The following is a 115,343-nucleotide window of genomic DNA, read 5'->3' on the forward strand; positions in this document are numbered from 1 at the left end:
CGGACGGGACACATAGATCGTCACTTCAATACGAACCGAACCATCGGGCCGCTCTTTGAAGCTCTCAGTCTCCACCGTTGCCTGATAGGGAATTTCCTCATGCGTCTGCATGAAAATCTGTTCCCGCACCAGTTCTGCGGCTAACAGACGGTCAGGCAGATCCGTCAGATCGTCTTCCGGGTAAAGATAAGGTCCTTCGGGCAACTCACGCGCCAGATGGTTCATCAGATCTTCAACACCATCGCCGGAACGCGCGCTTAGCATGAACACATGCTCAACAGTCAGCAGACTGCTGACTTCCTGCGTGAGAGGCAGAAGCTCCTCTGCGCTGACCAGATCCGTCTTGTTCAGAACAAGCCAGATCTTCTTATTGCCCTCGGCCAGCTTGGCGATGATCTCCCGGACGTCTTCGCGCAGACCCGCTTTCGCATCGATCAGCAGAAGCGTGAGATCAGCATCCTGCGACCCCGTCCAGGCGGCGTTTACCATAGCCCGATCCAGACGACGGCGCGGCTTGAAGATGCCCGGCAGATCAACGAGGATAATCTGCGCATCCTGATGAACCACAATTCCCAGCGTCCGAAAGCGCGTTGTCTGCGCCTTGGGGCTGACAATGGAGAGTTTCGCCCCGGCAATCCGGTTCAGCAGGGTGGATTTTCCAGCATTCGGCGCCCCAACAAGGGCAACGAAACCGCAGCGTGTGGTCATGTTCCTATCCTTTTCCACATGCGCCTCACGACGCTACGTCTTGGCCAAGAAGTTTCAGAAGATCAATTGCGGCGGCACTTTCCGCCACGCGCTTGCTTCCTGCCTCACCACGCCCCGTCAGACCGCGAGCCTGAACAGCAACGCGAAAGACCGGCGCATGAGACGGTCCTTCAGCAGCAAGAAGCTCATATTTCGGGAGCGGCAACCCTTGCGACAGAAGATATTCCTGCAACAGGGTCTTCGGCTCCTTGTGAGGACGGGCCTGATTGTCAATCCGGCTTCCCCACTGCTTGCGAACAACCTGCCGTGCAGGCTCCAGCCCGGCATCCAGATAGAGCGCTCCAAGAAGAGCTTCCATGGCGTCCGCGCGAATACTGGACAAGCGCCGAATGCCCGCTGCCTCTTCATGAGGGGAAATTCTCAACGCCGAGGACAGTCTGATATCGTCAGCAATCTCAGCCAGAACAGGGCGCGACACCAGATGCGCATGCCTTGGACCCAGCGCCCCTTCCTGCTCCATCGGGTATTGCTCAAAAAGCCATTCCGCCATCAGAAGGCCTAGAACACGATCACCGATAAATTCAAGCCGCTCGTTCGAACCCGTTCCTTTAGGCCCTTGAGCACGCTTTCCCCTGCGAGGATCACGCCCACTCACAGCCGACCGATGCGTCAAAGCCTCCAGAAGCAGATCCCGGTTTGCAAACTGATGACCAAGCGCCTGCTCCATGGCCTCCATGGCCTCTTCCTGCGAAAGCTTCATGTGACAGGATGCAGAAAGCGATTCCAACGGATCTCGACCGGCCAGTACCAGAACTGCCATGCCGGATGCTTCAGATCGATCGAGAACAGGACCATAGGCGCACGACCGACGAGGTTCTGCATCGGAACATAGCCAAGGTCGTCCGGCCCATCGCCCTGAAAACGACTGTCAGCACTATCATCCCGGTCATCGCCCATCGCAAAGAAATATCCCTGCGGCACAACGTACTCAGGCGTATCGTTGGCAAAACCTTCATCGGTCAGCTTCAGGATCTCATGATCGACAGCCGGGCGACCCGCACTCCCCGGCAAACTCTCACGATATCGCTCTCCGCTCAGCAGACGGTTGTTCTCGTCCAGAACTTCATAATGCCCCAGAGACGTGCGAGGCACCTCAATTCCATTCAGGAAGAGCTTGCCACCCGTCATCTGGATATGATCGCCAGGCAGACCAACAATCCGCTTGATGTAATCAATAGACGTGTTCTGCGTGTAGCGGAAAACAGCCACATCCCCGCGATGCGGCTCTGATCCCATAATCCGACCACCAAACAGGTTCGGTGAAAACGGGAATGAGAAGCGTGAATAGCCGTAGCTGAACTTCGAGACGTAAACAAAGTCCCCGATCTGCAGGGTCGGGATCATGGAACCCGACGGAATATTGAATGGTTCGAACACCAGAGAACGCACAGCCACAACCGCCAGCACCATCAGGGCGAGCCAGCGCACGCTTTCTCCCAGAGATTCTTCACGGGCTGCTGGCTTCGCGCCAGCCTTCTCTGAACCCTTCACGGGGCTTTTCTCCTGAGTCATGAGACGCTCTTAACGCAGCTTGCCCGCAATGGCGAGCGCTTCAAACCTTAACAGACTGAATGAGCACCTGCGCCAGCGCAAAGGGAGGATCATCCGTCAGGCTGACAAGCACATCTGCCCGACAGCCTTCCGGCGTCAAACGTTCCAGCGCAGAGCGGGCACCACCCGACAAAACAAGCCTTGGCGCTCCCTTGTCATCATTCAGCACGCCAATATCCTGAAGCTGCACGCCTTCAGCCACGCCCGTTCCCAAAGCTTTGACGCAGGCTTCCTTTGCTGCCCAACGCTTGGCATAGCTTCCCATTCGCGCCGCACCTGACAAACGCTCTGCATGAGCACGTTCAGCTTCCGTAAAGACACGGGCCAGAAAACGGGCGCCAAACCTGTCAATGCTCCGTTCGATCCGGGAGATCATGCACAGGTCCGTCCCCATGCCCAAAATCACGCCTTCACCCCTTCGCGCGCTCGACCTGCATAACTCCCACCGCCGTCCGGAAAGCCGCAATCAGCGAGGAGAGATGCCTCAGATCACGCACCTCAAGATCAACCAGGATTTCCATGAAATCGAGCTGGCGGTTGACGATCTTCAAATTGACGACGCTGCCATTATGCTTGGCTGCCGTATTGGTCAGCGTTGCGAGAACCTCTGGCTCATTGGCAGCAATTACGGAGAGCCGCGCGGTATAAGGCACTGCATCCTTACGGCGACTCAGAGCCTCATAATCCCAATCAACCTCAATGAAGCGTTCCGGCGTATCCGCAAAACTCGAAAGGTTCTGACAGCCACGACGATGGATGGTCACCCCTTTGCTCTGGGCAATGATCCCAACAATCGGATCTCCCGGCAACGGACGGCAGCATCCGGCAAAACTGGTGGCAATTCCTGTTCCGATCCCCGTAAGGATATTGGTGGACTGTACTGGCGCCGGTTTTGCCGACCCATGCCCCGCCCCCAGCAGAAGTGACTGACCAAAACGCGGAGACAGCCCAGGCACCATCCGCGGCGCACGACTGGTCTGCCTCAGATCAGGATAGGCCGTGTTGACCACGTCTTTCGGCCCGATCTGACCATTGCCAACAGCAACGTACAGATCTTCAACAGACGCCTGCCGCAGCTCCTTCAGGATGCCATCCAGCACCTTTTCGGAACCGTCCACACCTTCCTGACGGAACGCCTTGGCGATAGCGGCACGTCCATTGTCCACATGAACCTGACGCTGCTGGGCGGCCACAAAACGCCGCACGCGCGCGCGCGCCTTCCCCGTGACAACAAACCGCTCCCAGGAAGGAGACGGCGTGCCACCACGAGCCGTCATGATCTCAACCTGATCGCCGTTCTGAAGCTCGTGGCGCAGCGGCATCAGCCGCCCGTTTACCTTCGCCCCAACACAGGTGTCACCAACCTGGCTATGGACCGCGTAAGCAAAATCGACGGGCGTTGCTCCACGTGGCAGAGAAATCAGCTGGCCCTTCGGCGTGAAGCAGAAAACCTGATCCTGATAGAGTTCAAGCTTGGTATTTTCGAGAAATTCGTCCGGGGCCTGACTGTCTTCCAGAATCTCCAGAAGATCCTGAACCCAGCGCAACTTGCGGCTACCAGCCCCGAAAGCAGACGACAACGCAGCGGCTTCACGCTCACTGGGTGTAGCATTTTCCTTGTAAGCCCAATGCGACGCCACGCCGTTTTCGGCAAGGTCATGCATTTCCGCTGTACGAATCTGGACTTCAATTTTCTGGTTACGGGGATGCCGCAGCGTTACTCCCGTATGAAGGCTCTGATAACCGTTGGCCTTCGGCGTAGAAATGTAATCCTTGAAACGGCCGGCGATCATTGGATAGGCACCATGAATCGCCCCAAGCGCCATATAACAGGCATCCCGGGTCGGAACGAGCAGACGGAACGCCATGATGTCCGAAAACTGCTCGAACGCCACATTCCGGCGCTGCATTTTTTCCCAGATGGAAAAAGGTGATTTTTCGCGGCCGGTGACTTCCACCTTGTCGAGACCCGCTTCCGCACACAGGCCAATCAGCTCTTTGCGGATATGCTCGATGATATCGGCACCCTGCCCACGAAGGAAGTTCAGTCGCGCCCGAATGGTCGCGTCAGCTTCCGGCTCAAGCTGGGCAAAGGAAAGATTCTGAAGCTCCGTCTTAACCCGGTCCATACCAATGCGCTCGGCCAGAGGCGCATAGATATCCATGGTCTCACGGGCAATACGCTGTCGCCGGTCCAGTCTCTGGACATAATGCAACGTACGCATGTTGTGCAGACGATCAGCAAGCTTGACGATCAGGACGCGGATATCCCGCGACATGGCCAGCACGAGCTTGCGGAAGTTTTCTGCCTGCTTCGTCCGATCTGACTGAAGCTCAAGTCGCGTGAGCTTGGTCACGCCATCAACGAGAGACGCAACATCCTCGCCAAAGCGGTTTTTCAGGGACGCACAGGAGACACCGGTGTCTTCAACCGTGTCATGGAGCAGGCCAACGATGATGGACGTCGTGTCCATCCGGAAACCCGCGAGAATATTGGCAACCGCTATGGGGTGGGTGATGTAGGCGTCACCATTATCCCGGCGCTGCTCATTGTGAGCATCGGCTGCCAGATCATAGGCAGCCTCAACACGGGAAAGATCAGCAGTCGGATCGTAACTTTCGATCCGACGGAGCAGTCCACTGATGGAAGGTTTGAAATCTCCCGTTGCGACAGCGGTCCGCTCAACAGGAGGAGATGCGTCAGGCATGATGCACGCTCCTCTTTGTCAGGATAGAAAAGAAATCAGCGGCGACCCCGGCCACCCAGCTCTGCTTCAATGGCAGCAGCTTCGTCAGAAGACATATGTTCAGCCATGTGAGCATGCTCTTCTTCAGAAGACACGTCCTGCAGACCAAAAATATTCTGGTCGGTCGGGATGATGTCCATCACCTCTTCGTCTACTGGCTCCGGCTCAGGCGCACGAGCCAGTGAGCGGATAATTCCATCGCGCAGACCTGTAAGGCTCAGCTTGTCTTCAGCAATTTCACGCAGCGCGACAACGGGGTTCTTGTCGTTGTCACGGTCAAGCAGCATTTCCTCGCCACGAGACAGAGCACGAGCACGCTGGGCAGCCAGCAGAACCAGCTCGAAACGGTTTGGAACCTTTTCGATGCAATCTTCGACGGTTACACGCGCCATACGACTGGCCCCCTTCGGGTAAAACTACAAAAAATGGATACAAGAAGAAACTGGCATTAGCACGCTGATCGTGGCAATGCAACGCGTGCCCGCTTTTCTGCCATAATCACAATGAAAACTTAAGTGTCTCCCAGATCGTTTGACCTGTTCATGGCAGGGCCATCGCACCTCCCCGTGAGGAAGATCATTTTACAATCAGGAATATCATAATGCTTCTGCGTCAGAACGAACGCACCGCTCTCTTCATTGATGGCGCCAGCCTTCATCATGCTGCACGCAACCTCGGATTTGAAGTCGACTTTCGCAGTCTTCGCTCCCTGTTTGAAAGCCAGTGCCAGTTTCAGCGCGCCTTCTATTATGCAGCCATGCCTGAAACGGAAGACTACTCCCCCCTTCGCCCCCTGACCGACTGGCTCGCCTATAACGGCTTCCATCTCATTCTGAAAAATGCCCGCGAGTTTACGGATCATTCAGGAAGACGTCGTATTAAAGGGAATATGGATGTCGAACTCACCGTCGATCTGCTCGAACAGTCATCAAGGCTGGATCATGCCGTCATCATCAGCGGTGATTCCGATCTGCGTCGCGCTGTCGAGGCTGCGCAAAATCGCGGTGTGCGCGTAACTGTCATTTCCTCAATGCGGTCAACGCCCCCCATGATCGGGGACGATCTGCGCAGACAGGCTGACCGCTTTGTGGAACTGGCCGATATTGCCCCTTCCTTTACGCGTCGCCAGTCGGAGCAACGGACACGTCAGGCCCCCGTTCGTCATCCAGCAGACCTCAACAGTGACGAGACCAGCGATACATGACTCCCCAGGCTTCTACCGGATCAACCGCACACCTAGGCACGCCCATTCTACCGGAAACAGAGGCAGATCCGCACGGCCTCGGCCCCCTGTCTGCCGAACTCCTGATCGTCTGCCTTGATCCGACAGAAGCCACCCAGACACTTGCCCCACTTCTGGAGCAACACGCCATCGTCTTCACCCCGGATGAGAACAGTCTCCTCATCCGGGCACGTATTACCGGCGTGACAGCATCACTGCCAACAGATGGCATTCCCCAGCCAGACGAACTTAAAGCATGCAGCTCGGCACTCTGCCGCGAACTGCAGACCATGACGCAACTCCGCCTGGTTCTGGTTCTGGGCGTCAGCGCCCACATCACAGCCCTCGGAGCCTGCGGCATCCCCCTGACCCGCCTGGACTTCAGACCCGGCGATATCACGCGCCTCCCTGACGGACTCCTGCTGGCAGATGCCTGCCACCTTCCGTCAGATCCCCTCAGCAACGATCTTTTTGCTCAACGCAAACAGACCCTCCTGTCACTGATCCCGAAGATCAAGGCCGCCCTGCAACCCTCCGTCTGACGCTGCTCCAAACCAAAGGGCCTCTTGCGACAAGCAGGAGACCGAGCAAACCCAGATAAAGTGCGCTTGTCCTGTTCAGTGTCTTGAACGACAGGAAAAAATGAATGCCGGCCAAAACGGCTGCACCGTAAACAAGACGGTGCAACCGCTTCCAGCCGCGCTTCAGTCGCATCATTGACCAGCGATTGGACGTCAGTGCCAAAGGAAGCAGCAATGCCAGTGCTGCCATCCCAAGAATAATGAAGGGCCGATGCATCAGGTCCCGCCCGAAAATCCTGATATCGAACTGAAGATCCAGCGCCACATAAGCAGCCAGATGCAAGACGGCGTAGAAAAAAGCCAGCAAACCTGTCAGCCGACGAAACCGCAAAAGATTGAAGCGGACCATCCGCTGAAGAGGAGCCAATGCCAGACAGATCAGTAGAAAACGAAAGGCCCACAGACCAAGTGAGCGCTCAAAGACATTGACCGGATCTGCCCCCAGCCCTCCGTTCTGCCCCTGCCAAACCAGCCATACCGCCGGAAGCAGGCCAAGCGGATAGAGAATGAAAGCCCACTGTCGGCGGACAAATCCAGACATTCCGCTTCTAGAAATTGTCATGCAGGTTCATGCCCCGATACAGGTCTGCCACCTGCTCCTCATATCCATTAAACATCAAAGTGGGCTGGCGCTTCGTGCCAAAAAGCGTTTTGGAGCCAATGACACGCTCACTGGCCTGGCTCCATCGCGGATGATCCACCTGCGGATTCACATTGGCATAAAACCCATACTCCTCCGGCGCGAGGCGGTTCCATGTTGTCGGGGGCTGCTTATCCGTCAGCCGGATACGCTGAATAGACTTGATACCCTTGAACCCATATTTCCACGGGACAACCAGCCGGATCGGCGCCCCATTCTGGTTGGGCAGGCTTTCTCCATAAATCCCGACCGCAAGAAGCGTCAGCGGATTCATGGCTTCATCCAACCGAAGCCCCTCCACATAAGGCCACGAGATCCCGGAAAACGCACTGCTCTGCCCCGGCATTTCAGACGGACGCACGACACTTTCAAACGCCACATATTTTGCAGCGCTGTCCGGCTCCGCAGCCTGAAGCAGTTTGGCGAGCGGTATTCCGTCCCATGGAATAACCATGGACCAGGCCTCGACGCAGCGCATCCGATAGATCCGCTCCTCAATGTCAGAGGACTTCAGTAACGCCCCAACATCCAGACGCTGCGGCTTTTTCACCATACCGCCGATTTCAAGCGTCCACGGTAACGGATGAAAATCGCTGGAATGGGAGACCGGATCATCCTTCTCCATCCCGAATTCGTAGAAGTTATTATAGCCTGTCACGAATTCTTCAGGCGTCGGGGTTAACCTGCCGGAATATGGACCCGGATGCGTTTTCAGAGCTTCTGCACGCGCAGAACCAGCCAGTGCAGCCGTCAGACCCAGAGCCCCGGTCCCGAGTAATTCCCGACGTGAAAGATAAACATCTTTCGGTGTGATGTCCGACGGCATCGGACGCGGATAGCGGAAAATCGCCATGATCAATTTCCGATCTGGATGAAACTCTGGCAGCCATAGTGCGTGAGTTTGTTCAACGCATAGTAAGGAGCCTGTTTGCATGTCCGATATGAAAATCGGTTTTATTGGCTATGGCGCAATGGCGCGCCTCATGGGCGCCAACCTGAGACGCGCCGGATACTCCGTCGTGGCCTTCGCTCCCTCAGGCGGCAAAGATGAGACCGAAATGCTCCCTACGCCGCGCGCCATTGCCGAAGCCGCGGATGTCATTATCCTCTGCGTCCCGAACGACGCTGCCGAAAACCAGTCCCTGAACGGCGAAAACGGAATGTTGGCCGGGATCTCGGCTGGAAAGCTCGTTCTGGACACATCCACCGTTTCGCCCGAACAGGCCCTCGCACTCGCCAAAACGGGCGCTGAACACGGCTTCATCGTGCTGGAAGCCCCAATGTCCGGCAGCACACCAGAGGCTGAAAAAGGCGAGCTGGTCATGCTGGCCGGCGGAGACGCCGAAACCCTTGAACGCGCAAAACCGATTCTCGACGTCATCGGAAAGCTGACGATTCATGCCGGGCCAATAGGTTCAGCAGCGCGTCTCAAGCTCGTTATCAATGGCATCATGGGCGCCACCCTGAACGTTGTGGCAGAAGGCGTCAGCTTCGGTCTTTCTGCTGGACTGGACCGAGAGGTTCTGTTTGATGCCCTTCAGCAGGTTGCGGTCATCAGCCCCCATCACAAGCGCAAACTGAAAATGGCGCAGGACAAGTCTTTCCCGTCCCAGTTCCCGACACGCCTGATGTCCAAGGACATGGGGCTACTGATGGATGCAGGACGGAAAGCCGGAGCGTTCATGCCCGCCATGGCGATAGCAGATCAGGCTCTGGCTCTTTCGAACCGTCGTCACGCCGATGAGGATTACTCAGCCCTACTCGGCGCGATGGAACACAGCGTTGCCAACACGCCTCATAAATGAGATCGGTTGTGTCAGCGGTCGGTCTTCGTTCCTGAAGAACCGACCCCTTCATTTTTGCCAAGGAGTAACATCATGGCCTTCGAACTGCCTTCACTACCCTACGCCGCCAACGCGCTCGCAGGCGCTGGCATGTGCCAGGAGACCCTGGAACTTCACCACGGCAAGCATCATCAGGCCTATGTCACAGCTCTGAACGGCTTCGTCGAAAGCAAGCCGGAACTGGCTGGCAAGTCTCTTGAAGAGATCATCGCATTCTCTCATGGCAAGCCTGACATTGCTCCGGTCTTCAACAATGCCGGCCAGCACTGGAACCATATCCTGTTCTGGAAGAACCTGTCCCCAACAGGTGGCAAGCTGCCGACAGCACTTGAAAAGAAGATCACGGAAGACTTCGGTTCCGTTGATGCTTTCAAGACCGCATTCAAGCAGGCTGCTACGACGCAGTTCGGCTCTGGCTGGGCCTGGCTCGTTCTCGACAAGTCCGGCAAGCTTGCCGTGACGAAGACGGCCAACGGCTCCAACCCGCTCGCCGAAGGCCAGGGCAAGGCCCTTCTCGGCCTCGACGTCTGGGAGCACGCCTACTACCTCGACTTCCGCAACCGCCGTCCGGACTACATCACGAACTATCTGGACAAGCTGGCGAACTATGAGTTTGCAGAAGCTGAACTGAAGTCTGCCTGAGCTTTAAGGCAGTAATTTTTCAGACAGCCTGAAAACAGAAAACGCCCCGACCGGTCTCCCGGCGGGGCGTTTTTCTTTGTGCCCTACGCCCCGATCAGGAGTCGTTTGCCGCCTTGTCGCGAGACACGATGTTCGTGATCGTGCTGCGAACGATCTTCACGCGAACGCCCTGAGCAATTTCGACATCAACTTCATCGCTCCCTTCGCGGGTTGCCTGCACGACACCAACGATACCGCCAGCCGTCACGATCTTGTCACCACGACGCAAACCGCCCTGCTCTTCACGGAGCTTGCGCTGACGCTGCTGCTGCGGACGGATCAGCAGAAAATAGAAAACCACGAAGATGAAAATCATCGGGGCGAACTGAAGCACCGTCGGGTTCGCGAGAAGCCCGCCGCCATCGGCGGCCTGTGCGGAAGAAATGAACAGACTGCTCATGGAATATTGGTCCAGTCTTGAGTGAAACGTGCGGGGACCATATCGTCCGGAGCCTCCCCGTCAAGGACGGGCGCTTCCTTCATCCCTGACACAAAGCGAATTCCATGACCGATCATGCCCTGCTCAGCGCCCTTGAACGTATTGCGGATAGCCTTGAGCGCATGAGCCCAAAGCCGCCAAGCGCCGATATTCTACACCATCATGATGCCTTCATCTGGCAGGCCGCGATGGGAACGCTGGCTCCTGTCGAGAAAGTTTCCGGCGTGTCGCTCTCCCTGCTTCGGGGCATTGAACGGCAGATCTCTCAGGTCATGACGAATACGCGCCATTTCGCAGAGGGCTTCACGGCCAACAACGTGATGCTCTGGGGCGCACGCGGTATGGGCAAGTCGTCGTTGGTCAAAGCCTCGATTGCCACGGTAAACGCCGAGCAGCGCGCCAAGGGAAAGCCCACGCTTGCGCTCATCGAAATCCAGCGTGACGAACTTTCCACCCTGCCAAAACTTCTGGCCGTTCTGCGCACGACGGATCGCCGTTGCATTCTTTTCTGCGACGACCTCTCCTTCGAAAGCCAGGACGCTGACTACAAATCCCTCAAATCCGTTCTGGATGGCGGCATCGGCGGCCGCCCGGACAATGTTCTTGTCTATGCAACATCGAACCGTCGCCACCTCATGCCGCGCGACATGATCGAGAACGAAACCGGGAGCGCCATCAACCCCTCCGAAGCCATTGAGGAAAAAGTCTCTCTTTCAGACCGGTTTGGCCTCTGGATCGGCCTCTATGGTGCCAGCCAGGACGAATATCTGGATATCGTTCAGACCTACGCCACTGCCCGGAAACTTCCCATTTCCCCGGAAGACCTGCGCAGGAAAGCCCTTCAGTGGGCTCTCACACGAGGAAGCCGCTCCGGCCGTGTCGCAGCCCAGTTCATCGACGATCTTAGCGCAGAACTCGGCACCCATTTCTGAACCAGATTTCACGCCCGACAACCACAGAAGATCGAACCCGATTGGCGGTATAAAAAGGTTATTTTGGAAACACCGCCAATTATTTGTTTCTTTATTCCTGTCACCATTTTATAGGTTAGCATAATACGAACATTTCAAAGGATGACTGACATGGCACCCCGTCAGGTCATAAAGAACGGAACCTATACCCTGACCCTTGCTGACCTAAGCAGCAGCGGTCAGGTTTCTAACGTTTTTTCAGATGTTACAGTCACAGTAAGCGGAAAGACCCTGTCGTTTACAGCTAACGGGACATCTTATTCTTATACTTACGACTACTCCTGGGGATCAACGTCCCTGAACGAAATCATCGCAGGAAATGGGCATGGCGGTTATTATATAATAACAACATCCAAGAACAATATTGGAACATCTTACAGCTACAGCTATAGTTCCAACACGTCAAAAAATCAGTGGAATGTAACGAACAACGGAAAGAACTACACTCTCAATCAGGACTCCACGATGTCCTCTTCAGGAAGCTTCGATCCATGCTTCCTGGCCGGAACTCTCATTCAGACCCCCAACGGCCTGGTAGCAGTTGAAGATCTGAAAATTGGAGATGTTCTTTCCATCACCCTCCCGAACGGTACGGCAGCAACCCGGAAAGTCATCTGGGCCGGATCAAACCGGAAGCAGACTTTCCCGTGGCAGCATGATGATGAAGCTGGCTATCCCGTCCGGATCCTGAAAAACGCAATTTCTGAAGGCGTTCCGTTTAAGGACCTTCTGGTAACCGCCGAGCACTGCCTCTTCCTGAACGGGCATTTCATCCCGGCACGCATGCTGGTGAACGGTCGTTCCATTTCCTACGACCGCTCGATTACTTCTTATGACTATTACCATGTCGAAACCGAGGATCACGCGATCATCACGGCTGACGGTGTACAGACAGAGACATACCTCAACACCGGTAACCGCGGCATGTTCAGCCAGAGCGGCACACTGGTCAGCCTGACAAGTCCAGCCAAAAGCTGGGAAGCAGATGCGGCGGTTCCTCTCACGACAGACCGCGCCATTGTCGAGCCCATCTTCCGGGAGATCGAAGCCCGGGCTGAGCACGTTGCCCCTCACACAGAAGCCCCACAGACTGTTCTGACATCCGATTCAGACCTGCACCTTCTGTGCGACAACGGGTGCACGCTCCGCCCGGTAAAGACTGAAATGGGCAAGGTTGAGTTCCTGCTTCCAGCAGGGGTTCGGGCCATTCAGATCATGTCTCGTGCCAGCCGCCCTTCAGACGTGGTTGGCCCCTTCCTGGATGATCGCCGCACACTTGGTGTACCGGTTGGAAACGTCACGATCTCAAATGCCAAAGGCACACAACAGATCACATCCCACCAGACTAAGGCACCGCTCGCAGGCTGGTATCCTACAGATGCGTCCCGCTACCGCTGGACGGCAGGTAGCGCGTGGCTTTCTCTTGAAGAGCGCACCGAGGATGGCATGGTAATCCTGAGCATGGAAATTGCTGGCTCAGGTCCTTATGTCGTGTCCATAGACGAGGCTCAGACCGCACTTCGCGCCTGATCGGCCCAGAACTCACAAAAAAAGCCGCCCGATATTTGTCGGGCGGCTTTTTTAATACTCTATCTGATCGTCAGAACGACGCGCTGACCGTTCCGAAGAACTCACGAACCGCACCCCGCTCCATGGACTGATAATCACCCGTCGCAGGATTATCATTCTGGCCCATCATGGCGATGTATTTCGTGTTGAACAGATTATAGACGTTGAAGCTCGCCGTAACATCCTTAAGTACACTCAGTTTGCCGAAACGGTACTGCATGCCAGCATTCGCCAGCCAGTACCCACCAACAGATGTGTCATTCATGAAGCTGTAGTAGCGGCGGCTATAGTAGTTGGCATCGAAATGCGCCGTCGCCCCCTTCCATGTGTAGGAAACGGAAGTCTTGTACATCCAGGCGGGGTAATTGACGATATTCTTGCCTGCCAATGCATAGAAACCACCCGCCGTATCGACGTCCCGATCGTAGGTTCCCTTGTTGTAGCTGACGTTATTGCTAATGCTCAGCCCTTCAACGGGTGTCAGTGTAATATCGCCATTGGCACCCGTCATGGAAATGTGCCCGAAATCAATGACCTGAGACACCGGGTTCGTCAAAGACCCGACAGCCGCCGCAAGGATCGGATGGATCAGGCTGGCATGATAGACGGTCGCATTCGCCTGAAGATACTTGGACGTATAACGATATCCGCCAAGATAGACCCACGCCTTGGACGGCTCGAGAGACTTCTTCTGCGCCTGGAAAGTCGCCTGATCTTCAACCGAATAAACAGAGTTCGCCACGCCATAGGCCGAAACCTCATAGGCGCGCATGTTCTCCGCCACATCCACATACAGTTCATGGTGGTTGTTGATGTGCCAGTCCAGATTGAGATGCGGCAGGAAGGCCTGTGAAGCCGTCAGCGACCCATTCGGTAGCTCATCAGAGCCGGTCCAGTCCGCGTTATTATAGTTCGCGCCACCCGCTGTCGTTGCCACCATGGATTTGAACCCGGCGTGCAACGTCAGGCCTTCCATCAGGCGGATGCTGTCCTGCAGATGGAATTGCATGACATTGGTCGTCCAATCGAAATTATAGCCCTGAAGGAAGGCCCGTCCGTAAACATTGTACGGACCGACCGCCTTGAGTGGAACGCCCTCACCCAGCACCGGCTGCTGATAATTGAACAGACCAGCCTGCTGGGTGTTGTTCTCATACCAGACACCGCCTTCGATCGTGTGGCGCCCCCACTTGTAGCGCAGGCTCGTATCAAGGCCGTAGCGTTCCTGACGGTTCTGCCAGACTTCTTCGGAGAAAGGCGCCCCATTCGGAGACGGATCTTCAGAGTCCGTGTAGCTGTAATAGCCGGTCTGACTGTGACCATAGACCGTGGTGTTCCAGGTCAGACGATCAGTCAGGGCAAGATCGAAATGCAGACCGCCCATGTAATTGGTTTCAGCCTGACCACCATCATACATGGCAATTTCAGAACCATTGATGCCCGGAACGCCACCATAGCCTGCCGGAAGCGCCGCTTCCCCATTGGCAATCCGGTACGCCAGACCATAATTCGGATAGAGATGCGGCGTCCGCCAGCCGAGATTCTTCAAAATCCCGATCGACGTGTCAGGATAGTTCCACTGCGCCAGACTGGACCAGTTAAAGAATGCAGACATACGGCTGCGCTGCCCGATCGGCTGCACAAGCTTGGCATCAACCTGCTGCATGAACTGGTCGCCACTTCCCATCCACATGCCTTCATCTGTCCGGGCATAGGACGTGTAGAACTTCGTGCCAGAGCTGTTCAGCTTGCCGGAATCCAGTCGAACATAGGTGCGATAGGAGTTGTAGCTGCCGAAAGACTGGCTGACCTTGCCGCCCCGCGTGTCGTTGGGATCAGACGATCCAATCTGGATTGTCCCACCAAGCGTGTTGGTGGAAGGCAGTTCCACAGACCCGGCACCCTGAGACATCCGCATAGACTGGATGTCATCCGGAATGATCGCAGAGGCAAGGCTCATGCCGCTCACAGACTGGTAGGTCTGGTCGTTCAGCGGAACGCCATCAACCGTCACACCCATCTGGTTCATGAAGAACCCGCGGACGTAAAGATTCGCGCCAAAACTATCAATTCCGAACGGATCGGTAGACGTAAAACTGACGCCCGGCATCCGGTCCAGCATGCGATACGGACTGGTTCCCGGCACGAACTGCCGCATGACAGCCTTGGAAACAGCCTGCTCCGCATCACGTCCCGTCAACTGACGCGCCGTCACGGACACGCTCTCGGTCGAACGGGATTCCACATTGGTGCGACGAACGCGCTTTGCCGCCACTACGGGCGCAGCAGGCGCAACCGCAACGGCAACAGGAGCCACATTATGACGGGCTGGCACATGCCGGTGCTTCGGAGCAACCGTCCTGGTCGCCTCAGCAGCATGGACCTGAGAGTGAAGGGCCAACAGTGCAATAGACGACAGAAGCAGGGGTTTGGTGCGCACTGAGGCCAATACTCCAGAAATATGGGGGATCACGAGATTAGGGAAGCGGTGTCCTAGCCAAGCATCTTTATTAGGCAAAGCCTTTGAGGCCGTGGATGATGTTTCAATGACATCTGACCTGTGCTTTTCCAGCCTCATGTTGCCCAAATGACGCGATTTACCGCGATACGGCCTTCCCCCTTCCGGTATGGACCTTTTGCCTGTTAGGCTCGTTTCAAGACTATGCCTTTCAAAGGCCCGGCTTCATGAAGGATCGGGATATCAATGTCGCAGAGTACAGTAGATGCCGACGCCATTATCAGCAGCATCTCCCCAAACGAGCCTCCAGCCCGCAATACAGACCTGCGCCGCATCCGCTCCAACCCGGATTACTGGTACCCTGTCGCCTGGTCCCATGAACTCCAGCGCGGCAAGACCATCGGCACGCGTTATGCCGGACAGCCGATTGCCCTTGTCCGCCCCCTGGATGGCACCGTCTTCGCACTCGAAGACCGCTGCGCTCACCGGCAGGTTCCCCTGAGCCTTGGCCGTGTCAGCGGTGAAGCGGTGCAGTGCTGCTACCACGGCTGGGCTTATGGCCGCTCAGGCCGCTGCATTGACGTCCCCTATCTGGGCAAGAACAAACTTCCGAATGGTGTCCGCACCTATCCGTGCCGCGAAGAAGGCGGCCTGATCTTCATTTTCCCCGGCGATCCGGCAAAAGCCGATACCACCCCTTTCCCGTCTCTCGGCTCCGTTCGTGACCCGGCCTACAAGACGCGTCGTTTCGGCAAGAAAGTCGCCTGCCACTACAGCTTCATGCATGAAAACCTGATGGATATGAATCATCAGTTCATGCACATGAAGCAGATGGGTCAGATGAAACCCCGCTTTCTGGGCGGGAAAGACGAGCCAACACTGGTCGAAGCCCGATACAGCTTCGCCCGGACAAGCGGCAAGCAGCCCTGGGGTGAAGCCCTGATCTTTGGCGAGCGCCGGGACGCCAGCGAGCGCTACGCCCATCGCGACGTCATGACGATCCGGACGGAATATCCCTACCAGACCCTGAGGATCGCCACAGGTGACGAACCGCCGGTCATGGATCTGTGGATCGTCTATGTCCCGCAGGATGCGGACGAAAAAACCTGTCGCGTTTTCGGCCTTCTGTCAGTCCGCAAACCGAAAGTGCGCGTCGTTCTGGATCTGGCATGGCCGTTCCTTGTCGCCTTCACGGAACGGATTTTTAAGGAAGACCGTGATATCGTAGAGCTCGAACAGGCCGCCTGGAACGAGCTGGGCGGCGATCATAATCAGGAAGTCTTCCCCGTCATCAACACGCTGCGCCGTCTGCTGGCCCGTTGCGGCGTCCCTGAGGAGCAGGATTCAACAAGCCCGACATGACACCCGAACTGAAAGCGGGGGATTTTCTTTTACGTCCCCTCCGCCCGGAAGACGCACCAGCCGTCCATCGCCTCGTGAACGACTGGAGCGTGGTCCGCATGCTCAGCCGCCTCCCTTTCCCTTACCCACGCGATCTTGCCGAAAAATGGATCGCCTCCACGCTGGAAGACAGTGCACGCGGGGAGGCCCACCACTTCGCCGTAACGCGAAATGGAGCTCTTCTGGGAGCGGTCGGCATTGTCCTGTCAGACGACAGACGCTCCGCCTCTCTTGGATACTGGGCGTCTCCGGCGGTCTGGGGCCAGGGCATGACAACGGCTGCTGCAAAGCGCGTCGTGGAATGGGCCTTGCAGGTTCTCAAGATCGAAAAACTGACGGCGGATGTTGCAGTCGATAATCCCGGCTCCTCTGCTGTCCTGCACAAGCTGGGTTTTCAGGAAACAGGCCGCGCCACCCGACGCTTCGTGTCTCGTGGGGCCGAATGTCCCATCATTGTGCATGAATTAACCCGCTCAGGGTTTCTACAGCAGGATGCTGCCGTTCAGGACGTCATTGCCCCGCAGCCTATTCAGGAAAAAGCCCCGATACCTCATACCGTGCAATCACCCAAACCCCGAACCCTTCTGGTCGTGGCCGCAGCCCTTCTGGACGCACAGGGACGCATCCTCTTGGCCCGTCGCCCGGAAGGAAAGCGACTGGCTGGTCTCTGGGAGTTCCCAGGCGGGAAGGTTGAACGGGAGGAAACACCGGAACAGGCCCTCATCCGGGAAATGAAGGAAGAACTGGACGTGGACCTGACAGGCTCATGTCTCGCACCCTTCACGTTCGTGAGCGAAAATGCCGGACCGTTCCACCTTCTGATGCCACTCTACGTTGTGCGCCGCTGGCGGGGTGTTCCCGCACCGCGGGAAGGGCAGGAACTGGCATGGGTCAACGCCGCAGATCTGGCGAAATATCCCATGCCGGACCCGGATCTGCCACTCATTCCACTTTTGCAGGAACTTTTGGGTTAAACCACCCAAGGGCTGCTTTCCCGAAAGCAGCCCCCTTTGTTTCAGTCGTTCAACTGAAATTCAGCCTGCCGATTACCAGGCACATCCGTTCGGAACGCAAACAGCGAGCCAGCCTGAGGCTCCTTCGACAACGTGGCCTCATCCAGCCCCTTACGCGCCGTCGTGACGAATACGGTTTTTAGATCGTCGCCCCCAAAAGCGACCTTCGTCACATTGCTCACAGGCATGGGAATGGAAGGAAGCTCCGTTCCATCCGGGCGGAAACGAACCACACGGCCACCCAGCCATGCTCCGCACCACAAATTGCCTTCACTGTCCGTCACAATTCCGTCCGGATAGCCATGCGTCAGTGTGGCAAAAACCCGCTCATTGGAAAGATCGCCATTCTCATCCACATCGAATGCATAAATCGTCTGCTTCGGGCTGTGACAGACATACAGCACACGCCCGCACGGTGAGACCGCCGGACCGTTCGAGACAATATAGCCTTCGTTATGATGCGTAATGTCCAGACCATCTTCCGTATGCACGACGCGATAGATTGAACCCGTCGGCTCTTCTTCCCCATCATCCATCGTGCCGAACCAGACGCGGCCCAACGGATCCACGCAACCGTCATTCAGACGATTACCCGGCTTCTCAGGCTCGATCTCCGGCCCAGCTTCAAAATCGCCGCTTTCCGGATCAAAGCCATGCAGCCCATCCCGCAGGCCAGCGAGGAAAGTTCCGTTTGCCACAGGCAGCAGAAACCCCAGGCGGTCCGGCGCATCCCACGTCTTGTGCGCGCCCGTTTCCGGCGTGAACCGGTGCACCTTGGCCGCAATAATATCTACGAAATAAAGCGACTTTTCAGCCTCACTCCAGACAGGGCCCTCGCCCAGCGTTGCACGCAGATCGAGAATACATTCAGGGAGATGGTGCTTCAGAGTGCTCATGAGTGTCCTGTTTGAAATTGCGCAGGGCCAGACGTCTGCCCCTACTCGACAACGTGGCACAACGCGCTACGTTTGATCCATCAGACTATCAGGACGAGACTCATGCTTCAAAAAAACGCCTGCCTGCTCGTCATAGGCAACGAAATACTCTCCGGCCGCACACAGGATGCCAACACACAGGTTCTGGCGCGCGCTCTGAATGCCCAAGGCATCCGGCTGCTCGAAGTGCGCGTCATTCCAGACATTGAGGATCACATCGTCCAGACCGTCACCGAATGTCGGGCCCGATTCGATATTCTCTTCACATGCGGTGGCATTGGCCCCACCCATGATGACATCACGGCAGAATGTATCGCCAAGGCCATGGGCGTTCCTCTGCTCCGCCATGAGCCCACGTTTCAGAAGCTTGAAGCTCTTATGGGGAAAGAGAAGTTCAATACCGCGCGACAGCGGATGGCCATGTTTCCGGAGGGCGCAGTTCCCATCGAAAATGCGATTTCTGCGGCTCCCGGCTTCAGCATAGGAAATGTGCATGTGATGGCCGGCGTTCCGTCCATCTTCGCGTCCATGGTGGACGCTCTGGTTCCTCAACTGGAAAAAGGCCCTCCTCTAACATCCGTCAGTTGGCACGCCGCAGGCTTGAAGGAAGGCGATTTCGCAGATGATCTGCGCCGATTACAGGATAAGTTTCCGGGAATTGACCTCGGCTCTTATCCCTATGGCCTGACAGATGGCACGAAGGGCACGGCTCTCGTCGCCAAAGGCTATGACGCAGAAGCCGTTACAACAGTAGGACCACTTCTTCACGACCTCATCATGGCCCATGGCCGTGAGCCAGTCAGCGGCGACCCTCCGCACAAAGCGTAAGATCAAAAAAAACCGCTGCTCCAAAGGGCAGCGGTTTTTTTGTATCAGTTCAGAGACCCACGGGTCATGGCCAGGAACTTGTCCCGGCGCTTCTGGAGAAGAGCCGGTCCAGTCAACTTCTGAAGCTCTGTCAGTTCCTCGGCAATCGCGTTGCCAACCGCATGAACCGCATCGTCCGGAGAGCGCTGCGCGCCCCCGATCGGCTCCGCAACAATCCGGTCAATCAAGCCAAGACCCTGCAGATCCTGCGCCGTCAGCTTCAGGGCTTCGGCGGCGGCAGGAGCCAGCTTTGGATCGCGCCACAGGATGGAGGCAGCGGCTTCCGGGGAAATGACGGAATAGATCGAGTGCTCAAGCATCAGCACACGGTCACCGGCACCAATGGCGATAGCGCCGCCGGAGCCACCCTCACCGATCACCGTAGCGATCAGGGGCACAGGAGCCTTGAGGCAAATGTCGATGGACTTCGCAATGGCCTGAGCCTGTCCACGAGCTTCTGCGTCAATTCCCGGCCAAGCACCGGCCGTATCAATGAAGCTCAGAATCGGCAGACCGAAACGACCAGCCATCTCCACGAGACGCTGCGCCTTCCGGTAACCTTCCGGACGGGCCATACCAAAATTGTGGCGCAGACGCGTTTCCGTATCGTGACCGCGCTCCGTCCCGATCACCACGACGGGCTCTCCACGGAAGCGGGCCAGACCACCGATCATGGCTTCATCATCACCAAAGGCCCGGTCACCGGCCAGAGGCGTGAAATCTGTGGTCAGGAGACGAACATAGTCCAGAGCCTTGGGCCGCTGGGCGTGACGGGCAACCTGCACCTTCTGCAATGGCGTAAGCTTTGCATAGGTCGCACGAAGCTGTTTGTCCGCCTTGTCTGAAAGACGGGCAACCTCGTCATCGATATTGATGCCGCTGGTGCCGGAGTCCTTCTCCTGGCTGCCCATCTGGCGGAGTTCGTCGATCTTGGTCTCGAGTTCGGCGACCGACTTCTCGAAATCTAGGAATTGGCGCATGGCCAGCCGGATAGCACGCCAGCGCATCCGGAAACAGCCCCCCGTGCTATTCCGAGTCAGCGGGCCCCGCAGGCACAACTTTCGCCAAAGGATGATGCGCTGTCACAAGCTGCCTCAGACGTTCCGCCATCACCTGCGTATAGATCTGGGTGGTCGCGATATCAGCATGGCCCAAAAGCATCTGAAGCGCCCGCAGATCAGCCCCATGCGCCAGAAGGTGACTGGCAAAGGAATGCCTGAGCACATGCGGGCTGACGCGCTCCGGATCAATCCCCGCTTTCAGCGCACAGGCCAGCAGGATCTTGTCGAACCCCTGACGGGTTAGAGGCTTGCTCGGATCACGTCCCGGAAAGAGATAAGGGCTCCCCAGATCCCGATCAAAATAGACAAGAGCCTCCGCTGCCTCCCGCGCACTGCGGGACAGCGGCACCAGACGCTCCCTGCCCCCCTTGCCACGCACGAGAAGCATCGCGCCTTTTGCCTTCACACAACTGGCCGGCAACGACAGCAATTCGGAAATACGCAGACCAGTTGTATAAAGAAGCTCCAGTGCGGCACGAGACAACAGGTCTCGCCGCTCGTTCTCATGCCCTTTCGTCCCTTCTTCCAGGAGAAGGCGGATTTCTTTCTCATCCAGCGGACGCGGAAGCGAAGCAGAAATTTTGGGAGCCTGCTGGCGATCGGTCGGATCATCAGACCGAATCGATTCCAGCATGAGAAAACGATAAAACTGCTTCAGGCAGGAGAGACGCCGGGCCGCCGTCCGGGCCGCCATCCCAGCTTGCGACAAAGACGCCAGATAACTCCGAACCTGCTCACCCGTCGCCTGCGCCAATGACACGGGCGCACAATGACGGGCAAAATCAGACAGGTCAGATGCGTAGGCCTGCCGGGTTTTCAGGGCCGCACCACGCTCCGCCGCCAGCATTTCCAGAAATGCCTCGACGTGACGATCCGTGACCTCTGTCATCCGGCAGACCGTATCCTTCAGTGTGCGGGCGCAACCTGTGCAGGCGTCACCGCCGCGCCCTGAGACGGTGCAGGCTTGGGGGCTGGCATTGTCGGCAGCGGCGTAGATGGCGTCAGCATAGGGGTACTTGACGCAGCCGGAGCGGGCGCAGGAACCGTACCAGCAGCAGAGGCCGGAGCCGCAGGTGTCGGGGCCACCGGCGCAGCAACCGGCTGGGCAGTTCCCGGAACAGGAGCGGCTGGCACAGGCGGCATGGCAGGCAACGCAGCCGGAGCGGCACTCGTCGTCGCAAACGTGGACGCCGGAATGTCTTTGTGAACCTGCGTCTGCTCAGGCGGAACAGCATTCATGCCCAGACGCAGGAAACCGCCACCCAGCACAACAGCGAGAATGACAAGGCCTCCCCCGGCAATCATGGGAAGACGGGAAGACGAACGATCAGATTGGGCCATTATGTTCAGGTCTCAAAGTGCAGGCAGGACGTGATGCCCTCTCCTATGATAGGTAGCAGAGCATGTCACCTCTGCCACCCTCACTTTCCGCCGATTGGGCGGTCACTCACCCCGCCCCGACAAGCACAGTTGTTCTCGTCGGCATGATGGGAGCCGGAAAAACCACTGTCGGCCGCCGCCTGGCACAGGTTTATGGCCTGCCGTTCATTGATGCCGATGCAGAGATAGAACGCGCCGCCGGTTGCACGATTCCCGAAATCTTCGCCCGTCACGGAGAAGCCTATTTCCGAGCAGGTGAACGCCGGGTCATCCAGCGCCTCATCAAGGGACCACCCTGCATCCTGGCAACAGGCGGCGGTGCATGGATGGACGCGCAGACGCGCCAGCTTGTGCGGAAGCATGCCGTTTCGGTCTGGCTGAGAGCGCCAGTCCACGTCCTTCTGCGGCGCGTGCATGGCCGAGGGGGCAGACCACTTCTGGCTCAGGGCAGCCCGGAAGACATCATGACCCGTCTGGTTGGGGTCCGTTACCCCGTCTATGCGGAAGCTGACATCATCATAGATTGCGGAGATGAAACCGTGGAACAGGGCGTCCAACGTGTTTGCGAAAGCCTTTCGGAGCATACACATCCTCAGAAAGTCCATGTCGCACTGGCGCAGCACAGCTACGACGTTCTGATTGGCTCAGACCTCATTTCACGCGCGGGCGCCCAAATTGCTCCCCTCCTGCGCCAGAAGCGGGTCGTCATTATTACAGATGACACGGTCGCTGCCCTGCACCTTCCACGCCTGCTGGCATCCTTCGCAGAAACCGGGATTGAAACCGAAGTTATTTCGGTCATCGGTGGCGAAGAGAGCAAATCCCTCTCCTGTTACGGCGAGGTCATGACGCGCCTTCTGTCTCTGGGAATCGAACGCGGCACAACTATCGTTGCTTTGGGAGGAGGCGTCATTGGGGATCTCGCAGGCTTCGTCGCAGCTACGGCACTGCGCGGCATTCCCTTCGTCCAGATTCCAACGACTCTTCTCGCACAGGTCGACAGTTCCGTCGGTGGCAAAACCGGCATCAATTCTCCCTCCGGGAAAAACCTGATCGGCGCATTCCATCAGCCCATCATCGTGCTGGCCGACAATTCAGCCCTCGCGACTCTACCCCGTCGACAGCGGGTTGCCGGTTATGCCGAAATTGTGAAGTCCGGCCTGATCGCAGATCCAGATCTTTTCGCTTGGTGTGAAGACAACGGCAGCGATGTCCTGAGCGGAGATCCGGCCGCACTCGCCGAGGCGGTTCGCCGTGCCTGTGTTTTCAAAGCCGCTGTTGTGACCGCTGATGAAAAAGAACAAGCCAAACAGAACGGACGCGCACTCCTCAATCTTGGTCACACCTTTGGCCATGCCATTGAGGCTGAACTCGGTTACGACGGTCGTATCCTTCATGGTGAAGCCGTTTCCATCGGGTTGCATCTGGCGATGGCTCTTTCTGTAAAGCTTGGCCACGCGCCCGAAGAAGATCTCGCTCGCCTCGACAGTCACCTTCGCTCCCTTGAGATGCCCACCAGTTTTGACTGGTTTAAAGAATCGTTCTCAGCACAAACACTTCTCGACCACATGACTCGGGACAAGAAGATGCAGAATGGACGCATTTCTTTTGTTCTGCTGCACGGTATTGGAAAGGCTTTTACAAGTCGTGACGTTCCGATGGAAAGTGTGCGTAACTTGCTGATAAATGAAGGCTGCCAGCCATGAGGACTGTTACAGTCCTTTATGAAAGAGCCTAACTTTCTGTTTTTTCACTGCATTTGATTTTCACAAATCCAGCGGATGCTCTGGCATCCGCAGAAACGTTCAGCTATGGCAACAGGGACGCGAGGCGTAGATCGTAAACCGGGCGGAATGGAATGTGACTTTTTTGTCACTCCCTCCACCCCGAGTGGATCTGGGATGCTCTGTCTGGCTTTGTCCGAGGGAACTACCCGATCTATATGCGCTTATGCATCGCGCTGGGTCCGTTGGTCGAAGCAGTTCTGCCAATGGCTCGAAACGTTAGTCACTAAGAGGACGAAAACATGCGTCTCCGCACGGCACTCCTTGCCATGACGTCGATGGTCGCCGCACCGTCGCTCGCCATGGCCAGCACGGTCACTGGCCCGTACGTCAACATTGGCGGTGGTTACAACCTGGTTCAAAACCAGCACGCCAGCTTCTCGCCAACCACGCAGGCTGATGGCTCCACCAGCAATGCTGGCAGCAGCTCCCAGTTCCGTCACAAGGACGGCTTCACGGGCTTCGGCGCTTTCGGCTGGGGCTTCGGCAACGGTCTGCGCGTTGAAGTTGAGGGCGTATACAACTACTCCCAGATCAACCACCGCAACAAGACGGCTGCTACGGGCTCCACGAAGGGTTCCGATCAGGCATATGGCGGCTTCGTCAACGTCCTGTATGACATCGATCTGGCCCACTTCGGCCTGAACGTTCCTGTCACGCCGTTCGTTGGTGTTGGCGCTGGCTACCTGTGGCAGCACTACAACCCGATCACGACGAACTACTCCAACGGTGCGGTTAACCGCGTCGGTGGTACGCAGGGCAGCTTCGCGTATCAGGGTATCGTCGGTGCAGCTTACGACATTCCGGGCGTTCCGGGTCTTGCTGTCACGACCGAATACCGCTTCATCGGTCAGCAGTTTGCTGATGGCGCTTACCGTTCCACCTCTTGGAACCGTAACGGCAGCGGCCTGCACAAGGGCAACGTGAACTTCGATCCGCGCTTCTCGCACCAGTTCATCCTGGGCCTGCGTTATGCGTTCGACACGGCTCCGCCGCCGCCGCCGCCGGCTCCGGTTGTTGTTCCGCCAGCTCCGACCCCAGCTCGCACGTACCTCGTGTTCTTCGACTGGGATAAGTCTGACCTGACGGGCCGCGCTCGTGAGATCGTTGCTCAGGCAGCTCAGGCTTCCACGCACGTCCAGACGACGCGCATCGAAGTCAACGGCTACACCGACAACTCCGCAGCCCACCCGGGCCCGCGTGGTGAGCGTTACAACATGGGTCTGTCCCTCCGTCGCGCCCAGAGCGTGAAGGCTGAACTGATCCGTGACGGCGTTCCGGCAGCTGCTGTCGACATCCACGGCTATGGCGAAAGCAAGCCGCTGGTTCCGACAGGCCCGAACACCCGCGAGCCGCAGAACCGTCGCGTCGAAATCATCCTGAAGTAATTCAGTTTGATAAGGCGCCGGAGCCCTCGGGCTCCGGGTTTTCTGAAAAAGGCGTCCTTCGGGACGCCTTTTTTGGTTTCAGGGCATTTGCAGCCCCCTCCACTTCACGTTAGAGCAACTTCACCCCTACCACGGAGACGCCTCTTTGCGACGCACCCGTATTTTCTATCCACGATCCCGTCCTCAGATCGTTGACCAGTTTTTGCGGTTTGGCATTGTCGGCGCACTTGGTTTTTTTGTGGATTGGGCAAGCGTTGATCTTCTGCGACCTGAAATCGGCCTCATCGCAGCAACGATCGGAGCATATTTTACTGCCGCCACTTTCAACTGGGTTCTCAATCGATTGTGGACATTTCGGTCCACAGCAGCCGACAACCAGCACCTGATCCTGCAATGGCTGCATTTTCTTCTGGCTAATTCTTTCGGCTTTCTCCTCAATCGCGGTGCCGTTTTTCTTCTTTATGCCCTCGTACCGTTCACGGTCACTTACCCGGTCGTTGCACTTGCCATTGGCGCTGGCTGCGGAATGCTGGCAAATTTCAACCTGTCCAGACGCCTGGTTTTCCGCGCCAAGGTTCCCGAAACACCCATGGAACTTGTTCAGATGGCCGTAGAAATTCCCGCAGCAGGCCTGACGTCCCCTGAACCCGAACCGCAAATACCGTTGCCTCAGGAAAATTCAGAAGTCTTTCAGCAGAAAGCTCCCTGAGCCGTACATTTCCAAGCGGCTCACAATGGTCTAGGAGTAAGGCTAGTTTTTCCCGCCTTCTCCGGAACCTGACGCTTCAGCTCATGACCAGCACAAACGACATCCGCTCAGCCTTCCTCGACTATTTCGGGTCGAACGGCCATCGCATTGTTCCCTCGGCTTCCCTCGTGCCGCAGAACGATCCAACGCTGCTGTTTACGAACGCTGGCATGGTGCCGTTCAAGAACGTCTTTACGGGTCAGGAAACACGCCCTTACAATCGTGCAACCACGGCCCAAAAAGTCGTCCGCGCAGGCGGCAAGCACAACGACCTCGATAACGTCGGCTATACAGCCCGTCATCACACCTTCTTCGAAATGATGGGCAACTTCAGCTTTGGAGATTACTTCAAAGCTGATGCCATTGATTTCGCATGGACGCTGCTGACACGCGATTTCGGCCTTCCGAAAGAAAAACTCCTCGCTACGGTTTATGCCGACGATGAAGAAGCTGCCGATCTCTGGAAAAAAGTGGCCGGCCTGAGCGATGATCGCATCATCCGCATCGCCACGTCTGACAACTTCTGGCGTATGGGCGACACGGGACCATGTGGTCCGTGTTCGGAAATCTTCTACGATCACGGTGAGAGCGTCTTCGGTGGCCCTCCGGGTAGCCCGGATGAAGATGGCGATCGCTTCGTCGAGATCTGGAACCTCGTGTTCATGCAGTTCCTCGATCAGGCCGATGGCTCCCGCGACAATCTGCCACGCCCATCGATCGATACAGGCATGGGCCTGGAACGCTTTGCCGCCATCATGCAGGGCAAGCGCGACAACTACGACACCGACACGATGCGTGCGCTCATCGAGTCCTCCGCCGATATCATGAGCCAGGACGCAGACGGCCCGTTCAAGTCCAGCCATCGCGTTGTTGCAGATCACTTACGCTCCACGGCATTCCTGATTGCTGACGGCGTTCTGCCATCCAAGGAAGGTCGCGGCTACGTCCTGCGTCGCATCATGCGTCGCGCCATGCGTCATTTGCACATCATGGGCGCCAAGGATCCGGTGTTCTACCGTCTGCTTCCCGCCCTGATCCAGCAGATGGGCGCAGCCTATCCGGAACTCGTGCAGCATCAGGCTCTCATCACCGAAACCATGAAGGGTGAGGAAGAACGCTTCACAGCCCTGCTGGAACGCGGTCTGACACTTCTGTCCGATGAAGTCAGCCGCCTCGGCGACAAGCAGGCCCTTCCCGGCGATGTCGCCTTCAAACTCTATGACACATTTGGCTTCCCGCTGGATCTGACGCAGGACGCCCTGCGTGAGCAGGGTCGCACCGTTGATGAAGCCGGCTTTGAAAGCGCCATGACCGAACAGCGCCAGCGTGCCCGTGCGGCCTGGGTCGGCTCCGGCGATACTGCTGCCGAAACCGTATGGTTCGATGCGCGTGACAAGCATGGCGCAAGTGAGTTCCTCGGATATGTTTCTGAAAAGGCTGATGCTGAAGTTCAGGGCATTTTCCGAGGCAATGACGAACTGGCCGAAGCGCCTGCTAGTGCTGACACCATCGCCATCCTGTTGAACCAAACACCGTTCTACGGTGAAAGTGGCGGTCAGGTCGGCGATCACGGTACGCTCACGGCTGATGGCGTAAGAGTCGAAATCACGGATACCCAGAAGCGCAATGGCGATCTGATCGTTCATTACGGCAAAATCGTTGAAGGCACACTGAAGCCCGGCATGGCCGTTCATGCCGAAATCGACCATGAGCGCCGCACCGCTATTCGTGGCCATCACTCCGCCACCCATCTGCTGCATGAAGCTTTGCGTCGCCAGATCGGCACGCATGTCACGCAGAAGGGCAGCCTGAATGCACCCGAGCGCCTGCGCTTCGACATCAGCCAGCCTCGCCCGCTGACGGACGAAGAGCTTCTCGCTGTCGAAGCCGAAGTGAATGCCCGCATTCGCGAAAACGCACCTGTCGAAACGCGCCTGATGACGCAGGAACAGGCTGTGGCAGAAGGCGCTATGGCGCTTTTCGGTGAGAAATATGGCGACGAAGTTCGCGTGGTTTCCATGGGCAAGGGTGAAGAAGGCCGCCCGGCTTACTCCATCGAGCTTTGCGGCGGCACCCATGTTGGACGCGTTGGTGAAATCGGTCCGTTCCGCATCGTCTCTGAAAGTGGTGTTTCTGCTGGCGTTCGTCGTATCGAAGCCGTCTGCGGTGTTGCCGCCGAGACGCTGGCTCTGGAGACCGAAAGCCGTCTCAAGCAGATCGCCGAACTGCTGAAAGTCCCGGTCTCTGACACCATCGCCCGCGTTGCCGCCCTACTGGAAGAACGGAAGTCCCTGAACAGCCAGATTTCCGAACTTCAACGCAAACTGGCTACCGGTGAAGGAACGAGCGTCACCGAAACCATTAATGGCATCACGCTGTCTGCCCGCAATCTCGGCGATGTCAGCCCCAAGGAACTCAAAGGCCTTGCAGACAGCATTTCCAAGCAGATCGGCTCCGGTGTTGTAGCACTCATTTCCGAAGCCGATGGTCGTGGCAGCATTGTCATTTCCGTGACAGCCGATCTGAAAGATCGCCTGGATGCCGTAACACTGGTGCGTGCAGCTTCGGAAGTCATGGGCGGTAAAGGCGGCGGTGGACGGCCAGATATGGCTCAGGCTGGCGGCCCAAATGCAAATGCTGAAGAAGTCTTTGCAATGCTGCGCGAGCGTCTGGCTACATCGTAAAGCGTAACGACAAGGTATGTCAGGGCAGTAACAAATGATGAAGCCGTTCTTTTACTGCTTTACCTGTCCTGACAAAGCCTCCTAACTGCTCATTAGTTTATAGAAAGGAGAACACCATGGCCTGTGGTCGTGATACTCTGGCGAAACTGCTGAGCGGTGTCCGTACATTCGAGACGGACGTCTATCCGGAGAGTGCGGAGCTGTTTGAAAGTCTGGCCACCAGCCAGTCCCCCTCCACACTGTTCATTACCTGCGCCGACAGCCGGATCAGCCCGAGCCTCGTTACCCAGACCGAACCGGGCGAGCTTTTCATCGTCCGTAACGTCGGCAACATCGTTCCGGCCTACGGCGAAATGCTTGGTGGCGTGTCTTCCGCCATTGAGTACGCTGTTGCAGCTCTCAAGGTGAAGAATGTCGTTGTGTGCGGTCATTCCAACTGCGGCGCCATGAACGCCCTGCTGGACCTGAACGCCCCGAAACTGGATGGCCTCCCCACCGTCCGGAGCTGGCTGCGCAACGCTGAAGCCGCCCGCGCCGCTATGGGTGACCTGAAGGCGGAAGATGCCGGCCCGGCCGATATCCGCCAGCTTGCAGAATACAACGTCCTGCTTCAGCTTGCTCATCTTCGCACGCATCCTGCTGTTGTCCGCGCCCTGTCGCAGGGTGAACTGACGCTGCAAGGCTGGTTCTACGACATCCCGAATGGTGAAATTCTCGTTCTCGACGAGAAAACACGCACCACACGGTCCGTCGAAAGTGTCCTCGCCGAGATGGGCGCAACTGAGAAAGAAGCCGTCTGAGGTTTTCGTCTTTCTTCGTCCTCGCCGCACTGATGTGCGGCGAGGCTTTTCCAGTTCAGGCTCGGGACATCAAACTCTCAACCTGGAATCTGGACTGGCTCTCCCTGAAACAGACGGGAGATCCTGCCCTTCCCGATGATGTCCATGGCCGCAAGCCCAACGATTTCATCCGGCTGCATCACTACGCAACCCACCTGAACGCAGATATCATCGCTTTTCAGGAAGTGGACGGCCCGGAACCCGCTGCACGGGTCTTCGATCCGCAAACCTACCAGATCATCATCTCCCAAGCCCCCGTTATCCAACGCGTCGGTCTCGCCGTGAAACGACCGCTCAAAGTGACGGTCAACGAAGAGCTGTCTGCTCTGGATGTGGTCGGCCCAGATGCATCCCACCATCTAAGAACAGGCCTGGACGTCACAGTCTCTGACGGGACAAGCCATCTCCGCATTCTGGTCGTTCATCTGAAAACCGGGTGCTGGGATCAGCCTCTCACTCAACGCAAACACTCCTGCCCGACGCTGTATCAACAGTTCCAGATTCTTGAAGACTGGATTGCCGAACGTCAGGATGAAGGCGAACCCTACGCTGTTCTCGGGGATTTCAATCGTCGGTTGACGCTCCATGATCCCCTCATGCAGCAGATTGAACATGATGCCCCCGTCCTGCTCACAACAGCCGGGAAAGCCAGCCCATGCTGGAGCGGCGAATACTTCATCGACCACATCATGCTCGGTAATGAAGCACGCTCCTGGCTCATCCCGGACAGCCTGCGGGTCATGACGTACCGGAACGACACCCTGCCAGATGGCCTCTCGGATCACTGTCCTGTTTCCGTGCGGCTTCATCTTCCCTGAGCTGAGACGTATTTGCCTCTCCAGACTTTTGCCGCATGAAGGACTGTACAGTTTCCAACCAAGCCAAGGTTCGTCATGTCACACCCTGCTTCCTGGCCCATTATATCTCTTCAGCCAGATGTGCATGTTCTGGCCGACCGGCCTCTTCCGGCCCTTACAGACGCACAGGAAGCAGCCGTTTCGCGTATCTGGGCTGACGCACTGAAATCGTATCCTGCACTTTATAACGGCCGCGTCTTTTGTGCAGACGACATCACCCCTTCCCATATCCATGGCCACTGGTCCGAATATCGTCGTGTCCTCGCACAAATGAAGCAGCCCGGCATTTACGGAGACACAGTGCTCAAACCATTGGCTGTCGTAGGGCTGATGTTTGCGCAGGACGGCGTTGTGATCGGCCGACGCGCGAAGACTTCCATCTACCTGCCCGGCTACTGGCAAGGCGCGCCAGCAGGGAATGTCGAAAGCCGCGCACAGGAAAACATCGTAAACCTAGCGACCCAGCTTCTTGCGGAATGTGAGGAAGAACTGGGCCTGACGCCTGCGGAATGCCAGGTCGGACCATGCCTGCTCGCCTGCGAACATCCCTCCACGCACATTGTCGACATCGGGATGCGCATTGACGTAGCCCTGAGTTTTTCCGACCTTCAGACGCGATGTCGCGAGCAGGGGAATGCCGAATATGGCGCATTGCACCTGATCCGCCCTAACCACACACCCGAAGGCCCTGTCGTCCCCACACTGGCCGCCCTGCTGGAACTTTCCTGATGCCGTACTTTACTCTTGATGCGTCCAGCCTTCAGCACTGGCTCACAAACCACGCGGACCTTGCGTCTCGCCTTGGCGGCTCACCCGCAGACTGGACCATCCGCGAAGTCAGTGACGGCAATCTGAATACCGTTTTCCTTGTAGATGGTTCGGGCGGCTCCCTGTGCTGCAAACAGGCCCTCCCCCATGTCCGCGTTGTACCGGACTGGCCCATGCCTCTGGAGCGCGCTCTGTACGAAGCCCGCTATATGCGTGCGACTGCGGATGCCGTTCGCCCAGCCGCACCCGAACTCTATTTCTACGATGACGAGATGTTCCTTCTCGTTATGGAATGCCTGACCCCACATGAGGTTCTGCGCACTGCCCTGATCCGCGATGAAGCACAGCCGGGATTTTCCGCCGTTATCGGCCAGTACGTGGCCCGCAGCGTGCATGCTACAAGCTGGATCAGCCAGCCCTTTGAACACGGTTCGAAATTACTGGCCGACTTCGCTGGCAACACGGCCCTCACCCGCATCACGGTCGATCTGATCCTGACTGATCCGTTTCGCCCCTGCTCGCGCAACCCTTCTCCCGAAACAGGCCTCCTTCCCGACGTGGAAGCCCTACAGGCAGACAAGCCTCTCCACCGCGCCGTCGGCAGCCTTCAGGAGCGCTTCCTGACCGCACGACAGGCGCTTCTGCATGGAGACCTGCATACAGGGTCCATCATGCTGCACAACAACGATGTCCGGGTCATTGATGGTGAATTCGCCACGATGGGACCAATCGGGTTTGATTGCGGCCTTTATCTGGGCAATCTGACACTTCATGCCTGCGCCGCGCCGGACAAAAACGCTCTGATTACGTCTGAAATCACAGCATTCTGGAACAGCTTCACGACAGAACTCCGCACCCTTCTGAAAACAGGTGGTGGCGACGTCTGGGCGCTCTCCGATGAAACGCAACGCAGAGACCTGCTGGACAATTTTCTGCTCGACATTTTGCGGGACACAGCTGGCTTCTGCGGTCTTGAAATAATCAGGCGCACAGTTGGTTTCGCCCAGGTCGCGGATTATACGCTCTGCGCCACACCAGAAAGCCGCACGGCGGCACGCCGAAAAGCCCTTCAGACAGGGCGCGCACTTATTCTGAAAGCACCGTCTCTCCACACTCTGGAAGACCTGCTGAGCGTACTGACACTTCAGTAAGAACTGCCGGAAAGCCGTAAACAGCAGACATAAAAAAAGCCTCGCTCCCGAATACAGGAGCGAGGCTTGAAAGATCAGACCGAAGCCAGACCGATCTGTTTAATGTCGTGGAACGCCAGATCGGGGTTCATCTCGATGGTGCGACGCATCATGAAGGACGAACTGGCGAGGAAGACAGGGTCTCCATCCAGATCATCCGCCATGGATGAGCGGTTCGTCATCATGAACATCTCGATCTTTTCACGATCACCGGTAATCCAGCGGGCCAGTGTAAATGGCGTGCTTTCAAAACCAATGGATACGCCATATTCCCCCTTCAAGCGTGACTGAAGAACGTCAAGCTGAAGTGTTCCCACAACACCCACGATCGGCGGCAGACCATCCTGCGGGCGGAAAAGCTGCACGACACCCTCTTCCGCCAGTTCTACCAGAGCCTGACGCAGCTTCTTGGCCTTCATGGCATCATCAAGACGGACACGACGCAGGATTTCCGGAGCAAAGTGCGGGACACCCGTGAAGCGCAGTTCCTCGTTCTCACTCAGCGTATCACCAATACGGAGTGTACCATGGTTTGGAATCCCCACCACGTCTCCGCCAAAAGCTTCCTCAGCCAACTGGCGATCACGTGCAAAGAAGAACTGTGGCGTATGCAGAGCAAACTGCTTGCCGGTCCGCACATGCTTGAGACGCATCCCGCGCGTCAGACGTCCTGAACATACACGGGCGAAAGCCATGCGGTCCCGATGATTCGGGTCCATGTTCGCCTGGATCTTGAAGATCAGAGCCGTGACCTGCTCTTCATCCGCCTTGACCTCACGGCTTTCCGTCGGCTGGGCGCGTGGCGCAGGACCGTAAGCGACCAGTGCATCCAGAAGATCGGTCACACCGATTTCCTTCATGGCCGACCCGAAGAACACAGGAGACAGATGCCCCGCGTCAAAAGACTCACGATCGAACTCGGGAAGCGCGGCCTCCACCAGTTCCAGATCTTCCCGAAGCTGCACCATCCGCGGATCAGTTTCGTCCACCGGATCCTTGGTATGCACTTCACGGGTGCGGATATCGAACGTGCCAATAAACGTCGCAGCACGCCCGATCGGCCATGTCGCAGGCGAGACATCCAGCGCCAGGGAATTGGAAATTTCATCCAGAAGGGCGAAGCAGTCCTGCGCCTCACGGTCCATCTTGTTGATGAACGTGATGATCGGAATATCGCGCAGACGGCAGATTTCGAACAGCTTGCGCGTCCGGTCCTCGATGCCCTTTGCGGCATCGATCACCATGACGGCACAGTCCACAGCCGTCAGGGTACGATAGGTATCTTCAGAGAAGTCTTCATGGCCCGGAGTATCAAGCAGGTTAAAGACGCAGTTGCCATATTCAAACGTCATGACGGAGGTCACAACGGAAATGCCACGGTCCCGCTCAATACCCATCCAGTCAGACTTGGTGCGGCGACGCTCACCCTTGGCACGCACGTTACCTGCAAGCTGGATGGCGCCACCTGCGCGCAGGATACGTTCCGTCAGGGTCGTCTTACCGGCGTCTGGATGGGAAATAATGGCAAACGTACGCCGACGAGCGATCTCGCGGGTAATTTCAGCGCTCAGCGCCTCTGACATGATGCCTCCGGCAACGTAGAAAAAATCCGGGACTGGAGCTTTCGCGACGTCCAGACAGACACATGGCCTGTTAGCAAATACAGAGGACAGCCCTCATGGAAGCCTTACCCATCGGGAGGCGCAATGTGCAGAAGACCGCTTTTGCCGTCAAGCATTCCCTGCCCTTCGGGCCTTAGGTTCGTATTTTTGGTTTTCCCGAACAGAAATCAGCACGCCCCTATTGGGCAGGTTTGGACACAGGCCGCCGCAAACGATCCGATTGCACTCCCGGAGCTGGAGCATGCACAGAAGGAACGCCATCAGCGCCGGATCGATCTGAAACATTCCTCGGAAGTTTCCCCCTCAGAAAACGATCCTGAACATCCCAATACCACCAGACAGAAAACTCTCAGCTCCCACCAACATATCTGTCCGCTCCTGAAGTTCTATTTATTACCTACCATCTGAAACCCAAATTATGGCCAGTCAGACTTCGAACAACACCCGTCACAGTATCTACGGCTTTTCCCGCCGCAGTGCGCTCCATAACAGGAGGCCTGATCGGACATCTCTGGGAGGAAACAATCACGGTTCCATCCCTGCAGCGAACAAGATGTAAATGAGGCGGTGGTGGAGGATGATAATGCGTATCGGGAGCTACGAAGGTATTGATCCCGCGAGCATTAGCTGACGCGCAGGCCGCAGCACAGATCAGAACCACACCCAGCCCAAAGCGCATCTTTTGCCGCCCCTCTTTGATATGAAATATAACGTATCATTTAGAGATTAATTGATACAATCAAAGAGTCAGAACGTAAAACTCTGCGCGGCTCTTCCCATTCTTCTGCGAGGCCAAAACAAAAAACGCCGGACGGGAGACCCATCCGGCGTTTTCCGATCGCGTTCTGATCCGGGCCCGAAAGCCCGAAATCCGAATTAGCGGGAGTAGAACTCGACAACCAGGTTCGGTTCCATCTGCACCGGATACGGCACATCGGAGAGAACCGGCGTACGCAGGAACGTACCCTTCATCTGGCGGTGATCGACTTCAACGTATTCCGGCGTGTCGCGCTCGCCCGTCTGCACGGAGTCGAGAACGATGGCGAGGTGCTTGGACTTCTCGCGCACTTCGATGACGTCGCCTTCCTTCACGAGGTAGGACGGGATGTTCACCTTCTTGCCGTTGACCGTAACGTGGCCATGGCTGACGAACTGACGTGCTGCGAACGGCGTGATCGCAAACTTCAGACGGTACACAACGGCGTCCAGACGACGCTCCAGCAGACCGATCAGGTTCTCGGAGGTGTCACCCTTACGACGGACGGCTTCGTCGTAGTACTTGCGGAACTGCTTCTCGCTGATGTTGCCGTAGTAGCCCTTGAGCTTCTGCTTGGCCATCAGCTGGATGGAGAAGTCAGAAGGCTTCTGCTTACGACGCTGACCATGCTGACCCGGACCGTATTCACGACGGTTCACAGGGGACTTTGCACGGCCCCAAAGGTTTACGCCGAGACGGCGATTGATCTTGTACTTGCTCTCAAGACGCTTTGACATGGGTTAACCCCTGTTCATACATCAGGCCCGCCCCATGCTGCATGGCGAGCCGTTTTGTTGCGCCGGTAGGCCCTTCCCCGAATTGGAAAGGACGGGCGCGCACCCAAAAACCGGAGCCTGCAGGATACAGAAACCCACAATAATGGCCCGGTCGGTACGTCCTCGTTTCCGGCAGTGGACCCGCGCCTAACAGGTCTCATGCTCTTTTGTCAATCAAAGGCCGATTCTGGGCCCTGTTATTTTCTCGCAGCAGATGCTTATAAAGCGCGCAACCCCTCCCGGGGGGTTTGCGCTAACGGTCTGGTCCTCCCCTCTGATCGGGGAGCCATGCCTTTTTGAGTTTGCCCATGAAAATCTATCGCTTCAATCCCAAGGCTGGTCGTATTGCCGAAGGGTCCTTCGAAGGACTGATCCAGTCCCTTGATGCACCAGCGCCGCCCAAGCCGGGTGAAAGCGCCATCAAGCGTGCCTTCAAGAAGTTCGGCCTCGCACAGATGCACATGTCGCATCTCGTGATTGATGACCGCACAATCTATCTGCGCGGCAAGGCGGACACCGCAAAGGCGCGTGACCAAATGATCCTTACAGCAGGCAACGTCGCTGGCGTGGCTGCTGTTGAGGCCGAGATTCAGGTGCCCCCCGGAACCCCCGATCCGAAGTTCCTGGAAATCAAGACCAGCCAAAACCTTGATGAGGTCGCCGAGAAGCTGCCGGAAGACATTTCGGGCGATGAGCTTCTTGATGCAAATCAACCGCTTGTCACAAGCAAGGATGACATTTATCCGGGACAGACAATCCGTCTGCCAACGGAGAATTGAACTGACCAGCCAGAACACTTCCCCGTGAACGTGTCCGGCTAGCATTTCAGGGTCCGGATGGTGGGCAGATTTCCCCCTCTTCCGGACCTTTTCCATATGGAATTAATCGAACCAGTCGATGTCGAGCGGGTGCGTCCACCTCACGGCGTCGAACCAGCCATGTTCGCCCTCATGCTGGCAACATTTACAATCGGGACTGGCGAATTCGCCATGATGGGCCTGCTGCCCGAGTTCTCCCACTCCCTGGGAATTTCCATTTCCCGCGCCAGCTCCGTCATCTCAGCTTATGCGCTCGGCGTCGTGGTTGGAGCACCTCTCATTGCGGTTGCAGGTGCGAAGCTCCCTCGCCGCACACTTCTGCTTGCCATGCTCGTACTTTTCCTCGTGGGAAATACCGGCACGATCCTGATGCCGAACCTGCTCGACATTGAAGTCATGCGCTTCATCACCGGGCTTCCACACGGGGCCTTTTTCGGTGTTGCAGCACTCGTCGGCGCATCCATGGTCGAACGGGCAAGACGTGGCCGCACGGTTGGACGTGTTCTGTCCGGCATCATGTTCTCTACCGTCGTAGGTTCCCCCCTCTCCACTTACGCCGCCAATCACCTCGGATGGCGCGCCGCTTACGCTGCAATTTCGCTCCTCGGACTGCTGTGTTTTCTGGCGATCTGGTACTTCGCCCCGCGTGACAAACCCCATCCGAATGCCAATGCCCTGGCCGAACTCGGGGCCTTCAAACGCCCTCAGGTTCTGCTGACGCTCCTGACAAGCGCCATCGGCTTCGGCGGTCTGTTCGCGATCTACACCTTTCTCACCACGGCCCTGTCAGACGTCACACATTTGCCAGACTGGGCTGTCGCGCTCTACCAGATCGTGTGGGGCCTCGGCATGCTCGCAGGCAATGCATTCGGAGGCGCCATGGCGGACCGAAACATCAACCGAACGATCCTGGCCTCCTTCGCCGCAAGCTGTGTGTTCATGCTGGCCTTCTGGCTCCTGCTGCCCTTGCCGGTCGCCATGCTTCCCATCACGTTCCTGATCCCGGCCACGCTGATCGGCATTTCTCCGGCCATCCAGAGCCATCTTATGGAAGTCGCAGGAGATGCACAGACACTGGCCGCGTCCTTGAACAACTCGGCTTTCAACATCGCCAACGCCGCAGGCACATGGCTGGGCGCTTTCCTAATCAGTTCAGGGCTTGGACTTGCTTCTATTGGCTGGGGATCTGCCCTGCTTTCCGCAGGCGGCTTCCTCGTCTACCTGATTACGATGGCACAGGCTCGGCTCTCCGCATCACGCTGAAAAGCCGGAAACCAAGAGCGACAGAACTGACCGTCAGAGCTGTCGCCATGCCAATCCACAGGCCTTCCGCCCCCCAGTGCTGCTGGAAGGCCAACCACCCACCAAAAACAAGCCCGATCAGGCCGTAATTTGAAACGGCAATCACCATCGGCCAGACCGTGTCGCCACAGCCTCTCAAAGCACCACTAAAGACAACCTGAAGACCGTCCACAATCTGGTAGATCCCGGCAATCTTCATCAGGGTAATAACAAGCGCCGCCGTTGCCGGATCAGGAGCATGCCCCGTGAAATACAGACTGACGATCTTTTCTGGCCAAATCAGCAGCAACGCCGAAGACAGCACGGACCAGACCAGCACAATCCAGATCCCGGTCCAGGCCGCACGGCGGCTCTGATCCATCCGTCCCGCCCCACGCCAGTACGCCACACGGACATTCGTTGATTGTCCGATCGCCAGACACACCATGAACAGAAGCGCACTGACATTCACCGCAACCTGATGGGCTGCGAGGCTCTGCGTCCCGAGCTCTCCCGCACGAAGGCTGGTGATCTGGAACATAAGAATTTCAGCAGCAGCCCCCAGCATCATGGGTAATCCGAGCTTCAGAAGCTCTTTCATGACCGGCCAGTGTACGGCGGCTGGTTTCATGACAGCCCGGACACGCGGATGCATCAGGCACAGACCCGTCAGGGCAACACTGATCGCCCAGCCCGTCAGCGTCGTGGCCGTCGCGGAGCCGAACAGCCCCATGGCAGGCAAACCAAACCAGCCATGGATCAGCGCCGCATTGGTGATGCCATTGCAGATCGCCATAGCGGGCATGATCCACAGCAGAAGCGTCTCCGCCCCAAGCGAAGGCAGCGCCACACGCAGAACACCAATGACAGCAAGATCAGGCAGCAATGAATACAGCAGGATGCGGATGAAGTGACTTCCCTGCGTCACCACATCGCTCGGCTCAGACAGCCACGCAAACAGCGGCTGTACGTTCCAGAGCAGCAAAGCGCAGGGAACGAAAATCAGAAGCGCCAGAAGAAACGTCGCGCTCATCACGCTCCGGCCATCATGAGCCTCACGCCCATGATCTTCCGCACCCCGCCCATGCGACAGAAGCACCCCCGCGCCACCAAGAATGGTCTGACACGTCACCATAGTGGTAAAGAAGAAAGTATTGGCCAGACCGCCAACAGCCACTTCCGCAACGCCCAGACCGCCCAGCAGAATGGTGTCCGTCACGCCCATCGACATTTCGGAGAGCTGCGACAGGGCCAGAGGCAGAGCGACCCTCAGAAGGGCAAGAGCATGTCCGCGGGGAGAAGTAGGATCTTTAAAGGTGCTACGCATAAGTCTCCCTATCGCAGGCCAGATCATACGCACAAGGGTAACAAACCCTGTTGCACCAAACCGGCGGCTGGCGCATTGATCGCCTCTATGGCCGATCCCGTCCCTCACGTGCTCCGTCTGCACGATACCCACGCGCGCGAAAAGCGACAGTTCACACCACTCGATCCGCAGAACGTCCGGGTCTATTTCTGTGGTCCCACCGTCTATGACCGCGCCCATCTGGGCAATCTGCGCGCCATGATGTGCGCGGATATCCTCGTGCGCCTGCTGCGCGTCCTGTATCCGCAGGTCACCTATGCACGCAACGTCACGGATGTGGACGACAAGATCACCGCGCGCGCGAAAGAGAACGGTGAAGATATTTCCGCCCTGACCGCCCGGACGACCAAAGCCTTTCATGAAGATTTGGCGTCACTGGGGATTCTGCCGCCGGATATCGAACCGCGCGCCACACATCATATTCCCGAAATGCTGGATATGATCGGTCGCCTGATCGAGAGTGGCCACGCTTACGAGGCCGAAGGACACGTCCTGTTCGCCGTCCGGAACTTCCCGTCTTATGGCGAACTCTCTGGCCGCTCGCTGGATGACATGATCGCTGGCGCCCGCGTTGAGGTTGCGCCCTACAAGCGCGATCCGGGTGATTTCGTGCTCTGGAAGCCCTCCAACCCGGACCAGCCCGGCTGGGACAGCCCCTATGGCCGCGGTCGCCCTGGCTGGCACATCGAATGCTCGGCCATGTCACACCGGTATCTGGGTGAGAGCTTCGATATCCATGGCGGCGGCGATGACCTACTGTTCCCGCATCATGAAAACGAGCGCGCGCAGTCCCTGTGCTGCTATCCGGGAAGCAAGTTTGCCACGCACTGGCTCCATAACGGCATGCTGCTCTCCAATGGAGAGAAAATGTCCAAGTCCCTGGGCAATTTCTTCACCATCCGGGAAGTTCTGGAAAAGTCTCCGGCGGAACCCCTGCGCTTCCTGTATCTGGGCGCGCATTACCGTTCGACGCTGGATTTCACATGGGACAAGCTGGAAGAAGCGCGTCGTATTCTGGATCGCCTCTATCGCGCCCTTGAGCGTGGAGACGCGCAGCAGGGTGCAGACGTTCCGGCAACGGTGCTGGATGCCCTGTGCGACGATCTGAACACACCGCTCGCCATTGCAGCCCTTCACCCGCTGGCAGACGCTGCCATGCAGGGCGATCAGGAAGCCGCATCCGGTCTTCTGGCCGCTGGAAAGCAGCTTGGTCTGTTTCAGGTTTCCCCGGCTGAATGGTTCCGCTCAGGCGTTGACGCGTCCGCCATCGAAGCCCTGATCGAGGAACGTCTGGCAGCCCGCAAGGCCCGCAATTTTGCCCGCGCGGACGAAATCCGGAACCAGCTTGCCGCAGACGGCATCACGCTGGAAGACGGTCCCAACGGAACAACATGGCGGAAGGCATAATCCCATGACCGGACGTGATGGTGGTGCCGATCTGGAACCGATCGGCGAATTTGATCCCGTTGTCATTCTCGTACGCCCGCAGCTGGCCGAAAATATCGGCACGACTGCCCGTGCCATGGCAAATGGCGGTCTGTTCCATCTGCGTATTGTTGCCCCACGGGACGGCTGGCCGCAGGAGCGCGCCTGGCCAGCGTCTTCCGGTGCCCATCGCATCCTCGACAACGCGCAGGTTTTCGAAACGGTCGATGACGCCGTGGCCGACCTGCATCGTGTTTTTGCAACCTGCCCCCGCCCCCGCCATGTCGTGAAACCTGTCATGACAGCGCGCGGCGCTGCGGCGGAACTCCGCGTGGCCTCTACGCGTGGCCTGCGCACTGGTATCCTGTTCGGGCCGGAACGCGCTGGCCTCGACGTCGAGGACATGGCCCGCGCCGATACGCTGGTCCGTTATCCGCTCAATCCGAAGTTCATGTCCCTTAACCTCGCACAGGCTGTGCTGGTCATGGCCTATGAGTGGTATCTGACCGAAGACATGACGCCCCCGCGTGATCTCATGACCAATGAAACGCATGTGGCTACCAAGGGCGAGCTGGAAAACTTCATGTCCCATCTGCTGCGGGAGCTTGATGACTGTGGCTTCCTGCGTAACGAGCAGAAGAAGCCGGGCATGATCCGCAATCTGCGGCATTTCTTCACACGCGGCGAAGTTACTGAGCAGGAACTTCGCACGCTCCATGGCGTGGTCAGCGAACTGGTCAGCGCCAGAAAGGCAAGACGGTAAGACCATGATCCACTGGCGACACAGGCAACGGATGCATCCACGGCCTGAGGCGCTGGTGGTCGAAACGGCCAACCGCATCCGGGCCCATGTTCTGGAAGAAAACGGCCGGGGCGACATTATTCGCACCGGTCTGAAAGAGGGCTCCTTCGGAGACCTCTACCACCACCTGATGACCATGACATGGGGGACATTCTTCTGGGCGTCCCTCCTTTTGTATCTAGTCATCAATATCGGTTTTGCCGCTCTTTATTACATCATCCCCAACAGCGTCAGCGGCGTCCCACACGGGGATTTCCTTGATGACGTATTCTTCAGTGTCCAGACGATTTCAACCGTCGGATACGGTACGATGGCCCCGGTCGGACGGCTGACCAACACCATCGTGTCTTTCGAAGTGCTCGCCGGGATGATGCTCAACGCGCTTGCCACCGGGCTGGTCTTCGCACGCTTCTCCCGCCCCAGGGCCCGTATCCTGTTCAGCCATGTTGCTGTCGTGTCCTACGATGACCTGATCCCGACACTCACCATCCGCATCGCCAATCGTCGTCGCACGCTGATCCTGTCCGCCAATGTTGAAATGACCCTGACGCGCCTGATGCCGGACGACCATGGCCGACTGGTGCGCCGTTTCGACAGGCTCACGCTGATCCAGTCCCATGTGCCCATCTTCCGGATCAGCCTGAACGCCACACACATGATTGATGAGACCAGCCCGCTTTATGGCCTGTCCGCAGACACGCTCATTGACCAGAATGCAGAGATCATCATCACGATGGATGGGACAGACGAAATCTCCTCCCAGACACTCTTCGCACGACATGCCTACGAGATCGGCCATGTGAAACACGGATACCGTTTCTCGGACATGATCCATCACCGCCCGGACGGCAGGGTCGAGGTCGACTTCACCCGGTTCCACACAACCGAACACGGGGACCACGAACCGATTGATCCGTCCACAGCGCATGAAAGGCACCATCACCATGTCTGACACCCAGCACAGCTTTGGAAAAAATGGCCTGACGGCAACCGTTTCCGCTCATGGCGCAGAGTTGACCTCCCTACGCACCGCTTCTGGCCAGGACCTCCTCTGGAATGCTGGCCCCGCATGGGAGCGTCATTCTCCGGTCCTGTTTCCGATCGTCGGCAAGCCTCCTGAAAACACCACCCTCAACGGACAGCCCGTAACGCTGAAACAGCACGGCTTCGCCCGTGACATGACCTTCCGCTGGCTGGAGCGCACGGAAAGCGGCTGTGTTCTGGAACTGGAAGACACTCCTGAAACACAGACGCTGTTTCCCGCTGCGTTCCGCCTGCATCTCATCTACCGGATGGAGGAAACCGGCCTGCATGTCGGCTATGTTCTGACCAATCCTTCTGAAGACACCACCCTTCATGCATCGCTTGGCGCGCATCCGGCATTCATGTGGCCACTCAAGCCTGACGCCGGACGCGCCGGACATCGACTGACTTTCGAGAAGGCCGAAACCGCTCAGATCCGGCGCATCAGTCCGGACGGTCTGCTACCAGAGGGCGTCCCTTCCCCACTCACGGATCGTGTTCTTCCGCTAGCAGACACTCTGTTCGAAGCTGATGCCATCATCATGCTGGATGCCCACAGCAAGGCCGTCGATTTCACAGGCCCGGACGGTAGCGGCCTGCGCGTCCGCTGGGACGGGTTCAAGGATCTTGGCATCTGGACCAAGCCGGGCGCAGGTTTCCTGTGCATCGAACCTTGGTACGGCTACGCCACACCCGTTGGTTTCGCCGGAGATTTTTCAGAAAAGCCGGGTCTGCTGCATCTACAGCCCGGCGAAAGCTGGGAAGCTTTCTGGAGCGTCGAGCCAATCTAAAGCTCGACATTGGGAATGCCCCCAATCAAAGGGCATTCCCATCCTAAATCACGCGCCGATTGCGTCCTGAAGACGTGACACCGTCCGCGCATGGCCCATCAGGCCCAGCAAAACATGCAGTTCCGGTCCATTATCCTCCCCCGTCAGCGCCAGACGGAGCGGCATGAACAGGGCCTTGCCCTTTCGACCTGACTTGTCCTTCAGAGCTGTCGTCCAGTCCTTCCAGGTGTCTTCACCCCAAGGCTCAGCGGGAAGAGTCTCGAGCGCCTGTTGCAGGAACTCACGGTCTTCCGGCTGTGATGGCGGGACGATCGTGCCCTGCGTCACATCCCACCAATGCGGGATTTCTGCCGCCAGATCGACATTGCCACGCACTGCATTCCAGAACTCTTCCGTCGCCTCGGCCGGAAGATGGGCCTTGGCGACCGAGAACGGCAGGTTGTGCAGAGCCTTGCGGTTCAGAGCAAGCAACTGGCGCATATCGAACCGCGCGGCAGACTTGGAAACATGGGAGATTTCGTAGGCCGCAATGGCCTCTTCCATCGTCATGACTTCCGGATCATCAGACGTACCAACGCGCGCCAGATACGCCACGATGGACATCGGCTCGATACCGTCCTGACGAAGCGACTTCAGGCCCAGCGCATCGAAACGCTTGGACAGCTTTCCACCATCAGAATCCAGCAGGAGCGGCAGATGCGCAAACGTGAAGCGATCCGGCTTTGCTCCCAGAGCTTCAGCAATGTCGATCTGGACACCCGTATTCGTCAGGTGGTCTTCACCACGGACGATATGCGTGATGCCCATTTCCAGATCGTCAACGACCGAGGCGAGCGTATAGAGGATCGTGCCATCCGCGCGGATCAGGACTGGATCGGAGATTGCCGTCAGCTTGACGGAGCAATCGTCCATGACGAGATCCTGCCACTTGCGACTGCCATCCGTCAGCTTGAAGCGCCAGTGCGGCGTCTTACCGTTGGCTTCCGCACGCGCCCGCTGGTCAGGCGTCAGCTTCAGCATGGCGCGATCATAGATCGGGGCCTTGCCAGCCCGGATGCGCATTTCACGCTTGGCATTCAGCTCGTATTCCGTCTCGAAGCACGGATACAGCCGACCAGAGGCTTTCAGCTTGTCGATCGCCGCTGCATACCGCTCCATCCGCGAGGACTGACGGGCTTCTTCATCCCAGTCCAAGCCAAGCCACGCAAGATCCTTGCGGATGGCATCCTCATACTCAGGCTTGCTCCGTGCGACGTCCGTATCGTCGATACGCAGCAAGAACTTGCCGCCATGACGACGGGCAAACAGGAAGTTGGCCACAGCCTGACGGGCATTGCCAACATGAAGATAGCCCGTAGGCGAAGGGGCGAAGCGCAGTTTCATGCCGCCTTAATGCCGCATGATTGCGCGTGATACCAGATGCTTGAAAGCCCTTCCCCGTGACAGGCTCCCGGACCCGCAAAAGACTGCCAGAACTTCAAATAAAACCAACGCCTCACCATGATATAACGTAGCAGACGGACCTAATACTTCGGGTTTCATCGTACACGAAAAAGAAACGTTTTTTCGTTCAGTCCGATCTGTTGTAAAGATCTCAGGAACAGACTCTCACGACTGGCTTTTTCTTCTACCGTCAGAGTGATGATCCGATTTTTGATTTCAGAGGACTCTTGATGAAAAAACTTCTCATTCCGGCGATTCTGGTCATCGGGCTCATTATCCTGATGGGATCGAACTACAATCGCTTCATGGGTGCAGACCAGCGTGTTCAGGAACAGATGGGCCAGCTTCAGAACGAAGTGCAGCGCCAGTCAGACCTGATTCCCAATCTGGTTAATACGGTCAAAGGCTATGCCACACACGAGCATGACACCCTGACCGACTACGCCGCTGCCCGCTCCGGTGAAACACCGCTGAATCGTATTGATCCCCGTTCGGTCAGTGACGAAGCTCTTCAGAAGAAGATTCTGGATGCCCAGACACGCAACGCTCAGGAGATCAAGGCCATCACCGCCGTTGCCGAGCAGTCCCCGCAGCTTCAGGCCAACCAGAACTTCTCAAGCCTGATGGTGCAGCTTGAAGGCACACAGAACCGCATCACTGTGGCTCGTCAGCGCCTTCAGCAGGCCATTCTGTCCTACAACCAGACGGTCATGCACTTCCCCGGCAACCTTCTCGCCGGCGTGATGGGCTATCACCAGCGCGTCTATTACGAAGCCTCACCGGCTGCCCAGACGCCGCCCGTCGTCGATTTTTCAAAACACTGACCTGACCGCCATGCAGACTGTGCTGACCCTGACCCATTCCCTGCTCACGCGCAGTCTGCCTCCTGTGTTCTGTGCGCTCGCCCTGCTGTGCTTTCCCTTGGCGGACACAGCAGAAGCAGCGCCGCTCACTCAGCTTGTCACTGACCCGCATAATGTCCTGTCAGACGCGGAACGGGACCAACTGGTCGAGAAACTCACGACCCTTCGCGAAACGCTCCCGAGCCACCCGCATATCCTGATCGATCTTCCCGGCCATGTGGATGACATCGACCAATATGCCAATGAGACTTTCCATGCTTCGGGCATCGGCCAAAAGGGGCAGGACAACGGTCTGCTGATCGTTCTGGATATTCCGGACACACAGTCCCGCATTGAAGTCGGGTATGGCTTTGAAGGCGATCTGACAGATCTTCAGACACACACTATTCTCGTCGCGGCGCGACCCGACCTGAAAGCCGGACACTATGCTGCCGCGCTGAACGGCATGGTCGATGCGATTAGTGAAGCCCTGCGCAAGAGCGATACCACAGTGCAGGAAACCGCAGCAGCTGACGAAGCGGTCACGTTTTCGAACACGGACATGCTTCTTGGCGGTGGTGGACTGCTACTATTCCTTTTCGGAACCGTCTTCACGATCCGGGCGCAACGCCGAGCGAGCCGGGGCGAGCCTCTGTCTGGACTGGACCGTTTTCTTATCAGTGTTCCATGGGATGTTCTTTTGAACCTCCTTATCAACATTCTCTCCGCCGCCGCCCGCAATAACTCTCGCGGAAGCGGCACCTCTGGGAACAGGAACAGCTACAGATCCGGTGGCGGAGATTCCGGCGGTGGCGGCTCGAAGGACAAGTGGTAAGGGTCAGAACCTTGCCTTAATCCGTTTCCCTCCTATGGTGATCTCAGAACGCTTCAACACTTTGTAAAGAAGATCTGAGAGCCTTGCAGAATCCTCAACCTGTCGCAGCAACACTGACCAGTGCCTCTGTTTTCCTTGTCGCGACACTGGATGAAACTCTTTCCGACGGCACGCAGATCCGCGAGTTGCTCGGGGACATGTCCTCTCTGGTTCGCGGCGTCGGCTTTCGTATTCCCGATGGGCGCCTCTCGTGCGTAACGGGCATTGGCGCTGACGCATGGACGCGGCTTTTCGGCGCTCCTATGCCCAAGGATCTTCACCCGTTCGAAGCCATCAGTGGCGTTCATGACGCCCCCTCCACGCCCGGTGACATGCTGTTCCATATCCGTGCTGCGCGCATGGATCTGTGCTTTGAAATGGCCGCCACGATCGCGTCCAGATTAGAGGATGCAGGCAAGATCATCGATGAAGTTCATGGCTTCAAATATTTCGATGAACGTGACCTGCTCGGCTTTGTGGACGGAACGGAAAACCCGTCCGGTCAGGCGGCGCTAGACTGCACACTGATTGGCGACGAAGATCCGGATTTTGCGGGTGGTAGCTACGTCATCATCCAGAAATACCTGCATGACCTGAAGAAATGGAACGCTATTCCGACGGAAGTGCAGGAACACATCATTGGTCGAAAAAAGCTTTCGGATATTGAACTCCGTGAAGCCGACAAGCCCAGCTACGCTCATAATGTTCTGACCAACATCGAAGAAAACGGCGAGCAGCTTCAGATCGTGCGGGACAACATGCCGTTCGGTGAAGTCGGCAAAGGGGAATACGGCACGTACTTCATTGGATACGCCAAATCCCCGTCCCGTATCGAACAGATGCTCCGTAACATGTTCATCGGAAAGCCGGTCGGTAATTACGATCGCATTCTGGACGTCAGCCGCGCCGTTACAGGCAATCTCTTCTTCATTCCCACGGCGGACTTTCTGGATAACGCTCCGGACATGCCTGCCCCTTCGGCTGAACAGTCCCCTGCTCCCGCGCAAGCTGCCACAGCTTCAAAACTCTCCGGCTCACTAGGTATCGGTTCGTTGAAAGAGGATCACTGACATGAACAATCTCTACCGTCATCTCGCCCCTATTTCGACAGCCGCTTGGGCGCAGATCGAGGATGAAGCCTCCCGCACGCTGCGCCGCCATCTGGCTGGCCGCCGCATCGTGGACACATCCGAACCCAAGGGCGAAAAATTTTCGGCCGTTGAAACGGGTCGCATGATCAGCATCGACGCTCCAAACGACGGGGTCAGTGCGTCCCTGCGTCAGGTTCTTCCCGTTGTCGAACTGCGCGTCCCTTTCACGCTTTCGCGGGCTGAAATCGATGCTGTGGACAGAGGATCAGAAGATTCCGACTGGCAGCCCGTCAAAGATGCAGCCCAGAAGATCGCGTTTGCTGAAGACCGCGCCATTTTCAACGGCTACGCCCCGGCGGGCATCAAGGGTATCCGCGAAGCAACGTCCAACACGCCTCTCACACTTCCAGCAAGTATTCAGGACTATTCCCACGTCATCGCTGATGCTCTGAACGAACTGCGTCTGGCAGGCGTCAACGGACCCTATTCCATCGTTCTCGGCGCAAAGGCCTATCAGGCTGTCAGCGGTGGCGATGATGATGGGTATCCGGTCCGCAGACATCTTGAGAGCATGATCGATGGCAAGATCATCTGGGCGCCTGCCATTGAAGGCACGTTTGTTGTCACAACACGTGGCGGTGATCTGGCACTCGATATCGGGCAAGATTTCTCGATCGGCTATCTGGGTCATACGGCCGAGACGGTTGACCTTTACATCCAGGAAAGCTTCATTTTCCGCGTATTGACCAGTGAAGCCACGGTCGCCATCAACCCGGCCTGAGCCATCCGAAAAACTCCCTGATACAAAAAAAGCCTCTCCGTTTCGGGAGAGGCCTTTTTCATGAGAAAGGGGAAAAATTTTACCGCCCGATATCCCGCAGGCGATAGCCATTGTTCAGACGACTTTCGATCGTCTCCAGAGAGACACCCTTCGTTTCAGGGACAAACAGCAGCGTCACGACGATGAACAGGGCGTTCAGACCGGCATAGAGCCAGAAGGTGTTTGAAGAGCCAAGCGTGCTCAACAGGCCAAGGAATGTCGCACCGACGATGATGTTCGTTCCCCAGTTGGTCACGGTTGAGCAGGTAATCCCGAAATCACGGCCCTGAAGAGGCTGTACTTCGGCGCACAGGATCCAGATCAGTGGGCCAGCAGAGAAGGCAAAGCCCGCGATGAAGCACAAGAGAACCGAAATGGCGAGGTAATGCGTCAGGGAGCTTGCATGGTCGCCCATTCCCATCAGCATGGCCAGAATGCCTAGCCCGGCAGCCATAATGGCAAATCCGGCGATCAGCATCGGACGACGGCCCCAGCGATCAGCAAAAGCAATGGCAATGAAGGTCGCAAGGCAGTTCACCAGACCAACCGTTGCCGTTCCCCACATCTGTCCATCCTGGCCGAACCCGACTTCTGCGAAAATTCGTGGGGCATAGTACATGACCACGTTAATGCCCGTGAACTGCTGCACGACCTGCAGGCCAATCCCCAGCATGACAGACCGGCGGAAGTTCGGGTTTTCAAGGAACATGGCCAGACCGCGCTGTTTGGCCTGCGAGTTCAACTGGTCCCGAATATTCTGGATTTCCGCATGAGCATGCTGATGCGTATGGCGCAGCGTGCTGAGCGTTTTCAAGGCTTCCTCATCCCGACCGCGCAGCATGAGCCAGCGCGGGCTGTCCGGCAGGAACAGGGAGCCGATGAGAAACAGCGCTCCCGGAACACCGACAATGCCCAACATCCAGCGCCATGAGCCGCTATAAGACAGGACGGCATTGGATACGAAGGCCAGAAGAATGCCGGTGGTGATCATCAACTGATACATCGAAATCAGACTGCCGCGACGGCTCTCATCCGCGATTTCGGAAATGTAGAGCGGAGCGACAAAACTGGCGATACCGATTGCCAGGCCAAGAATGGCGCGTCCGATGATCAGAATGGCCACCGAGTGCGCAACAGCACAGAGGATCGCCCCGATGACGAACATGGCCGCGCTGTAGGTCAGGGACTTGCGGCGCCCCAGCGCATAGGACATGCGGCCTGCGAGCAGGGCGCCAACCGTCGCCCCCACCATCATGGACGACACAATCCAGGACAGTTCGAAATCGGACGCCTGAAACTCGGTCTTGATGAAGCCCAGAGCACCGGAAATCACACCGATATCCAGACCGAACATCAGCCCCGCAATGGCTGCCAGCGCGACAGCCAGCATCATACGCCCGACCATGGGAGGGCGTACCGCAACGGGTTGAGCGTGAAATGTTGCATCACTCATGGAAAGGAACTCCGGCACCCTCGCAGGACATGCCGCTGAAAGGAAAGAATTGCCCCTTCGTCATACGACGACTGGTTCATTCGCCCCGTATATAGCATTAAATTAGTTACATCATCATAATTTAATGTGATTTGTGAGATTTCCATAACTGGAAATCAGTGTGCCCACCATGACGCATCACAGACATCCCATTTTCCGAACATCGGGAAAAAAGAAAAACGCAACTTTCGGGCAAGACAGGCAGTTATGTCTGAACTGAAACATTCAGAAGAAGGACATGCCAGCATGACCAATAACCGCAAATCCACGTTCGCCCGCCTGATGCTCGTTTCTGCTCTGCTGACGGGAACGGCTGTTTCCCTGTCCGCCTGCAACACGACGCGTGGCGCGGGTCAGGACGTTAGCGCCGTAGGTCATGCAACGTCCAACGCAGCAACGAGCGCCCAGCAGGGCATCGCGAATGCGACTGGTGCATCCACGCACTGAGGACATCCTTCAGGATTGTCGAAAAAGCTCGCCTCTCTGTAGAGAGGCGAGCTTTTTTTTTGCGTTATACGAATTCCATGGTCCGAACATCGATCATGCCAAGATCCGTGATCTTGAGATGAGGAATGACCGGCAAAGGCAGGAAAGCCAGTTGCAGGAACGGCTCCTCCAAAGACACGCCCATCTCTTTTGAAGCCTTTCGCAGAACAATCAGATCGTCCCGAACCTGCTCGAACGGGGCATCACTCATCAGACCGGCGACAGGCAGCCGCAGTTCAGCCAGAACCTGACCATCACGCACTGCGATAAACCCGCCACCCGTTTTTTCCAGCCGGTTTACGGCAACTGCCATATCGGCATCATTGGTGCCCACAACACAAATATTGTGACTGTCATGTCCGACAGACGACGCCAGCGCTCCGTGTTTGAGGCCAAACCCTTTCACAAAACCACGCCCGATATTGTCGTTATGCCCGTGACGTGCGACGACACAGACCTTCGCAACATCCGCCGTCAGATCAGGCAGAACCTGACCCTCCGCTTCTGGCAGAGTAAGACGCAGATACTCTGTAATGATTTGCCCCGGAATAATTCCCATCACTGGGCGCTCCACGCCAGATCCATGAATTTCCATATCCGCAGCCGTCACAGCTCCCGGAAGCTTCACGCTGCCAAGCCCAACAGACGGTATAATGTCACGTTGGGCGAACAGATCGTCGCTGACTAATCGTCCTGCAGAGATCACATCTGAAACCAGACATTTCTCCAGATCATCCAACAGCACGATATCCGCCCGCTTGCCTGGCGCGATCTGTCCGCGATCCCGCAGACCAAATGCATTGGCAGCAGACAGCGACGCAGCACGATAGGCGGCCAGAGGCTCAACACCCAGTTCGATTGCCCGGCGGATCAGGAAGTCCAGATGGCCCTCATGCGCGATTTCGAGTGGGTTCCGGTCGTCTGTGCAAAACGCGAAGAACGGAGATGTCGCCACATTAAGGAGGGGCACCAGAGCTTCCAGATCCTTGCAGACCGATCCTTCACGGATCAGAACTGTCATGCCTTTCCGGACTTTTTCCAAAGCTTCCGCAGCAGCCGTCGCCTCATGATCCGTGGAAATGCCTGCCGCAAGATATCCGTTCAGGGCTTTACCGCGCATCAACGGCGCATGGCCATCAATATGGCCACCAGCAAAAGCCGCCAGCTTGTCCAGACATCCCGGATCACCATTCAGCACACCCGGGATATTCATGAACTCCGCAAGCCCGATAACCTTTGGATGATCGCGATAGGCTACGAGATCGGCTGCATCCAGCGTTGCACCCGATGTTTCCATCGGCGTTGCAGGAACACAACTCGACAGATTGACCCGCAGGTCCATCACTGTCCGCTCTGCTGCCGCCAGAAAGTAGTCAAAAGCGGCACGCCCCAGCACATTCGCCATTTCATGCGGGTCGCAGATGGCAGTCGTCACACCATGAGGCAGCACACAGCGGTCAAACTCAAACGGTGTGACGAGCGATGATTCAACATGCAGATGCGTGTCGATGAAACCCGGGACAGCAATGCGCCCGTTACCCTCAATCGTGACGCAGCCCTCATAATCTCCGTAAGTGCCGACAATCCGGTCTCCGCAGAGTGCGATGTCCGTTGGAACAAGCTCACCCGTCACAAGATCGAACAGGCGGACGTTCCGGATCACCAGATCGGCTGGTTCACGCCCCTGTCCCTGAGCGACCCGGCGCTGGATTGCGTTCTGCATTTTCTAAATCTCCGAACGTCAGCAGTGACCACTTATAGCGCGCAGATCCCTCCGCACTCAAAGCAAGCTTTCCAACCCTATTTTGTTGCGGAAATATCACGATTTTTTATGTCGTAATGTTTCATGTGTCAGACTGTTGATGATTGTGATGAAGCATGGTTTTTGCCTCTCGCCTATTTCACTATCCGAGAAAGACCATCTTCCTGATGCGCCTTGCACGCCTGCTTTCAACATCCGCGCTTATTGCTCTGGGGACCGCCCCTGCGCTGGCGGCCACTGCTCCTTCCCCCGATCACAAACCAGCCCGCCACCGGGAAGCTGCTGCCGCACCGTCCATGATGGGCAATACTGCACCGACCGATGAGGTTCATGAAGAGCATGTCGCGGTCAGTGGGCATCGCAAGTATTTTGATGGCGTGACACGTCGTGATGTCGGCGGCGGCCTTATGCAAAAGCAGGACGCAGCAAAATCCGTCTCCAGTGTCTCGCGCGACTTCATTGAAAAGCAGGCGCCGGGCCAGGACCCGATGCAGCTCATCTCGCTGCTCCCGGGCGCCAACGTATCGTCTTCCGATCCGGCAGGTCTGACAGGAAGCCACATGAGCTCCCGCGGCCTTGATCAGACGCAGATGGGCTTTACGCTTGAAGGCTTCCCGATCAACGACGTCGGCTCTTTCCAGACATATTCCCAGGAAATCGTGGACTCCGAGAACCTTCAGAAGGTCAATCTCGCTCAGGGCTCGGCAGATCTGGACAGCCCGCATCTGAGCGCCACGGGCGGTGTGGTCGATATGTACATGATCGACCCGAAGATGAAAGCTGGCGGCGCGTTCGACGTGTCGTACGGGTCTTACGACTATACCCGTGGCTTCCTGCGCCTCGACACTGGCAAGATTGGCCATACGAATCTGCGCGCCTACTTTTCAGGTTCCTATGCTACGGAAGACGCCGTCCACAGCGAAGCGACGAACCGTAAGCTGCATGCGGAAGGCAAGATCGTCAATGACTGGGGTGACGGTAACCGCGTCTCTCTCGCGATCGTTGGTAATCGCCTTTACAATTACCTGAACCGTTCCGTGAACATGGCCTCATGGGACGAATATGGCCTAGGCGTGAAGGACAAGTACATCGCCCCCTGCTCTGCTGGCGCAACCTGCACCCGCCCGAATGGCACAACCTTCAAGAACAATACGGGCGCAACAATCTCCAATACTGTCTATAATGGTGTGTACAAGGACCCCGACGGCAAGACCACCAAGGGCGACGCTGATTATTACAAATTCCACCAGAACCCATTCACCAACATCTATGTCAGTGCGCCATCCACCTTCAAGCTGACGGATCACCTGACGCTGACGGAAACGCCTTACTTCTGGTACGGCAGCGGCAGTGGTGGCGGCGCATATGCTGTTCCGACCAGCTATGGTGCCACGAGCATGGGAGGCACTCTGGAAGGCAAAGGCGTTGCCAAGGGCACCCTGCTATATGAACCGTCCATCACGACAACCTATCGTCCTGGTGCAGTTACGAAGCTGACACTCACCACAGGTGTAAACCGCCTGATGGTTGGTTACTGGTTCGAGTATTCCAAGCAGCTCCAGACTGGACCGGCCACAGGCATTGGTGCTGATGGTACACCGTGGGATATCTGGGGTGGCGCGGCAAACTATCTCTTCAACAATGGTCAGACGTACCAGTACCGCTACAACCTGACCCAAACGCGCGTGCATACGATGTTCATCGGTGACAGCCTGTCCCTGCTGAATAACAAGCTCACAATCGAAGGCGGCCTGAAATACGCCATCGTCACCCGCGACGCCCACAACATGCTGCCGGATACATCCACTGGCCCCTACATCAAGAAAACGTATTACGAACCGCTGCCTACGGCTTCGATTCGATACCAGATCAATCCTGAAAACCAGATCTTCATTTCAGGGGCAACCAACTTCCGGATGCCAACAAACTACTCCCTGTTCGACGCTGGCGCCTATTACAAGGGCTCAGGCTATGCGACGCACGGCATCACCAACCTGAACCCTGAAATCTCGATTTCTGAAGAAGCAGGCTGGCGTTATACGGGATCGACCGTCATGGCTTCGATTACGTATTTTCATTACGACTTTACGAACCGGTTCTTCTCCCAGAGCCAGTGCATGGATGATGCCTGCTCGAACTATTTCAGCAATAACATCAACGCTGGCGGTCAGACGACAAATGGTGTGGATGCTGAAATCGGAACACGACCGATCTTTTACCACCTGCGCCCCTATGTCTCGTTTGAGTATGTAGATGCCCGCACGACAAGCAACCTGAAGGGCGGCAGCGGAACTGCAATCGATTACCTACCAACCAAGGGTAAGTTCGCTCCCGAAACGCCGAAGTATCAGGTTGGCTTCAACCTGGATTACGACGATGGCAACCTGTTCGGCGCGTACAACCTGAAATACGTTGCCAAGCAGTATTCCACCTTCATGAATGACGAAGCTGTTCCGTCCTATGTTCGGATGAACCTGACGGTTGGCTATCGCTTCCACAATGTCGGTTTCCTGCAGAGCCCGAACATCAAGCTCAACATCACCAATATTGCCAACAAGCACTATCTCGGCTTCCCGCTGGGTGTGCAGACAAATGCGAACGCAACGAAGGGGATCTTCGGCAACATGGTCAAGGGCACAGCTCCGACCTACGCCATCGCGGCTCCCTTCGCAGCAACCGGCTCCATCAGCGCCGGTTTCTAAAACAGTCCTGCCTGAGGCCGATCAACCCGCGGCCTCAAAACCATGCTCAGGCGTAAATGCCTGACAAACGATCCGGCTCATGGCAATCAGACAGCCATGAGCCGCTTCCCTATCCCCCCTTCCGTTGCCATCATTGGCGCAGGTCCTGCCGGACTGTTCGCTGCCGAATACCTTTCAGCTCACGGATGCCGGGTCGATGTCTTCGAACAGATGCCAAGCGTGGGGCGGAAACTACTTATGGCGGGCAGAAGTGGCCTGAATCTGACCCATTCCGAACCCCTGGATCACTTTCTAACGCGCTATGGCGCGGCACAGAGCTGGCTGTTTCCTGCGATACACGATTTCCCGCCGGACCAATTGCGCGAATGGGCAGACGGGCTAGGACAGCCTTGTTTCAGCGGCAGTTCCGGCCGTGTCTTTCCCAGAAGCATGAAAGCCTCCCCGCTCCTGCGCGCATGGCTGGCGCGTCTCGCAAAACAGGGCGTCACCATCAGGACCCGCCATCGCTTTACGGGATGGGGGGATAGCAAACACATCCGCTTTGAAATTCCAGAAAGTACTGTCGCCTTCACCCCCGATGCCGTTCTTTTGGCTATGGGTGGCGCAAGCTGGTCCCGTTTGGGATCAGACGGAGAATGGGCTGATCTGTTTGCCGCCGAAACAGCCCCCTTCGCCCCCGCCAACTGCGGATTTACGCCCGACTGGTCACAGGACTTTTTGCACAGGCACGAAGGCAACATCCTTCATTCAGTCGGCTTGTCCTTCGAGAACGAGAAAACCCGCGGAGACCTGACAATTACTGCGCGTGGCCTGGAAGGGTCTGCCCTCTACGCACTCTCAGCACGCCTGCGGGAAGCGATCGCCAGAGACGGCAGCGCGACCATTCTACTGGACCTGCGCCCCACCCTCCCTGAAGACGCAGCCCTGAAACGACTGCAGGCCCAGCGCCCACGGGAAAGCCTCTCCAACCGTCTGCGAAAGGCATTCGCGCTGGACAGCACAGCCCGCGAACTCCTGCGCGATGCAACCCCCAAAGACGCCACGCCGCATCAACTGACGCACACCCTCAAGGCGCTTCCAATCACTCTGACCGGAACAGATACGCTGGATCGCGCCATCTCTACAGCGGGCGGATTACGGCAGGATGCGCTGGACGAGCATTTCATGATCCGCTCCAGACCCGGCGTTTTCGCTGCCGGAGAAATGCTGGACTGGGAGGCGCCGACCGGAGGCTATCTCCTGCAGGGATGTTTTTCCACCGGTCTTGCCGCTGCAAAGGGCGTCCTTGGGTGGCTAGAATCGTCAGTTTCGGGTATCGCGTGAGCCCATGACATCCATCGTTCTCGGACAGGGCCGCGACGGCTCAGACACCTGCATTGATTTGCCGGAACTGCTGGCTACGCGCCTGCTGGTTCAGGGCAACTCCGGCTCGGGCAAATCCCATCTTCTACGCCGCCTGCTGGAACAGACCGCAACACTCGTCCAGCAGATCATGATCGACCCGGAAGGCGACTTCGTCACTCTGGCGGAGCGCTATGGCCATCTGGTGATCGACGTTGAAGACCAGTCCGAAGCCAGCCTCCGTGCTGCGGGTGAACGCGTCAGAGCCCATCGTGCATCGGTTGTCCTCAATCTGGAGCAGGTAGAAGCCGAGATGCAGCTTCGTGCGGCCGGAGCGTTCCTCAACGGTATGTTCGAGGCGCCGCGTGCGCACTGGTATCCGGCCCTCGTTGTCGTGGATGAAGCCCAGCTTTTCGCACCTGTCGCCGGGGGTGACACTTCCGATGAGGCTCGCCGTCTCTCGCTGGGGGCCATGACAAACCTCATGTGCCGTGGCCGTAAACGCGGTCTGGCCGGCGTCATCGCTACCCAGCGTCTCGCCAAGCTGGCCAAGAACGTTGCAGCCGAAGCATCAAACTTTCTGATGGGCCGGACCTTCCTGGATATCGATATGGCCCGCGCCGCTGATCTTCTGGGAATGGAACGTCGCGCTGCAGAGTCTTTCAGGGATCTAGCGCGCGGACAGTTCATGGCTCTTGGTCCGGCACTGTCGCGTCGGCCAAAACTTCTAACCATTGGCCCGGTAGAAACAGCCAGCCATAATACCGGCCCAGTACTGGTTCCTCTGGAACCCGTCGTGGCCGAAGATCTGCGGGACATCATTCTCGAACCCGTTCATGAGTTCTCACCCCGCCCTCGTCGGGAGACGCGCCCGCCACCACCTGATCTGCTTGCGCAACTTGATGCCTATGGTGCAACTCGCGAAGCTGAAGAGCCTGCAGCCACAGCGGACCTCACGGAGGTTGATGCCACACAGCTCTGGGATATGGTTTCTGGCGTCGCATCTGAAGACGGCGCAGACTACAAGCCGCTTGCTACATTGTATCAGGACTTCCAGTTGCGCGCCCGTATTCAAGGCCTGTCACGCAACATTCTGGATCTCGGACGCTTCCAGCGTATCCTTGCCACCATCCGCGCAGGTCTGGATCAGGAAAGAGCAGAAAGCGAAGACTGGCAGAAAGCCGAAGCTATTGCGGCAACGCTTCCTGAAGATGTTCAGGGTGTCTTCCTGTTGTTGGCCCGCACCGCGCTCGATTCGGAAACCTGCCCGGACGATGATGCTCTGGCCCGTGCCTATGGCACCCATTCTCTGGGGCGTGCCCGCCGTCAGCTCGCTTATCTTGAAGAAAGAGAAGTCATAGTATTGCAGGAAACCCCGTTTGGACGTCGCGTCGCAATCGTAGGCCTAGGCTGGCAAACGGCGTCATAAAACTGTCACGCCACCTTCACATGAGGTTCACACACATCTCGAAGTATTGCGCTTAGGTTCCGCCCGTTTCGATTCTGGCTCGTTACGGGAAAACCTCCATGCTTTCAAAGTCCAAGCGCAACAAAGGGTTGCTCTTTCTGTTCTGTTCGCCACTGGCCGTCTGCATGGCGCTGCCGTCCGCTCATGCCGCTGATGCGGCCAAAACAGGCCGGAAGCATGCAGCATCCCATAAAGCCGCAGACGTAGCGGGCGGTTCCGAACAGCTTGTCATCACCGCCAAGCGCACCCGTTCCGAGCAAACACTGGGACGCGTTCAGATGCAGCGCATCCTGCCAGGTATTAACCCCATCAAGGCCCTCCAGATCCTGCCAGGTGTTGTGTTCAACAACGCTGACCCATGGGGCAACAACGAGCAGAACTCTTCCCTTTACGTGCATGGTTTTGCCAAGGAACAGCTTGGTTACACGCTGGATGGTATCCCGCTCGGCGATCAGGCTTACGGCAACTACAACGGCCTGTCTCCGCAGCGCGCCTCCATTAGCGAAAACATCGGATCGGCCTCTATCGCCACAGGTGCCGGTGGTCTTGGCACAGCCTCGACGTCGAACCTCGGCGGCACCATGGAATTCACGACGCAGGACCCGCTTCACAAGCGCGGTGCCCAGATCGAACAGGTTTTCGGAAGCTGGTCCACATTCCGCACATTCGCGCGTCTCGATACGGGTGAGTTTGGCAACGGCAACTCAGCTTACGTTTCCTTCGCCCGTCAGGATGCCCGCGCGTGGGACTTTGCCGGTCATCAGGGCGGCTATCAGGTCAATGCCAAGTTCGTTCACCACGGCGCGCATGATCATTTCTCCGCATTCTTCGACTGGTCCCAGAAGGTTGAGCCGAACGAAGACAGCGTGACCCTGCCGCAGGGTTACGGCACATATGTGCGTCCGTTCACATATCCCAACTTCAATTACGCAAAATCCTATATCAACTCGGCAGCGTACAAGAATGCGGGCCTGAACTATCGTAACTACTACTCCGCTGCCCAGCGCGAGGATTTCCTCGCCTATGCCAAGTGGACGCATGATTTCAATGCCAACCTGCACTGGGACAACTCGATTTATTATCATCATGATCTGGGCGAAGGCGTCGTCGCAGGTCCGATCACCGCAGCGGGCCTGCCGACGCTATTCGCAGCCTATTTCCCTGGTCAGGATCTCAGCTCTGTTTTCGGTGGCTCTGGCTACGCAACCCGTACAACGGAATACTGGGACAATCGTGGCGGCCTGATCTCCACGCTGCGCTACCACCTCGGCAAGCATTCCATCGAAGTGGGCGGATGGTATGAGCGCAACAACAACACGCAGGCCCGTCGCTGGTATCCGCTGGACGCCAACAACCCAACCACACCGTATGAACGTCAGCAGAACGCCCTGATCGACCAGTACACGAACAATTTCTATACCAATACGTTCGTGACGCATCTTCAGGACAACTGGCAGATTTCCAAGAACTTCTCGCTTGCTGCCGGCTTCAAATCCGAACTGGTCTACACAAACGGCACTCTGCCTGTTGCTGCAAAAGCCGGCTCCCTGTCTCCGTCCTATGCCGTCACTGCTCCGGGTGGCACGATTGCAGCCGAGCGCCCGTTCCTGCCGTCCTTCGGTGCCGTCTGGAACATTACGCCGAACGAGCAGTGGTTCGCCAATATTCAGGAGAACATGCGCTCCTTCCAGGACGCAGGTTACGGCAACGCCACCCCCTGGGGTGCTACCAGCCAGGCTGCTTTCGAGGACTTCAAAAAGAACGGCAAGCCGGAAACCTCATGGACTTACGAAACCGGTCTGCGTGAACACCGCCAGATTCATCTTGGCCCGCTAACGTCCATCGAAGGCCAGGTTTCCTACTACCACGTTCACTTCTCGAACCGTCTGCTGGCCGTCGCCACCACCCAGACCCTGTCCTCCATCATTGGTTCCGCCACCACACTGGCAAACGTCGGCTCCGTCACGACCGATGGTATGGACTTCTCCTTCACATCCCACTTCGGCGACCATTTCTCGCTCTACAACGGCCTGTCCTACAACAAGTCCACCTATAACGACGACTACAAGACCGGCACGACGACAATCCGCACGGCTGGCAAGAACGTGGTCGGCATGCCGGCATGGTCCGAGAAGTTCGTGTTCAGCACCAACTGGGGCAACGCTTACGGCCAGTTCATCGGCGTCGTGACCGGCAAGCGCTACGCGACCTACACGAACGACATGTACGCTGCTCCTTTCGCGCAGTTTGACATGAACGCTGGCTACACGTTCCATGGCATTCCGCACATTGCAGCTCTGCGCGTTCAGGGTAACATCACCAACCTGACCAACACCCGCGCGTGGTCTACCATCAACGCGACCCAGACCTCCGGTCAGTTCAGTGCCTTCCCGGTTGCCCCGCGCAGCTTCTTCCTGACTCTGAACGCCACGCTGTAAGGACTGCTCCATGCTGACGCGCCGCCGCACTCTGGGCCTGCTTTCCGCAGCTCTCCCTGCCCTTCACCTGAGCCGCTCCGCAAAGGCGGCTCCTTCCCTGGCTCCAAAGCCATTGGTGTTTGCCCATCGTGGCGCGTCCGCCCTTCGTCCTGAACACACTCTTGGTGCTTATGCCAAGGCCATGCTGGACGGCGCCGATTTCATCGAACCCGATCTGGTCATGACTAAGGACGGCCATCTGGTCGTCCGCCATGAAAGCAACATTGCCGATACCACGGATGTGGCGGATCATCCGGAATTCGCCGACCGCAAGAAGACCGTTACCATCGACGGCCAGAAGCAGACCGGCTGGTTCACCACGGATTTCACTCTCGCAGAACTCAAGACCCTGCGTGCCCGTGAGCGTCTGGCCACCCTGCGCGTCCATAACACCCGCTACAACGACCGCTTCGAAATCCCGACTTTTGAGGAAGTCATTGAGATTGTCGCTGCACAGGCTGCGGCTACCGGAAAGACCTTCGGTCTGATCCCGGAACTCAAGCACTCCACGCATTTCCACAGTCTGGGCCACGACCCTGAAGCGATCTTCCTGAAGACCATTGCGGCGCACGAATACACCCGTCAGGCACCGCTCGAAATTCAGTCCTTTGAGACGGCCAATCTTGCCCGCATCCGCGATCAGGCCCTCGCGATCAACCCTCAGACCCGCCTGATGCTTCTGATGGGTGAGCGCAAACAAACTCCGCCCGATCTCGCCGCAGCAGGTAAAACAACCACTTTTGGTGATCTGATGACACCGGCTGGACTTAAAGACGTCCGCCGTTACGCAGACGTCATCGGCCCATCCAACACGGATCTGATCCCGCGCGACACCAAGGGGGCATGGCTCGAACCCAGTACGCTCGTTGATGACGCTCACCGGGCTGGACTGCTCGTTCATTCCTACACGGCCCGTCCGGAAAACTATTTTCTTCCAGCCCAGCTGCGCAGTGATGCGGGCCCGGCAGCCCGTAATCCAGCCGGTATGATTGCAGAAGTCCGCCGGTATCTGGACATGGGCATCGACGGCTTCTTCACGGACGATCCGGCACTGGGCCGCCAGGTTGTTGATATGACCTTTTAACCCACTCTTTTCCGCGCCCTGAACAAGCGGTGTCCGATCAGCCCCTCACCAGCCGGCAGATCAGACACCGCTTTTTTTTATTCTGACCCAGATCCTGTCGACAAAGACGGATGACGTTTCAATTTTGTCAGTTTATGTCTTTTTGTATGAAATTATTTCATTTTAAGCCTTTGAATGGTGCAATCCTTTCCAGCCGTACAGCCATAAGGCTGCGAGGACGAGTTTCCGCAATATCGGCCTTTATCACTGCGATAATGCTTGGAATAACGCCCGCCGCCCGTGCCGCGTCTATAGATGCCTTTACAGCAGATATGGTTGAACAGGTGCCAGGTGCACCCCCGACTCTTCACGTCGAAGACAATTACGGAATTTTCGAAGCACTGGCTCACGGGGATGAAACCCGCCTCCAGTTTATCCAGACTGAACTGGCACATCTGATCCAGAGAGAGCCAACATTCTCCCATAAGACTATGCTGGGCTTCTGCCTGAGTGCTATTGCCCGCCTGCACGGGGATTATGACACCAGCAATCTGATTCTGAAGACCATGGCCAGCAAACTGGGACCGATTGGTGACCCGGAGAAAACCGTTAATCCGCTCGATTTCATGATTGAGCAGACTCTGAGCGGAAACCTGCTTTTGCAGGGCCACATCCGCGCATGGGCACTTTCACAGGAACAGATCGAACGTCAGTATTTCAAGCCTCTCCGTGCATATTACCATATGCCCATCCTTGAGTTCAGCAATGCACAACCCATGACACTCAGCGTCTCTGCTGAGAGCATTCCAAACCAGGTTGTACGGTTGCCATTTCTGGATACGGTCAATTTCAATACAGCCCGTTCCAGTTTCACTCAGCAGGGTGTCAAAGCAGCGTCTACAAATGTCACCCTAGATGGAGAGACTGTTCCGGCGCTGATTGGCACCGGTACACTGACAGGTCTTCTCCCGGAAAAATTTGCTCGTGCACATAAACTACGGATCATCGGTCACTCCGATGCCATATCGGACGGGTCAAGCCCCCGATACTCCGGAAACTTCGTTGTTGTGCCTTCACTTGTCATTGGCAAAACCGTTTTCCTGAACCAGCTTTTCGCTATCTCCCAAGACAACGAAGTCGTTATTGGCCTGCAACAACTAAGCCAGCTTCGACACGTCACCATAACGCGCGACGCCATGACCTATGGCCTGCATGCGCCATTCCAGTGCACGACCGATCTTGTGACGGCCTCCATAAGAGCAGGATATGCAAGCCAGTGGCTTCTCCCTCTTCAGCGGGGAACACGGTCTGAATGGGCCATGGTCGATACTGGGGATAACAACGAAACGGTTCTGCATATCCGGACATCACATTTGCCCACTGACGCGTCCAATGCAGTCAGCCGTGAGTTTTACGACAGCGCTGCCGGGCGTCAGTCCAGCCAGATGGTGACAGTTCCGACAACCTTTTCGATAGGTTCTGTCTCCATTATCGATCAGGCCCGATACACTCTTGGCGCCACAGGTAGCATTCCCCCTGCCCTCACTTACGGCCTACTCAAATACGGATCGCTTCAATTCGATTGGCCAGAACACAAGGCCTGTTTCAATTAAAACATGTCTGGAATGATGAAAGCCGCCCATGATCGGCTTTCTTTCCGCTACTTCTCCAGAAACAGTTTCTCTGAAGGAAGCAGCATGGCTTATCGAATTCTTGCTTTTTTCGTCCTGATCCTTGCCTGTCCAACCGTTGCATCCGCAGCCTGCACGAGAGATGCCCTTCCCATGTCGCTCCCCGTTCAGCGCATGGACGAGCGCCTGCAGGATCTGGCTCACAAAACGGGATGTTTTATTCAGGTAGATCTCGCCTCTCTTGAGAGACTGAAGGCGCCAGCTCTATCAGGCACCCTGACAGCCAGACAGGCGTTACGGCAGTCGCTCAAGGGAAGTCGCCTGAAGTCTCGGTTTGTGAAGGATCATTGGCAAATTACATCAACACGCAGGTTGGACGATCACACCATTCATGATTCTTTCGTCCAACCCTGGTAGCTTCAGTCTCTAGCTGAGTTTAAAATGCTCGATGATTGCCTTGTTGAAGGCAGGGAGGTCATCCGGGCAACGGGAGAATACATAGGGTCCGTCTGTCACGACTTCCGTGTCCACCCAGTCCGCGCCAGCATTCTGAAAATCGGTTTTGATCGCCGGCCATGACGTCACGGTTCGACCGCGCAGTTCATTAACTTCAATCAGCGTCTGCGCGCCATGGCAGATCGCAGCAATCGGCTTATTGGCTTTTACGAACTCCTTCACAAACGCCACAACATCTTTGTTCATGCGCAGGGCATCCGGAGACGCCAGGCCGCCCGGAAGTAGAAGGGCATCGAAATCCGAAGCCCTCGCATCTGCAACGGCCAGATCTGCATGGATTTTGTTCGACGGATAAATATCCTTATTAACGGCCTGAAATTCACCCGCTTTCAAGGAAATGACCGTGACGGTCGCACCTGCTTTTTGCAAAGCTTCCTTCGGGGATGTCAGTTCGATTTCTTCAAGGCCATCCGTGGCCAGTGCAGCAACTTTAACCATGTTTCCGGTCCTTTCATGAAGAAAGGGCAGCCACTCATAGGCTGCCCGGCTGAACCTCAGACGTTGAGGTAAATTGTTTTGGTCTGCACATAGGCTTCAAGACCGTGCTGTCCGTCTTCACCGCCGAGGCCGCTTTCCTTGTAGCCATGGTGGAAGCCCTGCGGCGCTTCACCGCCCGGACGGTTCACATAGACCTCACCGAACTCCAGTTCGCGGGTCATGCGCAGAATGCGGCCCAGATCTTTCGTGAAAAGATAGGCCGACAGCCCGTAACGGCAATCATTGGCCCAGGCGAGCGCCTGATCAAAATCCTTCACCTTGATGAGAGACATAACCGGGCCGAAGACCTCGTTATGAACGATGTCCATATCTTGCGAGACATTCGTCAGCAGTGTCGGTGCATAGAAATAGCCTTTGTCGTACACGCCACCCGTCAGACGCTTGCCGCCGGTTTCCAGCTTTGCACCCTGCCTGACGGCCTTTTCCACCATTTCATGAACTTTCTTCAGTTCATCTTCGCTGACCTTTGGCCCCATATCCGTTTCCGGATCTGTCGGTAGCCCGACCTTCAGGTCAGCGATCTTCTGACGAACCTTCTGAACAAACTCGTCATAGACCGCTTCATGAATGTAAGTCCGCTCATTGCAGGTGCAGACCTGCCCCGTGTTCATGAAACGGGACTGCACGGCGGCCTCGGCCGCTTTTTCCAGATCAGCATCTTCCATGACGAGGAAAGGGGCCTTACCGCCCAGTTCCAGTCGGACTTCCTTCAGCGTCTCCGCCGCCGCTGCCATGATCTTCTTACCCGCAGGCGTAGAACCCGTCATGGTAATGAGCTTGACGTCCGGATGTGCCACTAGTGGAACACCAACTTCCGGCCCGTCGCCCGTGACAATATTCACCACGCCCTTGGGAATTTTCGCTTCCTCAACCAGCTTCGCCAGATGAAGTGATGCGAGAGGTGTCAACTCGTGGGGCTTCACGACGATCGTGTTGCCAGCGGCGATGGCAGGACCAATCTTGCGCGCACAAAGCGCCAGCGGGAAATTCCATGCCGTGATGGCACCAATGACGCCCAAGGGAACACGGTCAATCAGGATCTTCTCATCCGGCGTGCTGCCGGGAATGATTTCGCCCTGAAGCCGCAACGTATTTTCGGCGGCAAACCTTAAAAGCCCGATCGCAAAATCAACCTCAACACGAGCCTCCTTGAGCGGCTTGCCCATTTCAGATGTGATGATTTCAGCCAGCTTCTCTTTGTCCCGTTTCACGAGATCCTTAAGAGCGTGCACGTAGTCCGCACGTTCAGTCGCTGTCTTGCGGCTCCAAGCAGGAAATGCAGCCTTGGCAGCAGCAACCGCCCTGTCGAGATCTGCTTCTCCACCCCGGGCAGCCTGCCCTACCGTTTCTTTGGTTGCAGGGTTCTCGACGGAAATCCATTCACCGGTTTCCGGAGCGACCCATTCATTATTGATAAAAAGATCATATTTCGGTGCCATTGACTGCTCCTGTATTCAGGGCGACGCGTCTTGCGCTGTATTGTGTCAGACGCATGAGACCGCCACCGGTTCAGTCCATGACCGAAGACTGACAAAGAGCATTGGTTATTAAAAGTGATGATAAATCAGCTTATCATTCACTTTATGTAAGCATCATATCAAAGCTTGCAGACTATTCACAAACATCTGACCAAGCGGTCCCAGACCAGGCTCGCGCCAGACGGCATAAATATCGCTGCCTTGCAGATCCTCTGGATACAGCACGTTGACTTGCTCACACCGCTTTGCCTGCAACGTTGAAAGGACACTTTGAGGAATGCAGGAAATCCCCAATCCAGCTTCCACGCAGGCCAGAATGACATCATAGGATTCAATGGTGTGAATAAGCCCTCCACCAACGCCCCCCTGCTCCAGCCAGGCCTCGAAATACCGCCGGTACAGACAGTCCGTGTTGAACAGGAAAACCGCCTGACCAGAGCGTAAAATGTCCTGATTTTTTGGCAAAACAATTGCCAGACGCTCGCAAAAAGCAAAAGCACTGCTCATCATCGGATGTTCGATCGGCCCGTCTGTCAAAGCCAGATCGATTTCCCCATCCATCAGCATCCGCTCAAGCGTATCTGTTGGACGGATCAGCATCCTGATTTCTACACCCGGCGCTGACGCCAGAAACCTAGGAACGCGGTCCGGCAGATAGGTCTTCAGCGCCACATCCAGTGCCCCGACTGTCAAAACACCCTTGGGCGATCCCTCGGAAAACAGGTCCGTCAAGCCTCGGGCCTGATCCACGACCGCCTTCGCCCGCTGATGAAACAATCGCCCTTCCGGCGTCAGAAACAATCGGTTCTTTTCGCGGGTAAACAGGTCCTGCCCCAGCAGTTGCTCCAGTTCCCTCAGGCGCGCTGTTACGTTGGACGCCACACAGTTCAGCATGCGTGAGGCTGCCACCACTGTCCCCGTTTCAACGACCGCACAGAACATTTCAAGCTGGGCAAGACGCAACGGATTCATGGGCGGATTTTTCCTCAGCGACGGACTCTTATCCCCAGATTCATGGAACATCTCCGGGGACGTCCCTGTGGATCATTTATGAGGAACTGGGGATCACTTTAGAAAGGGCAGCTTTCCTGCGGAGTCGCACGATGAGCGTATCGAGAGCGGAAAGAAACCGGCTTCGATCCGCTTTCCCGAAAGAGGGATTGTAGGTGTTCACGGTGCCGGTTTCGCGCAGATCATGCATCAGATCCCGCATAGCCGAGACCATTCCAACCGAGCGTTCATCAATCTCTTCGCCATTCGGTCGAAGAACTGCCGCGCTCTTATCCAGACACCGGACGGCAAGCGGCACGTCATTGGTCACGACGATATCGAACGCCATCGCCTGTTCCGCAATCCAGTCATCCGCAACGTCGGGACCTTCCGGCACCACAACGCGCTCGATCAGAGGCGACTGGGGAATATTGATCCAGCGATTGGCAACAACAAGCGTCTGGAGGCCATAACGGCCTGCCACACGGTAGATTTCATCTTTTACAGGGCAAGCATCCGCATCAACCAACAGCCGCATGAAGTTCTTTCTGGTTTTCTTCGTCACGAAATTGCTGGATCAGTTTTTCCAGTACCACATCAGGATGATCTTCACCGCAGACATGAATAACCGGCTCATCTTCTCCTGGTTCTTCAAATGTGGCCAATTGGCTGGGCAGCAGGCTGGCCGGCATGAAGTGACCCTTTCGATGGGTCATGCGATCCGCCAGCACCTTCGGGTCAACACGGATATGAATAAACTCGACGGGGAGGTCCCGGCGGAGCTGTTCACGATAAATGCGCTTGAGAGCAGAACAGGTCAGAACAGCGCCGTGCCCTGCGTCGATCTCCTTGCTCAACCAGTCACGACACAGTTCAAGCCACGGCTTGCGATCTTCGTCCGTCAGCGGCTGCCCGGCACTCATTTTGTCAACATTGCTCTGGGGATGGAGCGCATCCCCTTCTTGAAAATGCCAGCCGAGACGGGTGGCAAGGCCGGTGGCAATCGTTGTCTTGCCGGTCCCGGAAACTCCCATCACGACCAGAAATCGGGGCCTAATCCCTATGGTTCCCATCGCTCCACTCCCTGTTCTGTAGCAACCAGAACTTCAGACGCCATGTTCAGGAACATGCCGTGTTCCACCACGCCTACGATCGCGTCTATCTGGCGCGCCAGTTCTTCCGGGTCCTCGATCGGACCGAACGTGCAATCCAGAATCATGTTGCCGTTGTCACTGACAAACAGGTTTCCGTCACGGTCGGTCCGCGGCTTGACGCCCTTGGCACCGCAGGCTGACAACCGTTCTGCCGTGCATTCCCAACCAAAAGAAATCACTTCCACGGGAATTGGGGCACGCTCGCCAAGGTGATCAACCGGCTTGCTGCCATCCACAATGACGACGAATTTCTTCGCGGCCTGTGCAACAATCTTTTCCCGCAGAAGTGCTCCGCCAAGGCCTTTGATCAGGTGCAACGGCCCACGCTGGACTTCATCCGCCCCATCAATGGCAATATCGAGCCGACGATGAGCCGCAAAATCCGTCAGTGGAATACCGGCTTTCTTCGCCTTGCGGGCACTGTCTTCGGACGTTGGAATCCCCACAATGTGAAGACCTTCCGTGATCCGCTCACCCAGTCGCTCGATCATGTAAGTCGCAGTGCTGCCCGTTCCTAGGCCGACAACCATCCCGCTTTTGACCATATCTGCTGCTTGCCGGGCTGCGGTACGCTTGTGGATTTCCATATCCGAACTCATGCCGCGTCTCCCGTTGCGGCACGGTCAGCCAGAATGACAATACGACCTTCACTGATCACATTCGCGGACGGGAGGCTCTTATCTCCGTCCCGCAGACGCTTCAGCATCTCAACCTTGGAGGCACCGGTCACAAGGAAAACCACCAGAGCGCTGGAAGCGATCGCCGGATATGTCAGTGTAATGCGTTCATGCGGTGCAGTCTTCGGAGCCGCCGTTCCCACCCATGCCGTCTTTTCCTGCAGCACAGGCTCACCTGGAAACAGCGAGGCGGTATGACCATCTGTTCCCAGACCCAGCATCACGAGATCAAAAAGCGGACGAGCCGGATCAAGTCTGGTCGCGCCATAGGCCGTCTCAAGCGTCTTCTGGTAGGCCTTCGCATCGGTTTCGACAGTTGAACCTGTCGGCATTGGATGAACATTGCCTGCCGGAACCGGCACGTGGCTGATCAGCACAGACTGTCCAACCGCATGATTGCTGTCCACGTGACCCTCGGGAACATGCCGCTCATCTCCGTAGAAGATCTCGACGCGCTCCCAGGGAATACGCTTTGCAAATTCCGGTTCGGCCAGGAGTTCAAACAGGCGCTTGGGCGTTGATCCACCAGAGAGGGCAACACGGAATTTTCCGTCCGTTTTGGCGAGAACACCTTCTACCAGAAGATCCGCCATTCTAAGGGCGACTGCTTCTGAATCAGGCAGTGTTTCCAGCGTTGCTGTACGGATATCGCTCGTCATGTGTTGCGGACCCTTGGCAGAATGTAACGCTCGACAGCTTTGGCCCAGCCATCGCGTTCATTGGTGTCTGTAAAAACCTGGGCAGCGGCTCTTACGTCTTCTTCAGCCTGCCCCATCGCAATACCCAACCCTGCGACGGAGAACATCGGCAGGTCGTTATGGGCATCCCCCAGGCAGGCCACTTCATACGGCTCCATGCCATGGGCGCGGGCCAGTTCACGCACGGCTTCGCCCTTGTTGGCAAGCGCAGGCGTAATGCCGAGCAGCATTTCCGAAGAACGCCGCACACTTGCCTCACCCCGGAGCATGGCCGCCAGTTCCGTTTCGACACGCTGAAGCAGATCGTAGTCGTTGCTAACGCCCATGACTTTGCCGATCCCGTCGAATTCATGACGAAGATCCGGCACCTGATGTGGCGTCAAACCGGTAATGCGGCGTTCATGCTCCACAAACGGTGTCGCGACGTCACTGACCATCCAGTAGGACTGCCGCAAAAGCCAGGTCTCGATCCCATGGACATGCAGCATGTCATGCACCACGGAGAGAACATCCCGGGAAAGGACACGGCTGACCGTTGGTGTTCCATCCGGCGCAAAAATAATGCCACCGTTGAAACCAGCGTTTTGACCGCTCAAGCCGAGTTGTGAAATGTATTTTGTCATCGCAGCCGGTGGCCGCGCACTTGCCAGACAGAGCGGAATACCGCGCTTCTGCAGCTCCTTTGCCATCGCCATCGTAGAGGGAGCGATTGTCTTTTCCGGTGTCAGGAGCGTTCCATCCATATCGGAAACAACCATCCGGATCGTATCCGGCATTGGAGGAAGTTCCGCGTGAATGGTATCGAGATCAATGGACATGCAAGCCCCTGTCGGTCGGCCATATTGAATGGGGGAATGAGCATACTGCGCTCACTCCCCCTTGCCCATCCGTCAGAAGGGCTTATTTCGGCTCGACGTGACCGCCAAAGCCGAAACGTTGTGCTGAGAGGATCTTCTCGGCGAAGTTGTTGCCCGACCGCGAACGGAAACGGGTGAAGAGAGCCGCCGTCATGACAGGCGCCGGCACGTCTTCCTCAATAGCTGCTTCGATCGTCCAGCGACCTTCACCAGAGTCGGCCACTTCACCGGAGAACTCGGAAAGTTCACCCGACTTGGCGAGGGCTTCTGCCGTCAGATCCAGCAGCCAGGACGACACGACACTGCCGCGACGCCAGACTTCGGCAATATCCGCCATGTTCAGATCGAAGCGATCGCCTTCGGCCAGAACAGGAGAGTTCTTGCTCTTCATGATGTCAAAACCTTCCGCGAAGGCCTGCATCATTCCGTATTCGATGCCGTTGTGGATCATTTTCACAAAGTGACCTGAACCGGACGGACCACAGTGCAGATAGCCCTGCTCAGCCCGCGGATCGAGACCCGGAGCATCACGGTTCGGCGTAACGGGAACATCGCCCTTGCCTGGAGCCAGAGCAGCCAGAATTGGATCGATATAATCCGCAGCCTCCTTAGGCCCGCCATACATCATGCAGTACCCGCGTTCGAGGCCCCACACGCCGCCGGACGTCCCGACATCAACGTAGGAAATACCCTTTGCAGACAGTTCTTCTGCACGTCGGACGTCATCCTTGTAGTAGCTGTTGCCACCGTCGATGATGACGTCACCCTTGCCCAGTAGCGTGCCAAGCTGTTGCACGCAGGCTTCGGTAATCTTGCCAGCAGGCAGCATGACCCAGACGACACGATGCGTGTCCCCTTCGAGGCCCTTCACAAGGGCCTCGACACTGTCCACACCCGTAGCGCGTCCACCTTCGGCACGCTGCACGATGGAGTCCGTAACGGACGCCGTGCGGTCATGCACAACAACATCATGTCCATGACGGGTCAGGCGGACGGCAATATTGCCGCCCATACGACCCAGACCAATGATACCGATACGCATGCCTTATGCTCCTGCAATCGCTTTATGAATGGCCGCAGCAAGGGTCTTCAGGCCCTCTTCCAGCGATCCATCGATATGCACCCGCAGGGCACGACGCCCACGGGCTGAAAGAACCTCAAAATCACCGCGAGCCTGTGCCGCCTTGACGACACCAAAGCTGAAGCCATGTCCCGGAACCGGAACATCAGCCGCGTCCTTCGCAGTCACCTGAAGGAAAACACCACTGTCCGGTCCACCCTTGTAGGCCTGCCCCGTCGAGTGAAGGAACCGGGGACCAAACTCGGCTGCCGTAGCAACCTTGAGTGCGTTCCGCAGATCCATACGGACGTCCTGCGCCCAATCACGTGTCTCCCGGTTACGCTCGATGTAAGCCAGAAGGCCCACATAGTCGCCCGGTCCAACACGCTCAAAGTGCTTCTTCAGAATGGAGACCGTATCGCCTGCTCCAAGAGCCGCAGCATTCTTCTCATCCGCGTAGAAGGAGAAGTTTCCATCAACGGCAAACGGTGCCTCAGCCGGGAGAGAGCCGGTTTCAGCATAGGCTGTGGTCAGCTTGCGCGTTTCCACCTTGCTGAACTCGACATCTGGCTGATCGAACGGATCAATGCCCAGAACCGCACCGGCAACAGCCGTGGCGAATTCAAAGACAAAGAAAGCCTGACCAATCTCATTCTTGTCCGACAGACGGACCGTCACGACCGGAGCTCCCGCTTCGCGCAGTGCACCCAGACGACTGTCAGGCGTGTCACCTTCAAGCAGCAGGTCCACGAAAACACGGTCCTTGCCGTAGACGTCAGGCGTACCGAGTTCTTCCTCGTCGATCGGAACGAGACCCGTGCCCTTCTTGCCGGTACTTTCGGCAATGAGCTGCTCGAGCCATGCCCCGAAGGACGCGATGCCCTTGGAGGCCAGGATCGTCACCTTGTCACGGCCAAAGCACTTGGCCGAATGACCAAGGATCAGACCCAGCGTCACACCCGGATTGACGTGTGCCGGCGCACTTGGACCACAGCTCTCGACCATCAGGTTCGTGATCGTCAGGAACTTACGAACGTCCAGACCGCTGACAGCGGCAGGCACCAGACCGAAGTTGGACAGCACGGAGAACCGGCCACCAATTTTCGGATCACCGTAGAAAATGCGCCAGAAGCCGTTTTCTTCGGCGACCTTCTGCATGTGGGAGTCAGGGTCCGTGATGGCGATGAAGTTATCGCCCGGAGCCTTGCCCAGAGCCTGACCGGCAACCGTCCAGAAATGCGCGAACAGAATGTTCGGCTCCAGCGTGCCGCCAGATTTGCTGGCCACGATGAACAGGGTCTTCTTGAGATCGACTGCCTTCTCGTAAGTGCGAACCTGCTGAGGGTCCGTGCTGTCGAGAACATGCAGCTTTGGCCATCCTTCCTGCTGCCCGAACGTCTCGGCCAGTACTTCCGGACCAAGGCTCGAACCGCCCATACCCAGAAGAAGAATGTCAGTGAACCCACGGCTGCGAACATCACGAGCCAGAAGTTCCAGCTCTTCAATGTGCCACAGACGGTCCTGAACGATGGTCAGCCAGTTCAGCCAGCCGGCTTCCGGGCCATTCGTCCAGACAGAGGCGTCCTTCGCCCAGATGCGACGGACCAGACCTTCCTTGCTCCACGCCTTCTCGGATTCCGCAACATCGTCGCGGATATCAGAGGGAAGGTCAGCTGTGACGTGGAGCAACCGTTTTCCCAGCACAGACTCCCGCTTTTCAGCGACCGCACCAAGAAGGGTATCGAAGGATTCAGAGAAGGACGCACAACCATCCTTCACCAGCTTCGCCGTAACACCGGCCAGATCCAGACCGAGGCGCTCAGCCTCAGCAAGAACATGACGGGCTTCTTCAACATTTTCCGTCAGGCTCTCACGAAGCTTGCCGTGATCACGGAAGGCATCGAACGTTGCTGGTGGAATGGTGTTGACCGTCTCCGGACCAATCAGCTCTTCGACGTACAGGACGTCAGAGTAAGCCTTGTCTTTTGTACCGGTGCTGGCCCAGAGCAGACGCTGCGGGTTGGCACCCTTGGCAGCGAGTGCCTGCCAACGTGGGCTCTTCTTGACGTCCAGATAATATTGGTAAGCGATCTTGGCGTTCGCAATGGCAACCTTGCCACGCAGAGCCTTGAGCGCTTCCGCATCCTTGTCGCCAGCGGCAACACGGCGGTCGATCTCGCCATCAATCTTCGCGTCGATACGGCTGACGAAGAAGGAGGCCACGCTGGAGATGTGGGAAATGTCTTCCCCACGGGCTGCGCGGGCTTCAAGACCGGAAATATACGCTTCCAGAACGGCCTTGTAGGCTTCCAGAGAGAACAGCAGCGTCACGTTGATGTTGATGCCGTCCGCAATCGCTTCGCGGATCGCACCCGTGCCTTCTGCCGTGCCCGGAATCTTGACCATCAGGTTCTTGCGACCGACAGCCTTCCACAGGCGACGGGCTTCGGTGATGGTGCCGTGCGCGTCAAATGCGAGATACGGAGAGACTTCGAGGCTGACGTACCCGTCCAGGCCCTTGGTCTTTTCGAACACCGGATAGAGAACACCGCAGGCAGCGCGGATGTCATCAATCGCGAGGTGTTCGTAAAGATCTCCAGCAGAGAGACCTTCCCCTTCGAGAAGCTTGCGGATCTGGGGATCGTATTCCGTCCCCTTACCGATGGCCTTCTCGAAAATGGCTGGGTTGGAGGTCACCCCGCGAAGCCCGTCTTCCTCGACGAGCTTCTTGAGGCTGCCATCTTCCGTAAAGCTGCGCTGGATAAAGTCCAGCCAGGGGGACTGGCCATGCTTTTCCAGATCCCGCAGGACACTGCCCACTTTATCTAGGCCGGTATTAGAGATTGTGTCTGCCACAGGCTCTCTCCTTACTTGCTACGGGCAGCCTGACGCTTTGCGGCGTCAAAGACTGCTTCCGGCGTAAACCCGAACTTGGTCAGAAGTGCAGAGGCCGGAGCCGATGCACCAAACGTATTCATGGCGATGATCGCACCGCCGAGACCGACGTAACGGTCCCAGCCAAAGGCTGCTGCCTGCTCAACGGCCACACGGCCAATCACGTCAGGCGGCAGGACAGAGTCGCGGTATTCCTGAGGCTGCTCTTCGAAAAGATCGAAACTTGGGAACGATACCACGCGAGCCTTCACACCTTCTGCCGTAAGCTTTTCATAAGCTTCGACAACCAGCGATACTTCAGAACCCGACGCCATCAGAATCACATCCGGCTTACCGTCACAGGAGGCCAGAACGTATGCACCCTTGGCCAGACCGGAAGCCGCTGCGTACTTGCTGCGGTCAATTGTTGGCAGATTCTGGCGGCTCAGAGCCAGAACAGCAGGCTTGTGCGTCAGCGGGATCAGCGTGCGCCAGGCTTCTGCAACCTCGTTGGCGTCGGACGGACGGATCGTCATGATGCCCGGGGTCGCGCGAAGTTGAGCAAGCTGCTCGATCGGCTGATGGGTCGGCCCATCTTCACCGACGCCAATGGAGTCATGCGTGAAGATATACGTCACCGGCAGTTCCATGATGGCCGACAGACGGATCGGAGCCTTCATGTAGTCGGAGAAGATCAGGAAGCCGGAGCCATAAGCCCGGATACCGGACAGAGCGATACCGTTGCAGATGGAACCCATCGCGTGCTCACGCACACCGAAATGCAGGTTGCGGCCACCATAAGTGCCACCCCACTGCGGCGGCTGGAACGATCCACCACCCTTGATGTCCGTCTTCGTGGATGGCGTCAGGTCAGCGGAGCCACCAATCATCCAAGGCAGGTTCTTGGCGACGGCATTCAGCACCTGACCAGAGCTTGCACGAGAGGCGACGCCCTTTGCATCAGCTTCGAAAACCGGGATGTCCTTGTCCCAGCCTTCTGGCAGACGGTGCTCGAAGATCGCTTCAAGCTCGGCAGCTTCCTTGGGATGCGCTTCCTTGTAAGCCGAGAACAGTTCACGCCACTGGGCATTGGCAGCCGCACCGCGCTTGCCAAGACCTTCTGCGAAGTGCTCCTTCACACCGTCCGGCACATAGAAGTCACCAGCCCCTTCCGGCCAGCCATAAGTGGCCTTCGCGCCCTTGATCTCGTCCGCACCCAGCGGTTCACCATGAGCCGAAGCCGTACCGGCCTTCTTGGGAGCACCATACCCGATGACCGTTTTCAGAACGATCAGGCTTGGACGGTCCGTTACCTTCTTGGCTTCCTGAAGCGCCTTCAGGATCGCATCGACGTCGTTGCCGTCCGTCAGCGTCTGAACGTGCCACTTGTAGGCTTCGAAGCGCTTGCCAACGTCTTCCGTCAGAGCAAGGTCCGTCGAACCTTCAATGGAGATCTGGTTGGAATCGTAAACCCAGGTCAGGTTACCAAGACCAAGATGCCCAGCCGTGGAAGCTGCTTCCGAAGCCACGCCTTCCATCATGTCGCCATCGCCACAGAACACCGTGACGTGATAGTCGAACAGCTTGAAACCGGGACGGTTATACGTCTCAGCCAGCCACTTCTCGGCAATCGCCATACCGACTGAGTTGCCACAGCCCTGACCCAGAGGGCCGGTTGTGGTTTCAACACCAGACGTGAAACGATATTCTGGATGGCCCGGCGTACGGGAGTTCAACTGGCGGAACTGCTTCAGATCCTCGATCGTCAGAGCCGGGCTCTCGACAACCTTGCCATCCTGAATGTCGCGAACGCCTGTCAGGAACAGCGTCGAGTATAGCAGCATGGAGGCGTGCCCGACGGACAGGACGAAACGGTCACGGGCTGGCCATAGCGGATCAGCCGGATCGTAGTTCAGATCATGCTGCCACAGCGCATACATTGCAGGAGCGAGAGCCATCGCCGTTCCGGGATGACCGGAATTCGCGCGCTCGACGCCGTCCATGGAAAGTGTGCGGATGGTATTGATACCGAGTTCAGGAAGGGTACTCATCGGTATAGGGTCTCCGGCTTGTGACGAGCGGGGGAAAGATCAATGATGCCCCCGCACCTTCTGCAGCCACGGCATGACGCGATATCACGTCTGACGCAATGCTTGATGGGTAAACCATATTGTGAAACACGCTCTTGTGCTCGACGACAACCCGCTACACTTCGACGGAACACGCTATTTCAACCCACCTTCATGGCGTCCAGACACCGCTGGCCCCGTGCGAACACCGGGTCAGCGCTTCCGAAATATCCTGAAATGGCAGCTCAGCCTGCGTCCCCGCTGGCCCGATGCCCTGCCGCCTCAGACACCCCACACCCTGACTGCTCCCGCGCCCGGTGAATGCCTCGCAACCTTCATCGGCCATGCCACCGTTCTGCTTCAGTTCGGACGGCAGGGGCGTGAACCATTACGCATCATCACGGACCCGGTGTTTTCAGAACGCTGTTCCCCCTTCCGCAGTTTCGGTCCCAAACGCGTCCGCCCACCCGGCATTCCTCTGGAAGCCCTTCCACCCATCGACATGATCCTGGTGTCGCACTGCCACTACGATCATATGGATCTGCCAACCCTGCGGGTTCTGGCGGCAAAGAACGACGCAGTGTGCATTTCCCTGTCAGGCAATCGTAGACATCTGGAAAAGGCCGGACTTCCCCGCATCGTCGAACTCGACTGGTGGGAAGGCACACAGGCTGAAGGTGCGCGAATCACGGCAACCCCAGCCCTGCATGGGAGCGCCCGCACACCGTTCGACCAGAACATGGCGCTTTGGGGCGGCTTTATGATCGAAGCCGAAGGTAAAAAAGCCTTCTTCGCTGGCGATACTGCCTGGGGCAGACATTTCGACGCCATCCATCGGCGCTGGAACACCATGGATCTCGCCATCCTCCCCATCGGCGCCTATGAACCGCGCAATTTCATGCGCCGTGTTCATATGAACCCGGAAGAAGCCGTGATGGCATTCGACACCCTCACGCCGGATCAGGCCATCGCTATCCATTTCGGAACTTTCCAGCTCACGGATGAAGCCATTCTGGAACCTGCCGCACGACTGGAAATCGCTTCCCAGGATCGTCCAAGACGCTTCAAAGCGCTGGAAAATGGCGAGACCCTTACCCTTCCGTCACCAAGCCGCTAACCTAGGGCCACATTGTCCCCTCTGGTGGAAACCGTCATGAACGCACAGACCGTCAACTTCACTCCCGAACAGATTACCGCCCTGTTCATTGACGCCGCCCGTGAGGGTGACACAGACCTGCTGACCCAGTTCCTTGATGCAGGAATGGCCATCGACACGCCTGACAGCCGCGGTTACACGGCCCTGATCGTGTCCACCTATAACGGACATATGGAAGCGGCCCGACTGCTGCTTCAGCGAAATGCCAATACAGAAGCCACCGATCTCAAAGGCGCAACAGCCCTTTCAGGCGTTGCATTCAAGGGGCTGACGGACATCGCCAAAATCCTGATCGATCACGGAGCACAGGTCGATCATGCCAATTTCTCAGGCCGTACCCCGCTCATGTTTGCCATCATGTTCGGCCGGGAAGACATGGCGCGCCTTCTTCTCAACGCGGGCGCCAACCCCGATCATCGCGATGTGGACGGCGTCTCTGCGCGTGATCTGGCCGAACGCCAGAATCTGACAGGTCTTTTCACTGAAAGAACAGGCGCATGAGCCGTTTCTGGAACCGTCGCGTCCACGATCTTGATCCCTACGTTCCCGGCGAACAGCCGAAACTTACGAATCTGCTCAAACTCAATACCAACGAGTCCCCCTACGGACCCAGCCCGAAAGTGCTGGAGGCGATCCGCGCCTCAGCGACAGACACGCTGCGCCTGTATCCGGACCCGACAGCAACGGCCCTGCGCGAAAGCATTGCCGAACGTTTTGATGTGTCGGCAGAGTGTGTTTTCGTGGGCAACGGCTCAGACGAAGTGCTGGCTCACGCCTTCCGTGCCCTGTTCCACGACGACGCGCCTCTCTATTTTTCAGACGTCACATACGGCTTTTACCCCGTCTATTGCGGCCTGTTCGAACAGCCTTTCAAACAGTTTCCGCTGAATGACGACTATGAGATCAACATCGACGCCTATGACGGCCCATGTGGCGGCGTAGTTGTTGCAAATCCCAATGCCAATACGGGCCTGGCCCTCTCGCTCGAGCAGATCGAAACACTGGCCCTGCGCCACCCGGACAGAACCGTCATCATCGACGAAGCCTATGTGGATTTCGGCGCCGAGTCGGCCATCCCCCTCACAAAGCGCCATGACAACCTTCTGGTGGTGCAAACGCTGTCCAAATCCTACGCACTGGCAGGGCTGCGGGTTGGCTTTGCCATCGGCTCCCCGGAACTGATCGAAGGACTGATCCGGGTTAAGGACAGCTTCAACTCATACCCCCTGTCCCGCCCGGCGCAGGAAGGTGCGATCGCGGCCATCAGGGATACGGACTGGCTCGCGGACATTACACGCAGGGTCATGGCCAGCCGCGCAACCCTTGTTCCAGAACTCGAAAATCTCGGCTTCCAAGTCCTGCCATCCTGTGCCAACTTCGTTCTCATGCGTCATCCGGCGCATCCGGCCGGTTCGGTCGCCGCCGCCCTGCGCGAGCGCTCGATCCTGGTACGGCATCTTTCAACCCCGCGTATCCAGAACTGGCTACGCGTCACGATCGGAACTGACGAGGCCTGCACACGCCTGATTGACGCCCTTCGGGCCATCATTCTGAGCAACCGATCCTGAACCAAGCCTGGGCGGACTGATCCGCCCTCACGATCATGACCTCCCAGAGGCCAACCGGTGCACCCTCGTGCACCGTTCTGCATTTCTGACAAATGCGGAGGCTTCTGGCATTTCGTGCTGAAAGACCAAGACATGCGCGCATTCCACGGACAAATGTCCGACAACCAGCCTATCCGCCGCAATCAGGCCGAAAAGGAAAAGCAGCTTCGGGACCTCAAGGAGACGCTTGCGTCCATGAAGTCCCATACCTCACCGGCTCTCAAGGAGAGCGTCCAGCGCCGCATCAAGGAACTGGAAACAGAACTCCGTGCCGCTGCCCGCGAGAAAGCGACCCGTGACGCCAATCGGAGCGAGCAGCCGCAGGATCAGCAGCGCCAGCGCCGTGCGCCGCGCCGGAACACCATCCGCTCCATGTGAGGATGATTGGAGCCGGGCTTGTGTCGATTACTGACCCGCCCGGTTCCACGCCTCGCCCATGCAGCGAAGCCGGATCGGGTGCATGCCATCCGTTTCCGTCAGAACATAAAACGCCGAATAGCTTCCGCTAGGACGTCCCGAACGCGACTTGAGAAAATTGAAAACACTTCGATCAGCCGTCATCCGTGTCTGGTCCCCAGCCAAAGGCTGATTCCAGAGGTCGAGAACCTCCGGCACCCGGGTTCGATCAATCATCAGACAGTTCGGATCAACAAACCCCCCATACGCCTCACGAAACAGACCGCCACCCAACCCAATGGATTCCCATTGGTCTTCACAGACGGGTTTCAGCGTTCGAGGATGAACGAACCATCGCCCCGACCACGCCCAGTCATGCCCTTCAATCGCCTCCAGCAGGGAGTGAAGATGGTCAGGAGCCCACCAGTTATCATCGTCCAGATAGGCAATACGGGGTGCATTGGAGAGTTGGCTCAGCACACTGCGCAAGACGCCACCGTCCCACGCCTTCCCGAAACCACCATGCCGTTCGGATGTAGAATACCCCGGCCATAAAACCTGTACGGTCCATCCTTCCGGCCTACCCTGACAGACTTGCTCCAGCATGTCCTGCGCCCCGTCTGGAGGAGCGACATCCACCCCAATCATGATCTGAACACGCAGATGCCCCATCTGGGCAAATACAGAGTCCAACGCATTTTTCAGGGTGGGTCTCAGCAGGCTGGGGATGACCACCGCGACATCAAAAGGACGCTGATCGGGCTGACCATCGTCAGCAAAAATGTGAAGTCCAGGACGCATGCCTCAAGACTACGAAACGTCAGGCCATCCGTCCACGGCGCGGCCCGCGCTTGGAAGCTGCTCGTCGTGTAGGAGCATGAAAATCAGCGGGCTTCCGACTTATCCATGACAGAAATGGTGCAAGCACTGCCTCCTGACGCAGGGCTTCAGGTTCATTTAGACGAACGGCCAGTTCCACTTCGCTAAAATGCGCGTGAATAGCATTGTGACAGACCTGATGCAGTCGAACTGTTTCCGCCTGAGCGCCGCCCTTCAGCTTTGGTATGAGATGATGACATGAAGACCGCGCCGTCGACGGAATAAGTCTTCCACACAGCCCACAGCAGACACCATCATACGCGCCCGGCGGCTCCAACCGTTTTTCAAATGCTCGGTTTCTTCCCATGGGCTGTGAGAGTGGGTCCATAGAGAGCGAAGCGCAAGTCTTGGCACCACTCTTGCACTTCCCTTCTCCAACCCCCACCATGACAGACAGATTTTCCATTGCGAAAGAGCAAGACGTGCCCGTTCCTTCCCCCTTTTCGCACGAACAGCTTCTGGACCGGCTTGGTGAAGTTGCCGTCCGCGTTGGTCTGAATATCAAGCCTGGGCAGCAGCTTCTCATCACGGCTCCGCTCGATGCAGTGCCACTTGTCCGCCGCGTCACGGAACACGCCTACAAGGCTGGCGCTTCCCTCGTCACCACACTGTACGCTGACGATGAAGCTACTCTGGCCCGCTACATCCACGCTTCCGACGATGCTTTCGACACGGCTCCCACCTGGCTCGCCAACGGGATCGCCCAGGCATTCCGGGACGGCGCGGCCCGCATGGCCATCACCGGCGCCAACCCGACCCTTCTCGCCGGACAGGACCCGGAGCGCATTTCCCGGGCCAATCGCGCCAACTCAGCCGCCAATCGTCCGGCCATGGAAATCATCACCCAGTTTGCTGTAAACTGGAACATCATTGCCTGCGCCACCCCCGCCTGGGCTGCTCAGGTATTCCCCGACCTGCCCGCAGATGAGGCGCTGACCGCCCTATGGAACGGCATCTTCAAATCATCCCGCGTTGATGTCCCTGATCCGGTTGCAGACTGGAAGGCCCATAATGCGCGCCTCCATGCCCGCGCCAAATACATGAATGACACGCGGTTCGACGCGCTGCACTTCTCCGGCCCCGGCACGGATCTGACGGTGGGTCTGGCAGACGGCCACGCATGGGCTGGGGGCTCGGAAGAGGCGCTGAATGGTGTCGTGTGCAACCCGAACATCCCCACAGAAGAGATTTTCACGACGCCACATCGCTCCCGCGTCAATGGAACGGTGTGCAGCACCAAGCCTCTTTTCCATCAGGGCACCCTGATTGACGATATTTCCGTCCGCTTCGAAGACGGCCGGATTGTCGAGGCTCACGCCAGCAAGGGCGAGAATGTCCTGCATCGTATTCTGGACACAGATGAAGGTGCCCGTCGCATTGGAGAGGTGGCCCTCGTGCCGCATTCCTCCCCGATTTCCGCCAGCGGCATTCTCTACAAGAACACCCTGTTTGACGAAAATGCGTCCAGCCATATCGCGCTTGGGCAGGCTTATACCAAGTGCATGGTCGATATTGAGGGCCTGACGCCGGAACAGCTTCTGGAACGCGGCGTTAATGATTCCCTGATCCATATCGACTGGATGATCGGGTCGGACAAGATTGATCTTGATGGTCTCAAGGACGGAACACGCACGCCTCTCATGCGTGCTGGTGAATGGGTGATTTCATGATTTTTCGACGCAGCTTTCTTGCTGTCTTCGCCTTGGCAACAGGGGCTATCACGCCCCTGACTGCATCGGCTCAGGGCGCTCCCAGCCAGACCGAAATTGACGGACAATCCGGTCAGCAGTCCGCACAGATTCCACCGCAGTTCCGCGCGGACGCAGAACGCGCCATGCGTTATGTATTGCCTGCCGACTTTATGCCCCGCGCGGTTTCGGCAATCAGCGAGCTTCAGGGACGCAACATCCAACCCCCAAATTCGCAGGGACTTGGACTTCAGGATATGATCGTCCGTGCAAGCCAGGTACCCGGTTTCCCGGATGTTTTGCGTTCACACGGCTTCACACCGGAAACATTCATTATCGGCATGACAACCTTCGGTATGACACTTGCCGCCAGCAATGGTCAGGTTCCCGCCGGAATGCCTTCTCCCAATCCTACCAATGTTGCACTGTTCAAAGCCCATCCGGATCAGGTCAACGCCCTGATGCAGGCTATGGGAAACCCACCGCACTGATATTTTCGGGCATATCCTTTTGAAAGGGTATGCCTTCTTTTCCGGACAGAGCCCTGATAAAACAGCGCCATGCCCGTGATGCTCGATCCTTCTACACTTCCATCCGTCAATATTCTTGGCCTGGCCCAGTCTGGAGCCATTCTTCGCGCCGAACGCGAAACTGCGCCCAACGGAATACCAGCCTTCATTACGAAAGAAGGCTGGAACGAGTTGATTGCAGCCCATGCTGATAATCATACGGCGCCTCATACAGTCGTGCTTCCTGCGCTTGAGAAAGCCGTTGCCCGTATTCTGTCCCACGCTGCCGAATCAGCTCAGAGTGAAGGGAAGACTGCTCCTGTCATCAGTCTGGAAAGCGACCTTTTCCAAAGTGATTCCACCCTTATTCTGGCTTTTGTCCGGGATGAAACCCACCCTGTTGCCTGCGCTTTGATAGGTACTGCAGGCCACCTGGTTGATATGCTTAGGGGCGACGGATCAATTTAAAGTTCTCTGCCGTAGCGCCAACTCATCCAGAACGGCCTGTTCTTTACGAAGATGCTGCTGCTGAATTTCGACCCGCTGCTTCTCTTCCAGCTTTTCCACGGCCTTCAGGGCTGCCTGTGCCATCAGAAGAGCTGACCGGATGCAATCCCTGTCCATGGCAGCCTGCCGACATTTTTCCTGAGCATCAGAAATGGCCTGCTGCCCGACAGGGAGCCAACGACTGAATGCTTCCACTGCTCCATCGTCAGCCGCTGGATCAGAAGCCAGCTTTTGCTCCGTCAGAAGGTGCTGGTGCTTCTGTCCCAGAAGCGTTTCTGCGGCTGCCTCGCGGGCAACAGCCTCTCCAAAAGCCTTTTCCACATCTGCCAGTTCATGGCGTCTCAGGCGACGAAGAGCCTCAAGCGGCATCTGCCTCATTATCTTTTCTCCGATAGCGGTCAGGCTGCGGAAGCCATGATGGTTCCAAGCTGCTCAAAGGCCTCCAGGCACCTTGAGCGTTCATTTTTTCCCTGAGACAGAAACGCATCCAGTTGAGGCATCAGGCGAATAGCCTCATCCACGTCTTTCTCTGTCCCGGATTTGTAAGCACCCAGCCGGATCATATCGGCCATGCGTTCATAGGTTGCCATGATCGCCCGCGCCTGGCGGGTTAATCGGTTTTCTTCCGCCGAATTACATCCGGGAACAGCTCGAGACAGGGAGCGAAGAACGTCGATTGCCGGATACCGCCCCTGCTCTCCGATCTTCCGATCAAGAATGATATGACCATCGAGAATGCCGCGCACAGCATCAGCAACCGGCTCGTTATGGTCATCCCCCTCCACCAGGACCGTGAACAGAGCCGTAATCATGCCCTGCCCGGGATAGCCCGGCCCCGCCCGCTCCAGCAATTTCGGTAATTCGGCAAAAACAGAAGGTGGGTAACCCCGTGTCGCGGGGGGTTCTCCGGCTGACAAACCGATTTCGCGCAAAGCCATGCAATAGCGGGTTACGCTGTCCATCAGAAGCAGAACCGATTTGCCCTGATCACGAAAATACTCGGCGATGGCCATGGCAGAAACAGCTGCATCACGGCGCATCAAGGGAGGCGTGTCCGATGTCGCAATGACAACGACGCTCCGTGCAAGCCCTTCCGGACCAAGGTCGTCTTCGATGAATTCCCGGACTTCTCGGCCTCGCTCTCCCACGAGTGCAATGACCGCGACATCAAAGTCCGCGCCTCGGACCAGCATAGACAATAGCGTTGATTTACCAACACCAGATCCTGCAAACAGGCCTAACCTTTGCCCGCGCCGACATGTTGTAAATGCATCAAGCGCCCTGACCCCCAGATCAATTCTGTCTCCAAGTCTGGCGCGGGTCGCAGCATTTGGGGGCGAACTGAGTACCGGCTGCTGAGTCAGGGCAGGAATCAGGGGTCCCTTGCCGTCCATCGGTACACCAAGCGGATCAATAACACGCCCCAACCAGCTCTCATTCACGCCAAGAGAGGCACAGGACTGTCCACTTAGAGGAATCTGTGCCTCACAACCGGGTCCAATACCTTCAAGGCTTCCAAACGCCATCACTCTGGCTTGCGCCTCATGAAACCCTACAACCTCTGACTGTATGGTGCTTCCAGAACGTGCATGAATTACGATTCGATCCCCGATTGAAACGAGTCCTTCCAGACCACGGATTGTCACACACAGACCTGTCACGTCCTGAACGGTTCCCACTGCACCGTCAGGTTGCAAATTAGCCACCTTCTCCAGAAGCTTCTCAAGGAAACTTGGAGACGAGTATTTCCGCTGTTTTTCCGTGGCTTCTGGCATCTTTAGAACGCTAAGCTGAAAGGGTTAACAAAAGTTGAAGCCGCATTGCCACATGACGGAATAATGAAAAATTTACGATTTTCCGTTTCTATCTATCGACATTTACAACCTTGGGTAGTAACCATTGCTTTACCAATCCTGGAGTTGAAAACATGCGTATCCTTCTTGTTGAGAGTGATCTTCAAGCCGCAGCGATCCTGTCCCAGATCCTGCGGACTGCGGCTTTCACCGTAGATCACACAGCCTCCGGCGAAGAAGCCATCGAGATGCTTCGTCATTACGATTACGATGTGATGGTTCTCGAGCTGCTGCTGAACGACATTGAAGGATATGACGTCATTCGCCGGGTACGCTCCTCCCGGATCACGACCCCCATTCTCGTTCTTTCTGCCCTGCTGCGCCCCCAGGCCAAGATCCGTGCATTCTCAATGGGTGCAGATGATTATATGGCCAAGCCCTACGATCCAGGCGAACTGATCGCTCGCCTTCAGGCAGTCATGCGTCGGTCCCGCGGGTTTGCTGAACCCTGTCTGCGAGTTGGAAATCTGGAACTCGATCTGAATGGCAAGAACGTCACCGTCGACGGAACGGCCCTGCATCTTACAGGCAAGGAATATGCCATTCTGGAACTTCTGATCATCCGCAAAGGGTCAGTATTGACGAAAGACGCCTTCCTGAACCACCTCTATGGCGGCATCGACGAGCCGGAAATGAAGATCATTGACGTCTTCATCTGCAAACTTCGCCGCAAACTCCAGAAAGCCGGGGCAGAAAACCTGATCGCAACCGTATGGGGGCGCGGCTACATTCTGCGTGACGAACCAGCGACCGAAACCAGCTCTGCCGTACCGGAGCATCAGACCCGTACGCCTCAACCCGTCACAACATTCGCCTGAAAACAGCTTTCAGGATTGGTGCCATTCAGGCCGGATCGTTACCCCATGATCGACCGGCCCGTGCCCCTGCCCCAATCCGGGAGCATGTGACAGCGCCAGTCTGAGATATTGGCTTCCCCGCCGAACGGCAGCGTCCAAATTCGTACCTTGTGCAATCCCAGTCGCAATTGCACTGGCCAGAGTACATCCCGTTCCATGCGTATGGAGGGTCTTTAGCCTCTCGCCACGAAGAACAACTTCGCTTCCATCAGAAAAAACCAGTAAATCCTCTAGGTCATCGCTCCGCAGATGCCCTCCTTTCAGGAGAACGGCCTGCGCACCTTGCTTCTGCAACTGATGCGCTGCAACACGCATTTCCTCCAGATCCGTAATGACCAGTCCGGTCATAACTTCAGCTTCCGGAATATTGGGTGTCACAACCAGAGCGCGAGGAAGCAGGCGGCTCATCACGGCTTCCACTGCCTCCGCGTCCAGCAGAACCGAGCCGCTCGTGGACACCATGACAGGATCCAGAACCAGCGGCAGTTCTGAGCGAAGCGACAGTTCGTCTGCTACCGCATGAACGATTGCAGCATTGGACAACATGCCTGTTTTGCAGCAATCCGCTCCCAGATCATCCAGAACAACCTGCATCTGCTGACGAACAAAGGCAGGCGAGACAGCCTCGACCCCGAACACACCTAACGTGTTCTGAGCCGTCAAAGCTGTAATGGCACTCATGCCAAACCCACCCAGCGCCATGATGGTTTTGAGATCGGCCTGAATTCCGGCTCCCCCGCCCGAATCACTCCCAGCAACGGTCAGAACCCGACCGATCATCGTTTAATGTCCCGTAATGGCGCGGATCGCATCGCAAACATGATCCACGACTTCTACCACAAGAGCTTCCTCTTCCGCTTCCGCCATGACGCGGATCAAGGGCTCAGTTCCACTTGCGCGCAGAACCAGACGCCCCCGACCGGCAAGACGTTCTTCAGCCCAGGATTTTGCAGCAGCCAGTTCTGGACTACTTAAAGGGCTGACACCCGAATAACGCACATTTTTCAGAAGCTGGGGAAAAGGCTCGAAAACCTTACAGATTTCACTGGCGGGCTTCTTGGTTTCGACCGACACAGCCAGAACCTGCAATGCTGCAATCAGACCATCGCCTGTCGTGGCATAATCGGACAGCACCATATGCCCGGACTGCTCACCACCGAGATTTCCACCAATTTCGCGCATCCGCTCAACAACATAGCGATCACCAACGGCGGTCCGCTGGAGTTCCAGCCCTACTTCTGAAAGTGCTTTTTCAAGCCCCATGTTGGACATGACCGTTGCTACAACCGTCGTGCTACGAAGGCGATCGTGCTGCTTCCAGAACTTCGCAATCAGACCAAGGATCTGGTCTCCATCAACCAGGGTACCGTTCTCATCGGCGATCAGTACGCGGTCGGCATCACCATCCAGAGCAATTCCGAAGTCTGCCTTGTGCTCCTTTACGGCCGCACAAAGCTTCTCTGGATGGGTTGAACCCACACCGTCATTGATGTTCAGTCCATCTGGAGAACATCCAATCTTGATGACTTCCGCTCCAAGCTCCCACAGAGCCGTCGGCGCTACACGGTAAGCCGAGCCATTCGCACAATCGAGGACGATCTTCAGGCCATCCAGCCGCAATCCGCGAGGGAAAGAGGCCTTGGCATTCTCAATGTAACGGCCCGCTGCATCATTCAGACGCGAGGCCCGACCGATCTGCTCCGGAGACGCCAGACGTCCGGACAGGTCCTCACCCATCAGCGTCTCGATCTCGCCTTCAACGTCATCGGATAGCTTGAAGCCATCCGGCCCGAACAGCTTGATACCGTTGTCTGTGAAAGGGTTATGGGAGGCTGAAATCATGACACCGAGATCAGCCCGGAGGGAACGTGTCAGCATAGCGATGGCAGGTGTCGGCAACGGGCCAACAAGAATGACATCCATGCCAGCAGACAGGAAACCCGCCACAAGCGCGCACTCAATCATGTAGCCCGACAGGCGTGTGTCCTTGCCTAGCACGACACTATGCCGACGGCTTGGATTGCGCATGAAGTACAGCCCGGCTGCCTGTCCGAGTTTTTGGGCAACTTCTACCGTCATCGGCGCGGTATTGGCTGTTCCCCTGATCCCGTCCGTCCCGAACAGTGCCCTCTTGCTGGCCATGGTCATGAAATCCTGCGTGTCTCGATAGATAAGAAAAAGGCGCGACACCGAGGGGGAAAGCCCCCTCAATGACGCGCCTGATGGTGCGGTTAACGGTCTGATTAGCCTGCCTGCGGGGCCGGATCAAACGCGCCTGGACGCGTTGTTGGCACAGAAGCACGGCGATTATCGGGCAACTGCTCATCATCCGAAGCGCGCTCGATGGCTTCACCGCGCATAATGCGACCAACATCATCGCCAGTCAGCGTCTCATACTCAAGAAGCGCTGCCGTCAGGCGATGCAGATCATCAATATGCGTCAGCAGCAGCTCGCGCGCCTGCTGATAAGCCGTGTCGATGAGTGCCTTGATCTCCGTGTCGATCTCACGAGCCGTCTGCTCGGACAGGTTCTTGTTCTGCGTCACGGAATGACCCAGAAACACTTCCTGACCGTTATCGCCGTAAGAGATCATACCGAGCTTATCGCTCATGCCCCATTCGGTCACCATCCGGCGTGCCAGATCAGTGGCACTCTTGATGTCACCAGACGCACCGGCACTGACTTCTTCCGGGCCAAAGATAATTTCTTCTGCCACACGACCACCCATGGCGATCACCAGACGGGCAAGGCACCATTTCCGGCTGTAAGAAATATTATCCTTTTCCGGCAACGTCATCACCAGACCCAGAGCACGGCCACGCGGCACAATCGTTGCCTTGTGAATCGGATCGCTACCCGGCGTGAAGATGGCGCAGATGGCGTGACCGGACTCATGATAAGCCGTGGAGCGCTTTTCGTCTTCGGTCATGACCATGGAGCGACGTTCTGCCCCCATCATGACTTTGTCCTTGGCTTCCTCGAACTGAGCCATACCAACCGTCCGACGTCCCTGACGGGCCGACATCAGGGCAGCTTCATTCACAAGATTGGACAGATCCGCACCTGAGAAACCCGGCGTTCCGCGAGCAATGACCTTCGGATCCACGTCAGAAGACAGCGGCACCTTTTTCATGTGAACACGCAGGATCTTCTCACGCCCCGCCACATCGGGGTTCGGCACCACAACCTGGCGGTCAAAGCGCCCTGGACGCAGCAGAGCAGGGTCCAGAACGTCCGGACGGTTTGTTGCGGCAATGAGGATCACGCCCTCGTTGCTTTCAAAACCATCCATCTCAACCAGCATCTGGTTCAGCGTCTGCTCGCGCTCATCATTTCCACCGCCAAGGCCAGCGCCACGATGGCGACCAACCGCGTCGATTTCATCGATGAAGATGATGCAAGGTGCAGCCTTCTTGCCCTGCTCGAACATGTCACGCACACGCGATGCACCGACACCGACGAACATCTCCACAAAATCCGAACCGGAAATCGTGAAGAACGGAACATTGGCTTCACCAGCAATCGCGCGGGCCAGAAGCGTCTTACCCGTACCTGGAGGTCCAACGAGCAGAGCACCCTTGGGAATCTTGCCGCCCAGACGCGTGAACTTCTGCGGGTCTTTAAGGAACTCTACGATTTCCTCAAGCTCAGCCTTGGCTTCGTCGATACCCGCAACATCCTCGAACGTCACGCGACCGGTTTTTTCCGTGAGCAGACGGGCCTTGGACTTACCAAAGCCCATGGCACGACCACCACCAGCCTGCATTTGGCGGAACACCATGAAGCACAGACCAACCAGCAGCAGAACCGGCAGGTAAGCCCCCACATAGCGCAGGATCGGGCTTTCGCCGCTATCCATTGGCTTGGCGGTGACTTCCACACCCGCACTCGTCAGACGCGCCGGAAGACCCGGATCAATCGGCGCATACGTCTCGAAAGACGTGCCGTTCGTCAGTGTACCAGAAACATTCTGTTCCTGGATCACGACTGAGCGAACCTGATGTTCATCCACATCATGAATGAAGTCGGAATAAGCGATCTGCTGGGCAGCGTGCTGGCTTCCACCGGGCTGGAAGGCGGTCAGCACTGCCATTCCGACCATGATGATGACCACCCAGATCGCAACGTTACGGCCTAAATTGTTCATCTCGTTCTCTGTCGTCCTTCAGACTGTCTAACCGATGCAGCGTGGCTTCACCGTCTCAAACAGACCGACGTCATAGTCTACGTTGACTTCATAACATAGGCGGTCCTGCCCGTGTTCCTACCCCATAGGGGAAAGGAAAACGCATTTCAGGGCATTTTGGTGCGCTTTTCATGTCATTGAACCCCTTTCTCCCGTCACAGGCACTCCTCCTGCCCAAACAAAAGGGACTGTCCCAATGCCCTCGAGAACATCAGGCAAACCGATAACCTGTCCATTCCTCCACAGAGCCGGGAGCGTTCTCAAAGCCGACACAGGCAGACGCAGACGTCTGGCATCCAACTGGAAAGCTCCCTCTCCCAGAGCGCCAATCATGCCGTCAGCAGGAAGAGCGTCTGCAGCGCCGCGCCATCGACCATCCCATAGCACTCCGGCTTTTGCCGCGACCAAGCCTTCGACTGCCCGCTCCTCACGAACCAGCATGACACCGTCTCCGAAACGCCCTGCCGGACGCATCATGACGCCTCCCAGCGTCCCCTGCCCACGCGATACAAGAGCCTGAACCTGCTCCCGAGACGGACGATATCTCTGCCCGGACACCAGGCGGATCAACGCTGCAATCGTGTTATCCTTTATCCCGTCAGGCTTCAGATGAACCCAGCCTGCCGAATGCCAGACTGCACTTTCCGCCAAAATACGCGCCAGTTTCCTGTCTTCGGAACACCGCAACACCTGTGCCGCGACCTGCCACTCCCGCGCGTGATCCCGCTGCGTCGATGACAGATCCTGTCGCCAGCGAACACGCTCAAAGCGCCTGTTCTGATTGGAAGGATCTTCAATCCATGCAAGGCCGGCCGCACGCAATGTCGCACGTAGACGCTCCGGCGGCAGCATGAGGCAAGGCCGGACAATTCTGATCCGTCCCCGAAGAGCCACAGCCTCCATGCCGGCCAACCCGCTCGGACCACTGCCAGCATGCTGACGCATCCAGACTGTCTCATCCTGATCATGCAGATGGTGGGCAACCAGCAGATCAAGACACCCAGCCTCAACGCAGGCCTCTTCCAAAGCTTCAAAACGCGCATCCCGCGCGCGCTCCTGAAGCCGCCCTTCAGGAAAAGGCGCCAACTTTAAAACACGCGCGTCAATGCCCATCACCTGGAGGCGGCGGGCTGTCAGGCGTGCCTCAGCAGCAGATTCGACGCGTAAAGCATGATCTACAACAAAAGCCACAACATGATGTCGCCACCGCTTTGCCAGCCATGCCAAGGCAAGGGAATCGCCCCCACCGGAAACAGCCAGCCCGACAGGAGCCTCTGCAACGTCGGGCAACCAAGGTCCGACATTTTCCATCAAGGCGGAAAACTCGTCCGCCCCGACGGGACTGTTCAGATCAGTGACAGGCAGCACGTCCACGGAACGTCGCAGCGGCAGACTTCACTCGAGGCGTTGGGGTTGGAAACTCGTCCTTCAGCTTGTCGAGGGCCTGACAAGCGGAGTTTTTGTCACCCATTGCCAGAAGAGAGGCTGCCACACCTAACAGCGAGTCCTGAGCCTTGGGGGATTTCGGAGCCTTATTATAGGCATCGTAGTAAGCAACAGCCGATTCACGATACTGCTTCTGCCCCGCGAGAGACTGGGCCAAAAGGAACTGGGAATCCATTTTCCCGGAAGCGCTTTTGGCCGTCTTGATGGCAAAGCGTGCATTCGTTTCAGCGTCGTCGTACTTACCAGCCTTCAGTGCTGCATTCCCAAGCTTCAAAGCTTCAAGAGCGGTCTTCGGTGCGGCATCCCCGGCAGCAGGCGCATCAGCTTCAGCAGCTTTTGCACTGGGCGCAGCAGATGCTGCGGCCGCGGGTGCCCCGCCCCCGCCGTTCTGAGACGCAAACTGCATGTCTGAAATCTGTTTGGACAGATTAGCCTGCGTTTCCTTCTGCGCGTTGGTCAACTGATCCAGTTCTCCACGCATCTGGCGGTTCTGCTCTTCAAGAGCCGAAACACGTTCAAGAAGCTGGGCAACCATATTCCCGTCTGCACTGCCTCCAGACGATCCTCGTGATGCTGAAGAACTCGGCGCAGGCAAAGGCCCACTGTTCTGGATCTGCGAAAGCTGCTGCCGCAAAGAGGCAATTTCATCCTGAAGAGCAATCGCCTCACGGGAAGAAATCCCCCCGCCATCCGATGCGTCCTGCGCCAGAGCCGGCAGGACAGGGCAAAGCACAGAAAACGCCGTTCCGAGCATCAGTGCGCGGAGGGGACGGGACAGGGCCATGCAAGATCTCCTGAAACAGTTCAGCGCCCGGCCAGGGCGCTCTCTCGCAGTCGCCGGCGAGCACGGCAGTAGAGACAGTCATAAAACAGAAACGGCCGGGGGATAAGCTCCCCCGGCCGTTCAAACTGTCAGTCCGTCAGACGGATGACCCGGGTTCAGCGAACCGAGGTGATCGCGTTACGGTTCTGAGCCCATGAGGCTTCGTCATCACCATCAGCGGTCGGACGATCCTTACCGTAGGAGATCGTCGTGATGCGGGAAGCGCTCACGCCCTTGGCGACCAGATAGTCACGAGCAGCGTTTGCACGACGCTGGCCCAGAGCAATGTTGTACTCTTCCGTGCCGCGGTCATCGCAGTTACCAGCGATCTGGATGCTGACCTGCGGATACTTCGCGAGCCATGCAGCCTGCTTGTCCAGCGTCGCGCGGGCTTCTTCGGAGAGCTGGGAAACATTCAGCTCATAGAAGATACGATCGCCAACATTGGCAACCAGATCAGCTTCGCTGCCTGGCGTCGGGCCAGCTTCCTGCGTAGCTGCGCCAGCACCGGTGCTGTTGCCCGTATCGGTTTTGCCATCGGAGCAGGCTGCGAGAACGAGCGCCAGACCAAGCGCACCAAACACCTTGAACTTCATGTGTCTCAACCCTGAGAACGGTTCCATATCAGGAACCGAAATGCGGCATAATGCCGCGTTGTTCCGGACCCACACCTTTCATTCGGAACCGCTCAAGAGTCGCATTGCAACTCCCAGCATACCCCCTGAAAAGCACTGGCCACTAGCGCCCATACTCATGACTTAAATCCGGGGTCAAGCATCCTGTGAGACACACCCCAGACGCCGGAGAACGATTCTGATTCGAAACCAGAAAACGCAACATAAATGTCACAGATCTTAAATACGAATGTGGCGGAATTCTGCCAGTTGCTTTGCTGGACATCCTTTAAGCTCTTTATCACCATGCAGATGACGCACATCAGCCCAGCGCCATATGCGGGACAGAATTTTCCCATCTGCTGGTTTGGCTTCATTGATTTACAGAACATGCGATGGAACCATCCTGCCCGTGAGAAGCAATCCCGGTTCAATCGACTCCATTTGACGGTCTGTCATCCGTCTTGATCAGGTCTGTAAACCTGCTCTTCATGTCGAACTTCTGCTCAAGACATTCGCAAGAAAAAAACCTCCACGTCAGAAACCTGCCTGACGTGGAGGAAGCCTGTTCAGCCGTTCAGCGGAGACCAGGCCGGATCGGACGCGCCAGTCGCCGTCCGGATCGGGCGCTCATTGAAGCCCGTGATGTCGATAGTCCCAATACCCGACGCAAAGCCCGCACCACCCGCACCCGAAGCGCTCTGACGGCAGAAAGCCAGCACACGACCGTTTGGACAGAACGTCGGCGACTCAACCGTGAAACCCTGCGTCAGGATACGCTCGCCCGTTCCGTCTGGATTCATGACGCCCAGCGAGAAGCCACCGTGACCAATGCGAGTAAACGCAATCAGATCCCCACGCGGCGACCAGACCGGCGAGCCGTACTGACCGGACCCATAGGAGATCCGGCGCGCACCGCCACCTGAAGCACCCATGATGTAAAGCTGCGGGCTACCACCACGATCGGAGTTGAAGACGATCTGGCTACCATCCGGGCTGAAGCACGGGCTGGTATCAATCGCGCCACCAGAGCTGGTGATCTGGTGCTTGCTGCGAGATCCAAGATCGACAACGAAGATGTCTGATCCACCGCCACGCGTTGCAGACAGAACAACACGACTGCCATCCGGTGAGAAACGCGGCGCGAATGAAATACCATCGAACTCACCCAGCATCTGCTGCCGACCAGAGCCAAGGTCGAACAGATACACACGCGGACGATTGTTCGCGTAAGACATGAACGCGACCTGATCGCGTGCCGGGTTGAAGCGCGGCGTCAGCGTCAGCCACTGGCCACCGGTCAGCATACGGGAGTTGAACCCGTCCTGATCCATCAGCGCCAGACGCGTAATCTGATGACGACGTGGGCCTGTGCGGGCGATGTAAGCGATACGGGTATCGAAATACCCCTTTTCCCCCAGCATCCGCTCATAAATCACATCAGCAATGATGTGAGCGATACGACGCCAGTTGGACGGAGACGCCGTATAAGCCGTGCCCTGAAGCTGCTCACCAGCCACAACGTTCCACAGCCGCATCTCAACGCGAACACTGCCAGAACCGACTGCGCGCCCTGCTACAGCAGCACGGGCACCCTGCGCCTTAAGGGCACTGAAATCGGGCGTGGAACCCGGAGGCACATCACCGCTCATGACTTTGAAGAGACCCGTGCTCTCCAGATCAGAAGAAATGACGCCAGAGATCTGCTCGCCCATCCCGGCACCGAAGCTCGGGATTACGATGGGGATCGGCGCCTGACGGGCCTGATCCACGGTAATTTCCGCCTCACCTCCACCAGATGCCGCGGCACCCTGTGCAAAAGCAGACAATGGCGTTGCCAGAAGGCCACCAGCCGCAGCCGTGGCACCAAGAACAGAACGGCGCGACAGCAGCGCGCTCAGAGCATCAGCTTCGGAATCGGAAATGAAGGTCATGATGATTCCTCTAGGGTTACGGCCTGAAGACAAAACGCAGCTGATGCGTCTGGCCTAGCAGGTTGGAAGGAATGGGCAGATGGGCACAGGTCGGGCTCAGCACTGCATCGCGCGCACGCTCCGCCAGCACACGATAGGATGGGTCTGACGCCATCTTCGCTGCTGTATCTGGAGCATACTTCACAAGACGTGCCTCACCCGTTGCATCCACCGTCACAATCAGATGCGCGACAAAGCTCGCATAGTTCCGCGCTTCCGTGTCTTCCGTGTAGCAACGACGCACGGAACCACCGATCGCTTTCTGATCGGCCATGGACAGGGACTTGGTAATATCCCCGTTGGGAACACCACCGCCATCTGGCGCCCCACCTTGCGGCGGATTGGCTTTCGCCTTGGGCGCATGCGTCTGCTTCTGGTCAGACCGGAAGCTGTCCAGCGTTGCCAGAAGGGAATGACTGTCCGCCTGCGTATTCTTGGACGCATTCGGCTGGGTCATATGCGAGAACTTCGGCGTATCGGGTAGCTTGTCAGCCTTCTGCGTCTGCGGGCTCGGCGGGGCCACCATCGTCGACTTGGTCGGCGGGGATGGCTTCGGCGGCGACGCAGGCACAGGTTCCGGCGACGGCTCCGTGATCTTGGGCGGAAGCTTCGTCGGCGGCAGAGGCTGAGGCTTGGTCTCAGGCGCTGGCGGAACCGGCTGCGGCGGCGGTGGAGGCGGAGGTGGTTCTTCCGTCGGCGCCTTCAGAGGAGGCGTCGGGGACGGAGGAGCCTCGTTCTTCACGGGCGCAGGCGCAGGTGCCGGCTTGGGCGCCGGATGGTCAGCCTTGATAGGATGAGTGGGAGGACCAGCCTCCTCGAACTCCATTTGCACCGCCGGAGGTTCCGGCGGCTCAGGAGGTTTCTCGAACGGGATCCGCACCACCAGGTACAGGATCAGTGCCGCATGGACACCAACCGAACCCAGCAGCGCGTTGCGAAAGCGACGCCTGTCCGAACGACGTGGACGCACCACTGGCGAAGTCCTTTACTGGCCGCTCTGAGGCTGCTGAGCGAGCAGCGCCACATGCGTAAAGCCGCCAGACGTGATCTGACCCATGACCTGCATCACGCGGCCATAGTCGATATGCGCATCGGCACGAACGAAGATCCGATGATTCGGATCATTCTGGGACTGGACCTTGAGCTGGTCCACAAGCTGTTCCGGCGTGATCGGATCTTCGCCCAGATACAGCGAACCGTCATTGCGCAGCGAAACCGTGATCGGCTTCGTATCCGCATTGACCGGACTGGCATCCGTTTTGGGCAGATCAACATTGACGCCACTGGTCATCATCGGCGCCGTCACCATGAAAATGATGAGCAGCACCAGCATGACGTCCACCAGCGGTGTGACGTTGATCTCGGATGCCGGACGCCGACGACGGCCCCCTGCGCGCCCTCCTCCTCCAGCGGACATCCCCATGGATCAGGCCTTCCCGCTGGTCGTCTCGTCCGCACGCTCTTCGGACTGGCGGGACAGGATGGCGGCGAATTCGGTTCCGAAAGCCTCCATACGGTCCGCAAACTTGTCCGTGGAGTTGCTGAGAACGTTATAGGCAACGTAGGCGGGAATAGCCGTCACAAGGCCGATAGCCGTTGCGAACAGGGCTTCGGAAATACCCGGAGCCACGACGGAAAGATTGGTATTGTGCATGGCAGCGATCGAACCGAACGCATGCATGATACCCCAGACCGTACCGAACAGACCCACGAACGGTGCTACCGGGCCAATCGTTGCCAGGAAGATCAGGCGACGGCCCAGACGATCATTCTCGCGGGAAACGGTAATATTGATGGCACGGTCGATACGGTCCCGCACGCCACCGCGCGCCAGATCGATCCCAACAATGCGTGCCGAACGACGCCATTCGCCCATGGCAGCCCCAAACACGGCGGCCATCGGGTGCGTCGGACGGGCACCATCGGATTCGTAAAGGTCGTCCAGCGAACCGCCGGACCAGAAACGGTCTTCAAATTCCGTCGCTTCACGATTCACGCGACGCATCAGAATGATTTTTTCCGCGATGATCGCCCACACGCCTGCACTGCACAGGACGAGCCCGATCATGACCAGCTTTACGACGATGGACGCGTGCAGGAACAGGTCCAGAGGCGACAGACCGGCCGCACCGACCGCCCCAAGCGCACTCGAACTTACCTCATGATCCACTGTTCTCTCCTGTCCAGATCCTGTCCCTTACGGGTCAGGTCTCTCCATTGCACTTCGTGAGGAAACAGGAAAGTGGGTCAGACCTCTCCAGCCTCGAGTTTTCGAACAGCATCACACCAGCGAGGCGGAATTTTGGCAGGTTTCATTGTTTCTGCAGAAAGACACGCCAGTTCCACATCAATGACAACGGCGGTTTCGTTACCCTTTGAGAAATTCCGCACCGTCTGCTGAAGTTTCAGCCGTGTCGGCGTCATAGCCTCCAGCGCAGTCTCGATTTCCATTTCATCATCGAGTCGCAACGGAGAGCGATATCGGATACTGGCCTGTCGGACGACGAAGGCCAGACCAAAATCATTCAGAAGTTCCGTAACGGACGCATCTGCATCCCGCATGGCCTCGCTGCGTGCACGTTCGGCAAAGCCGAGATAGCGCGCATGATAGACAATCCCCCCGGCATCCGTGTCTTCATAATAAACCCGGAACCGGATTTTATGCGTTGCCATCAGATCCTCCGCTCATATGCCCGGTTTCAGGTCGTCGTATCATCATCGAGCGCAGAAAGGAGATCTACCTGGCTCGCGGGCGGGTTCAGCCCCAGATGGCGCCAACCCGCTTCACCCAGCATGCGACCGCGCGCTGTCCGAAGCACCATGCCTTCCTGAATCAGATAAGGCTCAATGACATCTTCCAGCGTATCGCGCGCTTCCGCCAGACCAGCTGCAAGCGTCTCAACGCCCACCGGGCCGCCATGATGGTGTTCCGCAATTCGCAGCAGATAGCGCCGGTCCATCGCGTCCAAACCGCGTTCATCAACCTCAAGACGCGACAGTGCCGCATCCGCCGTGGCGCGATCAATGATCGGTTTTTTCGCCACCAGTGCAAAATCGCGGACTCGCCGGAGCAGACGTCCGGCAATACGCGGCGTTCCTCGGGAACGACGTGCGATTTCCTCCGCACCATCATCGTTCAGATGCACACCGAGCTTGGTGGCCCCACGAGACACAATGGCCCGCAGTTCATCCGGTGTATAAAAAACAAGTCGCAGAGGAATGCCGAAGCGATCCCGCAAAGGCGTAGCCAGCAGACCGGCACGCGTCGTCGCGGCAACAAGCGTGAACGGCGCGAGATCAATCCGGACAGATCGAGCCGCCGGCCCTTCCCCGATAATCAGATCGAGTTGGAAATCCTCCATCGCAGGATAAAGAATTTCCTCAATCGCAGGCTGGAGACGATGAATTTCGTCAATAAACAGCACATCACGCGGCTGAAGGTTCGTCAGGATCGCCGCCAGATCCCCTGCCCGCTGAATGACGGGACCGGACGTTGCCCGGAAACCGACACCCAGCTCACGGGACACAATCTGTGCCAGCGTTGTCTTACCCAGACCCGGAGGGCCATGCAGCAGGACATGATCCAGAGCTTCGCCACGAGCCTTCGCGGCCTCGATAAAGATGGCAAGATTTTCGCGGCTGGCTTTCTGCCCCGTAAAATCGGCAAGGCTCTCCGGCCTGAGGCCACTTTCCGCAATGTCTTCCGGCAGACGAGCCGGGTCCGTTTCCCGAAATTCGCTCATCGGGCCAGTTCCTTCAGGCAAAGACGGATAGCCAGATCAAGGCTGGCATTCTCGTTTTCAGCCAGAACACGACTCAGCACCGGCCATGCTTCGGCCCGACGGAAGCCGAGACTCGCCAGCGCCAGCAGCGCATCATTTTCAACGCTTGGTCCGGTCACGATCCCCGGCATTGGTGCAGCCGTTCCGCCTCCCGGCATCTTGGCGACCTTGTTGCGCAGTTCGCTCAAAATACGGTCCGCAAGACGTGGCCCGACACCAGCAGCCCGCGTCAAAGACCCACGGTCTCCGGCATTGATGGCCAGTAGAATTTCACCTGGCGAGTTGGCCGATAAAATGGCCAGGGCAACCTTGGCGCCCACGCCCTGAACCGTCGTCAGCAGACGGAACCACTCGCGCTCATCAGCGGTCCCGAACCCGTACAGCAGGATCGCATCTTCCCGGACGACTGTTTCAATCAGCAGACGTGCCACTTCAGGCGGATGCGGAACATTTCCCAGCGTGCGTGTCGAGGCGGACACCACATAGCCGACGCCATTGACGTCCACGATGCAGCGCTCGCCTTCAATCTGCCCGACAAGACCCGTCAATTGTCCGATCATGCCATTCGCTTCCCAAGAGCCACATGCGCCGCACTGGCTCGATGATGCGCGTGGCAGATCGCCACGGCCAGAGCATCGGAGGCATCTGCTTTATGAATAGCCACGCCGGGTAGCAGACGCTTCACCATCATCGTGACCTGCTCTTTCGTCGCCGCCCCGGTGCCGACCACGGATTTCTTGACCATCATGGCCCCATATTCCGCGACGGGCAGCCCTTCATAGGCAGGCGTCAGAAGAGCCACACCACGAGCATAACCAAGCTTGAGCGTCGAAGAACCGTTGCGGTTTACGTAAGTTTCCTCAACCGCAGCTTCAGCGGGAGCATACTCACGGATCAGATTCTGGAGCTTCCCATGCAGCTCACAGAGCCGCAGGGGAACCGATTCCTGGCCATCCGTTGCGATTACACCGGAAGCCACATGCTTCAGGCGGTTGCCATCCACATCAATAATCCCCCAGCCCATGAAACGCAGGCCGGGGTCTATGCCCATCAGACGGATCAAGCGGCTAGCGCCTGAGCCACGTCATCCGGAAGGTCGAAGTTGGCATAAACAGCCTGAACGTCGTCGTTGTCTTCCAGAACGTCGATCAGCTTCAGAACCGTCCGGGCCTTTTCCTCATCCAGCGAAACGCTGTTTTCCGGGCGCCAGTCCAGCTTTGCGGACTGCGGCTCGCCAAAGCGGCTTTCAAGGGCGTCACGAACCGCGAAGAAATTTTCCATCTCGCAAGTGATCTCGTGACCTTCCTCAGTCAGCACAGCATTGTCAGCACCAGCTTCAATAGCGGCTTCGAGCATCTCGTCTTCGGACGCAGCATCGACCGGATAGGTCACGACACCCAGACGCTGGAACATGAAGGACACAGAGTTCGATTCACCCAGCGAACCGCCATGCTTGGAGAACGCAGCGCGGACTTCACCAGCCGTACGATTCCGGTTGTCCGTCAGGCCTTCGACAATGATCGCCACGCCAGCCGGGCCGTAACCCTCATAACGCACTTCCACATAGTCTTCGCCGCCAGCAGCACCGGATGCCTTCTTAATGGCGCGCTCGACATTGTCCTTGGGCATGTTCGCTTCACGTGCGGCCGTAACAGCGGCACGCAGACGTGGGTTGGATGCCGGGTCAGGCAGACCGGACCGCGCTGCAACCGTAATTTCACGCAGGATTTTGGCAAACTGCTTGGCGCGTTTGGCATCCTGCGCGCCCTTGCGGTGCATGATGTTCTTAAATTGCGAATGACCGGCCATCGGTCGCTCCTTCCTCTACGGGTGTCAGAGGCTCAGGCGAGCCTGCCATGACAGTGTTTGAACTTCTGGCCCGATCCACACGGGCAAAGCGCATTGCGCGGCGTCTCTTCATACCACCGCTGAAGCGTGGCTGCATCTGGCTCTTCAACCGAACCCTCCGCCGCAAACTGCGGCTGAGGCGCGGCAAAGCTCATAACCGGCTGCGAAGCCTGTTCGAGCGCGGGAGCCATCGGCGGAGCCTCGAACGTCTCATGCTGGGCGGATGTATCCACAACCGGATAAGGCGGCGGCTCGCTCACGGCCTGAATGCGGCACATGGTCTGCGTCACGCGCATCCGCATGTCATCCAGCATGGCCGTGAACATCTGGAAAGCTTCCTGCTTGTACTCGTTCAGCGGATCACGCTGACCATAAGCACGCAGGCCAATGCCCTGACGCAGCTGGTCCAGCCCATGCAGATGCTCTTTCCACACAGCATCGAACGTCGTGAGCACAACCTGCTTCTCAATCATGCGCATGAGTTCAGGCCCCATGTTCGCCGTCCGGGCGGCCTGAGCCTTCTGGGCTTCGGCTTCCACACGCTCGATCACGCCTTCTGCATCCATGCCATCTTCCTTTGACCATTCGGCAATCGGAAGATCGAGGTTCAGGGTCTCTATCAGGCTCTTGGAAAGTCCTGCCGTATCCCAGGCTTCCGCAAAGGACTTCTCAGGAATATGGGCGTGGACCAGATCCTCGATAGTGTGCAAACGCAGTTCCGCGATCACGCCAGACAGATCTTCAGACGACATGTATTCCTTGCGCTGGGAATACACTTCCTTGCGCTGGTCATTCATGACGTCGTCGTATTTCAGCGTGTTCTTGCGCATGTCGAAATTGCGGGCTTCAACGCGCTTCTGAGCTTTTTCGACGGCCTTGTTCAGCCAGGGGTGAACAATCGCCTCCCCTTCCTTCAGACCCATCTTCTGCATCATCGCGCCCATACGGTCGCCAGAGAAAATGCGGATCAGATCGTCTTCAAGTGAAAGGAAGAAACGGGAATTACCCGGATCGCCCTGACGTCCCGAACGGCCACGCAGCTGGTTATCAACACGCCGGCTCTCATGACGCTCCGTCCCGATGACATACAGACCACCGGATTCATGAACGGCGCCATGATTGGCCTCGACAGCCACCCGGATCTCCTCGGTAATCCGCGCACGTTCCGCTTCATCCTCGATGCCGTCCGTGTAGGCATGGGTCAGCATTTCAATATTGCCGCCCAGCTTGATGTCCGTACCGCGACCGGCCATGTTCGTGGCGATCGTGATGGCACCCGGGGCACCAGCCTGCGCAATGATGCTGGCTTCTTTTTCATGATGCCGGGCATTGAGCACGTTATGCTTGATGTCTCGTCCCGCCAAAATACTGGAGAGATATTCGCTCTTCTCAATGGACGTCGTGCCCACAAGGATCGGCTGACCCTTGGCCGTAATTTCCTGAATCAGATCAGCAACGGCGTTAAACTTCTCGCCAGCCGTCAAATAAACTTCATCATCCGTGTCGATCCGCTTCACCTGACGGTTCGTCGGGATTTCCACAACCGTCAGATTGTAGATTTCTGCGAACTCGTCGGCCTCGGTCATGGCCGTACCAGTCATACCGGACAGCTTCGGATACAGGCGGAAGTAATTCTGGAACGTGATGGAGGCGAGCGTCTGGTTTTCCTGCTGGATTTCGACGTGCTCTTTCGCTTCCAGCGCCTGATGCAGACCATCAGAATAACGGCGGCCATCCATCATACGACCCGTGAATTCATCAATGATGATCACCTTGCCATCACGGACGATGTAATCAACGTCCCGTGTAAACAGCGTATAGGCCCGCAGGGATTGCTGAACGTGATGCACCACAGCCACGTTGTGAATATCGTACAGGCCACCTTCCTGCAGAACGCCGGCTTCATTCAGAAGCTCTTCAATCCGGTGCGATCCAGCTTCCGTCAGCGTCACGCTGCGCTGCTTCTCATCCTTGTCGAAAGTCTCGGGTTCCAGCACCAGCTTCGCCACGACCGCATCAACCGTCCGGTAAAGCTCTGAACTGTCGTCAGCGGGACCGGAAATGATCAGTGGCGTCCGGGCTTCGTCGATCAGGATGCTGTCCACCTCATCCACGATGGCGTGGTTGAACGGACGCTGCACCATATCGGCGAGCGAATATTTCATATTGTCGCGCAGATAGTCGAAGCCGAACTCGTTGTTCGTTCCATAGGTAATGTCTGCGGCATAGGCTTCACGACGCTCTTCATCCGCCAGATTGGGGATAATCACGCCTGTCGTCAGACCAAGGAAGCTGTAAAGAACAGACATTTCCTCAGCATCACGACGGGCCAGGTAGTCGTTCACCGTCACGACATGCACGCCCTTGCCGGACAGCGCGTTCAGGTAAACGGCCAGCGTGGCGACAAGGGTTTTACCCTCGCCAGTCCGCATTTCAGCAATCCGACCGTCATGCAGAACCATTGCACCGATCAGCTGCACATCGAAATGGCGCTTACCCAGCACACGCTTCGACGCTTCACGGCAGACAGCAAAAGCTTCCGGCAGCATCGCATCCAGAGTTTCGCCTTTGGCGACGCGTTCTTTGAACTCTACCGTCTTATGCTGAAGCTGCTCGTCACTGAGCGCCTGAACTGTGGGCTCCAGAGTGTTGATCTCGGGCACACGGCGCTGATACGCCTTGAGCGAACGATCATTGGCGGAACCGAAGAGGGCGCGTGCGAGGCGTGCGAACATGCTGAACCTTGAGATGCCGAGCACCCGATCAGAAGCTCTTTCCACCAGCGGAAAGACCTCCCAAACCGGGCAATCACGATTTTCACGTCACGTGGAGATAGGACCCGCGTGCCCACGGGTCAATGGAGAGGCACCCGGGAGGTCCACTAAAATGCCCATTTCCGGAGTGTGACGGAATGGTAAGGGGCCGTGCTCTTGCAGGGTTGAGCGCGCTTTGTCATGGTGCTGCCCATTCGTTTTCCTCCTTCTTTATGGTCCGAGGTATTTTCATGCGGCTTTCCCGCTCCACTCTCGCCTGTGCAGCACTTCTGGCTGGCACGTCGGTTTCAGCTCCTCTTGCTTTCGCGGCTCCTGCTGCCCCGGTTGCTGCTCCAGCACCGGCCGCTGCACCCGCTCCGAAGCCAGACATGGTGATCGCGACCGTCAATGGCGAAAAGATTACCCTCGGTGATGTTCAGCAGGCTGCTGGCAACCTGCCGCCGCAGGCCCGTCAGCTTCAGCCGTCCATGCTGATCCCGCTTCTGGTCAACCAGCTCGTCGACCAGAAGGCGATCCAGATCGCTGCTGGCAAGGAAGGTCTGACCAACAAGCCGGAAGTCAAGGCTGCCATGCAGAACGCTGCCAACAGCGCTCTGCAGAATGCCTATCTGGAAGAGAAGGTCGCTCCGCTCGTGACCGATGCGGCTCTGCATGACTACTACCAGACGCATTACGCCAACCAGAAGCCTGAGCAGGAAGTTCACGCTCGCCACATCCTCGTGGAGACGGAAGCACAGGCCAAGGACATCATTGCCCAGCTCAACAAGGGTGCTGACTTCGCGAAGCTTGCTGGCCAGCTGTCCAAGGACAAGGGTTCCGCTGGTGCAAACGGTGGCGATCTTGGCTGGTTCAAGAAGGGTGACATGCTGCCGGCTTTCTCTGACGCCGCTTTCACCATGAAGCCAAACACGATCTCCCAGACGCCGGTGCACACGCAGTACGGCTACCATGTGATCCAGGTTCTGGGCACGCGGACCGCTCCGATCCCGAGCTTCGACCAGATCCACGATCAGGTTCGTCAGGAACTGATCCGTGACAAGGTTCGCCAGATCGTTCAGCAGGCTGAATCTCAGGTGAAGGTTGTTCACTTCGACGCACAGGGCAAGCCAATCGCTGATGCCCCGGCTGCCGCTCCGGCCAAGAAGTAAGACCATGGGAAAACCGATCGCCGTGTCTCCGCTGTCCCGTCCCCTTCCGGACCTTTCAACGGTTGCCGGCGTACGGCTTTCCGCCGTTGCCGCGGGCGTCCGCTATCAGGGCCGAACGGACCTGATGCTGGCGGAATTTGCCCCCGGCACGGTTGTCGCAGGCGTTTACACGCGTAACGCCTGCCCTGGCGCACCCATCCTGTGGTGCCGTCAGGCCCAGACAACCCCCTATGCCCGTGCTCTTCTGGTCAACGCCGGAAACGCCAACGTCTTCACCGGACGTGCAGGCATTCAAGCCTGCGAAGACTGCGCTGATGCTGTCAGCGCCATGTTCGACTGCCCGCCGCAGGACGTGTTCCTCGCCTCAACAGGCGTTATTGGCGAGAAACTTCCCCAGCAGCGCATTATTGACGCCCTTCCCGCCGCTCAGGCTGGACTGGACGAGAACAACTGGGAACAGGCTGCCCGCGCCATCATGACGACGGACACCTTCCCGAAGGCGGCCCGCCGTGACGTGACCATTAACGGCACACCCGTTCGCCTTCAGGGCATCGCCAAGGGCTCCGGCATGGTTGCCCCAGACATGGCCACAATGCTGGCTTACGTCGCAACGGACGCCAAAATTCCGCAGAACATTCTCCAGTCCCTGCTGTCAGCCGGCTGCGCCAAGAGCTTCAACGCCATCACGGTCGATTCGGATACGTCCACGTCCGACATGCTGGTGTTGTTCGCTACGGGTCTTGCAGACAACGAACCTGTGACCGGCCCGCATGATCCCGCTCTCGCCGAATTTACCGAAGCCCTGAACGACCTGCTTCTGGAACTTGCCATTCTCGTCGTCCGTGATGGCGAAGGCGCAACGAAGCAGATCCGGGTGGATGTCACAGGGGCTGACTCCGATGTGTCCGCCCACCGCATCGCCCTTTCGATTGCCAACTCGCCTCTGGTCAAAACGGCCATCGCTGGCGAAGACGCAAATTGGGGCCGCGTGGTGATGGCTGTAGGCAAAAGCGGCGAACCCGCAGATCGGGACCGCCTCTCTGTCGCCATGGGCGGCACCTGGATCGCGCGTGAAGGTGGCGTTGTCGAAAACTACGACGAAGCCCCTGTTGTGGCCCACATGAAGGGTCAGGACATCGAAATCACAGTCGATCTCGGACTGGGTGACGGACAGGCCCGCGTGTGGACCTGTGACCTCACGCATGGCTACATCGACATCAACGGGTCCTATCGCAGCTAAAACGCTCAACACGAGAGCGGGAGCAGGGCTTGTGCAGCCCTTCCGCTCCCGTTAGCACAGTGATCGGCCCAATTGGCGGGCGCCCGGTAAGAGGAAACTGTCCATGTCTGCTGCAACTCGTGTCGTTGTTCTCGGTGGCGGAGTCGGAGGTCTGGAGGCCGCGACGGCCCTTGGTCGCCGCAGCAACATTTCCCTGACACTCGTTGATCGCAGCCCGGTCCATTACTGGAAGCCCTCCCTGCATGAATTTGCAGCCGGCACGATGCAGCACGACGGCAACTGCATTCCCTTTACGGAAACTGCCGCAAAATTCGGTTTCAATTTCGTTCAGAGCGTTCCCACAGCCGTTGATCGCACAGCCCAAACGGTCACGCTCGAGAACGGCTCGACTCTCCCATACGATTATCTTGTCGTAGCCCTTGGATCGCGCGCCAACGATTTTGGTATTCCCGGAATTGTCGAGCATTGCCGTTTCATCGATAGCCTCAATGACGCGGACACACTGTATTCCGAGTTCCGCAAGGCGCTCCAGACGGCACGCTCTGCCGGTCAGAAGCTGAGCCTCGGTATTGTCGGTGGTGGCGCTACAGGCGTGCAGCTTGCCGCAGAACTCTGCAAGGCCATCGATGAAGCACCGGGTTTGGGTGTATCGGTTCGCAAAAACGGTCTGGATGCCGTCCTGATCGAAACCGGCCCGCGTATTCTTCCGGCCTTTCCTGAAGCCGTCTCTGAAGCGGCTGCGGCACAACTGGAAAAGCTGGGCATTTCCGTTCGCACGGGAGCGATGGTCGTTGGAGCGGATGAAAACGGCTTCAACCTGAAATCGGGCGAGCAGATTCCTGCAACGCTCCGCATCTGGGCAGCCGGTGTTCGCGCTTCTGATGCAACAACGCTGTTCGATGGACTTGAGCGTGGTCGTGCAGGACAGCTTGGCGTGACCCAGACCCTCCAGACCACCGAAGACCCCAAGATTTTTGCTATTGGAGACTGTGCCCGCATTGATGCGGCTCCCGTCGCTCCTACAGCACAGGCAGCCCGTCAGCAGGGCCAGTATATCGGTCGTGTACTGCCACAGGTTATTGCCGGCCAGACGCCTGCTCCGTTCGTTTACAATGATCGCGGCGCTGTCGTGGCACTTGGTGATTACAATGGCTGGGGTATGCTGGATGCCAACCGCAGCTTTGGCGGTGGCTTGCTATCCGGTCTTTTTGCCCGTCTGATCCATGAAGGACTGTACCGCCAGCATCAGGCTGGTATCGTAGGCTTGGCAAAAACAGCGTCCACGACGGTTCGGGAACATCTCTCGCCCGTCAAACCAGACCTCGGAGCCTGAACTGCCCGACAGATGTGAGCGTCGGGCATGGCATCACCAAGTGAGCAGACATGACCGACACACCTCTGCCTTCAGCCTTCGACCAGACCGTGCAGCGGGTCGAAACCATTCTTTCTGAAAAAGGTTTCAAGTTTCTGCAGGCGGAGACAATGCGTCCGCTCCTGGAGCATGAAGGCCTGACAGACTGGGACACGTTTGCCGCAAGCTGGAATGACCTTGGTCTTGATCTGTACATGGCCGATGGTGGTCGGTACCGGCGGCGGCGCTATGCGACTTTCTCCGTCAATGATGGTCTGATTACCCGCAAGCCGCATCAACCCCACTATCAGAGTCGAGACCACAACCTGCTGAATGGCGGAATTGAGCGCTGGTTCGGAGAGATCGAACCTCATATCGCGTCTCATCCTGCCATGCTGGCTGCAATCCGGACCATCAGCCGCTTCGCAGACGCGCTCACGCCATCGGAAGAAAAGCCGGAAAGCTGGCATACGGAAGTCCATCAGTTCCGCATTGAGGCGCAACCTGACAGTGAGGGTCGCCCGACTCCTGAGGGGATGCACCGTGATGGTGTTGACTGGGTTCTGGTTCTGATGATCGGACGGCATAACGTCGAACAGGGCGTCACGACCATTCATGACAACCAGAAAGACCTTCTGGGGTCTTTCATCCTGACCAAACCACTCGATGCTGCCATTGTGGATGATCATCGAGTTTATCACGGCGTCACGGCTGTCACACCGCAGAACCCCAACGAACCAGCCTATCGGGACGTTCTGGTCATCACGCTTCGGCACGAATAACGTTCGAATCTTTCAAAGCTGGGAATCTGTCATGGATCGTCCGGCGTAATTCCGTGTTAAGAATCATATTATGACGATCCAGCAGATTCTTTCCCGCACCCGGCCTCGCCATCTGGCGCTGCTGGCAGTCTCCTCCCTCGCGATTGCCGCCACGGTAAGCGCCGCGACAACGCATCATCGGGCAAAGCACCATACGCAGCATTCTTCTGCTGCGGCAGCGGGTCCAGCCCCCGTCATTCTGTCTGCCCATCCTGGCACACAGCTTGATATCGATGCCCGCAAGCTGAATTCCGATGATTTGGAAGATGCCGCCAAGCATCACGACCACCCGGTTGTGCTGGTCGGCTCTGCGCCCCTGTCGTCTGGCAAAAATGACGAAGCCCTGTTCGTACAGCTTCAGTCCGCCCGTCTCTGCGGCTCTGCAGGCTGCACCACGTCCGTCTATCTGCGCCATAACGATAGCTGGAACACGGTTCTGGATTCAGTGAACGGTGATATTTCCGTTCTGCCCACACGCCATAAAGGCATGCACGATCTTCTGGTCGGCAAAAATGACAAGTGGATCTGGGATGGCAACGAGTATCAGGACACGCTGAGCGCACCGCCCATGCCCAAGATGAACGGACCGAACTGACAATTTTTCAGGGAAGTCTGGAGCGGGTGAAGGGAATCGAACCCTCGTATGCAGCTTGGGAAGCTGCCGTTCTACCATTGAACTACACCCGCAATGTCGTCGCTTATATCCTCCCCTCCGCCTCTCTGCAATCCACGCCGAGGGGTGTTGACGCAAAACCACTCCTCGTTTCATAGTCCTGCCCGTCAGACGGCCTTAAAGACCGTTTGGCCCTCGTGATTTGAGCGGCCGGCTTGCGGCGAGGATAAATAATTGCGCTAAAGAGGCCCTGCGGTTTTCCACCTACGGTTTCCTCAGGACTTCCACGGCCCGCCACATGCTTTTCACCTAAGCGGTGAAAACCTTTGGAGGGACTGATCTTATGTCTTCAGAAAACTGGCGCACAGCCACGCGTCTCCTGCACGATGCCCCGAACCGCACTGAATTCGGTGAAACGTCCGAAGCGCTCTTTCTGACATCCGGCTTCGTTTATGACAGCGCCGAGCAAGCGGCTGCTACTTTCACAGGCGATGTCGAGCATTTCCAATATTCGCGTTTCGGCAATCCGACGGTAGACACACTTCAGGAACGGCTTGCCCTTCTGGAAGGGGCAGAGGCCTGTATCGCCACGTCCACAGGCATGGGTGCGGTCTCGTCAGCTCTGCTGGCGCATGTCAAAACCGGTGAGCGCGTCGTTGCCTCTCGTGCGATCTTTGGCTCCTGCTACTGGATCGTCACGGTACTTCTGCCGCGCTACGGCATCGAGACCGAACTGGTCGACGGCGACGATTACGAGGCCTGGGAAAAGGCTCTCTCGCGCCCAACAGCAGCAGTTCTGATCGAAAGCCCATCCAACCCGATGCTGGATGTGCTGGACATTCAGCGTATTGCAGACCTTGCTCACAAGGCGGGTGCTCTGCTGATGGTGGACAACGTCTTCGCTTCCCCGATCGGTCAGTCCCCGCTCAAGCTGGGTGCAGACGTCGTGCTGTACTCCTGTACGAAGCATATTGACGGTCAGGGGCGTGTTCTAGGCGGTGCCGTTCTGGGCAACGACAAATGGATCAAGGAGACGCTCCAGCCGTTCACCCGCAATACGGGGAATGCTCTATCTCCCTTCAATGCCTGGGTGCTGCTAAAGGGCCTTGAAACCCTCAAGCTTCGCACCGAAGCCATGGCCCGCAATGCGGCTGCCGTTGCCGATGCGCTGGCAACACTTCCGGGCGTCGTAAACGTTCGTTATCCGGGCCGCGCCGATCACCCTCAGCACGCCCTGGCCCAGAAGCAGATGAACAATGGCGGCTCTCTGGTGGCCTTTGAAGTCGAGAACGGCAAGGCCGGTGCCTTTGCCTGCCTCAATGCTTTCGGTCTGATTGCGATTTCCAACAATCTTGGTGATGCCCGCAGCCTCGCGACCCATCCGGCCACGACGACCCATATGCGCGTCAGTGAAGAAGAACGTGCACGTCTGGGCATTACGGATGGCGTGATCCGTCTGTCCGTCGGGCTTGAAGACGCAGCCGACCTGATTGCAGACGTCACGGCTGGTGCTGCCGCGGCTCACGCTGCAAAATAAGTTTCCTGACAAAAATGCGGGATGACATTAGAATGGCCTCATGCCTGACAAGTCATCCCACCCTCACCTCCTGTCGGACCCGGAAACGGCGCTGGCCGAAGCCATGGATAATGCGCCCCGTTTCAGCCAGATAACAGACGACGTGACCGTCACGGTCCGGACGTTCTGGCTGGACGACCAATCTCATCCGGAAGACCACCGCTTTGCGTGGGCCTATCATATTTGCATCGAAAATGGCCGGAAGGAGACCTTCCAGCTCATTTCCCGCAGTTGGGAAATCGTGGATGGCCTTGGGCGTATTGAACACGTTCATGGCGATGGAGTGGTGGGAGAACAGCCTATCATTCCGGCGAAAGACCAGTTCGACTACACGTCAGGCGCCATGCTCACGACGCCGGGCGGCTTCATGCGTGGCACGTATCACATGCTTGAACCCGTCTCCGGACAACGTTTCGACGTGCAGATTCCCACATTCAGCCTCGACAGCCCCCATGGCGAGGGACTTCTGCACTGATGCAGGCTGACGCGCGGGCTTGACGTTCAGCCCCCCGCGGCCCATTCCTGCGCCCATGCGTATCGCCGCCCTTCTTCTCGCCGCCGGTCGTGGTCGGCGATTTGCCGCCGCTTCACCCGAGGGTGAAGGTTCCTGCAAGCAGTTCCGGATGCTACGGGGCAAACCCGTCATCCGCCGCGCTGCAGAAGCTCTCCTGCCACATGTGGATGTGCTTCTGCCAGTTGGAGACGACCCCCTGCTGGCTGAAAGTCTTGCCGGGCTGAATGTTCTCCCCCCGGTTGCGGGCGGCGCGGAACGTCACGACAGCGTACGGAACGGGCTGGAAACACTCGCTAACCTGCCGGAACCACCGGATCTTGTGCTGGTTCATGATGGCGCCCGTCCCTGCGTCCCGGCAGAAGTGGTTCAGAACGTCATTGAGGCGCTGAAGACCCATGCAGGCGTCATTCCCGCCGTGGCGGTCAGCGATACCATCAAGAAAGTTCGGGACGGCATCATCATCGACACGGTCCCGCGCGAAAACCTGTGGCGCGCGCAGACGCCGCAGGGCTTCCATTTCCCGCCCCTGCTCGAGCTGCATCGCACCCACCGCGATGCCCGCACCGACGATGCAGCCCTGCTTGAACAGGGTGGCCATCCGGTCGCGATCGTTCAGGGATCGGACAACAATATCAAACTGACAGTTGCGGAGGATCTGATGCGTCTTGAAGGTGTAATCGACGGCAACCTGCTGCCCCGCGTCGGGCTTGGCTACGACGTTCACGCATTCGAGGAAGGCCGCAAGCTGATCCTCTGCGGGATTGAAATTCCCCACACGAAAGGTCTTGCTGGCCATTCGGACGCCGACGTCGGTATCCATACGCTGTGTGATGCTATTTATGGCGCACTGGCTGAGGGTGACATTGGCCGTCACTTCCCGCCGACCGACAACGAGTGGAAGGACATGGATTCGGCCCGCTTCCTGATCCATGCTGGCGAGCGCATCCGCGCCCGTGGTGGCTTCCTCGTGAATGCAGACATTACGCTGATCTGCGAGCGTCCCAAGATTGGCCCGCATGCTCAGGCAATGCAGGAGCGTCTGGCAGAACTGCTTCAGGTCAATGTCAGCCGCATTTCCGTGAAAGCCACAACATCCGAGCGTCTGGGCTTCACAGGCCGTGAAGAAGGAATTGCGGCCACGGCTGCTGTCAGCATCATGGTACCGGACAACGGAGACGCCTGAGCGTCTTCAGGTAATTCTATTTTTAGAGAGAGCCCGCTTCTCCGTGAAAGTGGGCTTTTTTCATGCCCTCATACTCAGGAGGACATGTCAGGCAAATAAACTGCGAGACAACAGGCGCCTCAGCCGTGAATAGCGCAGACAACAACAATAATCGGCGTTGCTGCCAGAAGTAGCCACGCTCCCATAGAACACTTCGCTACAAGGCGTGTACCCATGTGGCGCATGGGGCGACTGACGGATACCGACATATCTTCCTCGACTCTGACGTTACAGGACAGATCGAAAATTGCGCCAACACTTCCCTCAGAAGCCAGTCACTAATCATCTCGTTCTGTCACAGCGCCAGATGCGCCCCGAATATGGCAACATCATGCCTCACACGGAAAATTCAGCCCTCTTGTGCAAAACCAAGAAACGTCAGGGCCTCAGTCGTATCCTGCTCCCGTGTCATCATGACGCGGAACAGTTCATCGTCCCGGCCCCAGACTTCAAGCTGCCGGCGCTCATCGGCGTTAGCAACGGAGATGGCCGCCTCTCTGCTGATCGTCCCCGAAACAAGAGCCAGAGCCAGAAGAAGACTTCCAAAACTCTGTGTTAGTACGCCCAAGGCTGCCAGTTCGGCCTCATTCTGTTGAGCCAGAAGGCGCTCCAGCCCCGTAATGTAATCACCTGATTGCGTGATCGGCATCAGACCGTCTGTAACAATTGGTCGGATGCCTTCCTTGGCGAGCCATTCCAAAACACGCTCTACGGTCGAGTCGGGCTTCTCTTTGCGATAGCAGAGACCATCATCGAGTCCACGGCGGAGCAGGGTCTCCCGGGCCTCGACCAGATCGGGACGAATCCGTTCGATCATGGTGCCTGCGATGCGGGTCAGAGGCAGCTGCTCTGGCGTGAATGCCTCATTGTCCGGGATACGACTCCATTCGGCGACCAGCGCCTGCCCCAATGACCGTGAAGGGACAGCCAATACGGTGCCTTTCGGCAACCGGATTGGACGACCGTCCAGTTCCGGGCCGAACAAGCCGTCCTGCTCCCCGAGTGTCACGCTTTTCCAGAAACGCTTGCGACTGCTCAATGGAGAACTCCCAATGCACGCAGGATGTCGCCTGCCTTGTTATGATGATGAGGCTGTTCGGAAACAGGTGGTCCCGCCTGCCCTTCGCGGGCAGCAGCCAGCGCGGATGTGCAGGGATCCGCGACCGGGCCATCCCCGATCGAAAGCTGGAACCGCCCGTTTCCATCGCGATCCTGCTGGGCCTGGGGCTCAGAAATGGTTCCCGTGACGATCACCGGCGTTGAGGCTCCAGCGCCTTCGAAATCAAGGCTTGGAACCAGATGCAGCGTCATCTCCTGCGATCCGAGATGAACTTCGCCATGTCCCTGTGTCGAAAAGCGCCCCGATTGCAGACCAATCGTGTCCAACGTGGCGACATCTTCCGCAAACGTCATGTGCAGCCCGAGACAGCGGAGCGGGCGCACACCGCTGCCCAGCAGAGAACCTGCCCCTGACCCGGCAATCCGTCCCAGAATCTGGCTGTCCACCTTTCCGTCTACCATGGAAACTCCCAGATGGCCGGTCAGGGACTGACGGAGTGTCTCCAGCGTTTCACCCTGCCCCCTGACATCCCCTGCGACCTGAACCGGCCCCTGAAGCAGCAGAGGCAGCTTCAGGCTGTCCTCCAGCAATCCGACGGGCAGCACCAGAGGTTGGAACGTGAAATGTGCCGTGACCGGCAGCTTTGAGGCATCAAGATCAACCTGACCGGACAAGGTCAGCCCCTGTCCCTGCCCCGAAATCGGGTCAAGACGCAGATGGCCGTCGGACACTGTCAGGTGGGTCGCAAGATTGGTGTAATCGTGGCTGTAGAAGACAACCCGGTCCAGCGTCAGGTGCAGATCAAGATCCTGCGCCCGCAAACGCTTGACCCATGCCGGTACCATGACCTGCGGGCCAGCGGACGCCTCCGGCGCAGCAGGCACGGCAGATTGGTCCTGTGTCTGTACAGGATGGGTGGCGACAGTCTTTGCCGCCTCTGTCGGTAACGGGACGGCAGGAGATTGCGGAGACACAGGAACAGATTTTCGGTCCTGCTCTGCCTGGGTCTGGGCAATCCAGAGACCACGGATGGCATCCAGATCAAGCTGCGTGGCATGGAGATGGCCGTTCAGCAGGGGCGTTGTATCGTCCCCTGTCAGAAGATGCAGCGTGCCATCCACATCCACTTCGTGGCTCTTGAACGCAAATCCGTCCAGCGTTGCTTCACTCAGACCCTTGCTGTCCAGCGTCCCCTGAAGAGACACATCATGCAGCACTGCCTTGGGCAGATGCAGGGTCCGGGCACCACCTTGCACGCCAAAATGGCTTGCCTCCGCACCAAGCGTTCCGGAGATCGTGACCCGGGCTTCATCCTGCGCGTTAACCGGTGGCGCCTTCTCATTCCCGCTGACAGCCGCAGTCAGAGACAGCGGAAGCGAGCGCAGTTCAGCCTCGACGGGAACTGTGGTCTGCCCATGATCGCGCCAGGCATGAACCGCCTGTTCCAGCGTGCCGGCCTTCCCCGCTAGCCGCCAGCCCATGTCGCGCCAGACCACATCTGCTGCGACTGAAAGCGGCGCTGTGGGTGCGTCAGCATCAAGGCGCAGGTTGCTGACTGTTGCGCCTCGGGCAGTCAGCCCAGCGGCATGAAGGTGCATCCGCCCTGGAACAAGGCTCTGGAGCAGAGCCTGCCCCTTATCCGCCCAGTCCGCATCCGTCAGTTCTCCGGCATCGCCCTGAACAGAAAATTCGCCTCCCAGACCACGCACATCCGGCAGATTGGCATGTGGGAACAGACGATGCGCGTCCTGCAGGTTTGGCCACTCGCCCTGAGCGGTCAATGCCAGACCGCGCAGATGGGGAACGTTATGAATCTGGCCATCCACGTTCAGCCAGTCCCGCTTTGCATCCGTGCCGAGCGTCGACCCTAGACTGAACGTCCATGGCTTTGACGCTGAGCGCAGCAGCGACAGATCACCCACATGGCCCTGAAGCGTGAAGGGTGTTGGGCCATGGCTTCCTTGCAGATTAATCCATGGACTGGGACTACGAAGCCCGGCGAGATCCATCGTTCCGATCAGGAAAGATCCGCTCATGCCTTTCAGGTCGTCCCGCCATTGGACGCTACTGTTCGTCAGATGCAGGGCATCCAGCGACAGGTTCCAGTGAACCTGAACGCGCTCGCCAATATGCCTGCGAACAGGAAGCGGAGCATTTTTATCGCTACTATCAGTCTGGACAGGTCGGTTGAGAGACCAGTTGGCCCTCCCGTCCCGATCACGCTCCAGCGAAAGCGTGGCACCATCAACGACAAAGTCCTGAAAACGGACCTCCCGGTGCAGAAGCGCCAGAACCGACAGACCCGCATGAACGGTTCTGGCCTGGAAAACAGGCTTCTGCCCCGGACGTTGCAGAACAAGGTTCCGGGCTTCAAAGGACGGCCATGGCAGGATCTGGATGGATGATCCTTCAACGGCCATGGACAGGCCCGTCTCTTTCTTCAGGGCGTCAGCCACACGCTGGCGCAGCACATCCTGGTCGATCAGTTCATGTGCGGCAATGCTGGCGCCCACAAAGGCAACGATGACCCCGATGAGCGCGCCAGTGAGTTTCCTCATTATTTTGCAGGCCCTTTGTTTCCCTTGATTCGCTTGGGTGCCGGTGTGTCACCCGGCACAAACCCCAAAGAGCGGAATGTCTCACGCATATGCGGCGGCAACGGGGCCGTGACGATCAGGCGTCCTCCGGCCGGATGCGGAATATCGAGCTGGCGGGCATGGAGATGCAGCCGGTCGATGAACCCTTCCGGATGGGCAGCTTTCCCGCCATAGCGCGGATCACCCACGATGGGCGTGCCAAGGGATTCGCAATGAACGCGAAGCTGATGCGTCCGGCCCGTCAGCGGAGACAGGGCCAGCCAGGAAAACTTCTTTCCAGCCGCATCAATCGTCTCATATTCGCTCTTGGCAGACACAGCATCTTCTTCGCCACGTGACGCAGCGACCACGAGAGCCGCTCCCCCTGCGCCAATCTTGGCGAGTGGTTGATCAATAATGCCGGAAGGCTGCGCCGGGCGCCCGACAACGATTGCCCAGTACGTCTTGCCCACATCACGCCCACGGAAGGCGGCTGCCAGCTTGGCGGCAACGCCCGGCGTGCGGGCAATCAGAAGGATGCCGGACGTGTCACGGTCGATACGATGCACAAGGCGCGGACGGTCTCCGTCTTCCTTGCGCAGACCGTCGAGCATCATGTCCACATGTTTGGTGATGCCGGGACCGCCCTGGGTTGCAAGGCCGGATGGCTTGTCCAGAACCAGCAGGTGATCGTCCTGGTAGATCACCATCTTTTCGATTTCCCGTACCAGCATCGGATCTGGCGGGGGAAGCGGTGCGGGCTGGCTTATATCCGGCAATGGCGGAATACGGACGCTCTGCCCCGGTGCGAGACGGGAGTTGGTCTGCACACGTCCCCCGTCGACGCGGACTTGCCCTGTCCGGCACAGCTTCTGAAGCGCGCCCTGCGTGAGATTGGGGTAGTGACGACGGA

105 protein-coding genes, 1 tRNA gene and 1 riboswitch (2 of these 107 cut by a window edge) are annotated in these 115,343 nt (G+C 57.5%); of the genes, 51 read left to right on the plus strand and 55 right to left on the minus strand.

From position 1 onward, the window contains the following. The 6 genes in view from era to rpoZ are tightly spaced (at most 40 nt apart) and all read right to left on the minus strand, a layout consistent with a single transcriptional unit that may run on beyond the window. Positions 1-708 carry the 5' portion of a GTPase Era gene (era, locus tag GJA01_RS00290; protein ID WP_062503622.1) on the minus strand. Its footprint begins 180 nt before the window's first position, so 708 of the gene's 888 nt are visible here — the first part of the coding sequence; the start codon lies at positions 706-708; its stop codon lies beyond the left edge, outside the window. Positions 709-733: 25 nt separating this feature from the next. Further along, a complete protein-coding gene (gene rnc, locus GJA01_RS00295; RefSeq protein WP_010501246.1) occupies positions 734-1,468 on the minus strand; it encodes a ribonuclease III in 735 nt (244 codons plus the stop codon). Next, entirely contained in the window at positions 1,465-2,280 is an 816-nt protein-coding gene (lepB, locus tag GJA01_RS00300) for a signal peptidase I (protein ID WP_023944996.1), read from the minus strand. The genes rnc and lepB overlap by 4 nt, the downstream gene beginning before the upstream one ends. A gap of 40 nt (positions 2,281-2,320) precedes the next feature. Next, the gene (gene acpS / locus GJA01_RS00305; RefSeq protein ID WP_062503620.1) at positions 2,321-2,725 is read right to left on the minus strand and encodes a holo-ACP synthase; all 405 of its coding nucleotides are present in this window, start codon (positions 2,723-2,725) and stop codon (positions 2,321-2,323) included. 4 nt (positions 2,726-2,729) lie between these two features. Beyond that, complete coding sequence (locus tag GJA01_RS00310; protein ID WP_062503618.1) at positions 2,730-5,027, minus strand: RelA/SpoT family protein; 2,298 nt, start codon at positions 5,025-5,027, stop codon at positions 2,730-2,732. Between the two features lie 35 nt (positions 5,028-5,062). Continuing rightward, a complete protein-coding gene (gene rpoZ / locus GJA01_RS00315; protein WP_023944991.1) occupies positions 5,063-5,458 on the minus strand; it encodes a DNA-directed RNA polymerase subunit omega in 396 nt (131 codons plus the stop codon). Positions 5,459-5,667: 209 nt separating this feature from the next. Between rpoZ and GJA01_RS00320 the strand changes: the two genes are divergently transcribed. Beyond that, the gene (locus tag GJA01_RS00320) at positions 5,668-6,270 is read left to right on the plus strand and encodes a LabA-like NYN domain-containing protein (RefSeq protein ID WP_062503616.1); all 603 of its coding nucleotides are present in this window, start codon (positions 5,668-5,670) and stop codon (positions 6,268-6,270) included. Further along, positions 6,267-6,830 (plus strand): uracil-DNA glycosylase family protein, encoded by a 564-nt coding sequence (locus GJA01_RS00325; RefSeq protein WP_062503614.1) that lies wholly within the window; start codon positions 6,267-6,269, stop codon positions 6,828-6,830. Before GJA01_RS00320 ends, GJA01_RS00325 begins: the two co-directional genes overlap by 4 nt. Here the strand turns inward: GJA01_RS00325 and msrQ are convergent. Together msrQ and msrP are read right to left on the minus strand one after the other, a co-directional pair. After that, positions 6,802-7,410, minus strand: a complete 609-nt coding sequence (msrQ, locus tag GJA01_RS00330) for a protein-methionine-sulfoxide reductase heme-binding subunit MsrQ (protein WP_062503612.1) — start codon at positions 7,408-7,410, stop codon at positions 6,802-6,804. The genes GJA01_RS00325 and msrQ overlap by 29 nt on opposite strands. A gap of 7 nt (positions 7,411-7,417) precedes the next feature. After that, on the minus strand, positions 7,418-8,362 hold the full coding sequence (msrP, locus tag GJA01_RS00335) for a protein-methionine-sulfoxide reductase catalytic subunit MsrP (RefSeq protein WP_062503610.1): 945 nt from the start codon (positions 8,360-8,362) through the stop codon (positions 7,418-7,420). Between the two features lie 79 nt (positions 8,363-8,441). On the opposite strand from msrP, the gene GJA01_RS00340 reads away from it, so the two are divergent. Both GJA01_RS00340 and GJA01_RS00345 read left to right on the plus strand, forming a co-directional pair. Continuing rightward, positions 8,442-9,314: an NAD(P)-dependent oxidoreductase gene (locus GJA01_RS00340; protein ID WP_061929180.1), complete on the plus strand. Its 873-nt coding sequence runs from the start codon at positions 8,442-8,444 to the stop codon at positions 9,312-9,314. A 72-nt stretch (positions 9,315-9,386) separates the two neighbouring features. After that, positions 9,387-9,995 (plus strand): superoxide dismutase, encoded by a 609-nt coding sequence (locus tag GJA01_RS00345; protein WP_023944982.1) that lies wholly within the window; start codon positions 9,387-9,389, stop codon positions 9,993-9,995. 94 nt (positions 9,996-10,089) lie between these two features. Here the strand turns inward: GJA01_RS00345 and yajC are convergent, their stop codons facing one another. After that, positions 10,090-10,434, minus strand: a complete 345-nt coding sequence (yajC, locus tag GJA01_RS00350) for a preprotein translocase subunit YajC (protein WP_062503609.1) — start codon at positions 10,432-10,434, stop codon at positions 10,090-10,092. A gap of 104 nt (positions 10,435-10,538) precedes the next feature. Between yajC and GJA01_RS00355 the strand changes: the two genes are divergently transcribed. After that, a complete protein-coding gene (locus GJA01_RS00355; protein ID WP_062503608.1) occupies positions 10,539-11,405 on the plus strand; it encodes an ATP-binding protein in 867 nt (288 codons plus the stop codon). 150 nt (positions 11,406-11,555) lie between these two features. Beyond that, positions 11,556-12,974 (plus strand): Hint domain-containing protein, encoded by a 1,419-nt coding sequence (locus tag GJA01_RS00360; RefSeq protein WP_253783252.1) that lies wholly within the window; start codon positions 11,556-11,558, stop codon positions 12,972-12,974. Positions 12,975-13,044: 70 nt separating this feature from the next. Here GJA01_RS00360 and GJA01_RS00365 read toward each other — a convergent pair whose 3' ends face one another. Next, a complete protein-coding gene (locus GJA01_RS00365) occupies positions 13,045-15,591 on the minus strand; it encodes a TonB-dependent receptor (RefSeq protein ID WP_099282251.1) in 2,547 nt (848 codons plus the stop codon). A gap of 126 nt (positions 15,592-15,717) precedes the next feature. Between GJA01_RS00365 and GJA01_RS00370 the strand changes: the two genes are divergently transcribed. After that, positions 15,718-16,833 (plus strand): aromatic ring-hydroxylating oxygenase subunit alpha, encoded by a 1,116-nt coding sequence (locus GJA01_RS00370; protein ID WP_062505457.1) that lies wholly within the window; start codon positions 15,718-15,720, stop codon positions 16,831-16,833. Then, a complete protein-coding gene (locus tag GJA01_RS00375) occupies positions 16,830-17,846 on the plus strand; it encodes a bifunctional GNAT family N-acetyltransferase/(deoxy)nucleoside triphosphate pyrophosphohydrolase (protein WP_062505455.1) in 1,017 nt (338 codons plus the stop codon). The genes GJA01_RS00370 and GJA01_RS00375 overlap by 4 nt, the downstream gene beginning before the upstream one ends. A gap of 41 nt (positions 17,847-17,887) precedes the next feature. Here the strand turns inward: GJA01_RS00375 and GJA01_RS00380 are convergent, their stop codons facing one another. Next, positions 17,888-18,781 carry an SMP-30/gluconolactonase/LRE family protein gene (locus tag GJA01_RS00380; RefSeq protein ID WP_062022391.1) on the minus strand — a complete coding sequence of 298 codons (894 nt, stop codon included), beginning with the start codon at positions 18,779-18,781 and terminating at the stop codon, positions 17,888-17,890. Between the two features lie 102 nt (positions 18,782-18,883). Between GJA01_RS00380 and GJA01_RS00385 the strand changes: the two genes are divergently transcribed. Beyond that, positions 18,884-19,648 (plus strand): competence/damage-inducible protein A, encoded by a 765-nt coding sequence (locus tag GJA01_RS00385; RefSeq protein ID WP_062505452.1) that lies wholly within the window; start codon positions 18,884-18,886, stop codon positions 19,646-19,648. Between the two features lie 44 nt (positions 19,649-19,692). On the opposite strand, the gene GJA01_RS00390 is transcribed toward GJA01_RS00385, so the two are convergent. Genes GJA01_RS00390 through GJA01_RS00400 form a run of 3 tightly spaced genes read right to left on the minus strand, consistent with a single transcriptional unit; the run spans position 19,693 to position 22,089 of the window. Next, positions 19,693-20,667, minus strand: a complete 975-nt coding sequence (locus GJA01_RS00390; RefSeq protein WP_172794502.1) for an acetyl-CoA carboxylase carboxyltransferase subunit alpha — start codon at positions 20,665-20,667, stop codon at positions 19,693-19,695. A 46-nt stretch (positions 20,668-20,713) separates the two neighbouring features. Beyond that, entirely contained in the window at positions 20,714-21,637 is a 924-nt protein-coding gene (locus GJA01_RS00395; protein WP_062505448.1) for a tyrosine recombinase, read from the minus strand. Between the two features lie 17 nt (positions 21,638-21,654). Beyond that, a complete protein-coding gene (locus GJA01_RS00400; protein WP_062505446.1) occupies positions 21,655-22,089 on the minus strand; it encodes a hypothetical protein in 435 nt (144 codons plus the stop codon). A 62-nt stretch (positions 22,090-22,151) separates the two neighbouring features. On the opposite strand from GJA01_RS00400, the gene aroB reads away from it, so the two are divergent. The 8 genes from aroB (at position 22,152) to mtnK (ending at position 32,347) form a co-directional block, all read left to right on the plus strand. After that, positions 22,152-23,834: a 3-dehydroquinate synthase gene (gene aroB, locus GJA01_RS00405; protein ID WP_062505445.1), complete on the plus strand. Its 1,683-nt coding sequence runs from the start codon at positions 22,152-22,154 to the stop codon at positions 23,832-23,834. A 320-nt stretch (positions 23,835-24,154) separates the two neighbouring features. Continuing rightward, positions 24,155-25,300, plus strand: a complete 1,146-nt coding sequence (locus tag GJA01_RS00410) for an OmpA family protein (RefSeq protein ID WP_010501197.1) — start codon at positions 24,155-24,157, stop codon at positions 25,298-25,300. Between the two features lie 145 nt (positions 25,301-25,445). After that, positions 25,446-26,009, plus strand: coding sequence for a GtrA family protein (locus tag GJA01_RS00415; RefSeq protein WP_010501195.1), 564 nt, complete (start codon positions 25,446-25,448; stop codon positions 26,007-26,009). Between the two features lie 83 nt (positions 26,010-26,092). Then, on the plus strand, positions 26,093-28,732 hold the full coding sequence (gene alaS, locus GJA01_RS00420) for an alanine--tRNA ligase (RefSeq protein WP_062505443.1): 2,640 nt from the start codon (positions 26,093-26,095) through the stop codon (positions 28,730-28,732). A gap of 116 nt (positions 28,733-28,848) precedes the next feature. Then, positions 28,849-29,532, plus strand: a complete 684-nt coding sequence (locus GJA01_RS00425; protein ID WP_010501191.1) for a carbonic anhydrase — start codon at positions 28,849-28,851, stop codon at positions 29,530-29,532. 32 nt (positions 29,533-29,564) lie between these two features. Next, positions 29,565-30,389, plus strand: a complete 825-nt coding sequence (locus tag GJA01_RS00430; protein WP_062505441.1) for an endonuclease/exonuclease/phosphatase family protein — start codon at positions 29,565-29,567, stop codon at positions 30,387-30,389. 75 nt (positions 30,390-30,464) lie between these two features. Then, a complete protein-coding gene (locus GJA01_RS00435) occupies positions 30,465-31,157 on the plus strand; it encodes a hypothetical protein (RefSeq protein ID WP_062505439.1) in 693 nt (230 codons plus the stop codon). Continuing rightward, positions 31,157-32,347: an S-methyl-5-thioribose kinase gene (gene mtnK, locus GJA01_RS00440; RefSeq protein ID WP_062505437.1), complete on the plus strand. Its 1,191-nt coding sequence runs from the start codon at positions 31,157-31,159 to the stop codon at positions 32,345-32,347. Before GJA01_RS00435 ends, mtnK begins: the two co-directional genes overlap by 1 nt. Before the next feature lie 74 nt (positions 32,348-32,421). On the opposite strand, the gene GJA01_RS00445 is transcribed toward mtnK, so the two are convergent. Together GJA01_RS00445 and rpsD are read right to left on the minus strand one after the other, a co-directional pair. After that, positions 32,422-33,969 carry a peptide chain release factor 3 gene (locus GJA01_RS00445; RefSeq protein ID WP_062505434.1) on the minus strand — a complete coding sequence of 516 codons (1,548 nt, stop codon included), beginning with the start codon at positions 33,967-33,969 and terminating at the stop codon, positions 32,422-32,424. A gap of 915 nt (positions 33,970-34,884) precedes the next feature. After that, entirely contained in the window at positions 34,885-35,502 is a 618-nt protein-coding gene (gene rpsD, locus GJA01_RS00460) for a 30S ribosomal protein S4 (protein ID WP_010501177.1), read from the minus strand. 347 nt (positions 35,503-35,849) lie between these two features. Between rpsD and GJA01_RS00465 the strand changes: the two genes are divergently transcribed. Further along, positions 35,850-36,320 carry a BON domain-containing protein gene (locus tag GJA01_RS00465; RefSeq protein WP_010501175.1) on the plus strand — a complete coding sequence of 157 codons (471 nt, stop codon included), beginning with the start codon at positions 35,850-35,852 and terminating at the stop codon, positions 36,318-36,320. 57 nt (positions 36,321-36,377) lie between these two features. Then, positions 36,378-37,622, plus strand: coding sequence for an MFS transporter (locus GJA01_RS00470; protein ID WP_062505433.1), 1,245 nt, complete (start codon positions 36,378-36,380; stop codon positions 37,620-37,622). On the opposite strand, the gene GJA01_RS00475 is transcribed toward GJA01_RS00470, so the two are convergent. Then, positions 37,585-38,967, minus strand: a complete 1,383-nt coding sequence (locus GJA01_RS00475) for an MATE family efflux transporter (RefSeq protein ID WP_010501172.1) — start codon at positions 38,965-38,967, stop codon at positions 37,585-37,587. The two genes, GJA01_RS00470 and GJA01_RS00475, sit on opposite strands and share 38 nt — an antisense overlap. Before the next feature lie 87 nt (positions 38,968-39,054). Between GJA01_RS00475 and cysS the strand changes: the two genes are divergently transcribed. The 4 genes from cysS to GJA01_RS00495 are packed head-to-tail and all read left to right on the plus strand — an operon-like array spanning position 39,055 to position 43,047. Next, complete coding sequence (cysS, locus tag GJA01_RS00480; protein WP_062505431.1) at positions 39,055-40,413, plus strand: cysteine--tRNA ligase; 1,359 nt, start codon at positions 39,055-39,057, stop codon at positions 40,411-40,413. Between the two features lie 4 nt (positions 40,414-40,417). Continuing rightward, positions 40,418-41,194 carry an RNA methyltransferase gene (locus GJA01_RS00485; RefSeq protein ID WP_007282518.1) on the plus strand — a complete coding sequence of 259 codons (777 nt, stop codon included), beginning with the start codon at positions 40,418-40,420 and terminating at the stop codon, positions 41,192-41,194. A gap of 4 nt (positions 41,195-41,198) precedes the next feature. Further along, positions 41,199-42,185, plus strand: coding sequence for an ion channel (locus tag GJA01_RS00490; protein ID WP_231875851.1), 987 nt, complete (start codon positions 41,199-41,201; stop codon positions 42,183-42,185). Continuing rightward, a complete protein-coding gene (locus tag GJA01_RS00495) occupies positions 42,178-43,047 on the plus strand; it encodes an aldose 1-epimerase family protein (protein ID WP_062505429.1) in 870 nt (289 codons plus the stop codon). Before GJA01_RS00490 ends, GJA01_RS00495 begins: the two co-directional genes overlap by 8 nt. Before the next feature lie 48 nt (positions 43,048-43,095). Here the strand turns inward: GJA01_RS00495 and gltX are convergent, their stop codons facing one another. After that, complete coding sequence (gene gltX, locus GJA01_RS00500) at positions 43,096-44,430, minus strand: glutamate--tRNA ligase (RefSeq protein ID WP_062505426.1); 1,335 nt, start codon at positions 44,428-44,430, stop codon at positions 43,096-43,098. 290 nt (positions 44,431-44,720) lie between these two features. On the opposite strand from gltX, the gene GJA01_RS00505 reads away from it, so the two are divergent. The 4 genes from GJA01_RS00505 (at position 44,721) to GJA01_RS00520 (ending at position 48,078) form a co-directional block, all read left to right on the plus strand. Beyond that, positions 44,721-45,314 (plus strand): LemA family protein, encoded by a 594-nt coding sequence (locus GJA01_RS00505; RefSeq protein WP_007282522.1) that lies wholly within the window; start codon positions 44,721-44,723, stop codon positions 45,312-45,314. Positions 45,315-45,324: 10 nt separating this feature from the next. Beyond that, positions 45,325-46,167, plus strand: coding sequence for a TPM domain-containing protein (locus tag GJA01_RS00510; RefSeq protein WP_062505424.1), 843 nt, complete (start codon positions 45,325-45,327; stop codon positions 46,165-46,167). Positions 46,168-46,250: 83 nt separating this feature from the next. After that, positions 46,251-47,276 carry a Dyp-type peroxidase gene (locus GJA01_RS00515; RefSeq protein ID WP_062505422.1) on the plus strand — a complete coding sequence of 342 codons (1,026 nt, stop codon included), beginning with the start codon at positions 46,251-46,253 and terminating at the stop codon, positions 47,274-47,276. A 1-nt stretch (position 47,277) separates the two neighbouring features. Further along, complete coding sequence (locus GJA01_RS00520) at positions 47,278-48,078, plus strand: family 1 encapsulin nanocompartment shell protein (protein ID WP_062505421.1); 801 nt, start codon at positions 47,278-47,280, stop codon at positions 48,076-48,078. Positions 48,079-48,157: 79 nt separating this feature from the next. Here the strand turns inward: GJA01_RS00520 and GJA01_RS00525 are convergent, their stop codons facing one another. After that, a complete protein-coding gene (locus GJA01_RS00525) occupies positions 48,158-49,570 on the minus strand; it encodes a sugar porter family MFS transporter (protein WP_062505418.1) in 1,413 nt (470 codons plus the stop codon). 246 nt (positions 49,571-49,816) lie between these two features. On the opposite strand from GJA01_RS00525, the gene GJA01_RS00530 reads away from it, so the two are divergent. Next, a complete protein-coding gene (locus GJA01_RS00530) occupies positions 49,817-50,056 on the plus strand; it encodes an entericidin A/B family lipoprotein (protein WP_010501157.1) in 240 nt (79 codons plus the stop codon). A 64-nt stretch (positions 50,057-50,120) separates the two neighbouring features. On the opposite strand, the gene ade is transcribed toward GJA01_RS00530, so the two are convergent. Next, entirely contained in the window at positions 50,121-51,818 is a 1,698-nt protein-coding gene (ade, locus tag GJA01_RS00535; protein WP_062505415.1) for an adenine deaminase, read from the minus strand. A gap of 206 nt (positions 51,819-52,024) precedes the next feature. Between ade and GJA01_RS00540 the strand changes: the two genes are divergently transcribed. The 7 genes from GJA01_RS00540 to GJA01_RS00570 all read left to right on the plus strand — a co-directional run bounded on the left by GJA01_RS00540 (position 52,025) and on the right by GJA01_RS00570 (position 62,956). Next, positions 52,025-54,559, plus strand: a complete 2,535-nt coding sequence (locus GJA01_RS00540) for a TonB-dependent receptor (RefSeq protein ID WP_062022419.1) — start codon at positions 52,025-52,027, stop codon at positions 54,557-54,559. A gap of 96 nt (positions 54,560-54,655) precedes the next feature. After that, positions 54,656-55,882 (plus strand): TIGR03862 family flavoprotein, encoded by a 1,227-nt coding sequence (locus GJA01_RS00545; RefSeq protein WP_062505472.1) that lies wholly within the window; start codon positions 54,656-54,658, stop codon positions 55,880-55,882. A gap of 4 nt (positions 55,883-55,886) precedes the next feature. After that, positions 55,887-57,329 (plus strand): ATP-binding protein, encoded by a 1,443-nt coding sequence (locus GJA01_RS00550; RefSeq protein WP_023944935.1) that lies wholly within the window; start codon positions 55,887-55,889, stop codon positions 57,327-57,329. A gap of 98 nt (positions 57,330-57,427) precedes the next feature. Continuing rightward, positions 57,428-59,806: a TonB-dependent receptor gene (locus GJA01_RS00555; protein ID WP_062505413.1), complete on the plus strand. Its 2,379-nt coding sequence runs from the start codon at positions 57,428-57,430 to the stop codon at positions 59,804-59,806. A gap of 10 nt (positions 59,807-59,816) precedes the next feature. Further along, positions 59,817-60,929 (plus strand): glycerophosphodiester phosphodiesterase, encoded by a 1,113-nt coding sequence (locus tag GJA01_RS00560; protein ID WP_062505412.1) that lies wholly within the window; start codon positions 59,817-59,819, stop codon positions 60,927-60,929. A gap of 254 nt (positions 60,930-61,183) precedes the next feature. Then, positions 61,184-62,521, plus strand: a complete 1,338-nt coding sequence (locus GJA01_RS00565) for a retropepsin-like aspartic protease (protein WP_099282249.1) — start codon at positions 61,184-61,186, stop codon at positions 62,519-62,521. A gap of 84 nt (positions 62,522-62,605) precedes the next feature. Continuing rightward, on the plus strand, positions 62,606-62,956 hold the full coding sequence (locus tag GJA01_RS00570) for a hypothetical protein (RefSeq protein WP_253783432.1): 351 nt from the start codon (positions 62,606-62,608) through the stop codon (positions 62,954-62,956). A 9-nt stretch (positions 62,957-62,965) separates the two neighbouring features. Here GJA01_RS00570 and GJA01_RS00575 read toward each other — a convergent pair whose 3' ends face one another. The 11 genes from GJA01_RS00575 to tkt all read right to left on the minus strand — a co-directional run bounded on the left by GJA01_RS00575 (position 62,966) and on the right by tkt (position 75,392). Further along, on the minus strand, positions 62,966-63,493 hold the full coding sequence (locus tag GJA01_RS00575) for a type 1 glutamine amidotransferase domain-containing protein (protein ID WP_062505409.1): 528 nt from the start codon (positions 63,491-63,493) through the stop codon (positions 62,966-62,968). Between the two features lie 56 nt (positions 63,494-63,549). After that, positions 63,550-64,992, minus strand: coding sequence for an aldehyde dehydrogenase (gene aldA, locus GJA01_RS00580; protein WP_062505407.1), 1,443 nt, complete (start codon positions 64,990-64,992; stop codon positions 63,550-63,552). Positions 64,993-65,145: 153 nt separating this feature from the next. Then, positions 65,146-66,003: a LysR family transcriptional regulator gene (locus GJA01_RS00585; RefSeq protein WP_062505405.1), complete on the minus strand. Its 858-nt coding sequence runs from the start codon at positions 66,001-66,003 to the stop codon at positions 65,146-65,148. Positions 66,004-66,079: 76 nt separating this feature from the next. Further along, positions 66,080-66,559, minus strand: a complete 480-nt coding sequence (locus GJA01_RS00590; protein WP_062024393.1) for a YaiI/YqxD family protein — start codon at positions 66,557-66,559, stop codon at positions 66,080-66,082. Further along, positions 66,543-67,094: a gluconokinase gene (locus tag GJA01_RS00595; RefSeq protein WP_062505403.1), complete on the minus strand. Its 552-nt coding sequence runs from the start codon at positions 67,092-67,094 to the stop codon at positions 66,543-66,545. Before GJA01_RS00595 ends, GJA01_RS00590 begins: the two co-directional genes overlap by 17 nt. Beyond that, positions 67,082-67,774 carry a ribose-5-phosphate isomerase RpiA gene (gene rpiA, locus GJA01_RS00600; protein ID WP_010501129.1) on the minus strand — a complete coding sequence of 231 codons (693 nt, stop codon included), beginning with the start codon at positions 67,772-67,774 and terminating at the stop codon, positions 67,082-67,084. Before rpiA ends, GJA01_RS00595 begins: the two co-directional genes overlap by 13 nt. Next, a complete protein-coding gene (gene pgl, locus GJA01_RS00605; protein WP_062505402.1) occupies positions 67,771-68,511 on the minus strand; it encodes a 6-phosphogluconolactonase in 741 nt (246 codons plus the stop codon). The genes rpiA and pgl overlap by 4 nt, the downstream gene beginning before the upstream one ends. Beyond that, positions 68,508-69,368: a Cof-type HAD-IIB family hydrolase gene (locus GJA01_RS00610; RefSeq protein ID WP_062505400.1), complete on the minus strand. Its 861-nt coding sequence runs from the start codon at positions 69,366-69,368 to the stop codon at positions 68,508-68,510. Before GJA01_RS00610 ends, pgl begins: the two co-directional genes overlap by 4 nt. An 82-nt stretch (positions 69,369-69,450) precedes the next feature. Next, on the minus strand, positions 69,451-70,449 hold the full coding sequence (gnd, locus tag GJA01_RS00615; protein WP_061932568.1) for a phosphogluconate dehydrogenase (NAD(+)-dependent, decarboxylating): 999 nt from the start codon (positions 70,447-70,449) through the stop codon (positions 69,451-69,453). A gap of 3 nt (positions 70,450-70,452) precedes the next feature. Then, positions 70,453-73,323 carry a bifunctional transaldolase/phosoglucose isomerase gene (locus tag GJA01_RS00620; protein ID WP_062505399.1) on the minus strand — a complete coding sequence of 957 codons (2,871 nt, stop codon included), beginning with the start codon at positions 73,321-73,323 and terminating at the stop codon, positions 70,453-70,455. A gap of 11 nt (positions 73,324-73,334) precedes the next feature. Then, positions 73,335-75,392, minus strand: coding sequence for a transketolase (gene tkt / locus GJA01_RS00625; RefSeq protein ID WP_062505397.1), 2,058 nt, complete (start codon positions 75,390-75,392; stop codon positions 73,335-73,337). A gap of 121 nt (positions 75,393-75,513) precedes the next feature. Here tkt and GJA01_RS00630 point away from each other — a divergent pair, with 121 nt between their 5' ends. The 4 genes from GJA01_RS00630 to GJA01_RS00645 all read left to right on the plus strand — a co-directional run bounded on the left by GJA01_RS00630 (position 75,514) and on the right by GJA01_RS00645 (position 78,551). Next, complete coding sequence (locus GJA01_RS00630) at positions 75,514-76,527, plus strand: MBL fold metallo-hydrolase (RefSeq protein ID WP_253783430.1); 1,014 nt, start codon at positions 75,514-75,516, stop codon at positions 76,525-76,527. A 36-nt stretch (positions 76,528-76,563) separates the two neighbouring features. Continuing rightward, complete coding sequence (locus tag GJA01_RS00635; RefSeq protein WP_010501114.1) at positions 76,564-77,067, plus strand: ankyrin repeat domain-containing protein; 504 nt, start codon at positions 76,564-76,566, stop codon at positions 77,065-77,067. Continuing rightward, positions 77,064-78,134 (plus strand): histidinol-phosphate transaminase, encoded by a 1,071-nt coding sequence (hisC, locus tag GJA01_RS00640; RefSeq protein WP_062505392.1) that lies wholly within the window; start codon positions 77,064-77,066, stop codon positions 78,132-78,134. The genes GJA01_RS00635 and hisC overlap by 4 nt, the downstream gene beginning before the upstream one ends. Positions 78,135-78,266: 132 nt before the next feature. Then, positions 78,267-78,551 carry a hypothetical protein gene (locus GJA01_RS00645; RefSeq protein WP_026017382.1) on the plus strand — a complete coding sequence of 95 codons (285 nt, stop codon included), beginning with the start codon at positions 78,267-78,269 and terminating at the stop codon, positions 78,549-78,551. A gap of 27 nt (positions 78,552-78,578) precedes the next feature. Here GJA01_RS00645 and GJA01_RS00650 read toward each other — a convergent pair whose 3' ends face one another. Next, positions 78,579-79,370: a glycosyltransferase family 2 protein gene (locus tag GJA01_RS00650; RefSeq protein WP_062505390.1), complete on the minus strand. Its 792-nt coding sequence runs from the start codon at positions 79,368-79,370 to the stop codon at positions 78,579-78,581. Between the two features lie 464 nt (positions 79,371-79,834). On the opposite strand from GJA01_RS00650, the gene GJA01_RS00660 reads away from it, so the two are divergent. The 3 genes from GJA01_RS00660 (at position 79,835) to GJA01_RS00670 (ending at position 82,113) form a co-directional block, all read left to right on the plus strand. Continuing rightward, positions 79,835-81,118: an aminopeptidase gene (locus GJA01_RS00660; RefSeq protein WP_062505388.1), complete on the plus strand. Its 1,284-nt coding sequence runs from the start codon at positions 79,835-79,837 to the stop codon at positions 81,116-81,118. Next, on the plus strand, positions 81,115-81,627 hold the full coding sequence (locus tag GJA01_RS00665; protein WP_234930808.1) for a hypothetical protein: 513 nt from the start codon (positions 81,115-81,117) through the stop codon (positions 81,625-81,627). Before GJA01_RS00660 ends, GJA01_RS00665 begins: the two co-directional genes overlap by 4 nt. A 69-nt stretch (positions 81,628-81,696) precedes the next feature. Beyond that, the gene (locus GJA01_RS00670) at positions 81,697-82,113 is read left to right on the plus strand and encodes a hypothetical protein (RefSeq protein WP_172794499.1); all 417 of its coding nucleotides are present in this window, start codon (positions 81,697-81,699) and stop codon (positions 82,111-82,113) included. Here GJA01_RS00670 and GJA01_RS00675 read toward each other — a convergent pair. Together GJA01_RS00675 and fliI are read right to left on the minus strand one after the other, a co-directional pair. After that, on the minus strand, positions 82,105-82,530 hold the full coding sequence (locus GJA01_RS00675; RefSeq protein ID WP_023944910.1) for a flagellar export protein FliJ: 426 nt from the start codon (positions 82,528-82,530) through the stop codon (positions 82,105-82,107). The genes GJA01_RS00670 and GJA01_RS00675 overlap by 9 nt on opposite strands. 20 nt (positions 82,531-82,550) lie before the next feature. Continuing rightward, on the minus strand, positions 82,551-83,927 hold the full coding sequence (fliI, locus tag GJA01_RS00680) for a flagellar protein export ATPase FliI (protein WP_062505383.1): 1,377 nt from the start codon (positions 83,925-83,927) through the stop codon (positions 82,551-82,553). A gap of 152 nt (positions 83,928-84,079) precedes the next feature. Here fliI and GJA01_RS00685 point away from each other — a divergent pair, with 152 nt between their 5' ends. Then, the gene (locus GJA01_RS00685; protein WP_062505381.1) at positions 84,080-84,823 is read left to right on the plus strand and encodes a response regulator transcription factor; all 744 of its coding nucleotides are present in this window, start codon (positions 84,080-84,082) and stop codon (positions 84,821-84,823) included. 9 nt (positions 84,824-84,832) lie between these two features. Here GJA01_RS00685 and thiD read toward each other — a convergent pair whose 3' ends face one another. The 16 genes from thiD to secA form a co-directional block, all read right to left on the minus strand. Beyond that, complete coding sequence (gene thiD / locus GJA01_RS00690; protein ID WP_062505380.1) at positions 84,833-85,642, minus strand: bifunctional hydroxymethylpyrimidine kinase/phosphomethylpyrimidine kinase; 810 nt, start codon at positions 85,640-85,642, stop codon at positions 84,833-84,835. Positions 85,643-85,645: 3 nt separating this feature from the next. Further along, positions 85,646-87,004, minus strand: a complete 1,359-nt coding sequence (gene glmM / locus GJA01_RS00695; RefSeq protein WP_026017381.1) for a phosphoglucosamine mutase — start codon at positions 87,002-87,004, stop codon at positions 85,646-85,648. Between the two features lie 101 nt (positions 87,005-87,105). After that, complete coding sequence (gene ftsH / locus GJA01_RS00700; RefSeq protein ID WP_062024424.1) at positions 87,106-89,010, minus strand: ATP-dependent zinc metalloprotease FtsH; 1,905 nt, start codon at positions 89,008-89,010, stop codon at positions 87,106-87,108. Between the two features lie 168 nt (positions 89,011-89,178). Then, positions 89,179-90,423 (minus strand): tRNA lysidine(34) synthetase TilS, encoded by a 1,245-nt coding sequence (tilS, locus tag GJA01_RS00705; protein ID WP_253783428.1) that lies wholly within the window; start codon positions 90,421-90,423, stop codon positions 89,179-89,181. After that, on the minus strand, positions 90,401-91,279 hold the full coding sequence (locus tag GJA01_RS00710) for a tetratricopeptide repeat protein (RefSeq protein ID WP_062505378.1): 879 nt from the start codon (positions 91,277-91,279) through the stop codon (positions 90,401-90,403). Before GJA01_RS00710 ends, tilS begins: the two co-directional genes overlap by 23 nt. 155 nt (positions 91,280-91,434) lie before the next feature. Then, on the minus strand, positions 91,435-91,914 hold the full coding sequence (pal, locus tag GJA01_RS00715; RefSeq protein ID WP_010501078.1) for a peptidoglycan-associated lipoprotein Pal: 480 nt from the start codon (positions 91,912-91,914) through the stop codon (positions 91,435-91,437). A 587-nt stretch (positions 91,915-92,501) separates the two neighbouring features. After that, on the minus strand, positions 92,502-93,866 hold the full coding sequence (tolB, locus tag GJA01_RS00725; protein ID WP_061932602.1) for a Tol-Pal system beta propeller repeat protein TolB: 1,365 nt from the start codon (positions 93,864-93,866) through the stop codon (positions 92,502-92,504). A 16-nt stretch (positions 93,867-93,882) separates the two neighbouring features. Then, positions 93,883-94,878 carry a hypothetical protein gene (locus GJA01_RS00730; RefSeq protein ID WP_023944900.1) on the minus strand — a complete coding sequence of 332 codons (996 nt, stop codon included), beginning with the start codon at positions 94,876-94,878 and terminating at the stop codon, positions 93,883-93,885. A gap of 12 nt (positions 94,879-94,890) precedes the next feature. Continuing rightward, positions 94,891-95,328, minus strand: a complete 438-nt coding sequence (gene tolR, locus GJA01_RS00735; protein WP_010501072.1) for a protein TolR — start codon at positions 95,326-95,328, stop codon at positions 94,891-94,893. A 3-nt stretch (positions 95,329-95,331) separates the two neighbouring features. Continuing rightward, positions 95,332-96,075, minus strand: coding sequence for a protein TolQ (tolQ, locus tag GJA01_RS00740; protein WP_010501071.1), 744 nt, complete (start codon positions 96,073-96,075; stop codon positions 95,332-95,334). Between the two features lie 77 nt (positions 96,076-96,152). Then, a complete protein-coding gene (ybgC, locus tag GJA01_RS00745) occupies positions 96,153-96,578 on the minus strand; it encodes a tol-pal system-associated acyl-CoA thioesterase (RefSeq protein WP_007282571.1) in 426 nt (141 codons plus the stop codon). Between the two features lie 26 nt (positions 96,579-96,604). Next, on the minus strand, positions 96,605-97,648 hold the full coding sequence (ruvB, locus tag GJA01_RS00750; protein WP_061932604.1) for a Holliday junction branch migration DNA helicase RuvB: 1,044 nt from the start codon (positions 97,646-97,648) through the stop codon (positions 96,605-96,607). Further along, a complete protein-coding gene (gene ruvA, locus GJA01_RS00755) occupies positions 97,645-98,247 on the minus strand; it encodes a Holliday junction branch migration protein RuvA (protein WP_062505376.1) in 603 nt (200 codons plus the stop codon). Before ruvA ends, ruvB begins: the two co-directional genes overlap by 4 nt. Then, positions 98,244-98,750 carry a crossover junction endodeoxyribonuclease RuvC gene (ruvC, locus tag GJA01_RS00760; RefSeq protein WP_010501068.1) on the minus strand — a complete coding sequence of 169 codons (507 nt, stop codon included), beginning with the start codon at positions 98,748-98,750 and terminating at the stop codon, positions 98,244-98,246. Before ruvC ends, ruvA begins: the two co-directional genes overlap by 4 nt. Next, on the minus strand, positions 98,747-99,496 hold the full coding sequence (locus tag GJA01_RS00765; protein ID WP_007282575.1) for a YebC/PmpR family DNA-binding transcriptional regulator: 750 nt from the start codon (positions 99,494-99,496) through the stop codon (positions 98,747-98,749). The genes ruvC and GJA01_RS00765 overlap by 4 nt, the downstream gene beginning before the upstream one ends. Before the next feature lie 32 nt (positions 99,497-99,528). Then, entirely contained in the window at positions 99,529-102,270 is a 2,742-nt protein-coding gene (gene secA / locus GJA01_RS00770; protein ID WP_062505374.1) for a preprotein translocase subunit SecA, read from the minus strand. A gap of 269 nt (positions 102,271-102,539) precedes the next feature. Between secA and GJA01_RS00775 the strand changes: the two genes are divergently transcribed. From GJA01_RS00775 to GJA01_RS00795, 5 genes are all read left to right on the plus strand, one after another. Next, positions 102,540-103,457 carry a peptidylprolyl isomerase gene (locus GJA01_RS00775; RefSeq protein WP_253783426.1) on the plus strand — a complete coding sequence of 306 codons (918 nt, stop codon included), beginning with the start codon at positions 102,540-102,542 and terminating at the stop codon, positions 103,455-103,457. Between the two features lie 4 nt (positions 103,458-103,461). Continuing rightward, positions 103,462-104,697, plus strand: coding sequence for a bifunctional glutamate N-acetyltransferase/amino-acid acetyltransferase ArgJ (gene argJ, locus GJA01_RS00780; RefSeq protein WP_062024437.1), 1,236 nt, complete (start codon positions 103,462-103,464; stop codon positions 104,695-104,697). A 103-nt stretch (positions 104,698-104,800) separates the two neighbouring features. Continuing rightward, positions 104,801-106,030 (plus strand): NAD(P)/FAD-dependent oxidoreductase, encoded by a 1,230-nt coding sequence (locus GJA01_RS00785; protein ID WP_062505370.1) that lies wholly within the window; start codon positions 104,801-104,803, stop codon positions 106,028-106,030. A 50-nt stretch (positions 106,031-106,080) separates the two neighbouring features. Beyond that, complete coding sequence (locus tag GJA01_RS00790; protein WP_062505368.1) at positions 106,081-106,830, plus strand: 2OG-Fe dioxygenase family protein; 750 nt, start codon at positions 106,081-106,083, stop codon at positions 106,828-106,830. Positions 106,831-106,900: 70 nt separating this feature from the next. Further along, the gene (locus GJA01_RS00795; protein ID WP_062024443.1) at positions 106,901-107,464 is read left to right on the plus strand and encodes a hypothetical protein; all 564 of its coding nucleotides are present in this window, start codon (positions 106,901-106,903) and stop codon (positions 107,462-107,464) included. 18 nt (positions 107,465-107,482) lie between these two features. On the opposite strand, the gene GJA01_RS00800 is transcribed toward GJA01_RS00795, so the two are convergent. Then, positions 107,483-107,556 (minus strand) — tRNA-Gly (locus GJA01_RS00800). A gap of 110 nt (positions 107,557-107,666) precedes the next feature. Further along, a riboswitch (SAM riboswitch) is annotated at positions 107,667-107,746 on the plus strand. 79 nt (positions 107,747-107,825) lie between these two features. Here GJA01_RS00800 and metZ point away from each other — a divergent pair. Genes metZ through ispF form a run of 3 tightly spaced genes read left to right on the plus strand, consistent with a single transcriptional unit; the run spans position 107,826 to position 110,755 of the window. Continuing rightward, positions 107,826-109,019, plus strand: a complete 1,194-nt coding sequence (metZ, locus tag GJA01_RS00805; protein WP_062505367.1) for an O-succinylhomoserine sulfhydrylase — start codon at positions 107,826-107,828, stop codon at positions 109,017-109,019. 40 nt (positions 109,020-109,059) lie between these two features. Then, the gene (apaG, locus tag GJA01_RS00810) at positions 109,060-109,533 is read left to right on the plus strand and encodes a Co2+/Mg2+ efflux protein ApaG (RefSeq protein ID WP_010501050.1); all 474 of its coding nucleotides are present in this window, start codon (positions 109,060-109,062) and stop codon (positions 109,531-109,533) included. Positions 109,534-109,588: 55 nt separating this feature from the next. After that, positions 109,589-110,755, plus strand: a complete 1,167-nt coding sequence (ispF, locus tag GJA01_RS00815; protein ID WP_062505464.1) for a 2-C-methyl-D-erythritol 2,4-cyclodiphosphate synthase — start codon at positions 109,589-109,591, stop codon at positions 110,753-110,755. Between the two features lie 119 nt (positions 110,756-110,874). On the opposite strand, the gene GJA01_RS15470 is transcribed toward ispF, so the two are convergent. The 4 genes from GJA01_RS15470 to GJA01_RS00830 form a co-directional block, all read right to left on the minus strand. Continuing rightward, the gene (locus GJA01_RS15470; RefSeq protein ID WP_015072348.1) at positions 110,875-111,003 is read right to left on the minus strand and encodes a hypothetical protein; all 129 of its coding nucleotides are present in this window, start codon (positions 111,001-111,003) and stop codon (positions 110,875-110,877) included. Positions 111,004-111,143: 140 nt separating this feature from the next. Continuing rightward, a complete protein-coding gene (locus GJA01_RS00820; RefSeq protein ID WP_010501046.1) occupies positions 111,144-111,833 on the minus strand; it encodes an ATP12 family protein in 690 nt (229 codons plus the stop codon). Next, complete coding sequence (locus tag GJA01_RS00825; RefSeq protein ID WP_062505365.1) at positions 111,830-114,412, minus strand: AsmA family protein; 2,583 nt, start codon at positions 114,410-114,412, stop codon at positions 111,830-111,832. The genes GJA01_RS00820 and GJA01_RS00825 overlap by 4 nt, the downstream gene beginning before the upstream one ends. Further along, on the minus strand, positions 114,412-115,343 hold the 3' portion of the coding sequence (locus GJA01_RS00830) for an RluA family pseudouridine synthase (RefSeq protein WP_062505363.1). 61 nt of this gene lie beyond the right edge of the window; 932 of the gene's 993 nt are visible here — the last part of the coding sequence; its start codon lies off the right edge, out of view — the gene reads right to left on this strand; the stop codon is at positions 114,412-114,414. The genes GJA01_RS00825 and GJA01_RS00830 overlap by 1 nt, the downstream gene beginning before the upstream one ends.

Origin of the sequence: Gluconobacter japonicus, from assembly GCF_002723975.1 — a bacterium.
Lineage (GTDB): Bacteria > Pseudomonadota > Alphaproteobacteria > Acetobacterales > Acetobacteraceae > Gluconobacter > Gluconobacter japonicus.

Bases quoted from the DNA above. Each gene is read 5' to 3' on its own strand.
- GJA01_RS00825 (WP_062505365.1), bottom strand. From the start codon at position 114,412: ATGAGGAAACTCACTGGCGCGCTCATCGGGGTCATCGTTGCCTTTGTG.
- tolR (WP_010501072.1), bottom strand. From the start codon at position 95,328: ATGGGGATGTCCGCTGGAGGAGGAGGGCGCGCAGGGGGCCGTCGTCGG.
- aldA (WP_062505407.1), bottom strand. From the start codon at position 64,992: ATGGCACCGAAATATGATCTTTTTATCAATAATGAATGGGTCGCTCCG.
- apaG (WP_010501050.1), top strand. From the start codon at position 109,060: ATGCCTGACAAGTCATCCCACCCTCACCTCCTGTCGGACCCGGAAACG.
- GJA01_RS00550 (WP_023944935.1), top strand. From the start codon at position 55,887: ATGACATCCATCGTTCTCGGACAGGGCCGCGACGGCTCAGACACCTGC.
- GJA01_RS00505 (WP_007282522.1), top strand. From the start codon at position 44,721: ATGAAAAAACTTCTCATTCCGGCGATTCTGGTCATCGGGCTCATTATC.
- GJA01_RS00610 (WP_062505400.1), bottom strand. From the start codon at position 69,368: ATGTCCATTGATCTCGATACCATTCACGCGGAACTTCCTCCAATGCCG.
- rnc (WP_010501246.1), bottom strand. From the start codon at position 1,468: ATGAAGCTTTCGCAGGAAGAGGCCATGGAGGCCATGGAGCAGGCGCTT.
- GJA01_RS00360 (WP_253783252.1), top strand. From the start codon at position 11,556: ATGGCACCCCGTCAGGTCATAAAGAACGGAACCTATACCCTGACCCTT.
- metZ (WP_062505367.1), top strand. From the start codon at position 107,826: ATGTCTTCAGAAAACTGGCGCACAGCCACGCGTCTCCTGCACGATGCC.
- GJA01_RS00795 (WP_062024443.1), top strand. From the start codon at position 106,901: ATGACGATCCAGCAGATTCTTTCCCGCACCCGGCCTCGCCATCTGGCG.
- glmM (WP_026017381.1), bottom strand. From the start codon at position 87,004: ATGGCCAGCAAGAGGGCACTGTTCGGGACGGACGGGATCAGGGGAACA.
- GJA01_RS00670 (WP_172794499.1), top strand. From the start codon at position 81,697: ATGCCCGTGATGCTCGATCCTTCTACACTTCCATCCGTCAATATTCTT.
- GJA01_RS00365 (WP_099282251.1), bottom strand. From the start codon at position 15,591: ATGAGGCTGGAAAAGCACAGGTCAGATGTCATTGAAACATCATCCACG.
- rpsD (WP_010501177.1), bottom strand. From the start codon at position 35,502: ATGTCAAAGCGTCTTGAGAGCAAGTACAAGATCAATCGCCGTCTCGGC.
- GJA01_RS00555 (WP_062505413.1), top strand. From the start codon at position 57,428: ATGCTTTCAAAGTCCAAGCGCAACAAAGGGTTGCTCTTTCTGTTCTGT.
- GJA01_RS00340 (WP_061929180.1), top strand. From the start codon at position 8,442: ATGTCCGATATGAAAATCGGTTTTATTGGCTATGGCGCAATGGCGCGC.
- GJA01_RS00545 (WP_062505472.1), top strand. From the start codon at position 54,656: ATGAGCCGCTTCCCTATCCCCCCTTCCGTTGCCATCATTGGCGCAGGT.
- GJA01_RS00675 (WP_023944910.1), bottom strand. From the start codon at position 82,530: ATGAGGCAGATGCCGCTTGAGGCTCTTCGTCGCCTGAGACGCCATGAA.
- GJA01_RS00345 (WP_023944982.1), top strand. From the start codon at position 9,387: ATGGCCTTCGAACTGCCTTCACTACCCTACGCCGCCAACGCGCTCGCA.
- GJA01_RS00710 (WP_062505378.1), bottom strand. From the start codon at position 91,279: ATGGCCCTGTCCCGTCCCCTCCGCGCACTGATGCTCGGAACGGCGTTT.
- GJA01_RS00765 (WP_007282575.1), bottom strand. From the start codon at position 99,496: ATGGCCGGTCATTCGCAATTTAAGAACATCATGCACCGCAAGGGCGCG.
- pal (WP_010501078.1), bottom strand. From the start codon at position 91,914: ATGAAGTTCAAGGTGTTTGGTGCGCTTGGTCTGGCGCTCGTTCTCGCA.
- GJA01_RS00595 (WP_062505403.1), bottom strand. From the start codon at position 67,094: ATGGGAACCATAGGGATTAGGCCCCGATTTCTGGTCGTGATGGGAGTT.
- GJA01_RS00785 (WP_062505370.1), top strand. From the start codon at position 104,801: ATGTCTGCTGCAACTCGTGTCGTTGTTCTCGGTGGCGGAGTCGGAGGT.
- msrP (WP_062503610.1), bottom strand. From the start codon at position 8,362: ATGGCGATTTTCCGCTATCCGCGTCCGATGCCGTCGGACATCACACCG.
- GJA01_RS00445 (WP_062505434.1), bottom strand. From the start codon at position 33,969: ATGTCAGAGGCGCTGAGCGCTGAAATTACCCGCGAGATCGCTCGTCGG.
- GJA01_RS00400 (WP_062505446.1), bottom strand. From the start codon at position 22,089: ATGGCCCAATCTGATCGTTCGTCTTCCCGTCTTCCCATGATTGCCGGG.
- GJA01_RS00560 (WP_062505412.1), top strand. From the start codon at position 59,817: ATGCTGACGCGCCGCCGCACTCTGGGCCTGCTTTCCGCAGCTCTCCCT.
- GJA01_RS00650 (WP_062505390.1), bottom strand. From the start codon at position 79,370: ATGCGTCCTGGACTTCACATTTTTGCTGACGATGGTCAGCCCGATCAG.
- GJA01_RS00495 (WP_062505429.1), top strand. From the start codon at position 42,178: ATGTCTGACACCCAGCACAGCTTTGGAAAAAATGGCCTGACGGCAACC.
- GJA01_RS00635 (WP_010501114.1), top strand. From the start codon at position 76,564: ATGAACGCACAGACCGTCAACTTCACTCCCGAACAGATTACCGCCCTG.
- GJA01_RS00485 (WP_007282518.1), top strand. From the start codon at position 40,418: ATGACCGGACGTGATGGTGGTGCCGATCTGGAACCGATCGGCGAATTT.
- GJA01_RS00380 (WP_062022391.1), bottom strand. From the start codon at position 18,781: ATGAGCACTCTGAAGCACCATCTCCCTGAATGTATTCTCGATCTGCGT.
- GJA01_RS00430 (WP_062505441.1), top strand. From the start codon at position 29,565: ATGTGCGGCGAGGCTTTTCCAGTTCAGGCTCGGGACATCAAACTCTCA.
- GJA01_RS00790 (WP_062505368.1), top strand. From the start codon at position 106,081: ATGACCGACACACCTCTGCCTTCAGCCTTCGACCAGACCGTGCAGCGG.
- GJA01_RS00395 (WP_062505448.1), bottom strand. From the start codon at position 21,637: ATGACAGAGGTCACGGATCGTCACGTCGAGGCATTTCTGGAAATGCTG.
- GJA01_RS00685 (WP_062505381.1), top strand. From the start codon at position 84,080: ATGCGTATCCTTCTTGTTGAGAGTGATCTTCAAGCCGCAGCGATCCTG.
- GJA01_RS00565 (WP_099282249.1), top strand. From the start codon at position 61,184: ATGCTTGGAATAACGCCCGCCGCCCGTGCCGCGTCTATAGATGCCTTT.
- mtnK (WP_062505437.1), top strand. From the start codon at position 31,157: ATGCCGTACTTTACTCTTGATGCGTCCAGCCTTCAGCACTGGCTCACA.
- GJA01_RS15470 (WP_015072348.1), bottom strand. From the start codon at position 111,003: ATGTCGGTATCCGTCAGTCGCCCCATGCGCCACATGGGTACACGCCTT.
- GJA01_RS00390 (WP_172794502.1), bottom strand. From the start codon at position 20,667: ATGCGCCAATTCCTAGATTTCGAGAAGTCGGTCGCCGAACTCGAGACC.
- GJA01_RS00665 (WP_234930808.1), top strand. From the start codon at position 81,115: ATGATTTTTCGACGCAGCTTTCTTGCTGTCTTCGCCTTGGCAACAGGG.
- GJA01_RS00775 (WP_253783426.1), top strand. From the start codon at position 102,540: ATGCGGCTTTCCCGCTCCACTCTCGCCTGTGCAGCACTTCTGGCTGGC.
- GJA01_RS00410 (WP_010501197.1), top strand. From the start codon at position 24,155: ATGCGTCTCCGCACGGCACTCCTTGCCATGACGTCGATGGTCGCCGCA.
- GJA01_RS00375 (WP_062505455.1), top strand. From the start codon at position 16,830: ATGACACCCGAACTGAAAGCGGGGGATTTTCTTTTACGTCCCCTCCGC.
- ruvB (WP_061932604.1), bottom strand. From the start codon at position 97,648: ATGAGCGAATTTCGGGAAACGGACCCGGCTCGTCTGCCGGAAGACATT.
- GJA01_RS00590 (WP_062024393.1), bottom strand. From the start codon at position 66,559: ATGCGGCTGTTGGTTGATGCGGATGCTTGCCCTGTAAAAGATGAAATC.
- rpoZ (WP_023944991.1), bottom strand. From the start codon at position 5,458: ATGGCGCGTGTAACCGTCGAAGATTGCATCGAAAAGGTTCCAAACCGT.
- fliI (WP_062505383.1), bottom strand. From the start codon at position 83,927: ATGCCAGAAGCCACGGAAAAACAGCGGAAATACTCGTCTCCAAGTTTC.
- GJA01_RS00320 (WP_062503616.1), top strand. From the start codon at position 5,668: ATGCTTCTGCGTCAGAACGAACGCACCGCTCTCTTCATTGATGGCGCC.
- GJA01_RS00310 (WP_062503618.1), bottom strand. From the start codon at position 5,027: ATGCCTGACGCATCTCCTCCTGTTGAGCGGACCGCTGTCGCAACGGGA.
- GJA01_RS00645 (WP_026017382.1), top strand. From the start codon at position 78,267: ATGCGCGCATTCCACGGACAAATGTCCGACAACCAGCCTATCCGCCGC.
- cysS (WP_062505431.1), top strand. From the start codon at position 39,055: ATGGCCGATCCCGTCCCTCACGTGCTCCGTCTGCACGATACCCACGCG.
- argJ (WP_062024437.1), top strand. From the start codon at position 103,462: ATGGGAAAACCGATCGCCGTGTCTCCGCTGTCCCGTCCCCTTCCGGAC.
- GJA01_RS00385 (WP_062505452.1), top strand. From the start codon at position 18,884: ATGCTTCAAAAAAACGCCTGCCTGCTCGTCATAGGCAACGAAATACTC.
- gltX (WP_062505426.1), bottom strand. From the start codon at position 44,430: ATGAAACTGCGCTTCGCCCCTTCGCCTACGGGCTATCTTCATGTTGGC.
- GJA01_RS00355 (WP_062503608.1), top strand. From the start codon at position 10,539: ATGACCGATCATGCCCTGCTCAGCGCCCTTGAACGTATTGCGGATAGC.
- GJA01_RS00435 (WP_062505439.1), top strand. From the start codon at position 30,465: ATGTCACACCCTGCTTCCTGGCCCATTATATCTCTTCAGCCAGATGTG.
- tkt (WP_062505397.1), bottom strand. From the start codon at position 75,392: ATGAGTACCCTTCCTGAACTCGGTATCAATACCATCCGCACACTTTCC.
- GJA01_RS00465 (WP_010501175.1), top strand. From the start codon at position 35,850: ATGAAAATCTATCGCTTCAATCCCAAGGCTGGTCGTATTGCCGAAGGG.
- yajC (WP_062503609.1), bottom strand. From the start codon at position 10,434: ATGAGCAGTCTGTTCATTTCTTCCGCACAGGCCGCCGATGGCGGCGGG.
- GJA01_RS00525 (WP_062505418.1), bottom strand. From the start codon at position 49,570: ATGAGTGATGCAACATTTCACGCTCAACCCGTTGCGGTACGCCCTCCC.
- thiD (WP_062505380.1), bottom strand. From the start codon at position 85,642: ATGATCGGTCGGGTTCTGACCGTTGCTGGGAGTGATTCGGGCGGGGGA.
- ade (WP_062505415.1), bottom strand. From the start codon at position 51,818: ATGCAGAACGCAATCCAGCGCCGGGTCGCTCAGGGACAGGGGCGTGAA.
- GJA01_RS00370 (WP_062505457.1), top strand. From the start codon at position 15,718: ATGTCGCAGAGTACAGTAGATGCCGACGCCATTATCAGCAGCATCTCC.
- gnd (WP_061932568.1), bottom strand. From the start codon at position 70,449: ATGCGTATCGGTATCATTGGTCTGGGTCGTATGGGCGGCAATATTGCC.
- GJA01_RS00490 (WP_231875851.1), top strand. From the start codon at position 41,199: ATGATCCACTGGCGACACAGGCAACGGATGCATCCACGGCCTGAGGCG.
- alaS (WP_062505443.1), top strand. From the start codon at position 26,093: ATGACCAGCACAAACGACATCCGCTCAGCCTTCCTCGACTATTTCGGG.
- msrQ (WP_062503612.1), bottom strand. From the start codon at position 7,410: ATGTCTGGATTTGTCCGCCGACAGTGGGCTTTCATTCTCTATCCGCTT.
- GJA01_RS00475 (WP_010501172.1), bottom strand. From the start codon at position 38,967: ATGCGTAGCACCTTTAAAGATCCTACTTCTCCCCGCGGACATGCTCTT.
- tolB (WP_061932602.1), bottom strand. From the start codon at position 93,866: ATGACCTTCATTTCCGATTCCGAAGCTGATGCTCTGAGCGCGCTGCTG.
- GJA01_RS00575 (WP_062505409.1), bottom strand. From the start codon at position 63,493: ATGGTTAAAGTTGCTGCACTGGCCACGGATGGCCTTGAAGAAATCGAA.
- lepB (WP_023944996.1), bottom strand. From the start codon at position 2,280: ATGACTCAGGAGAAAAGCCCCGTGAAGGGTTCAGAGAAGGCTGGCGCG.
- GJA01_RS00325 (WP_062503614.1), top strand. From the start codon at position 6,267: ATGACTCCCCAGGCTTCTACCGGATCAACCGCACACCTAGGCACGCCC.
- pgl (WP_062505402.1), bottom strand. From the start codon at position 68,511: ATGACGAGCGATATCCGTACAGCAACGCTGGAAACACTGCCTGATTCA.
- GJA01_RS00425 (WP_010501191.1), top strand. From the start codon at position 28,849: ATGGCCTGTGGTCGTGATACTCTGGCGAAACTGCTGAGCGGTGTCCGT.
- hisC (WP_062505392.1), top strand. From the start codon at position 77,064: ATGAGCCGTTTCTGGAACCGTCGCGTCCACGATCTTGATCCCTACGTT.
- aroB (WP_062505445.1), top strand. From the start codon at position 22,152: ATGTCACCTCTGCCACCCTCACTTTCCGCCGATTGGGCGGTCACTCAC.
- ybgC (WP_007282571.1), bottom strand. From the start codon at position 96,578: ATGGCAACGCATAAAATCCGGTTCCGGGTTTATTATGAAGACACGGAT.
- GJA01_RS00470 (WP_062505433.1), top strand. From the start codon at position 36,378: ATGGTGGGCAGATTTCCCCCTCTTCCGGACCTTTTCCATATGGAATTA.
- GJA01_RS00585 (WP_062505405.1), bottom strand. From the start codon at position 66,003: ATGAATCCGTTGCGTCTTGCCCAGCTTGAAATGTTCTGTGCGGTCGTT.
- GJA01_RS00520 (WP_062505421.1), top strand. From the start codon at position 47,278: ATGAACAATCTCTACCGTCATCTCGCCCCTATTTCGACAGCCGCTTGG.
- rpiA (WP_010501129.1), bottom strand. From the start codon at position 67,774: ATGAGTTCGGATATGGAAATCCACAAGCGTACCGCAGCCCGGCAAGCA.
- GJA01_RS00530 (WP_010501157.1), top strand. From the start codon at position 49,817: ATGTCTGAACTGAAACATTCAGAAGAAGGACATGCCAGCATGACCAAT.
- ftsH (WP_062024424.1), bottom strand. From the start codon at position 89,010: ATGAACAATTTAGGCCGTAACGTTGCGATCTGGGTGGTCATCATCATG.
- ispF (WP_062505464.1), top strand. From the start codon at position 109,589: ATGCGTATCGCCGCCCTTCTTCTCGCCGCCGGTCGTGGTCGGCGATTT.
- GJA01_RS00540 (WP_062022419.1), top strand. From the start codon at position 52,025: ATGCGCCTTGCACGCCTGCTTTCAACATCCGCGCTTATTGCTCTGGGG.
- GJA01_RS00510 (WP_062505424.1), top strand. From the start codon at position 45,325: ATGCAGACTGTGCTGACCCTGACCCATTCCCTGCTCACGCGCAGTCTG.
- GJA01_RS00660 (WP_062505388.1), top strand. From the start codon at position 79,835: ATGACAGACAGATTTTCCATTGCGAAAGAGCAAGACGTGCCCGTTCCT.
- secA (WP_062505374.1), bottom strand. From the start codon at position 102,270: ATGTTCGCACGCCTCGCACGCGCCCTCTTCGGTTCCGCCAATGATCGT.
- GJA01_RS00570 (WP_253783432.1), top strand. From the start codon at position 62,606: ATGGCTTATCGAATTCTTGCTTTTTTCGTCCTGATCCTTGCCTGTCCA.
- ruvA (WP_062505376.1), bottom strand. From the start codon at position 98,247: ATGATCGGACAATTGACGGGTCTTGTCGGGCAGATTGAAGGCGAGCGC.